This window comes from Vibrio sp. St2, assembly GCF_947311885.1.
Taxonomy (GTDB): Bacteria; Pseudomonadota; Gammaproteobacteria; order Enterobacterales; family Vibrionaceae; genus Vibrio; species Vibrio coralliilyticus.
The window spans coordinates 1-115,343 of record NZ_CAMZNA010000005.1 but is presented as its reverse complement, the minus strand read 5'-3'; the positions used below and the strand labels follow the sequence as shown (position 1 = coordinate 115,343).

At 44.7% G+C, this 115,343-nt stretch carries 110 protein-coding genes, 3 tRNA genes, 1 riboswitch and 1 other annotated feature (1 of these 115 running past the window's edge); of the genes, 62 read left to right on the top strand and 51 right to left on the bottom strand.

Annotated elements, in window-relative coordinates:
- Positions 1-44, bottom strand: partial view of a DUF5993 family protein gene (locus tag QMA41_RS16015; RefSeq protein ID WP_281630148.1) — the start only. The gene continues 112 nt to the left of window position 1, outside the view; 44 of the gene's 156 nt are visible here — the first part of the coding sequence; the start codon lies at positions 42-44; its stop codon lies off the left edge, out of view.
- 290 nt (positions 45-334) lie between these two features.
- Here QMA41_RS16015 and QMA41_RS16010 point away from each other — a divergent pair, with 290 nt between their 5' ends.
- Positions 335-1,369, top strand: coding sequence for a potassium channel family protein (locus tag QMA41_RS16010; protein WP_281630147.1), 1,035 nt, complete (start codon positions 335-337; stop codon positions 1,367-1,369).
- Positions 1,370-1,430: 61 nt separating this feature from the next.
- On the opposite strand, the gene QMA41_RS16005 is transcribed toward QMA41_RS16010, so the two are convergent.
- Positions 1,431-2,000 carry a UPF0149 family protein gene (locus tag QMA41_RS16005; RefSeq protein ID WP_006962835.1) on the bottom strand — a complete coding sequence of 190 codons (570 nt, stop codon included), beginning with the start codon at positions 1,998-2,000 and terminating at the stop codon, positions 1,431-1,433.
- A 123-nt stretch (positions 2,001-2,123) separates the two neighbouring features.
- On the opposite strand from QMA41_RS16005, the gene QMA41_RS16000 reads away from it, so the two are divergent.
- From QMA41_RS16000 to QMA41_RS15990, 3 genes are all read left to right on the top strand, one after another.
- The gene (locus QMA41_RS16000; protein ID WP_281630146.1) at positions 2,124-4,553 is read left to right on the top strand and encodes a hybrid sensor histidine kinase/response regulator; all 2,430 of its coding nucleotides are present in this window, start codon (positions 2,124-2,126) and stop codon (positions 4,551-4,553) included.
- 224 nt (positions 4,554-4,777) lie between these two features.
- Complete coding sequence (locus QMA41_RS15995; RefSeq protein ID WP_281630145.1) at positions 4,778-5,227, top strand: L-alanine exporter AlaE; 450 nt, start codon at positions 4,778-4,780, stop codon at positions 5,225-5,227.
- 146 nt (positions 5,228-5,373) lie between these two features.
- Positions 5,374-5,461: transfer RNA gene (locus QMA41_RS15990), tRNA-Ser, on the top strand.
- 231 nt (positions 5,462-5,692) lie between these two features.
- Here the strand turns inward: QMA41_RS15990 and QMA41_RS15985 are convergent.
- The gene (locus tag QMA41_RS15985) at positions 5,693-6,154 is read right to left on the bottom strand and encodes a VOC family protein (RefSeq protein WP_281630144.1); all 462 of its coding nucleotides are present in this window, start codon (positions 6,152-6,154) and stop codon (positions 5,693-5,695) included.
- A gap of 388 nt (positions 6,155-6,542) precedes the next feature.
- Here QMA41_RS15985 and QMA41_RS15980 point away from each other — a divergent pair, with 388 nt between their 5' ends.
- Together QMA41_RS15980 and QMA41_RS15975 are read left to right on the top strand one after the other, a co-directional pair.
- Positions 6,543-7,634 (top strand): alkene reductase, encoded by a 1,092-nt coding sequence (locus QMA41_RS15980; RefSeq protein ID WP_281630220.1) that lies wholly within the window; start codon positions 6,543-6,545, stop codon positions 7,632-7,634.
- 51 nt (positions 7,635-7,685) lie between these two features.
- Complete coding sequence (locus tag QMA41_RS15975) at positions 7,686-8,219, top strand: YbhB/YbcL family Raf kinase inhibitor-like protein (protein WP_006962830.1); 534 nt, start codon at positions 7,686-7,688, stop codon at positions 8,217-8,219.
- Between the two features lie 280 nt (positions 8,220-8,499).
- On the opposite strand, the gene QMA41_RS15970 is transcribed toward QMA41_RS15975, so the two are convergent.
- The 3 genes from QMA41_RS15970 to manA form a co-directional block, all read right to left on the bottom strand.
- Positions 8,500-8,910 (bottom strand): PPC domain-containing DNA-binding protein, encoded by a 411-nt coding sequence (locus tag QMA41_RS15970; RefSeq protein ID WP_281630143.1) that lies wholly within the window; start codon positions 8,908-8,910, stop codon positions 8,500-8,502.
- A gap of 97 nt (positions 8,911-9,007) precedes the next feature.
- Positions 9,008-10,165 (bottom strand): hypothetical protein, encoded by a 1,158-nt coding sequence (locus QMA41_RS15965; RefSeq protein WP_171352319.1) that lies wholly within the window; start codon positions 10,163-10,165, stop codon positions 9,008-9,010.
- A gap of 307 nt (positions 10,166-10,472) precedes the next feature.
- A complete protein-coding gene (gene manA / locus QMA41_RS15960) occupies positions 10,473-11,657 on the bottom strand; it encodes a mannose-6-phosphate isomerase, class I (RefSeq protein ID WP_281630142.1) in 1,185 nt (394 codons plus the stop codon).
- A gap of 166 nt (positions 11,658-11,823) precedes the next feature.
- Here manA and QMA41_RS15955 point away from each other — a divergent pair, with 166 nt between their 5' ends.
- Positions 11,824-12,723 (top strand): ROK family protein, encoded by a 900-nt coding sequence (locus tag QMA41_RS15955; protein WP_281630141.1) that lies wholly within the window; start codon positions 11,824-11,826, stop codon positions 12,721-12,723.
- A gap of 8 nt (positions 12,724-12,731) precedes the next feature.
- On the opposite strand, the gene QMA41_RS15950 is transcribed toward QMA41_RS15955, so the two are convergent.
- From QMA41_RS15950 to QMA41_RS15935, 4 genes are all read right to left on the bottom strand, one after another.
- A complete protein-coding gene (locus QMA41_RS15950) occupies positions 12,732-13,037 on the bottom strand; it encodes a DUF1496 domain-containing protein (RefSeq protein WP_281630140.1) in 306 nt (101 codons plus the stop codon).
- 97 nt (positions 13,038-13,134) lie between these two features.
- Positions 13,135-14,028 (bottom strand): 1-aminocyclopropane-1-carboxylate deaminase/D-cysteine desulfhydrase, encoded by an 894-nt coding sequence (locus QMA41_RS15945; protein WP_281630139.1) that lies wholly within the window; start codon positions 14,026-14,028, stop codon positions 13,135-13,137.
- A 67-nt stretch (positions 14,029-14,095) separates the two neighbouring features.
- On the bottom strand, positions 14,096-15,364 hold the full coding sequence (locus QMA41_RS15940; protein WP_281630138.1) for a HAMP domain-containing sensor histidine kinase: 1,269 nt from the start codon (positions 15,362-15,364) through the stop codon (positions 14,096-14,098).
- On the bottom strand, positions 15,357-16,031 hold the full coding sequence (locus tag QMA41_RS15935; RefSeq protein ID WP_021455018.1) for a response regulator transcription factor: 675 nt from the start codon (positions 16,029-16,031) through the stop codon (positions 15,357-15,359). The genes QMA41_RS15940 and QMA41_RS15935 overlap by 8 nt, the downstream gene beginning before the upstream one ends.
- Before the next feature lie 214 nt (positions 16,032-16,245).
- On the opposite strand from QMA41_RS15935, the gene QMA41_RS15930 reads away from it, so the two are divergent.
- The 6 genes from QMA41_RS15930 (at position 16,246) to fabV (ending at position 23,750) form a co-directional block, all read left to right on the top strand.
- The gene (locus QMA41_RS15930; RefSeq protein WP_281630137.1) at positions 16,246-17,247 is read left to right on the top strand and encodes a glycosyltransferase family 2 protein; all 1,002 of its coding nucleotides are present in this window, start codon (positions 16,246-16,248) and stop codon (positions 17,245-17,247) included.
- The gene (locus tag QMA41_RS15925) at positions 17,244-18,647 is read left to right on the top strand and encodes a glycosyltransferase family 39 protein (RefSeq protein ID WP_281630136.1); all 1,404 of its coding nucleotides are present in this window, start codon (positions 17,244-17,246) and stop codon (positions 18,645-18,647) included. The genes QMA41_RS15930 and QMA41_RS15925 overlap by 4 nt, the downstream gene beginning before the upstream one ends.
- A complete protein-coding gene (locus QMA41_RS15920) occupies positions 18,644-19,060 on the top strand; it encodes a GtrA family protein (RefSeq protein WP_281630135.1) in 417 nt (138 codons plus the stop codon). The genes QMA41_RS15925 and QMA41_RS15920 overlap by 4 nt, the downstream gene beginning before the upstream one ends.
- Positions 19,061-19,390: 330 nt before the next feature.
- Positions 19,391-20,017, top strand: a complete 627-nt coding sequence (locus tag QMA41_RS15915) for a TetR/AcrR family transcriptional regulator (protein WP_006962818.1) — start codon at positions 19,391-19,393, stop codon at positions 20,015-20,017.
- 65 nt (positions 20,018-20,082) lie between these two features.
- Positions 20,083-22,368, top strand: a complete 2,286-nt coding sequence (locus tag QMA41_RS15910) for an acyl-CoA dehydrogenase (RefSeq protein WP_281630134.1) — start codon at positions 20,083-20,085, stop codon at positions 22,366-22,368.
- Positions 22,369-22,547: 179 nt separating this feature from the next.
- Positions 22,548-23,750, top strand: coding sequence for an enoyl-ACP reductase FabV (gene fabV / locus QMA41_RS15905; RefSeq protein ID WP_006962816.1), 1,203 nt, complete (start codon positions 22,548-22,550; stop codon positions 23,748-23,750).
- 55 nt (positions 23,751-23,805) lie between these two features.
- Here fabV and xthA read toward each other — a convergent pair whose 3' ends face one another.
- Positions 23,806-24,612: an exodeoxyribonuclease III gene (xthA, locus tag QMA41_RS15900; RefSeq protein ID WP_099607439.1), complete on the bottom strand. Its 807-nt coding sequence runs from the start codon at positions 24,610-24,612 to the stop codon at positions 23,806-23,808.
- Between the two features lie 222 nt (positions 24,613-24,834).
- Between xthA and QMA41_RS15895 the strand changes: the two genes are divergently transcribed.
- The gene (locus QMA41_RS15895; RefSeq protein ID WP_281630133.1) at positions 24,835-26,952 is read left to right on the top strand and encodes a methyl-accepting chemotaxis protein; all 2,118 of its coding nucleotides are present in this window, start codon (positions 24,835-24,837) and stop codon (positions 26,950-26,952) included.
- 35 nt (positions 26,953-26,987) lie between these two features.
- Here QMA41_RS15895 and QMA41_RS15890 read toward each other — a convergent pair whose 3' ends face one another.
- From QMA41_RS15890 to dinG, 5 genes are read right to left on the bottom strand one after another with little or no spacing between them, the layout of a single operon-like run.
- The gene (locus QMA41_RS15890; RefSeq protein WP_281630132.1) at positions 26,988-28,124 is read right to left on the bottom strand and encodes a cupin domain-containing protein; all 1,137 of its coding nucleotides are present in this window, start codon (positions 28,122-28,124) and stop codon (positions 26,988-26,990) included.
- Positions 28,121-28,285, bottom strand: coding sequence for a pleiotropic regulatory protein RsmS (rsmS, locus tag QMA41_RS15885; protein ID WP_019275722.1), 165 nt, complete (start codon positions 28,283-28,285; stop codon positions 28,121-28,123). The genes QMA41_RS15890 and rsmS overlap by 4 nt, the downstream gene beginning before the upstream one ends.
- A gap of 1 nt (position 28,286) precedes the next feature.
- Positions 28,287-28,835: a primosomal replication protein gene (locus tag QMA41_RS15880; protein WP_019275721.1), complete on the bottom strand. Its 549-nt coding sequence runs from the start codon at positions 28,833-28,835 to the stop codon at positions 28,287-28,289.
- Complete coding sequence (locus QMA41_RS15875; RefSeq protein ID WP_006962810.1) at positions 28,832-29,611, bottom strand: TSUP family transporter; 780 nt, start codon at positions 29,609-29,611, stop codon at positions 28,832-28,834. The genes QMA41_RS15880 and QMA41_RS15875 overlap by 4 nt, the downstream gene beginning before the upstream one ends.
- Positions 29,612-29,630: 19 nt before the next feature.
- Complete coding sequence (gene dinG / locus QMA41_RS15870; RefSeq protein WP_281630131.1) at positions 29,631-31,703, bottom strand: ATP-dependent DNA helicase DinG; 2,073 nt, start codon at positions 31,701-31,703, stop codon at positions 29,631-29,633.
- A 517-nt stretch (positions 31,704-32,220) separates the two neighbouring features.
- On the opposite strand from dinG, the gene QMA41_RS15865 reads away from it, so the two are divergent.
- Positions 32,221-33,237 (top strand): porin, encoded by a 1,017-nt coding sequence (locus tag QMA41_RS15865; RefSeq protein WP_281630130.1) that lies wholly within the window; start codon positions 32,221-32,223, stop codon positions 33,235-33,237.
- A gap of 74 nt (positions 33,238-33,311) precedes the next feature.
- Positions 33,312-33,977, top strand: a complete 666-nt coding sequence (locus QMA41_RS15860; protein ID WP_281630129.1) for a DUF2057 family protein — start codon at positions 33,312-33,314, stop codon at positions 33,975-33,977.
- A gap of 45 nt (positions 33,978-34,022) precedes the next feature.
- Here QMA41_RS15860 and bioA read toward each other — a convergent pair whose 3' ends face one another.
- Entirely contained in the window at positions 34,023-35,300 is a 1,278-nt protein-coding gene (gene bioA / locus QMA41_RS15855) for an adenosylmethionine--8-amino-7-oxononanoate transaminase (protein WP_281630128.1), read from the bottom strand.
- Between the two features lie 133 nt (positions 35,301-35,433).
- On the opposite strand from bioA, the gene bioB reads away from it, so the two are divergent.
- The 4 genes from bioB to bioD are packed head-to-tail and all read left to right on the top strand — an operon-like array spanning position 35,434 to position 39,101.
- The gene (bioB, locus tag QMA41_RS15850) at positions 35,434-36,486 is read left to right on the top strand and encodes a biotin synthase BioB (RefSeq protein ID WP_038510604.1); all 1,053 of its coding nucleotides are present in this window, start codon (positions 35,434-35,436) and stop codon (positions 36,484-36,486) included.
- A complete protein-coding gene (locus QMA41_RS15845) occupies positions 36,473-37,618 on the top strand; it encodes an 8-amino-7-oxononanoate synthase (RefSeq protein WP_281630127.1) in 1,146 nt (381 codons plus the stop codon). The genes bioB and QMA41_RS15845 overlap by 14 nt, the downstream gene beginning before the upstream one ends.
- Entirely contained in the window at positions 37,618-38,421 is an 804-nt protein-coding gene (gene bioC / locus QMA41_RS15840) for a malonyl-ACP O-methyltransferase BioC (RefSeq protein WP_281630126.1), read from the top strand. The genes QMA41_RS15845 and bioC overlap by 1 nt, the downstream gene beginning before the upstream one ends.
- On the top strand, positions 38,418-39,101 hold the full coding sequence (gene bioD / locus QMA41_RS15835) for a dethiobiotin synthase (protein WP_065741499.1): 684 nt from the start codon (positions 38,418-38,420) through the stop codon (positions 39,099-39,101). The genes bioC and bioD overlap by 4 nt, the downstream gene beginning before the upstream one ends.
- 68 nt (positions 39,102-39,169) lie before the next feature.
- On the opposite strand, the gene QMA41_RS15830 is transcribed toward bioD, so the two are convergent.
- Positions 39,170-39,337 (bottom strand): hypothetical protein, encoded by a 168-nt coding sequence (locus QMA41_RS15830; RefSeq protein WP_006962802.1) that lies wholly within the window; start codon positions 39,335-39,337, stop codon positions 39,170-39,172.
- Between the two features lie 308 nt (positions 39,338-39,645).
- Here QMA41_RS15830 and htpX point away from each other — a divergent pair, with 308 nt between their 5' ends.
- The 9 genes from htpX (at position 39,646) to QMA41_RS15785 (ending at position 46,725) form a co-directional block, all read left to right on the top strand.
- A complete protein-coding gene (htpX, locus tag QMA41_RS15825) occupies positions 39,646-40,506 on the top strand; it encodes a protease HtpX (protein WP_006962801.1) in 861 nt (286 codons plus the stop codon).
- Between the two features lie 185 nt (positions 40,507-40,691).
- Positions 40,692-41,111, top strand: a complete 420-nt coding sequence (locus QMA41_RS15820; protein ID WP_006962799.1) for a nuclear transport factor 2 family protein — start codon at positions 40,692-40,694, stop codon at positions 41,109-41,111.
- Positions 41,108-41,833: an SDR family NAD(P)-dependent oxidoreductase gene (locus QMA41_RS15815; RefSeq protein ID WP_019275713.1), complete on the top strand. Its 726-nt coding sequence runs from the start codon at positions 41,108-41,110 to the stop codon at positions 41,831-41,833. The genes QMA41_RS15820 and QMA41_RS15815 overlap by 4 nt, the downstream gene beginning before the upstream one ends.
- A gap of 12 nt (positions 41,834-41,845) precedes the next feature.
- Positions 41,846-43,126, top strand: a complete 1,281-nt coding sequence (locus QMA41_RS15810) for an NAD(P)/FAD-dependent oxidoreductase (protein ID WP_281630125.1) — start codon at positions 41,846-41,848, stop codon at positions 43,124-43,126.
- The gene (locus tag QMA41_RS15805) at positions 43,126-43,923 is read left to right on the top strand and encodes a DUF1365 family protein (RefSeq protein WP_019275711.1); all 798 of its coding nucleotides are present in this window, start codon (positions 43,126-43,128) and stop codon (positions 43,921-43,923) included. Before QMA41_RS15810 ends, QMA41_RS15805 begins: the two co-directional genes overlap by 1 nt.
- A complete protein-coding gene (locus QMA41_RS15800) occupies positions 43,920-45,158 on the top strand; it encodes a cyclopropane-fatty-acyl-phospholipid synthase family protein (protein WP_281630124.1) in 1,239 nt (412 codons plus the stop codon). The genes QMA41_RS15805 and QMA41_RS15800 overlap by 4 nt, the downstream gene beginning before the upstream one ends.
- Before the next feature lie 2 nt (positions 45,159-45,160).
- On the top strand, positions 45,161-45,685 hold the full coding sequence (locus QMA41_RS15795; RefSeq protein ID WP_281630123.1) for a DUF2878 domain-containing protein: 525 nt from the start codon (positions 45,161-45,163) through the stop codon (positions 45,683-45,685).
- A complete protein-coding gene (locus QMA41_RS15790) occupies positions 45,642-46,190 on the top strand; it encodes a chalcone isomerase family protein (protein ID WP_281630122.1) in 549 nt (182 codons plus the stop codon). Before QMA41_RS15795 ends, QMA41_RS15790 begins: the two co-directional genes overlap by 44 nt.
- Before the next feature lies 1 nt (position 46,191).
- Positions 46,192-46,725: a DUF3833 domain-containing protein gene (locus QMA41_RS15785; protein WP_281630121.1), complete on the top strand. Its 534-nt coding sequence runs from the start codon at positions 46,192-46,194 to the stop codon at positions 46,723-46,725.
- Between the two features lie 83 nt (positions 46,726-46,808).
- Here the strand turns inward: QMA41_RS15785 and purB are convergent, their stop codons facing one another.
- The 3 genes from purB to mnmA all read right to left on the bottom strand — a co-directional run bounded on the left by purB (position 46,809) and on the right by mnmA (position 50,096).
- Positions 46,809-48,179 carry an adenylosuccinate lyase gene (gene purB, locus QMA41_RS15780; RefSeq protein WP_171352293.1) on the bottom strand — a complete coding sequence of 457 codons (1,371 nt, stop codon included), beginning with the start codon at positions 48,177-48,179 and terminating at the stop codon, positions 46,809-46,811.
- A 149-nt stretch (positions 48,180-48,328) separates the two neighbouring features.
- A complete protein-coding gene (gene hflD, locus QMA41_RS15775) occupies positions 48,329-48,946 on the bottom strand; it encodes a high frequency lysogenization protein HflD (protein ID WP_006962785.1) in 618 nt (205 codons plus the stop codon).
- 28 nt (positions 48,947-48,974) lie between these two features.
- Positions 48,975-50,096 (bottom strand): tRNA 2-thiouridine(34) synthase MnmA, encoded by a 1,122-nt coding sequence (gene mnmA, locus QMA41_RS15770; protein WP_038155929.1) that lies wholly within the window; start codon positions 50,094-50,096, stop codon positions 48,975-48,977.
- 194 nt (positions 50,097-50,290) lie between these two features.
- Here mnmA and QMA41_RS15765 point away from each other — a divergent pair, with 194 nt between their 5' ends.
- Positions 50,291-50,560 (top strand): hypothetical protein, encoded by a 270-nt coding sequence (locus tag QMA41_RS15765; RefSeq protein WP_006962783.1) that lies wholly within the window; start codon positions 50,291-50,293, stop codon positions 50,558-50,560.
- Positions 50,561-50,803: 243 nt separating this feature from the next.
- Positions 50,804-52,108: an inosine/guanosine kinase gene (locus tag QMA41_RS15760; RefSeq protein WP_019275705.1), complete on the top strand. Its 1,305-nt coding sequence runs from the start codon at positions 50,804-50,806 to the stop codon at positions 52,106-52,108.
- 92 nt (positions 52,109-52,200) lie between these two features.
- On the opposite strand, the gene QMA41_RS15755 is transcribed toward QMA41_RS15760, so the two are convergent.
- Positions 52,201-52,608 carry an H-NS family nucleoid-associated regulatory protein gene (locus tag QMA41_RS15755; RefSeq protein ID WP_006962781.1) on the bottom strand — a complete coding sequence of 136 codons (408 nt, stop codon included), beginning with the start codon at positions 52,606-52,608 and terminating at the stop codon, positions 52,201-52,203.
- A gap of 610 nt (positions 52,609-53,218) precedes the next feature.
- Positions 53,219-53,401: riboswitch (Lysine riboswitch) on the top strand.
- Positions 53,402-53,514: 113 nt separating this feature from the next.
- Between QMA41_RS15755 and QMA41_RS15750 the strand changes: the two genes are divergently transcribed.
- From QMA41_RS15750 to QMA41_RS15705, 10 genes are all read left to right on the top strand, one after another.
- Positions 53,515-55,116 carry a Na+/H+ antiporter NhaC family protein gene (locus tag QMA41_RS15750; RefSeq protein WP_281630120.1) on the top strand — a complete coding sequence of 534 codons (1,602 nt, stop codon included), beginning with the start codon at positions 53,515-53,517 and terminating at the stop codon, positions 55,114-55,116.
- Positions 55,117-55,290: 174 nt separating this feature from the next.
- Positions 55,291-55,427, top strand: a sequence feature (His leader region).
- Positions 55,428-55,467: 40 nt separating this feature from the next.
- The gene (gene hisG, locus QMA41_RS15745) at positions 55,468-56,364 is read left to right on the top strand and encodes an ATP phosphoribosyltransferase (protein WP_038155924.1); all 897 of its coding nucleotides are present in this window, start codon (positions 55,468-55,470) and stop codon (positions 56,362-56,364) included.
- Between the two features lie 5 nt (positions 56,365-56,369).
- Complete coding sequence (hisD, locus tag QMA41_RS15740) at positions 56,370-57,662, top strand: histidinol dehydrogenase (protein ID WP_281630119.1); 1,293 nt, start codon at positions 56,370-56,372, stop codon at positions 57,660-57,662.
- A 12-nt stretch (positions 57,663-57,674) separates the two neighbouring features.
- A complete protein-coding gene (gene hisC, locus QMA41_RS15735; protein WP_281630118.1) occupies positions 57,675-58,715 on the top strand; it encodes a histidinol-phosphate transaminase in 1,041 nt (346 codons plus the stop codon).
- Between the two features lie 69 nt (positions 58,716-58,784).
- A complete protein-coding gene (gene hisB, locus QMA41_RS15730; protein ID WP_019275701.1) occupies positions 58,785-59,858 on the top strand; it encodes a bifunctional histidinol-phosphatase/imidazoleglycerol-phosphate dehydratase HisB in 1,074 nt (357 codons plus the stop codon).
- A gap of 26 nt (positions 59,859-59,884) precedes the next feature.
- The gene (gene hisH / locus QMA41_RS15725; RefSeq protein ID WP_281630117.1) at positions 59,885-60,499 is read left to right on the top strand and encodes an imidazole glycerol phosphate synthase subunit HisH; all 615 of its coding nucleotides are present in this window, start codon (positions 59,885-59,887) and stop codon (positions 60,497-60,499) included.
- Positions 60,500-60,511: 12 nt separating this feature from the next.
- Positions 60,512-61,249, top strand: coding sequence for a 1-(5-phosphoribosyl)-5-[(5-phosphoribosylamino)methylideneamino]imidazole-4-carboxamide isomerase (gene hisA / locus QMA41_RS15720; protein WP_281630116.1), 738 nt, complete (start codon positions 60,512-60,514; stop codon positions 61,247-61,249).
- Positions 61,231-62,004 (top strand): imidazole glycerol phosphate synthase subunit HisF, encoded by a 774-nt coding sequence (hisF, locus tag QMA41_RS15715; RefSeq protein ID WP_004749837.1) that lies wholly within the window; start codon positions 61,231-61,233, stop codon positions 62,002-62,004. Before hisA ends, hisF begins: the two co-directional genes overlap by 19 nt.
- Complete coding sequence (gene hisIE / locus QMA41_RS15710) at positions 62,001-62,636, top strand: bifunctional phosphoribosyl-AMP cyclohydrolase/phosphoribosyl-ATP diphosphatase HisIE (RefSeq protein WP_006962772.1); 636 nt, start codon at positions 62,001-62,003, stop codon at positions 62,634-62,636. Before hisF ends, hisIE begins: the two co-directional genes overlap by 4 nt.
- Positions 62,637-62,722: 86 nt before the next feature.
- Entirely contained in the window at positions 62,723-63,466 is a 744-nt protein-coding gene (locus QMA41_RS15705; RefSeq protein ID WP_006962771.1) for a YebC/PmpR family DNA-binding transcriptional regulator, read from the top strand.
- A 66-nt stretch (positions 63,467-63,532) separates the two neighbouring features.
- Here the strand turns inward: QMA41_RS15705 and QMA41_RS15700 are convergent, their stop codons facing one another.
- Positions 63,533-64,747 carry a putative manganese transporter gene (locus tag QMA41_RS15700; RefSeq protein WP_281630115.1) on the bottom strand — a complete coding sequence of 405 codons (1,215 nt, stop codon included), beginning with the start codon at positions 64,745-64,747 and terminating at the stop codon, positions 63,533-63,535.
- A 184-nt stretch (positions 64,748-64,931) separates the two neighbouring features.
- Here QMA41_RS15700 and QMA41_RS15695 point away from each other — a divergent pair, with 184 nt between their 5' ends.
- Positions 64,932-65,837 (top strand): manganese-dependent inorganic pyrophosphatase, encoded by a 906-nt coding sequence (locus QMA41_RS15695; protein ID WP_043008603.1) that lies wholly within the window; start codon positions 64,932-64,934, stop codon positions 65,835-65,837.
- Positions 65,838-65,906: 69 nt separating this feature from the next.
- Complete coding sequence (locus QMA41_RS15690; RefSeq protein WP_281630114.1) at positions 65,907-66,290, top strand: DUF2750 domain-containing protein; 384 nt, start codon at positions 65,907-65,909, stop codon at positions 66,288-66,290.
- Positions 66,291-66,306: 16 nt separating this feature from the next.
- On the opposite strand, the gene QMA41_RS15685 is transcribed toward QMA41_RS15690, so the two are convergent.
- The 7 genes from QMA41_RS15685 to pspF all read right to left on the bottom strand — a co-directional run bounded on the left by QMA41_RS15685 (position 66,307) and on the right by pspF (position 73,464).
- Positions 66,307-67,092 carry a DUF2927 domain-containing protein gene (locus QMA41_RS15685; protein WP_281630113.1) on the bottom strand — a complete coding sequence of 262 codons (786 nt, stop codon included), beginning with the start codon at positions 67,090-67,092 and terminating at the stop codon, positions 66,307-66,309.
- A gap of 28 nt (positions 67,093-67,120) precedes the next feature.
- The gene (locus QMA41_RS15680) at positions 67,121-67,906 is read right to left on the bottom strand and encodes an ATP-binding cassette domain-containing protein (RefSeq protein WP_006962766.1); all 786 of its coding nucleotides are present in this window, start codon (positions 67,904-67,906) and stop codon (positions 67,121-67,123) included.
- Positions 67,903-68,901 (bottom strand): oligopeptide/dipeptide ABC transporter ATP-binding protein, encoded by a 999-nt coding sequence (locus QMA41_RS15675; RefSeq protein ID WP_006962765.1) that lies wholly within the window; start codon positions 68,899-68,901, stop codon positions 67,903-67,905. The genes QMA41_RS15680 and QMA41_RS15675 overlap by 4 nt, the downstream gene beginning before the upstream one ends.
- The gene (gene sapC, locus QMA41_RS15670; protein WP_281630112.1) at positions 68,901-69,788 is read right to left on the bottom strand and encodes a putrescine export ABC transporter permease SapC; all 888 of its coding nucleotides are present in this window, start codon (positions 69,786-69,788) and stop codon (positions 68,901-68,903) included. The genes QMA41_RS15675 and sapC overlap by 1 nt, the downstream gene beginning before the upstream one ends.
- Positions 69,775-70,737 carry an ABC transporter permease subunit gene (locus tag QMA41_RS15665; protein ID WP_019277075.1) on the bottom strand — a complete coding sequence of 321 codons (963 nt, stop codon included), beginning with the start codon at positions 70,735-70,737 and terminating at the stop codon, positions 69,775-69,777. Before QMA41_RS15665 ends, sapC begins: the two co-directional genes overlap by 14 nt.
- Positions 70,737-72,356 (bottom strand): ABC transporter substrate-binding protein, encoded by a 1,620-nt coding sequence (locus QMA41_RS15660; protein WP_281630111.1) that lies wholly within the window; start codon positions 72,354-72,356, stop codon positions 70,737-70,739. The genes QMA41_RS15665 and QMA41_RS15660 overlap by 1 nt, the downstream gene beginning before the upstream one ends.
- A gap of 109 nt (positions 72,357-72,465) precedes the next feature.
- The gene (pspF, locus tag QMA41_RS15655) at positions 72,466-73,464 is read right to left on the bottom strand and encodes a phage shock protein operon transcriptional activator (RefSeq protein ID WP_281630110.1); all 999 of its coding nucleotides are present in this window, start codon (positions 73,462-73,464) and stop codon (positions 72,466-72,468) included.
- Positions 73,465-73,679: 215 nt separating this feature from the next.
- Here pspF and pspA point away from each other — a divergent pair, with 215 nt between their 5' ends.
- From pspA to QMA41_RS15620, 7 genes are all read left to right on the top strand, one after another.
- Positions 73,680-74,348: a phage shock protein PspA gene (gene pspA, locus QMA41_RS15650; RefSeq protein ID WP_006962760.1), complete on the top strand. Its 669-nt coding sequence runs from the start codon at positions 73,680-73,682 to the stop codon at positions 74,346-74,348.
- Positions 74,349-74,531: 183 nt separating this feature from the next.
- The gene (pspB, locus tag QMA41_RS15645) at positions 74,532-74,765 is read left to right on the top strand and encodes an envelope stress response membrane protein PspB (RefSeq protein ID WP_006962759.1); all 234 of its coding nucleotides are present in this window, start codon (positions 74,532-74,534) and stop codon (positions 74,763-74,765) included.
- On the top strand, positions 74,758-75,147 hold the full coding sequence (gene pspC / locus QMA41_RS15640; RefSeq protein WP_006962758.1) for an envelope stress response membrane protein PspC: 390 nt from the start codon (positions 74,758-74,760) through the stop codon (positions 75,145-75,147). Before pspB ends, pspC begins: the two co-directional genes overlap by 8 nt.
- A gap of 134 nt (positions 75,148-75,281) precedes the next feature.
- Complete coding sequence (locus QMA41_RS15635; RefSeq protein WP_019277072.1) at positions 75,282-76,313, top strand: efflux RND transporter periplasmic adaptor subunit; 1,032 nt, start codon at positions 75,282-75,284, stop codon at positions 76,311-76,313.
- A gap of 1 nt (position 76,314) precedes the next feature.
- Positions 76,315-77,400: an efflux RND transporter periplasmic adaptor subunit gene (locus QMA41_RS15630; RefSeq protein ID WP_171749351.1), complete on the top strand. Its 1,086-nt coding sequence runs from the start codon at positions 76,315-76,317 to the stop codon at positions 77,398-77,400.
- Positions 77,393-80,494 carry an efflux RND transporter permease subunit gene (locus tag QMA41_RS15625; RefSeq protein WP_172853871.1) on the top strand — a complete coding sequence of 1,034 codons (3,102 nt, stop codon included), beginning with the start codon at positions 77,393-77,395 and terminating at the stop codon, positions 80,492-80,494. The genes QMA41_RS15630 and QMA41_RS15625 overlap by 8 nt, the downstream gene beginning before the upstream one ends.
- 61 nt (positions 80,495-80,555) lie before the next feature.
- Positions 80,556-81,116 carry a DNA-3-methyladenine glycosylase I gene (locus tag QMA41_RS15620; protein WP_281630109.1) on the top strand — a complete coding sequence of 187 codons (561 nt, stop codon included), beginning with the start codon at positions 80,556-80,558 and terminating at the stop codon, positions 81,114-81,116.
- Positions 81,117-81,137: 21 nt separating this feature from the next.
- On the opposite strand, the gene QMA41_RS15615 is transcribed toward QMA41_RS15620, so the two are convergent.
- The 4 genes from QMA41_RS15615 to cls all read right to left on the bottom strand — a co-directional run bounded on the left by QMA41_RS15615 (position 81,138) and on the right by cls (position 85,918).
- The gene (locus QMA41_RS15615; protein ID WP_281630108.1) at positions 81,138-81,995 is read right to left on the bottom strand and encodes a lipase secretion chaperone; all 858 of its coding nucleotides are present in this window, start codon (positions 81,993-81,995) and stop codon (positions 81,138-81,140) included.
- 10 nt (positions 81,996-82,005) lie between these two features.
- The gene (locus QMA41_RS15610) at positions 82,006-82,926 is read right to left on the bottom strand and encodes a triacylglycerol lipase (RefSeq protein WP_281630219.1); all 921 of its coding nucleotides are present in this window, start codon (positions 82,924-82,926) and stop codon (positions 82,006-82,008) included.
- A gap of 244 nt (positions 82,927-83,170) precedes the next feature.
- The gene (locus QMA41_RS15605; protein ID WP_019277066.1) at positions 83,171-84,376 is read right to left on the bottom strand and encodes a cystathionine beta-lyase; all 1,206 of its coding nucleotides are present in this window, start codon (positions 84,374-84,376) and stop codon (positions 83,171-83,173) included.
- An 87-nt stretch (positions 84,377-84,463) separates the two neighbouring features.
- Positions 84,464-85,918 carry a cardiolipin synthase gene (gene cls / locus QMA41_RS15600; RefSeq protein ID WP_171340789.1) on the bottom strand — a complete coding sequence of 485 codons (1,455 nt, stop codon included), beginning with the start codon at positions 85,916-85,918 and terminating at the stop codon, positions 84,464-84,466.
- A gap of 406 nt (positions 85,919-86,324) precedes the next feature.
- On the opposite strand from cls, the gene QMA41_RS15595 reads away from it, so the two are divergent.
- The 4 genes from QMA41_RS15595 (at position 86,325) to QMA41_RS15580 (ending at position 89,758) form a co-directional block, all read left to right on the top strand.
- On the top strand, positions 86,325-87,755 hold the full coding sequence (locus tag QMA41_RS15595) for a sodium-dependent transporter (protein ID WP_029236244.1): 1,431 nt from the start codon (positions 86,325-86,327) through the stop codon (positions 87,753-87,755).
- Positions 87,756-87,877: 122 nt separating this feature from the next.
- Complete coding sequence (locus QMA41_RS15590) at positions 87,878-88,573, top strand: TIGR01621 family pseudouridine synthase (protein ID WP_006962748.1); 696 nt, start codon at positions 87,878-87,880, stop codon at positions 88,571-88,573.
- An 11-nt stretch (positions 88,574-88,584) separates the two neighbouring features.
- On the top strand, positions 88,585-89,517 hold the full coding sequence (locus QMA41_RS15585) for a class I SAM-dependent methyltransferase (RefSeq protein WP_095664880.1): 933 nt from the start codon (positions 88,585-88,587) through the stop codon (positions 89,515-89,517).
- A gap of 91 nt (positions 89,518-89,608) precedes the next feature.
- A complete protein-coding gene (locus tag QMA41_RS15580) occupies positions 89,609-89,758 on the top strand; it encodes a hypothetical protein (protein ID WP_281630107.1) in 150 nt (49 codons plus the stop codon).
- 32 nt (positions 89,759-89,790) lie between these two features.
- Here QMA41_RS15580 and QMA41_RS15575 read toward each other — a convergent pair whose 3' ends face one another.
- The 5 genes from QMA41_RS15575 to QMA41_RS15555 all read right to left on the bottom strand — a co-directional run bounded on the left by QMA41_RS15575 (position 89,791) and on the right by QMA41_RS15555 (position 94,532).
- Positions 89,791-90,396, bottom strand: a complete 606-nt coding sequence (locus QMA41_RS15575; protein WP_019277062.1) for a CDP-alcohol phosphatidyltransferase family protein — start codon at positions 90,394-90,396, stop codon at positions 89,791-89,793.
- Complete coding sequence (locus tag QMA41_RS15570; RefSeq protein WP_006962744.1) at positions 90,389-91,036, bottom strand: ATP-binding cassette domain-containing protein; 648 nt, start codon at positions 91,034-91,036, stop codon at positions 90,389-90,391. The genes QMA41_RS15575 and QMA41_RS15570 overlap by 8 nt, the downstream gene beginning before the upstream one ends.
- Positions 91,002-92,711, bottom strand: a complete 1,710-nt coding sequence (locus QMA41_RS15565) for a thiamine ABC transporter permease (protein WP_281630106.1) — start codon at positions 92,709-92,711, stop codon at positions 91,002-91,004. Before QMA41_RS15565 ends, QMA41_RS15570 begins: the two co-directional genes overlap by 35 nt.
- 27 nt (positions 92,712-92,738) lie before the next feature.
- A complete protein-coding gene (locus QMA41_RS15560) occupies positions 92,739-93,881 on the bottom strand; it encodes an ABC transporter substrate-binding protein (RefSeq protein ID WP_172845793.1) in 1,143 nt (380 codons plus the stop codon).
- A gap of 204 nt (positions 93,882-94,085) precedes the next feature.
- Positions 94,086-94,532, bottom strand: coding sequence for an META domain-containing protein (locus QMA41_RS15555; RefSeq protein ID WP_019277059.1), 447 nt, complete (start codon positions 94,530-94,532; stop codon positions 94,086-94,088).
- Positions 94,533-94,745: 213 nt separating this feature from the next.
- Between QMA41_RS15555 and QMA41_RS15550 the strand changes: the two genes are divergently transcribed.
- Entirely contained in the window at positions 94,746-94,994 is a 249-nt protein-coding gene (locus QMA41_RS15550; protein WP_006962740.1) for a DUF1289 domain-containing protein, read from the top strand.
- 61 nt (positions 94,995-95,055) lie between these two features.
- Here the strand turns inward: QMA41_RS15550 and QMA41_RS15545 are convergent, their stop codons facing one another.
- The 8 genes from QMA41_RS15545 to QMA41_RS15510 form a co-directional block, all read right to left on the bottom strand.
- Positions 95,056-95,277: a hypothetical protein gene (locus QMA41_RS15545; protein ID WP_006962739.1), complete on the bottom strand. Its 222-nt coding sequence runs from the start codon at positions 95,275-95,277 to the stop codon at positions 95,056-95,058.
- A 339-nt stretch (positions 95,278-95,616) separates the two neighbouring features.
- On the bottom strand, positions 95,617-96,015 hold the full coding sequence (locus QMA41_RS15540; protein WP_281630105.1) for a GspS/AspS pilotin family protein: 399 nt from the start codon (positions 96,013-96,015) through the stop codon (positions 95,617-95,619).
- A gap of 1 nt (position 96,016) precedes the next feature.
- Positions 96,017-96,313: a YciI family protein gene (locus tag QMA41_RS15535; protein ID WP_006962737.1), complete on the bottom strand. Its 297-nt coding sequence runs from the start codon at positions 96,311-96,313 to the stop codon at positions 96,017-96,019.
- Between the two features lie 113 nt (positions 96,314-96,426).
- Positions 96,427-96,825, bottom strand: coding sequence for an acyl-CoA thioester hydrolase YciA (yciA, locus tag QMA41_RS15530; protein ID WP_006962736.1), 399 nt, complete (start codon positions 96,823-96,825; stop codon positions 96,427-96,429).
- 92 nt (positions 96,826-96,917) lie between these two features.
- The gene (locus QMA41_RS15525; RefSeq protein WP_045984879.1) at positions 96,918-97,469 is read right to left on the bottom strand and encodes a septation protein A; all 552 of its coding nucleotides are present in this window, start codon (positions 97,467-97,469) and stop codon (positions 96,918-96,920) included.
- Positions 97,470-97,594: 125 nt separating this feature from the next.
- A complete protein-coding gene (locus QMA41_RS15520; RefSeq protein ID WP_006962734.1) occupies positions 97,595-97,837 on the bottom strand; it encodes a hypothetical protein in 243 nt (80 codons plus the stop codon).
- Between the two features lie 291 nt (positions 97,838-98,128).
- On the bottom strand, positions 98,129-100,642 hold the full coding sequence (locus tag QMA41_RS15515; RefSeq protein WP_281630104.1) for a response regulator: 2,514 nt from the start codon (positions 100,640-100,642) through the stop codon (positions 98,129-98,131).
- A 412-nt stretch (positions 100,643-101,054) separates the two neighbouring features.
- A complete protein-coding gene (locus tag QMA41_RS15510; RefSeq protein ID WP_281630103.1) occupies positions 101,055-103,571 on the bottom strand; it encodes a hybrid sensor histidine kinase/response regulator in 2,517 nt (838 codons plus the stop codon).
- Positions 103,572-104,539: 968 nt separating this feature from the next.
- Between QMA41_RS15510 and ihfA the strand changes: the two genes are divergently transcribed.
- On the top strand, positions 104,540-104,836 hold the full coding sequence (ihfA, locus tag QMA41_RS15505) for an integration host factor subunit alpha (protein ID WP_006962729.1): 297 nt from the start codon (positions 104,540-104,542) through the stop codon (positions 104,834-104,836).
- 118 nt (positions 104,837-104,954) lie between these two features.
- Here the strand turns inward: ihfA and QMA41_RS15500 are convergent, their stop codons facing one another.
- Positions 104,955-105,275: an HI1450 family dsDNA-mimic protein gene (locus QMA41_RS15500; RefSeq protein ID WP_019277053.1), complete on the bottom strand. Its 321-nt coding sequence runs from the start codon at positions 105,273-105,275 to the stop codon at positions 104,955-104,957.
- 2 nt (positions 105,276-105,277) lie between these two features.
- A complete protein-coding gene (yeiP, locus tag QMA41_RS15495; RefSeq protein ID WP_006962727.1) occupies positions 105,278-105,844 on the bottom strand; it encodes an elongation factor P-like protein YeiP in 567 nt (188 codons plus the stop codon).
- 136 nt (positions 105,845-105,980) lie between these two features.
- Between yeiP and QMA41_RS15490 the strand changes: the two genes are divergently transcribed.
- On the top strand, positions 105,981-106,748 hold the full coding sequence (locus tag QMA41_RS15490) for a nucleotidyltransferase domain-containing protein (RefSeq protein WP_006962726.1): 768 nt from the start codon (positions 105,981-105,983) through the stop codon (positions 106,746-106,748).
- A 76-nt stretch (positions 106,749-106,824) separates the two neighbouring features.
- Here QMA41_RS15490 and QMA41_RS15485 read toward each other — a convergent pair whose 3' ends face one another.
- On the bottom strand, positions 106,825-108,675 hold the full coding sequence (locus QMA41_RS15485) for a leukocidin family pore-forming toxin (RefSeq protein WP_281630102.1): 1,851 nt from the start codon (positions 108,673-108,675) through the stop codon (positions 106,825-106,827).
- Positions 108,676-109,135: 460 nt separating this feature from the next.
- Positions 109,136-111,499 carry a DNA polymerase II gene (locus QMA41_RS15480; RefSeq protein ID WP_281630101.1) on the bottom strand — a complete coding sequence of 788 codons (2,364 nt, stop codon included), beginning with the start codon at positions 111,497-111,499 and terminating at the stop codon, positions 109,136-109,138.
- 337 nt (positions 111,500-111,836) lie between these two features.
- On the opposite strand from QMA41_RS15480, the gene uvrY reads away from it, so the two are divergent.
- The 5 genes from uvrY to QMA41_RS15455 all read left to right on the top strand — a co-directional run bounded on the left by uvrY (position 111,837) and on the right by QMA41_RS15455 (position 115,338).
- Positions 111,837-112,481, top strand: coding sequence for a UvrY/SirA/GacA family response regulator transcription factor (uvrY, locus tag QMA41_RS15475; RefSeq protein ID WP_006962720.1), 645 nt, complete (start codon positions 111,837-111,839; stop codon positions 112,479-112,481).
- A complete protein-coding gene (uvrC, locus tag QMA41_RS15470; RefSeq protein ID WP_045984873.1) occupies positions 112,481-114,313 on the top strand; it encodes an excinuclease ABC subunit UvrC in 1,833 nt (610 codons plus the stop codon). The genes uvrY and uvrC overlap by 1 nt, the downstream gene beginning before the upstream one ends.
- A 78-nt stretch (positions 114,314-114,391) precedes the next feature.
- The gene (pgsA, locus tag QMA41_RS15465; protein ID WP_006962717.1) at positions 114,392-114,949 is read left to right on the top strand and encodes a CDP-diacylglycerol--glycerol-3-phosphate 3-phosphatidyltransferase; all 558 of its coding nucleotides are present in this window, start codon (positions 114,392-114,394) and stop codon (positions 114,947-114,949) included.
- A 236-nt stretch (positions 114,950-115,185) separates the two neighbouring features.
- Positions 115,186-115,259 (top strand) — tRNA-Cys (locus QMA41_RS15460).
- A gap of 3 nt (positions 115,260-115,262) precedes the next feature.
- Positions 115,263-115,338: transfer RNA gene (locus tag QMA41_RS15455), tRNA-Gly, on the top strand.
- The last annotated feature ends 5 nt before the right edge of the window (positions 115,339-115,343 follow it).

Here is a 115,343-nt window from a genome sequence, read left to right as displayed (position 1 = left end):
AAAAGCATCGCAGTAAAAAGCACTATAAAGATGAAAGACATCATGTGAAAACCCTTACTTTCTTATCTTAATTACAGCGAGTTTAATACTCGTCTATCCCCAACATAGACCTAGCCGATTTGAGATTCGATAGATAAACGCAAAACCTAAGATTGCAGAAAGCGAGTGTCGGTGGGCAAGCAGTTCATTTAAACGTTATTACGCTGATTTTGCTGACTATAACCATATAGAAGTGACAAGGAATCAACAGTTTAATACAGGGAATTGGCTCATCGGTCCTAAGTGAGTTAACCTAGTTAGAATATTGATAGTAATCAGTCGAGTAACAGGAAATATGTCAGTTTGGTTTGTTTTCAAAAAGTGGTTGAAATCACGATTATTCCAGCTGAGTAATCGCAATCTGATCATTTTGCTGCTGGCGTATGTGGCTTTGTCTTGGGGAATGTTGGTAGTTAGTGGTGAAACGGCACTGACTGAAGATATCTCCACTTTTGTCTATTACCTCATGGTCACGGCATCGACAGTCGGATATGGCGATTTGTCTCCGACAACAGCAGCAGGAAAATGGGTGGTGATTTTATTCGTCATACCTGGCGGATTAACCTTATTTGCTGCTCTTGTTGGTAGGTTAGCTTCGGCATCAGTAGATTATTGGCGCGCAGGAATATTAGGAAAACGGAGAGTTGGTGTGGAAAATCATATTCTGCTTTTAGGTTGGAACGGTCAGCGTACTATGCATTTAATTCGTATGCTGCAACATGAAGAAGAAGGGAAACGACCTATCGTATTGTGCAGTAGATCTGATATCGAGAATCCTTTACCAGGAGAAATCGGCTTTGTAAAAGTGACTAGCTACACCGATGAGCAGGAGATGGAAAAGGCATCGGTCGCACAGGCCAGTTGCATCGTGGTCGATAACTTGGAAGATGATATTACGCTATCTGCGGCGCTTTACTCAGCCAACGTGAACCCAAAGGCGCACCTATTAGCTTATTTCAAAGATGAAGCGTTGAGCCAATTGCTCAATCAACATTGCCCGAATGCTGAATGTATTCCAGCCGTTGGAGCCGAAATGCTTGCCAAAGCCGCTGTAGACCCGGGATCTAGCGCTCTTCATCAAGAGCTGCTCGCTTCCACTAGAGGAATGACTCAGTACTCAACAAACTACCCTGAAAGCGCTTCTGCAACAGATGTGCAGTCTATCTTTGTTTACATTAAACGTGTTTACCAAGCGACACTCATCGCGATTGATACGGGAAAAGGAATTGAACTTAACCCCGACTTAGAAACGGTTATCCTTCCAGGAACTAAGTTGTTTTACATCGCAGATGAAAGGATAGATGCTTTTGAGTGGTCATCAATGACGTGAACATCGCGGTTTACAAGAAACAAAAAAGGGTCATTTGGCCCTTTTTTGTTTTGAGTAGTGTTTACTCCGCTTCCACCAACATGGAGCCGCGCATTGCTAGTCCACATAACATAGTTGGGATCGCATTAAATATCTCTTCAAACTGCTCTAAGCCTTCAATACCTTGCTCAGCCAATGTAGCGATTGAAGTCTCTGGGTCGTAAAGCATGCTAAGAGAAAGCAGTACACCGCCAAGAAGGGCGCTGTCTTCGCTGTCTTCAGGCATGATGGTTTCCCAGTCATCTCTGGCTAGCTGCCAGCCTTGCAAAACACCTTCACAGAAATCACGTGCTTCCTGATTAACGATATCCGCTTCATCCAGCGAACATTCGCTTGGCCATACCCACTGGTTTTCTAGTAAAGCAGGGCGGTATTCGTTCCACATTGCAATAATCAATTCAATGTAGGTTTCTAGCTGCTCGCCATCAGAAAAAGGCGCAACTTCTTCTCCACCCCATAGAAAAGGAAGCCACTCTTGAGGCGGCAATACATTGGGTGCAGCAGCCATAGCCGTAACGAAACCTTGAGTTTTTGGCTCGTTGATCAGTCGGTTTTCCAGTTCTGGCTGAGAAAGGATTTCTTGTAGTGTCAAAATGAATACCAAACGGGTTTGATGAAATTGGGCTAATACTAACAGCCAAAACGAGACATAAAAAGGTGGCAGCTTTGTTATCTTCGCTATAATTGGAGTTAAACGGACAAAATTCAAAGGCTTATGGAAATTCGTTCCTCCCTCAAAAGAAAGAGCTTTTTGGCGCTCGCCATGTATATGGCGTTGCTGATTGCGATCATTGGTACTGTGAGCTATTTGGTGGTGGAGCCACCTATTAGGGATCAGTTAGAAAAGAATTTGGACCTGAGAACGCAAATAATAGCCGCTGAGATCAAAGAGCCTTTGAACAGTTCTCTGGGCATACTCCAGAGTGTGGTCAGTATCGGTAATACTCATGAATCGCAGAGCCATCAAGAAGAGATGCTGTTTGAGTTATTTTCGGTTATCGATGGCGTCGCGGTCAGTGGTGGACTTTGGCCAATTCCTTATTCAATCGAGGAAAGCAAAGCTTATAAGAGCTTGTTTTTCAATCGAGCCAGTGATGGGCAGGTAGATCAAGTATTCTCTTGGGATAATCCAGAGTCTGGAGGCTATGACAAAGAATCTTGGTATACCTCTGTTGTTGGTAAGCCAATGGGAACGGTTTCTTGGTCACAGGTGTATATCGATCCTTTTACCCATGTCCAGATGATCACCGCTTCTTCTCCTTATTACGTCGATGATGCTTTCGCCGGTGTAGCAACGGTAGACATATCGCTCGAAAGCCTAGTTGCCTTTGTACGTAAGCATGCCGAAGAGTACGAATTAGGCGTGGTGCTAAAAGACTCTTATGGTGATGTCATTACTGAGCACAACTTCCAGGTAGTGGAGGGAATTTACATCAGTAGTACCGACTTCGGCGATTTTAAATGGTACATCGATGTTGTGAATGCAAACCGCTTGGTAACAGAGCAAGTCTATGATCTAGTCTCTAAAGTCGAAGCTGGCATTATACCGATTATGCTTGCTTGTGTGATGATGGGGTATTTCCTTATCAATCGCTTCCTTATTTCACCCATCGTGATTATTGCTCAGAAAGTTGATGACTCTATAGAAGGAGGCATCATCGATTTACGTTACAACAGTCAAGATGAGATTAAACACCTGATCGAGACATTTAATCAAAAAACCGTATTCTTGGAAGCCGAAAAGCAAAAAGCCCAAGCTTCAACCAAAGCGAAAAGCGCCTTCTTAGCCACCTTATCACACGAGATTAGGACGCCAATGAACGGCGTACTGGGCACTGCTCAGATATTGCTTAAAACAGACTTGAGTGAAGAACAGCAGAAGCACATGAAAACGCTCTATGAGTCTGGCGACCATATGATGACGCTGCTCAATGAAATTCTCGATTTCTCTAAAATTGAACAAGGCCATTTGGAGCTTGAAAACAATCCGTTCCCGCTAGAGGCCATCATTGGCAGTATTAATAGTGTCTATTTTACGCTGTGCTCTGAAAAAGGGCTGCAGTTCAAGGTTTATTCCGAAGTGCCACCTGATCGCTGGTATATGTCAGACAAGGCACGCCTGCGTCAGATACTATTCAACTTGCTCAACAATGCGGTCAAGTTCACCTCACGCGGATATGTTGAGGTGTATTTCAAGGAGGTAGAAAAGCAGGGGCAAAACTACTTAGAAATCAAAGTCCGAGATACGGGAATAGGAATAGCAAAAGAAGCTCAACAAAAGATATTCAAACCTTTCGAACAAGCGGAGTCTTCTACAACTCGCCGATTTGGTGGTACAGGTTTAGGCCTGGCGATCGTCAAGCAGTTATGTGGTCTCATGAATGGTAGCGTGACATTGACCAGTGAACTGGGTATAGGTACCAGTTTCGATGCTCTGGTTGCGATGGACCGCTGCGAGCCTCGAAATCAAGACGCCAAAGAGCACCGCAAGTTGAATTACAACGGCCTGACGGCACTGATTGTTGAAGATAACCGGACCAACGCCATCATCATTAACACTTTCATGAGTAACAAAGGTTTTGAGTGTGAAGTGGTAGAAAATGGCGAGTTGGCGATCCATGCGATAGCAAACAATGAATATGACTTAATTCTAATGGACAACCACATGCCAGTAATGGATGGCGTGGAGGCTACTTCTGCAATCCGCTCACTTCCTAGCTCTAAATCTAAAATCCTAATATTAGGCTGCACAGCTGACGTATTTAAAGAAACCCGAGAGCGTATGCTTGGAGTTGGGGTTGATTACATTGTCTCGAAGCCTATTGATGAAAACGAACTTGACGATGCGCTCTATCGATATTCTGAACGTCTTTATCAATATAAACCCACACTATTGAAGAGCTCGAATGCGGAAGATGAAGAGACAGAGTCATTGTTGCTGACGTTCTATATGGCTCTAGAGAATGGTGACCTAGAAGAAGCACAAGAGCATTTTCAAGCCTTGAAAGTGGCGACAACAGGCATTGAAGATAACCACTTGGAAGAAACCCTGAAAGCGATACAGATGAAACTTACACTAGGGGAGGTTCCTTCCCAATCAGATTTGGACGTATTAACGGTTCTGCTAAAAGATTTCTGTAAGTAAATTACTTAATTTTGGTTGCTTTGTGAGCGTTATCAAGATTTATAGCGAATTGCTCTAACTTTTTTACTCAGTTTGGTGGTTTATTTACCACCTTTGGTTTTATTTGAAATCTAAAACTATATAAATCATGAAATAATAGTCTTATATGCCAGTGGTTTGAATTTTATCTAGTTTATATCACTATCTTTGTTGCTTTAATTTGGATTTATATACTGAGGTTTTAAATGAAGCCGCGTGGGCCGTTTTGTATTCGTAATGCCGCAGCAGACACTTTTGCTATGGTGGTATTCTGCTTTATTTCTGGGATGATCATAGAAATCTTTATTTCCGGGATGACGTTCGAACAATCTCTCGCTTCACGAACCCTTTCTATTCCCGTGAATATTGCGATTGCTTGGCCATACGGCATGTTCCGAGACTTCATGCTTAGGCAGGGTGAGCGAGTCTCATCCACAAGTATGATGAAGAGTATGTCCGACTTGCTCGCCTATGTACTGTTTCAATCGCCAGTGTATGCTGCGATCTTGTTTGCGGTTGGCGCATCAAGTGATCAAATCCTAACGGCGGTAACCTCGAATGCAGTGATCTCATGTGGAATGGGTGTCTTGTATGGTTACTTTCTCGATATGTGCCGGAAGTGGTTTAGAGTACCGGGTTACTATCAGCAAGCCTGATTTTGCAGGAAATCTGGTCGAATTAGCCATTAAGTAATCAAACGATTAATGAGTGACGTTTTTTTTCCTCATTAGGCTTGACCTAACCTAATAGAATCATTAAATTAGCGCCTCGTTGGTGAACAAAACCAACCACAATTTGATTCGGTGAGTTGTCCGAGTGGCTGAAGGAGCACGCCTGGAAAGTGTGTATACGGCAACGTATCGAGAGTTCGAATCTCTCACTCACCGCCACATTTTAAAAAAAGACGTCCTAGGACGTCTTTTTTTGTGCTTCAACTTCATAAAATAATCTGCAACTCTCGATACTTGTTTGAAGCTTACCTCGCGAACAAATTTAGCGATTAATACAGAATTCATCCAGATAATTTACCCTCTGATCATATCGATTGATAAAACGGGTTTGGAATAAAATTCATCAGCGGCTAGATATCCACTAAAGTCAAAGAGAAAACGCCCACATTGTTAAGTGAGCTCGACCACGGGTAAGGGGGAGCCTACTATCTTGTTGTCGGGTGAAAAAGGGAAAATAATTTCAATCGTGATACCGTTTGGATCGTCGAAAAAGATCTGATGCTCATTGATTTGCGGGATCACGCGTTCACGAAAAGGAATCTTCAGGTGAGCCAAGTGCCGCTGAGTTGATGCAAGGTGGTGCCCTTTGAATGAGATATGGTCTATGGCCCCTGAGCCTGATTGGCCTTCTTTGCCTCCTAAATAATCCACCAGAGCTTTGGGAGTGTGCCCTTCAGAGAGAGACACTAGATGTAAAATAGGGTTTCCATCATCGTCATACATCCAAGCACCTGGAAAAGCAAATTGAGGGCGAGGGCCGCGCTGTAGCCCAAGAGACTGTTCGAAGAACTGTATGGTTATATCTAGGTTAGAGGTTCTGATGGTAAAGTGATCGATGGCCTTTATACGCATGTGGCTACCTTGTGCTTGAAGGGAAAACGTATACTCCACAATACGTGATCGGTGACGGCAAAGAGAAGGGCAGCTAATCTAAAAACACTTTTCATTCGAACCGAATAATCTATACCTACCCTACCGACACACTAGTCATAGGCTTGTCGAACCCTTGTTCGCTGTCACTTTGCTTATGGTGTCATGCTGTCAACTTCTTGCTCTTGAGTGGAGGGGCTCACCCATTCGGTCACTCATACGTCATTATTTAGCTGAGCCAAATAGTTAATTCAGATTTACACCAATTATCAAACTAACTCTGATCAATATACTGATTCCATGATTACCAGGTCGGCTGGAGTTCGTGAGCAATCATCCCAGTGACCAAGACTTAACTGAGGAACCGATGATGAGCAAACTGTTTGATACAACACAACTAAAGCAACTGGATCTGCAAAACCGTGTTGTGATGGCTCCCATGACCCGAGCGCGCACTAGCCAGCCGGGTAATATACCTAACCCAATGATGGCAACCTATTATCAGCAACGCGCGACCGCGGGCTTAATTATTTCTGAAGCGACACAGATTTCTGACGATTCACAAGGCTATTCTTTCACTCCGGGCGTCTACACCGATGAACAAGTGGCGGGTTGGAAAACCGTGACTCAAGCGGTCAAACAACAAGGCGCAGTCATGTTTTGCCAGCTATGGCATGTGGGTCGAGTATCGCACCCAAGTTTTCAAAACGGCGAGCAACCTATCGCACCATCGGCCCTGAGACCCGTAGATACGCAAGTGTGGATCGCTGACGAGAATGGCAACGGTAATATGGTGGATTGTGTCGAGCCAAGAGCCATGTCTCAGGCGGATATTGACCGAGTGGTGAGCGATTTTGCTTACGCAGCAAAGCGTGCGATTGAAGCGGGTTTCGATGGCATTGAAATCCACGGTGGTAACGGTTACTTGATTGATCAGTTCCTGCGTACAAACTCCAATCACAGAACCGATCAATACGGTGGAACTCAGGCAAACCGCATACGCTTTTTATTGGAGGTGGTCGATGCTGTGAGTGTTGCCATTGGCGCCGATAAAGTCGGAGTACGACTGGCACCTTTCATCACGTTTAAGGATATGAATTGCCCAGAGATTGTCGCGACGATTCTACAGGCGTCTCAGCAACTTCAAGCTCGCGACATTGCCTACTTACACCTGTCGGAGGCCGATTGGGATGATGCGCCAGTTATTCCTGAAAGCTTTAGACAAGAGCTGCGCAACTACTTCACCAACACCATCATTGTCGCCGGCAGTTACACTCAGCAACGTGCGGATGCTGTACTCGAAAAAGGGTATGCAGATTTAGTTGCTTTTGGACGTCCGTATGTTTCTAACCCAGATTTAGTCGCACGCCTAAGGCATCAACAGCCTCTGCAGGATCTGGACGGTGCGACACTGTTTGGTGGTGATGAACGCGGGTATACCGATTACCCCACGTATGGCTAAAGGCACTAGGCTCAACGCCGCTACTTTTAAACAAAATAGGAAAGGACAACAATGAAAAAGATAGCCAAATCCTTACTGGCAGTAGGAATCCTAACGACGAGCTCTGTTCAGGCGTTTGAACTCATGAGCGAAGATATTATTGAAGGCCACCCGATGCAGAAAACCTTTGAGTATCAAGGTTGGGGTTGTGATGGTGACAATATGTCTCCGCAGCTGACGTGGAAGGGTGCGCCTGCTGGGACCAAGAGCTATGCGATTTCTGTATACGATCCCGATGCGCCTACAGGCAGTGGTTTCTGGCATTGGTTGGCGTTTGACATTCCAGCTTCCGTCAAAGCATTACCTCGCGGAGCAGACATTAACAAGTTAGGTGGGACGGAATCACGCATCGACTTTGGCACCACTGGGTATGGCGGTGCATGTCCGCCAGCTGGGGATGGTATGCATCGCTACCAGTTTACAGTTTGGGCGCTGCCTACCGCCAGCTTAGAACTCAATCCACAAACACCCGCGGCTGTGGTCGGGTTTACCTTAAACAGTGTGGCTTTAGGTAAAGCGACATTAACCGCAACCTATACGCGCTAGACAGCACAAAGCTCAGAGCGTATTTCAATTATTGCTTACTCAAAAGGCCGCATACATTACTCATGCCGAATAGTTAAGCCAAAAATGAACGTTTGAACGATCCTACGAAGATATAAAAATCCAAGTGTATTCATGCGCTTGGATTTTTATGTTCTCAATGTAAGATCTAAACAACGTACATGATTTTTCAGATGAGCCGCATGTTTGTGGTCTGTCAGACTGATGATCATCCTGAGATGATAGATGGGTGTCTTAGAGAAACTGGGGTCACTACCGTTCCTCATTTCTTATTTCGACACTCCCCAACTACCAACTCTGTATACCCCGTTGTTTCATCCTGTTCTCTTGAAAAACTTAGGTTAGGGTACTTGTGAAGGATCAGTTCGGCGGTGGTGTCTATGATGCTGTTTTCGAGAAGGTGGCCGCCAATTACCTTGCCGTCACTATCTGCAACGGAAATGTGAATGTGTTGGTGGTTTGGGGCCAGTGTTCCCATCACGGAAACAATTTCAAAAGGCTGAGTTAGTGTTATAGATTGTTCAGCACCTGCCAAGCGCATGCTAATTTGTTCCAAACACCCTACACAAGATGCAATAGATCCTGCTTGAATATCATATTGTGCCACCAGAGACTGGATTTGCTTTTTTAAGTCTTGGCCTTTGGTGAGTCGAACAGCGATTGGCTGAATCATAGTGTGCTCTCGGTGGTAAAGTGTTGTCTTTAATGCGAAAAGGAGCAAATTGATTGCTCCTTTAAGTCGTTTACATGTTGAGTCCGAGTTTCATGAATTAAATTCCGTGAATCCGAAATACTGCGGCTCCAATATAGCTGCTGCCGCCTATTTCCTGTTTAGGTGCAACAAGTAACCTGTGATGATTGAGGCCGATGTTTGTACTACCGCCAATATTGTGGCTATCTGCTTGATAGTACTCGTTGATGTCATACAAGTTACCTTCTGTATCCCAAATCTGTGGGCGATCAAAGTAGTAACCGGACATCACTTGTCGGGCTGAGCCTAGAATCATACCACCTTCTGTAATGGAGTCGATGCTTGTGGCGCCATAAGGTGACTCGGTCAATTGAGTAAAGCTCGATGGGTCATTGAGGTTTATTGTCCATGGACGAGTATATAAGCTGGCATCGACACCAACGATATCGCCGGAGTTATTGATGCTCATAGCCACTGAACCATATGGATATAAAGCTTCTGGTACGTCGAGTTTATGATGTGTGTTGGCGGTATCCCAATAGCTTGCAAACTCGCCATCAGGGATAAACTCATCGTATGCACCACCTACTGCGATCCCGTTTATGTTACCGGCACTAACACGTTCAAATCCTTGAGATTCTCCGCCTCCTCCCGGCAAAATAGTCAATCCCTCATTGTTTGACCATGTCCATGCTAAAATGCCGCGCGCGCCGTTATGAGTGAAGAAATTGGTAAAGCCAAATACTTCTCCATGAACATTGACGTCGTAAGGGAAATTACTTGGATTCGATCCCAATTGATTTTCTGCAATGAATTTGGCGATTTCCCTATCGACTTCCTGATTGAGTTTTACTATTTCGCCGTCAGCTTTCCAAAATACTGCTTGGCACCCTGAGTGCGTAAAACAAGCTGTACCCACCGCGTCACCATTGTCATTGACTGCGTACAACTCAGATTGTGTCAGGTTAGGTGCAGTCAGCCATTCTACATTGGCTTCTGCTCCTTCTTGCGACCAACGGAAACCAGCTCTGCTCAGCTCTGGTGCACCCTCCCAATCCCAGTCGCCATTAGAAAAACCGACAACGTAATTGCCATCACTTATATCACGAGGGTATCCAGGAAGCTCAGCTTCCAGTGTGACTGTGATTTGATTTTGATTGGCTTCAGCGATTGCGGAAGCCGTAGTTACTGCCGAAAATACAACAAGTGGAAGTAAACTTGATCTAAACGGTTTCATACCTATCCCTATTATTCATCATTTAACAAGATCGCATACAACAGTCCATATGAATCAATGCGATATCCATATTGAACAATTTAATGTTGAAAAATTGTTAATGATTAAGAATGAATGATGATGCCATTTTCTTAAGGTATGAATTTTTAATGATATTTATGCTGTTGATAGAAAGTTCAATTGATAGATATTTTCAACTATTTATCTATTTTTTGAGTGAGGAGAATTTTATGTGACTAGTTGCTTATCTTTGACAATAAAAAAGCCCACTCAATAGTGGGCTCTATGAATTGTCAGAGTGAGTAGCCTAGTGAGCTCTTGCAACAGAGCCTTTAGAGCTCACGTTAATCGCTTGAGTAGAGTAAGGAACAAATGCTGACTGGCCTCGGCTTAACACTAGCCTCTCTGTACCTGAATGAAGCGTTACATCGCTATCAATAGCGAAGATTACCTCAGCACGGTTTAGCTCGAGCTGCTTACTTTCTGGCTGCTGGAGAACAGAAAACTTAAAGTCTTCAACAGGCACTGGGAAGTTTAGCTCACCGTCGTTAGCGACAGGTTGCGTTAAGATTTTATCTTTATCCAGCGCTTCAAATTTGCAGCTGCTCACCAATTCTTCTACGTCCATATATTTTGGCGTCAAACCCGCTCGCAATACGTTATCCGAGTTGGCCATGATCTCTAGACCTGTACCTTTGATGTAGGCGTGAGGGGTTCCCGCATCTAAGAACATCGCTTCGCCTGGTTGAAGCTCAAGCACATTAAGCATTAGAGGGGCGAGGAGACCGACATCGTTAGGGTACTGGGTGTTCAATTCCACAACCAGTGCCGCTAATGAATCTTCGCTGTTATTAGCCCAGCTTAGCAATGCATCTAAGGCATCGGATTTTTTGTCGCCATCCAGTTCTAGCATGGCTTTGAAGAATGCCTGCAGACCTTCTGACGTAAGGTTCTCGCGAAAAGCATGAATATCCTGCTGCAGAGCATGAGCATTGATCTCATCAAACAGCGTAATCATTTCTTCGAAGTCGCGGAAGCCATTCATGGCCATATAAGGCGTCAGAGCGTACACCAGCTCTGGCTTGTGATTAGGATCTTTGTAGTTACGGTTAGAGGCATTACGCTCAATGCCTGCTTTATCCTCTCTGGCAAACCCTTCTTCCGCTTGTGCTTTGGACGGGTGAACCTGAATAGAGAGTGCTTGCGCGGCGGCCAGTACTTTGAAAAGAAACGGCAGTTCACCGAAACGCTGCTGGGTTTCTGTGCCAATGGTTTGCTCTGGGTTCTGGTTGATAAAATCAGACAGTAGGACGGTCTCATTCTCTAACTGAATTTTTGAACATCCATTCGGGTGAGCACCCATCCAGATTTCAGCCTGAGGCTGCTGCTCAGGGTTCGCGATACCAAATAGCGTGTTAATCGAATCTCGGCTACCCCAAGGGTAGTTTTGAATGACGTTTTCCAGAAGGAAAAATGGAGCAGAGTTAGACATTCTTATACCTTACAAAACAAATGCAGCTAGCAAAAAAGCCCAAACGAATAGGCCTAAACAAACGTAGTTTACAAACTTGCCAATATCATGAGCAAGATAAAAGAGATAAGAGTGTGACTGTGTCATGATGAGGTGAAACTTTCAGGTGTTTATGAAGAGGAAAACTATGCTAGTTGGACTAGATATTGGTGGTACGAAAATAGAAGGTGTAGGTCTGGATAAGGAGACTTATGCAACCTTAGTCATACATCGTGAACCGACCAATACAGAAAGCTATCAGGGTTTTCTGGAATCGGTATTAGCCGTGATAAAAGAGGTGGAGAAGCACGGCGAAATCCATTCTATCGGCATCGGATGTTGTGGTTCGGTAGGCAATGATGGTTTGATGCAAGGGGCCAATGTCACCGTGCTCAATGGTCAGGACTTTATCGGCGATTTAAACCGCAACATTGATGTTCCTGTTGCTTTAGCCAACGATGCTGATTGCCTTGCTTTGTCAGAGTTCAAAGATGGGGCTGCGAAAGGTGCACAGCATTCGTGTGTCGCCATCATCATTGGCACGGGCTGCGGCTCAGGTGTGGTCATCAATAACGGCTTAGTGACAGGTTTGAACAAACTGGGTGGAGAGTTAGGGCACAATCCTTTGCCTGGATACGATAAAAACAAAGACGGCCAGTCTGTTGAATGTTATTGCGGGTCGTTGAACTGTACTGAGTCATTTGTGTCTGGCACCGGATTTGGTCGCTCGTTCTCAGAAAAATACTATTCTGCAGATTCCAAACAAATCATGGCGTTATGTGCCGAGGGCGATTTAGATGCACAGCAGCATTTTGATCTCTATTGTGATCAGCTGGCGCGTGTGTGTGCGTCCATCGTCAACTTTGTCGATCCAGAAGTGATTGTGCTGGGTGGAGGCATGTCGAATGTTGAAGCGATTTACCCGCTGGTGAATGAAAAGCTGAACTTATACACCTTTAATAAATCAGCAAAAACGCGCATTGTGAAGAATGTCCACGGTGACTCGTCCGGCGTACGAGGCGCAGCGTTTTTGCACTCACTTAGCTAGTTCGCCAATCATTTAATCGAATAGCTTTTAACTTTTGGGTTACTTTCTTTTGGCTCGACTTGAGTTTGGCTGTTGAGAGGCGCCCATTTTAACGCACCATTGGTTTCAAAATCGTTGGCTTCGGTACAAATCATGTAGTGTTCGCCAACTTGGAGTATTGCGCCCAGAGAATAGTCCTGGTCTTGGTAGTAACACACTCGCTTGGCGGCTTCGCTTCCATCGATGGCAATGACGGCTTTACCGGGCGTCGTAATAACGTTTGCCGAAGCGGATACCGATGCCAGCAATAGCAAAGTGTATAGATTGATTCGCATAAACTCTCCTTAGATTAACCCGTAGGATATAGGCGACCAGTTCTGAGTCGCGATTAAGTCGCTACCGAGAAAAATGTGTGGTTGTGTTTGCTTCTCTTCAATCTCCAAATTTACGCTGATAACGAGGCAACATACTTTCGTTTCCCAGCAAGCCACCTTGATGCACATAAATGATCGTTTTTTCTGGGTTTTCTTCAGACCAGGATTGTAAACATTGCCACATCATTGGGTCATAAAGCAGGTCAAACTCAACATTCGTTTGTTCCAGAAGTTTACGCCAGATTTCATAATCTTGACGATAAAGTTTGCCAAAATGGTGTTTGTTCTCTAGCTCAAGTATCTGAGGGAAATCGGTTTCACCGAGCTGCTTAAATTGCTCTATTAAGTAGTCTTTGCCGCCGACACAAGGGCAGGTCAGCACGTCGATTCCATGAAGTTTTAGAAAGCGATGCAAGTACAATGCTGTTGTGCCAGTACCTGATGGTAGTGCGACGACAAACTCGCTACCTGTTTCGAATCGAGTCCAAGACAGAATTTCACGGGCAAGTTGCTCAATCCCCAGTCTGGCATCGCTGGAGCGACCACCTTCTTCGACGACTAGGCAGGTGGAATCTGGCTGACGGACAGCTTTAATGAATTCAGCAGGATGAAGGTCGATCTCATTGACGGGGATGATGCTCGCACCAAGGTCTAGCGCACCTCGATAGTTACCAATCGGCCGTTCCACTAACCATTGGGGAATGTGTTCAACGTAAAACTCCAGAGACCAGCCTTTGATAGCGCACAGGGCCGCCAATGAGTAAAGTGAGTTTGCTTGCGCACTGCCATAGCTAATCAGCGTGGTGACGTTTGGATAGTTTTCCTCTAACAGCGTCATGAACTTGCGAGCTTTGTTGCCACTAAAGTGGCTATGTAGTTGATCATCTCGTTTGAGGTAAAACGTGGTTCCATCAAATTGGTGCTGAGTTATTGGTGTATCGCAAAGTTTCATCAGATTCGTTGAGAGATAAAATGGACGATTATCTTACCTGATTTCACTTTAAAAGCATGAATATGGATCAAAACAGGATACGCGCGCTACAGCCTCTTCTAGGGTGATTTTCTAGCTCAAATGACCAGCCATAGCGCTGACTTAAATCATCGACGATCAGAAGCCCTAGTCCGTGTCCATCTACGTTGGGCGTTTCACTTAACCCTGGCCCGTCGTCGATAATCACCAACTGCTGCTCTGACAGGTCAATGGTAATCTCTCCCTCCGCGGACGCCGCGATAGCATTACGAATTAAATTGCCCAGAATCATATTCATGACCGCAGGGGTAGCCCTTACGGTAGGCAGCCCTTCAATCGTTAGTCGGATAGCTATGTTTTTCTCGGTCGCTTGAACGGAATTGGCATCGACAATCGATTGAAGCTCTGCTTCTTCGATGCCTCTCAAAGGCGCGTCATCGACATTTCGCTCGTAGCGAACGATTGAGAGCAAGGCATCCACCATGGTTGTCATTTGTGTCGTCGCATCTTCTATCCGACTGATTTGCCGTTCCTGAAATTCGGAGTGCTCTGAACGAGACAGCAATTTGTTGGCACCTTTGACGACGGTAAGCGGTGTGCGCAGCTCATGGCTGGCGTAACGTGCAAAGGCTTGTTCGCGTTTGAGTGCAAGGTTAAGGTCTTGCCGGTATTGGTTGAGTTGTTCGGTTAATGCTTGAAACTCGTCCGCGGCTCCTTCACGAATCGTAAAGGCTTGCGTGGCGCTACCTGAGTGACTTTCCAGCTGTTTAGCGATTTCATTGACGGGTTCAATCAAGCGTGTTGAGAGACGATATAACAAGGTACCAAACAGAAACATCAACACTGAAACAAAGCTGATGACAATCACACCTGAATAGATGAATTCATCCGTCGCGAACTCAACTTGATCGATCAGAGACAGCAGAACGACGACTTTCTTTTCTCCTTTATCGGTATAGTAGCCCTTGTAAACCATGTGGCCGTTGGGAGACAACGTGGAGCCAACCTCTCCAAGATAAGTGTCGTAAGTATCCGTATACTTTCGATAAAAATCAGGTACTAACGATAAGTCGTTATACGCTCTGGTAAGAGCATCAATCTGAATCTCTCCATCTTCACCCGCTATAAAACGTGCAACAGCTTCATCTCTGTCAATTAGAATCCTGCGCTCACCCACTCGATCTTCTGACCATTGGAGCGATAGAGTAAAGATGAGGAAAATGACGACGCCTATGATGCAGGAAATCGTCGTGAAAAACAGCGCCAATCGACCAGTCAGCGAACGTGTACTAGAGAGAACTCGGTTCACGTTAGACATCCTCTAGACGAAAGCCAATTTTTGGCAATGTGGTTAACATTGGTTGGGCGAAAGGCTTATCGAGTTGGTTACGTAGTTGGTAGATATGGCTTCGCAGGACGTCATTATTGGGTTCTTTTTCTTGCCAAAGCTTTTCAGAAATCTCTTGGCGGGTCAGAATCTCTGGCGCCTTGTGACATAGTGCCTCAAGGATGGTGTAGGTAGTCGGATTGAGTGCGAGTAACTTACCTTCTCGGAAAGCTTGACGCGTTTTTTGATCGATTTTCAGGCTGCCAAAATTCAATACGGTGTTGGCAACCTGCCCTCGATAGCGCTTTACCAACGCATGCATGCGGGCTTCAAGAATCTCCAAATCAAAAGGTTTGGTTAGGTAATCATCTGCGCCATGCTCAAACCCTTTAAGCATGTCTTCACGATTATCCAGTGCGGTGAGCATCAAAACAGGGGTATTGTTACCAGCTTCTCGCAGTTTATTGCATACCGTTAAGCCGTCCATTCGCGGTAGCATCAAGTCCAATAAAATCAGGTCAAAATTCTCGCTGAGTGCAAGTTGCAAACCCAGCTCGCCATTGTCTGCGTAGTCGAGCTCCATCCCCATACTTTCGAAGTAATCAAACAGAATACCAGCTACTTCCCGGTTGTCTTCGACCAATAAAATTTTGTTCATGCAACGGCTCTCTATTTCTATCGCCTTATGACAGCAAAACCTGCGTGGAAAAAACGTGAACAACATCGTTTTCACGTTGCGATTGATAATCTGCCAAAAAGTCGCAGAGGCTGGGCGGAACAGCGAGTTAGGTTTCCATCTCAGCTTCTTTTAGATAATCAATACGTATAGTGAAGCATCTCATGGTACGTATGCAACTATAGTGAGTTTTGCTATGGGGCTAGTCAATTCGGTACCAAACAGACTAAAAGCAGTGACATTATCGGTCATTGTTCCTTACTACAACGAAGCAGAGGTTTTGCCTGAGCTGCACCAGCGGTTAACTGAGGTGCTGAGCGCTCTGCCAGATTCTTGCGAAATCATCTATGTGGACGATGGCAGCAGTGACGGCAGCTTACAGTTGGTCGAATCCTTTACCGCTGAAAGTTGCACGATTCGCAGCATTGGGCTGAGCCGTAATTTTGGCAAGGAGGCAGCCATGAGTGCTGGGCTGGAGCATTCTCGTGGGCTGGCGGTGATACTCATCGATGCTGATCTACAAGACCCACCTGAGATAATTCCTCAAATGCTAGCCAAGTGGCGTGAGGGTTATGACGTGGTCAATATGCAGCGCACGGAAAGGCAGGGGGAAACCTGGTTTAAACGAGCCTCTGCGGCCGCGTTCTATCGTTTGCTCAACACCCTCGTCAAATCTGACATTCCAGAAAATGTGGGTGATTTCAGGTTGTTAAGCCGTGAGGTGGTGGATCATATAAACCAGCTTCCTGAGCGCAATCGTTATATGAAGGGCATCTTCGTTTGGCCGGGATTTAAACAAGCGACGTTGCCTTTTCAACGTGATGCGCGTTTCTGTGGCGAAACCAAATGGAATTATCTCAAGCTGATCGGGCTGGCGGTGGACGGCATCACTTCTTTTTCGATTAAACCACTACGCTTGGCCACCTTACTTGGCGTTCTGATTGCCGGAAGCGCATTCGGGTACGGTGCCTTTATCGTGTTTAAAACCCTGCTTTTTGGTGAAGCAGTCACAGGTTACCCGTCAATGATGGTGGTCCAACTCGCTCTGGGAGGGATTCAACTGCTGTGCATTGGCGTACTCGGTGAGTATATCGGCCGCATTTTTATTGAATCCAAAGGACGACCGCTTTATTTGGTTCAATCCGTCAATGAGAAACCTGCAACCACTCAATATCAACAATTGGAGAAACGCGCGTGAGTTTTAATCGAGTCCACTTATGGGCGCTGCTAGGCGTTGCATTACTTATTCGCTTGTTGAGTTTAGGTGCTTACCCGCTGATGGATACGACAGAGGCTCGCTACGGTGAAATGGCGCGTCTGATGATTGAAACCAATAACTGGATAACTCCCCAGTTTGACTATGGGGTGCCTTTTTGGGGGAAGCCGCCCTTATTCACTTGGTTAAGTGCTGGTGGTATCGAATTGTTTGGTATCAATGAGTTTGCGGTGCGTGCTCCCCATTGGTTGGCTGGAGTCATAGTCATCGCTTTGATGGCGTACTTTGCAAATCGACAAGGCTTTAGTGGGCTGATCACGGCGCTGGTTTTAGCCACGTGCGGTATTTTTTCCATTGCGGCAGGCGCGGTGATGACGGATATGGTGCTGACGTTAGGGTTGTCGCTCGCGATGATAGGTTTTTATATGTGCTGGCAAGGCTCTAAGCTTTGGGGGTATCTCGGTTTTGTTGGCTTGGCGATTGGTTTACTGGCAAAAGGGCCACTGGTTATTGTCTTGATGGGCTTAGCAGTTGTGCCATGGTTGGTGATTCAACATGGTTTGCTGGGTGCATTCAAAGTGCTTGGGCAACGCTTTCCAGTTTTGGGAGGCAGTCTACTTATGCTGATTATCGCTCTTCCATGGTATTTCGCCGCCGAAGCGGCAACTCCAGGTTTTCTAGATTACTTTATTGTTGGCGAACACTTTAACCGTTTTCTGGTGAGTGGCTGGCAGGGCGATCTCTACGGCACTGCCCACGATGAACCGAGAGGAACCATTTGGTTGTTCTGGCTCTATTCAGCTGCGCCATGGTCGATAGTATTGCCCATCGTTTTTTGGCTAAAACGCAAAAAGTTGGGGCGAGACATCGCACTCAAAGATGGCATCCTTAGTTTTCTTGTATGCTGGACGCTCGCTCCTATGCTTTTGTTTACCTTTTCAGGCAACATTCTTCCTGCTTACGTGCTACCGGGTGTTCCTGCGATTGGAATGCTTATGGCGATACTGCTCTCGGATGTGCGAGAGGATAAGAAGTGGTTCAAAGTAACGGCAGGTATTTTGCCGTGCTTGTTAATTGCCGCTGTTATCTACATTCAGCTAGGAGTAGGGGATCGTAAAAGTGACAAGGTTATTTTCCGTAATGCTGATCCTCAGGTAGTAACGTATTACGTAGGGAGCCGCCCGTTCTCAGGTCAGTTCTACAGCCATGGTCAGGCCAAGCAGCTCACAGACAGTTCTGTTCTGAATCGATTGGATAAGGTTCAGTTGATTGGTGAGAAGGGTCAGGTGGAGCAACTGGTCAAAGAGAAGAAGATGAGTTGCTCGATTGATTTTGTCGCCGAGAGCAAACGAGCTTTATATCGATGTGATCGAAGCTCATGATCAACAAATTATGGCGTTTTGCCCTAGTCGGAGGCGTTGGCTTTATCGCTGACGCTTCTCTTTTTGCCTTACTGTTTTATGGCATGGGGTTGCCGATATTGGACTCGCGTATTGTGGGGTTTCTGTTTGCGGCAACGGTAACTTGGTTAGGTAATCGGATCTTCACCTTTGCGAGTAGACGCCCATCTGGGAAGTTCTTGCAGTGGATTAAATTTATGGGATGTGCCACGTTTTCCGCTGTGCCTAATTTCGGAGTATTCAAACTCACCACTTATTATTGGGGAAGTGAAGGCGTGTTGGCGATGTTCGCGCTGGCTTTGGGTGTGCTTGCCGGAATGTTGAGTAATTTTCTACTGAGTCATTGGTGGGTGTTTCGTACTCAATCTCACTCACAAACTGAGCGGCAGCCGTAAATAAAAAAAGCCCAGAGCAAACTGGCTCTGGGCTGATACAAAACATAGGAGTTAATAAGAAAAAGCAGCGTAAATTAGTAGCGTCAGTCAAGAAAACAAGTTTTACGGCCTGTAAACTTAAGAAGGCTCTGCTAACTACACTTATTCAGACTCTCGTTATTCAATTCAGTTCCATTCACAGTGAAAATTTTTTTAATTTTTTCTTCAAAGGCTTACAGCACATAACTTGCAATCTGGTCGGACCAATCTTCAAAAATGTGATGTTAAAAACTTGTTGGTTAATTGTTTCGGTTGTATATTTCAAACAGTTGTTTAATACGAGTGATTGAAATGTCGATGAGAAATACGACCAAAGAGAAAATCCTAGATGTTGCGGAAGCTCTGTTTGCTGAACATGGTTTCAATGACACGTCATTGCGCACGATTACCAGCAAAGCGGGTGTCAACCTAGCTTCGGTGAACTATCACTTTGGCGACAAGAAAACTCTGGTTAGAGCGGTTTTAAACCGTTACTTGGAAGCTTTCATGCCAGCGGTTCAAGACGCGTTGATCAATCTTAATCTTAATGAAAGTTATGAAATGGCGGATGTGTTTGAATCGCTAAGAGGGCCACTGCGTGCACTTAACGATGTCAGACCGAATGGAACCAGCCGTTTTATGCTGTTGATTGGCCGTGGCTATACCGATGTACAAGGCCACTTACGTTGGTTCATCACCACTCGTTATCAGGATGCGTTATCTCTGTTTACTCAGTCAGTGATGAAAGCGAATCCTAAGCTGTCTCAGGAAGAATTATTTTGGCGACTCCATTTCACGCTGGGTACGTGTGTATTCACTATGGCTTCAAGCCAAGCGTTAATGGAAATCGCAGAAAATGCATACGGAAAGCAGATGGACGCGAAATCTGTTGTCGATCAGCTTATTCCATACTTAGCAGCAGGTGTAGCGGCTGAGTAATACAAAAATCGAAACATAAAACAAATATAAATTGGACCACCAACTGTGAACAAAAGGATCTGATTATGTGCTCTCTACGTAGAAAATGGGTCAGTGACCCAGCTTTCAAAATGTTTAAAAAAGTACTACCACCGCTTTCCAGCACGGAGAAGGAAGCAATGGAAGCGGGTAGCGTTTGGTGGGATGGGGAGCTGTTTTCAGGTCGCCCAGACTTCTCTAAGCTACACAAGTATCCAACACCAACGTTGACCGCAGAAGAGCAGTCCTTCGTTGATAACGAGTTGGAAACGCTACTTGGTATGTTGGACGATCATAAGATCGTAAAAGAAGACCGTGACCTACCTCCTGAGGTTTGGGAATACCTACGTAAAGAGCGTTTCTTCTCACTCATTATTTCAAAAGAATACGGTGGTCGAGAGTTTTCTGCGTTAGCCAACTCTACTATTGTTACACGTATTGCAACGCGCAGTATTAGTGCAGCGGTCTGTGTGATGGTACCTAACTCTCTAGGCCCAGGTGAACTGCTTTCTCACTATGGTACTCAAGAACAAAAAGATTACTGGTTGCCACGTTTAGCCGACGGTACCGACATTCCATGTTTTGCCCTAACAGGCCCTGAAGCTGGTTCTGACGCTGGCGGTATCCCTGATGATGGCATCGTTTGTTATGGTGAACACGAAGGCAAAGAAGTGTTGGGTATCCGCCTTAACTGGAATAAGCGTTACATTACGTTAGCACCAGTGGCAACGGTACTTGGCCTTGCATTCAAGATGTACGATCCTGATGGTTTGATGGGCGATAAGAAAGAGCTAGGCATTACTTGTGCGCTTATCCCAGCGTCCCACAAAGGGGTTGAAATTGGTGAACGTCATGACCCATTAGGTCTTGCGTTTATGAATGGTCCAACGCGCGGGAAAGACGTTTTCATTCCGATGGAATGGCTGATCGGTGGCCAGGATTACGCCGGTAAAGGCTGGCGTATGTTGGTGGAATGTCTTTCTGCGGGTCGTGGTATTTCTCTGCCGGCACTAGGTACTGCAGTTGGTCACCTAACGTCACGTACTACGGGCGCTTACGCTTATGTTCGTAAACAGTTTGGTATGTCGATTGGTAAGTTTGAAGGTGTTGCTGAGGCGATGGGCCGAATCGGTGGCCTGACTTACTTGCTTGAAGCGACGCGTACTCTAACAACAACGTCTCTGGATCTTAAAGAGAAGCCAGGCATTGTGACTGCGATTGCCAAATACCATATGACGGAAATGGCGCGTACTATTCTCAATGACTCAATGGATATTCATTCTGGTCGAGCGATTCAGGATGGTCCGATGAACTATCTAGCGTCGCCTTACCTCGGTATTCCGGTAGCAATCACGGTGGAAGGTGCAAACATTCTGACCCGTAACCTGATGATTTTTGGTCAAGGTGCGACTCGCTGTCACCCATACGTATTGAAAGAGATGGAAGCAGCGGCCAATCCTGATGAGAAACAAGGCGCTAAAGAGTTTGATGACTTGCTGTTCAAACACATCGCTCACGCGACCAAGAACACTTTTGGCGCATTTGGTGCAGCCCTTACAGGCTCTCGCTTTATCAAAGCCGATATGAGTGGCCCAACTCAAGGTTACTACAAAGATCTGACACGTATAAGTCGTGCGTTGGCAGTGAGTGCGGATATTGCAATGGCTACCTTGGGTGGTGATCTAAAACGTAAAGAAATGATTTCTGCTCGCCTTGGTGATGTGCTGGCTTACCTTTACATGGGGTCAGCGGCGCTTAAGAAGTACGAAGACGAAGGGCGTCAGCAGCAAGATCTTGATTACGTGCATTACGCGGTTCAACACTGTCTGCATAATGCTGCGAAATCACTTCAAGAAGCGTTTACTAACTACCCGCAAAAAACCGTTGGTCGTCTACTTAAGGTGTTGATATTCCCATTAGGGAACCACTTCGCTAAGCCAAGTGACACGCTAACCGTGAAATTGGCAGAAAGCTTAATGACACCAGGGGCGCATCGAGACCGTCTGACGCACCTTTGCTATGTTGGTAAAGAAGCGGATGATAGCGTTGGTCTAATGGAGAATGCCTTCCTTGCGATGTATGGTGTGAAGAGCCTTGAACGTAAACTGATGCGTGCTGCTAAAGAAGGTAAAGTTGCCCGCAAAGGCCTACTTAAAGATCGTCTGGCACAAGCGCTAGAAGCTAATGTGCTAACTCAGGACGAAGTCGACCAAATCGTTGCAGCAGATGCGCTGCGCTACAAAGCGATTCAAGTTGATGACTTTAGCCATGACTTTAGCGAAGTGAGAACAGGTAAAGCTCGGGTAAAGCCAAAGTTAGATAGCGTGGCTTAGAGCTCGCTGACCTATATTGAGTAAAGGCACCTTAACCGGTGCCTTTCTTTTTGCTCGAAATCTAAAACTCGTATGAAAGAGCTCCAACCACTTGCATTTTACCGACATTTTTACAGAAATTAGATGCGAACTGGCGTTGAACCTTTTATCCTAGCGAAGTTTTTTAAAGGAAGTTGAATATGATCATCAAACCTAGAATTCGTGGATTTATCTGTACTACAACGCACCCTGTGGGTTGTGAAGCTAACGTAAAAGAACAAATTGCTTACACAAAAGCACAAGGCCCAATCAAAAATGCGCCTAAGCGTGTTCTTGTTGTTGGTGCTTCAAGTGGCTACGGTCTATCTTCTCGTATCGCTGCGGCATTTGGTGGCGGTGCTTCAACTATCGGTGTGTTCTTTGAAAAAGAAGGCACAGAGAAAAAGCCAGGCACAGCAGGTTTCTACAACTCAGTTGCATTCGAAAAGCTTGCACGTGAAGAAGGTCTTTACGCGAAGAGCTTGAATGGCGACGCTTTCTCTAACGAAGCGAAGCAAAAAACAATCGACCTAATCAAAGAAGATCTAGGTCAAATCGATATGGTGGTTTACTCACTGGCTTCTCCAGTACGTAAAATGCCAGAAACAGGCGAAGTGATTCGTTCGTCTCTAAAGCCAATCGGTGAGACTTACACTTCAACAGCCGTAGACACCAACAAAGATGTCATTATCGAAGCAAGCGTTGAGCCTGCAACGGAAGAAGAAATCAAAGACACTGTCACGGTAATGGGCGGCGAAGATTGGGAACTTTGGATCAACGCGTTGTCTGAAGCTGGCGTTCTAGCTGAAGGTTGTAAGACAGTTGCATACAGCTACATCGGTACTGAGCTTACTTGGCCAATCTACTGGGATGGTGCACTAGGTAAAGCTAAGATGGATCTAGACCGCGCGGCGACTGCTCTAAACGAGAAGCTTTCTGCAACAGGCGGAACTGCTAACGTAGCGGTATTGAAGTCTGTCGTGACTCAAGCGAGTTCAGCAATTCCTGTTATGCCACTGTACATCGCAATGGTATTTAAGAAAATGCGTGAAGAAGGCGTACACGAAGGTTGTATGGAGCAAATCTTCCGCATGTTCAGCCAGCGTCTATACAAAGAAGATGGCTCTGCGCCTGAAGTCGACGACAAGAACCGCCTACGTCTAGATGACTGGGAGCTACGTGACGATATTCAACAGCATTGTCGTGACTTGTGGCCACAAATCACGTCTGAGAATCTAAAAGAGCTAACTGACTACGTTGAGTATAAAGAAGAGTTCTTGAAGCTATTTGGTTTTGGTGCGGAAGGCGTAGATTATGACGCTGATGTTAACCCAGACTACAAAGCAGATTTTATTGCTATCTAATTGATTGCACTCAGTTCGAAATAAAATCCGGAGCCTAGGCTCCGGATTTTTTGTTTTACTTAAACGTTGACCAAATCGGTGCGTGATCTGATGGTTTTTCGATGCCACGCAGTTCGTAGTCGATATCTGATTCAATACATTTCTCAGCGAGCTTTGGTGTCGCGAGTACAACGTCAATTCGCAGCCCACGGTTGTCATCGAAACCACGTGAGCGGTAATCAAACCACGAGAAACGATCCTCTACCTCAGGGTGAAGCTGACGGAAGGTATCCACGAATCCCCAGTCCAGTAGTGTTTTCAACCATTCGCGCTCTTCTGGTTGGAAAGAACATTTGCCCGTCTTTAACCAGCGCTTACGGTTAGGTTCACCAATACCGATATCGGCATCAATTGGGCTTATATTAATGTCACCCATCACGATAAGCTGTTCGTCGTTGTTGTGGTGATCATTAAGGTAAGTCATCAAGTCTTTGTAGAACTGGCGTTTGTACGGGTACTTGGTTTCGTGGCTGATGTTGTCACCCTGTGGAAAGTAGCCGTTGAGCACGGTGACTTTCTCGCCATTGTCGTCTTCAAACGTCGCCATGATCATACGTTTCTGGTGATCTTCATTGTCAGTTGGAAAGCCTTTCTGCACAGAAAGCGGTTCTTTCTTACATAGCATAGCAACACCGTAGTGTGCTTTCTGACCATGGAAGTAGACTTTGTAGCCCATAGCTTCAACGTCTTCGATAGGGAAGGCTTCATCATGCACTTTGATTTCTTGAAGACCGATTACGTCTGGCTGATGTTTATCGATGACAGCTTGCAGTTGATGCAAGCGTGCGCGAAGACCATTGATGTTAAAGCTGATAACTTTCATTTTTATTCCTTGTTATTGAAATAATTCAACGAATCGAAATTTCCCCAGATATTACCACTTTCTTTAGTAACCGCCTAAAGTTAACAGTTGGTGTATTTGTATTAACATATCTGTAAACTTTCGATTGATAATTGATTGCAATATGTTGTAATTGGTCTCGAAATGTAGAATTTAGTTTTCGTTCTCATGCGATATGAATGAGTTTGCTCATAAGGATGTACTATGCGAACCCTTTCCGTTCAATGGAAAATTACCCTTCTTGCAGGTTGCTGCCTGCTCATTACTTCTTTATCCCTGATCGGATTTTCTGTTTACAACGCAGTGACTAACCAACAACAGATTAAGGCACAAAGTGCTGAGTCTGTGATCAACAAGTCAGAGCAACTGCTTGAAACACGAGCACTACTGAATGCCACTGAAGTGGCTGAATATCTTAATGAAGCCTTATATCGAGCGGAAATGCTCGCGTCCAATGCGCTGTTTTTGAAAACCAATACTGAAGAAAATTTTGGTGATAGCGAGGAATTGCGTACGGCTTTGGATGAAATGGTTCGCAAATCGGTACTGAGCTTTGATTCAATTCAGGGCGCTTATCTTGTCTTCAGGCCTAACATGCTAGATGGTGAAGACAGCAACTATGTTGATGCGGAGTATGTGGGCTCGAACGAAAGAGGGCAGTTTGCACCTTACTGGGTAACCGCTCAAAACGGTGAGAATGTTGTGTCTAATGTGCTGAGTGAAGCGGCGCTGGAAGATACTCAAAACAGCGAGCGATTCTTTTGCCCGCTTTCCAGTGGCGATTCATGTGTCAGCACTCCAAGACTCATTAACCAAGCTGGTGGACAGGTTCTCGCTACCTCAATATCCGTTCCTATTATGATCGATGATACTGTGATTGGCTTCTTTGGTATTGATCTTCGACTTGATGCGATGTCGGGTATTGTTGTCGAGTCAGACAGCCAGCTCTTCAACGGTAGTGGTAATGTCAATATCATCAGCCTAGATGGTTCATTGATTGCTAGTGACGATTCCTCTCGTGCCATTGGACAATCGTTCGACAGCAAAACACTTTCCAGTGATCAACTGACTGATCTTCTGTTTGGGCAGGAAGTTCAAACCCAATGGAGTAGTGATGGTGAATGGCTGAGCGTATTTGCCCCTATTATGGTTGCCAATCAAACTTGGGGCGTCTTATTTGATATGCCAAGAAGCAGCGTGTTGGCAGATGCAGAAATGCTCGATCAAACCATCAGCCATCAAGTGGAGTCGAGTGTGAAAACCGAAGTACTTGCTGGCTCGATTTTGGTTATTTTCGGTTTAGTGACCATCGCGGTGATGGCTTCTCGTTTGGTTAAACCAATTCGTGAAGTGGTTGGGAGGTTGGATGATATTGCATCTGGCGAAGGGGATTTAACTCAACGCTTGGATGTGAAATCTCAAGATGAGATTGGTCAGCTCGCCACAGGATTTAATAAATTCCTTGATAAGCTTCAGTCAATTATTAGTGATGTCGTAGAAACGACGCTGCAGATCGGTACAACGACAGAGCAGTCTCGAATCGCAGCTCAGCAAACTCGAACCAGCAGTGATTCTCAGTTTAAAGAAGTCGATTTGGTGGCAACCGCTTCTGAAGAAATGACACAAACGGCAGGTCTTGTGGTTCAAAACGCGGAAATAGCAGTGAGTGAAGCTGAAAAAGCCAACGTTGCTGCAGACTCAGGTAAGAAGGTTATTGAGCAGTCTCAAGATGAGATGGTCCGACTAGTAGAGAGAATGACGGCAGCAGTTCCTGTTGTTGAAGAGTTAGCGAAAAACAACGCCAACATTACCGAGATACTAACGGTTATTGAAGGTATTTCAGAGCAAACGAATCTTCTGGCACTAAACGCTGCTATTGAAGCGGCGAGAGCGGGTGACCAGGGCCGTGGTTTCGCTGTAGTTGCCGATGAAGTTCGCAGTCTAGCTAGTCGCACTCAATCGTCAGTTGGTGAAATTCGTCAGGTGATCGAAGATGTACAGAAAGGGACGCAGGATGTGGTTAAAGCGATCCAAGATGGTAATGATTTAGCGAATGATTCCGCCCAACAAGTTGAAAGAGCGGTTTCTCAGCTCAACAATATCTTTGATGCGATTGCGTCCATCAATGATATGAACTCGCAGATCGTGAAAGCCGCTGAAGAGCAGCAGTCGGTATCTGCGGAAGTAAATCAGAGTGTCAGCAACATCCGTGACTTGAGCGCACAGATCTTATCTCAAGCAGAAGAGTCTGAAACCGTCAGCACGCAAATCGGAAATATCTCAGAAAGACAGCAACAACTGGTGAGTCAGTTTAAAGTATAAAAGTAAAGGGCCTCTTGATGAGGCCCTTTTGCTATTTAATCTAGGTACCAGTAACCAAGGTTAACCAGTGTTGTAAGCAGCTGCATTTGTGAGTCAGATAACTTGCCGTCGATGGGTTCGATCTCAATCGACTCTTGATTACACAGTAGGTGGACGAGGTGCGGTGACTCAGCTGGGTAAGCATCACCGTTAATGTAAACATGTGCAGATTCGTTCTCATGGTAGAGCGCACGTAAACCAGAGACTTTGCGTAAACTGCCTAGTGATTCTAAGTGGTGGTAGATTTCCAGAGTGCTGATCGGCTCTTCAGGTTCAATAATATCGAGCTGATGGCGAGATTGACTTAGCATACCCCCCATAAATTCACGGATATCAGATTCTGATTGTAGGGCAGATCGAAGCATGGTTGTCAGCTTATCTAAGTCAGCGTTGAGTATCTCGCCGTATTGATGCTGAGCAGTCATTTCTGGGTTATGCAGATGAACATCGCCTTTTTCATTCGCTAGCACATAGTCAGCGAAATTACTGAGCAGTTCTTGCTCCTTAGGGGAGCGAAAGCCCATTGAGTAACTCATGCTCGGTTCCAGTGTATTCCCTTCGTGAGGGAAACCTGGCGGGATGTACAATATGTCACCGGGTTCCAATACTTCATCAATGATGGCATCAAAGCCTTCAATCTGACGCAAAGCTCCGGCTTGAATTGACTCTTTATACTGACCTTTATCTAGATCGCCAACACGCCAGCGTCGTTTACCACTGCCTTGGATAATGAAAACATCATATTGGTCGATGTGAGGCCCAACGCCACCTTCAGGGGCAGAAAAACACACCATTAAGTCGTCAAATAACCAGTTGGGAAGCTTTTTGAATGGTTCTACTAATTCGGCTGCGCCTAGGTGCCAATGGTTGCAAGCTTGTACCACTAATTGCCAATGGGACTCAGGCAGGTTTTCAAACAGAGAATCATCAAAAGGACCGTGTTGTGCTGACCACTTATCTTTAAAGTTGGAAATGTAACGAGAATCTACCTCTTCCTCCATGGCAAGTCCTGCTAACTCGTCTGGAGAAATAGGGTCAATGAAATCATTGAATCCGCCTTTAATCACAGTCGGTTTCTTGTGCCAGTATTGAGCAAGAAACTCAGCCATGTCAAAACTCAGTGGATAGTTCATGACTTATTCTCCAATTTGTTTTCCAAATCAGATTTAACAATGTTGATGGCTGCAAGTGCCACTTCGGGAGCTATCTCATTGCTTTCAATTAAATAGATGAGATCCACTGCGAGTTTTATTTCATCAGGTGCTTGATCCAGTTCGGACGAGTTTGAGGACATATTACTGGTTTCGCTCTTTGTAACTAATTTGCTTTTCAATTTTGACTTTAGCGTGCTGGCATCGTTGCAAACGACGTTGAGCAGACTGCAAAGTTTGTGCGGCTAGAGACTTATCTCTTGGCGTGGCGAGCTTATGTTCTTGCTCTTTGTTTTTCACCAACACTTTGAGCCGTTGTTCCCATTGTTGGTGCTGAGCCAAATTTTGATAAAGTTCGTTAAGGTTGCGTTGACTGGATGACTTGCCAGTAGGTTCGTTCTGCCTGAGAACCGTTGTCGCTAATTCTCGTTTAATTGCGCTAATCTGGCACAAGAGTTTTTCAGACAAAAACTCGGCTTGTTCAGCTGATAGTGTTGCTGCTGACTGCTCGCAGAGAATTTTGTCGAGTGTTTCATGTACTTCATAAGTGTAAGGCGTCAGAAGCTTGGATTGGCAGCGAAATAGTTTTTGGTCGAAAAGGGCTTGCTGATGTTCACCTCTTTGGTTATCCAACAGAGTGGCTTCTTGTTCCAACTGTTCTAATAACGATGATAGCTGGCCAAATTGCTTCATAGATTCACAAACCACGCTTCATAAGCAAGTTTCACGGCAAGGATACTTACAACGGTAACAAATACAGGGCGTATAAATTTAGCGCCGAATCGTATTGCCGAATGAGCACCAACAAAGGCGCCTGCCATTAGGCAAACACCCATAGTCAGCCCCAGCACCCAATCAATGTGACCTAGGATGGCGAACGTGATCAGCGAGGTGAAGTTACTGGTAAAGTTCATCGCTTTCGATAATCCCGATGCCAGCAAAATGTTCAATCGATACAGTGCCATTGAACTGACAGTCCAAAATGCGCCTGTCCCTGGGCCTGCAACGCCATCATAGAACCCGATACTGAACCCTTGAATATATTGTTTTTTATTAAACTTAGGGCAAGGTTGTGGCATCTCATTGCTGTTTGATTGTGGTGTTTTGTGCCAGATGGTGTAAATCGCGGCCAGCAGAATGATGATAGGGAGAATCTTCTCCAGCCATTCGGTACTAATTAGATCGACAACTAGGGTCCCAAGCGTTGCACCAATTAAAGTCGCGATAAACGCTCGACCCCAGCAATGAGGCTTGAACAGTCGCTTTTTATAATAAGTAAACGCTGCTGTTGATGACGCGAACGTAGCTGCCAGCTTATTGGTACCTAACGCGATATGTGGTGGTAAGCCAAGGGAAAGCAGAGCAGGTACGGTAAGCATACCGCCACCGCCAGCTACGGCATCGATAAAACCTGCCACAAAAGCAACCAGCGCTAACACCAACAACATTGTTGGTTCAAAAAGTTCCATACAGTTTCTTATATTCTAGTTATTCGATGACACGTTTAAATGGTGGCAGTGAGTCGAGTAGAGCCTTGCCATATCGCTTAGTAACGATACGACGATCAAGGATGATGACTGTACCAGAATCTCGCTCTTTTCGCAGCAGACGGCCGACAGATTGAATCATTTTTTTGCTCGCTTCAGGTACTGTGATTTGCATAAATGGGTTTCCACCTTTGCTCTCAATATACTCTGCGTGAGCTTGTTCCACTGGTGAAGTAGGGACGGCAAAAGGTATCTTGGTAATGATTAGGTTTTCAAGTAAATCTCCAGGAAGATCAAGACCTTCTGAAAAACTTCCGGTACCAAATAAGATGCTGGTTTTCTTACATTGTACTAAGGTTTTATGTTTTTTTAGAATCTCTGAGCGCGATTCTTTACCTTGAACCTGTAGTGACCAACCTTTTTTTATAAAGTATGACGATAACGCGTCCGTGACTTGATTCATTTGCCAGTAGGATGAAAACAACACCAAGTTGGCTTTATTCTCTTCAATCAATTCTGGCAGTCGTTCAATTAAGCTATCGGTAAATTGAGGAGCTTGAGGTTCATAAGCCATTTTGGGCACTCTAAGCTCCGCTTGGTTTTGATAATCAAACGGAGAAGCTAAAGCTAAGAATCTCACGCCGTCTTCTGGCTTCTCACTTATCCCAGCTTGTCGACAAAAGAAGCTAAACGAGTTAAGCGCTCGCATGGTTGCAGAGACAAGCACCGCGCCAATACAGCGGCTCCAAAGCTGTTGATCTAATTGCCACCCAACTTCCAAAGGTGACACATTGACAACAAAATCGCCTTCTCGTTCAGGTGCGACTTCCAGCCATCTCGCTAGAGGCGCGCCTTTCTCTCGTTGAGGCTCAGCCATTAAGTTCCAGACTTGGGCAAGGTTATCCATGCGTTGAATGTAAAAACCAAGCTCGGCTAAAGCAGGTTCGGCAAGTCGGCTAGCAAGCTCGCCATCTTTCACTCGCTCAGCAATAAGATCTGCAATCTTTGCGACAGACTGCGCTCCTTTTTGGGTGACAATCTTTAATTGTTTAGACTCTTCTTCTAACCATGTGGGTAACTCACCATTCTCAAACCGATAACAGCCTTCTTCAAATTGATCTGCATTAAAACGACTCGCAAGTTGAGTCAGTGAAGGAATCAATTGTTGAACTGCGTCTTGCAATTCATTGCGAAACCGGCCTACGCGTTTTTCATCTGCAAGGTTGGCAAACTTAGTTACAGACTGATTCAAACGCTCGAGCCAACTTGCAGCGCCTTTTAAACTTGCTGCGGCTGACGAGTGGTCTCGTGCGACATGAGGAAGGTGATGAGCCTCATCAAATACGTAAATAGTATTCTCTGGCTCAGGAAGAATGACGCCGCCTCCAAGGTCAGCATCGGCCATAACTAAGCTATGGTTGGCAATGATCACATCGGTTTTATCGAGTTCTGAACGCGCTTTTTGGAAAGGGCAGTCACGGTGAACGGGCATGCTGTTGTTACAGCTGTGTTTGTCGCTGACAATGGACTGCCAAATTTCATCAGAAATCGGCTTTGGCCAAGAATCCCTGTCACCATCCCATTTGTTTTGCGCAAGCTTCTTATACATCAACTCAAGCTGCTCGATGTCTTTGCGCTTTGGTTTGCTGTCAAACATCGCCATTTGACCACCATCTGCTCCACATGCAGCGGCGAGTTTTTCTGCGCAACAATAGCGTTGTCTGCCTTTGGCTAGTATGAAAGAAAATTCTCTGTCAATCAGTCTTCTGTATAAAGGGAGGTCTTTACTGATCAACTGCTCTTGCAGCGCGACCGTCGCCGTCGAGATCACAACCTTACGGTTATTGAACAAAGCCACTGGGATCGCCGCCATCAAATAAGAGAGTGACTTACCGATACCAGTCCCTGCTTCAGCGACAATCATTCGTGTTGATTTGTGGTACTCACCACATAGGGATTTGGCGATTTCTGCAACTAAATAGTTTTGAGCTCTGCGAGGTACAAAGTTATCCAGCTGAGATTGTAAATTTTGATAACTGGTACGTATGGATTGCTGGATTTTACTGGTGGTCATACTGGTGCCTTTAACTAGGGAAGGCGATGTTACCACATTTTTTTAAATGATAAGTAGTTCACGAAATGAGAGCATTTCATATCAAATCTAGATCTCCTTCACAAAAAAAAACTGAACCTTCATAAACTTAGAGCATATTTTTAGATTTAAAAATATATCTCTTCATAAGTGTTTTTTATGTAGATGAAAATTCTGCTTGTTAACCATGTGTTTACTTTTGTTAGTTTAAAATATCGCAAAACTGCATTTTACTTTTTGATGATAATTTACTTAATTTGATTATAACTTGCTCGAAAAAACGCTCTGTATACATGTAACCATATGTATTTAAAGTGTTTTATGTTTTTTTATTTGTTTTATTTAGGTCATTTGACAGGTAGCTGAATCTTTTGCAATCTAGACCCCGAATTTTAGTGGCGACAACATCTGACCAGTTAGAGTTCTGAGTTGTCATCAAAAAACATAAAGGGAACCGGATAAGGATTTCCCCATTCTATAGAAAAGGCAGTGGATTATTATGAAAAAGACTCTAGTAGCACTTTTAGTTGCTTCAGCAGCAACAACTGTTAGCGCTGGCGAGATTTACAGCACAGATTCGTCTGTAGTTAAGCTAAAAGGTGAAGTTGACGCTTACCTAGCTAAGAAAGAAGTAAACAACGTTTCAACTGATCCAGATGTAAACGTTTGGGCTAAAATCCAGCTAGATGCTGAGCACAAAATCAGCGACTCTCTAACTAGCTTTGCTTCTTTTGAAATCGAATCTGGTTCTGGTTACGACTCAACAGACAACGATGCTACTTTTGACGATGTATACGTAGGTGTTAAAACTGACGTATGGGGTGTTGCAGTAGGTGAAGTTGGTGATCTAGCTGACTCTATGGATGCTATCCAGAAAGACGACATCACTAACGAAGGTGAGTACATGGGTTCTACTGGTGGTCACCGTGCAGAATCTGCAGGCCACGGCGCTGTATTCAAAGCTAAAGTTACTGACGGTCTAGTATTCGTTGCTGACGTTAACACTGAATCTAACGAAGATATCGACAACACGTTTGGTGCGTCTCTTGACTGGGCAATCAACGACATGTTCTCTGTTGGTGCTTCTTACGTAACTGGTGAGCAAGCTGCAAACACAGACTACTCTGTAATGGGTGTTTCTGCTTCTGTTGACGTTGAAGGTTTCTACTTCGCTGCGACTTACGGTGCGTTTGAAGGTAACAAGAGCTGGGGTCTATTCGATGACTCTACAAACTACCAAGACGGTGATGCATACGGTGTAGCTGCTTCTTACACTATCGAGAAGACTCGCCTTTACACTACTTACGCTGTAATGTCTCTAGACGAAGAAACAGTTTCTGGTGCTGATGCAAACGGTGACACTTCTAACTGGGTTGTAGGTGTTGACTACGCTCTACTAGACAACGTAACTATCTTCGGCGAATACCAAACTGCTGAAACTTCTAACGACTGGACTGCAAGCACTGCTAACCAAGATGCTGACACAGTTGTTCTAGGTGCATACTACACGTTCTAATTGCTAGTCATTTAGGATATGTTAAAGCCAACGCGAAAGCGTTGGCTTTTTGTTATTTAAAAAGGAAATACCACGTGAAAACAATTAAACCTTTATTTCTGGCTGTACTGGCGACTGCTGTTTCTCTGCCTTCTCTGGCGCTTGATTTGGATTTAGGCGGTGGTATTTCTGCTGAAGTACTGAATGGCAAAAAAATCAAAAACGAGGATTACGAACTAGTTAACGGTGATAATCAGTTTGTTTTTGAGTTTAGCGGCAAGTTGAAGAATGGTCATAAGCGTGAATATTACTCTTCACGTCCTTATATCGTTACCTTGGACTTAGAAAATGCTGAGGTTTTGGAAGTAGAGCTTGTCTCTAAACGACTAGACGATATTGAAACAAAAGTAAGTAAACGCGAGCCTATTTTTAAGTTCACGATTGATGGTAAAACTGTAACCGATACGCAGGAAATGCTGCCACCAGCAGAGGGCGCGTTCCCATACTCAAATGTTCCTGCTTTAGTTGATACATACAACAAAGAAAGAGGATTAGTTTTTGATTCAGGTAAAGTAGTGGAACTGAAAGAAGAACTCGCGAAATTAGAACAGAGTGAGCCTCTCGCATCAGGTGAGAAAACAACCACTACTATTGCCGGTGTTACAGAGACTGAAAACACATTACAACTGAAACTCTGGTACTTACGTGCAAGTGATGAAGAGCGAAAAAACTTCAAACGCTGGATGATTGAGCAAGACTAATTTGATTTAAAAAGGCTTCTTATTGGAAGCCTTTTTAATATGTATCTAATTAAAGCAAGTAGGCTCTAATAGGGCATTTTCAATTGCTCCAACAAGCTTTTCTATATGATCGGGCTCACTAATAAATGGTGGCATCATATAGATGAGTTTACCGAAAGGGCGAATCCATACGCCTTGCTCAACAAATAGTTGTTGTATCTTTTTCATATTGACTGGTTTAGTTGTCTCAACGACTCCAATTGCACCTAACCACCTCACATCGGCGACTAAGTCATATCGTTTTAATCTAGGCAGCAACTCTGAAAACGCAGTTTCAATCTGAAGTGTCTGATGTTGCCAGTCTCCGTGCTCTAATAGCTCTAAACTGGCGGTTGCCACTGCGCAAGATAGTGGATTACCCATAAACGTGGGACCATGCATAAAACAGCCTGCTTCGCCTCCACATACAGTGTCAGCGACGTCTTTTGATGCGAGAGTGGCTGACAGTGTCATGTACCCACCTGTCAGCGCTTTGCCTACGCACAGAATATCGGGTTCTACATCTGAGTGTTCACAGGCGAACATCTTCCCTGTACGGCCAAAACCCGTTGCGATTTCATCAAGAATCAACAGAACACCAAATTGGTCGCATAACTTCCTTACACCTTTTAGGAAGCTCGGATGGTATATCCGCATACCACCAGCACCTTGGACAATGGGCTCAAGGATGACGGCCGCGATCTCAGTGTGATGAGTTTCCAGCTTAGATTTGAAATCATCCAGATCTGCTTCATCCCACTCTTGGTGAAAACCAGTTTTTGGTGAGTTTGCGAATATGTGTTCCGGAAGAAAACCTTTGTATAGCGAATGCATTGAGTTGTCTGGATCTGTCACTGACATCGCGGCGAACGTATCGCCATGATAGCCGTCCCTGAGCGTTAAGAACTTAGGGCGTTTCTCACCTTTCGCATGCCAGTACTGAAGTGCCATTTTTAGACTTACTTCGACAGATACCGAACCAGAGTCAGCTAAGAATACATGTTCGAGATTATTAGGCGCGCGAGAAAGCAGCTTCTTGCATAAATTTATCGCAGGCTCGTGAGTTATGCCGCCAAACATGACATGGGACATCTTACCTATTTGTTCTTGAGCCGCGTTATTCAAGGCAGGGTGGTTGTAGCCGTGAATTGCTGACCACCAAGAAGACATTCCGTCTATCAGCTCTTTTCCACCTTCAAGCTGTATGTAAACACCACTCGCTGAGGTGACTGGATAGCAGGTCAGAGGTGTTAGTGTTGATGTATAGGGATGCCAGATATGGCGGCGGTCAAAGTCGAGATCCATCAATATTTCCTTAATGATAGATGGTCATATAGTAACCATATGTAAACTTTTGAAATTTAATAGTGTTGACAGTTTACATCGCGTCGGTAGACTAGCCAAGTCAAGAAACTAACAATAATAGTAAGGAATACACGTGGAAGTACGTCACAACTGGACGGTAGCCGAAGTTCGCGAATTAATGGCAAAGCCGTTTATGGATCTTCTTTTTGAAGCGCAGCTAGTTCACCGTCACTATCAGCAACACAACCACGTACAAGTCAGTACATTGCTCTCAATTAAAACTGGCGCCTGCCCTGAAGATTGTAAGTATTGCCCGCAGAGTGCTCGTTATCAGACAGATGTTGAAAAAGAGCGTTTGATGGAAGTAGAACGCGTGCTTGATGCAGCCCAAAAAGCCAAAAGTGCTGGGTCTACACGTTTTTGTATGGGAGCCGCTTGGAAGAACCCAAAGGCTCGTGACATGCCTCACCTGACAGAAATGATTAAGGGCGTGAAGGGGATGGGGCTTGAGACCTGCATGACTCTCGGCATGCTCACACCTGAACAGGCTGCTGAACTGGCTGATGCAGGCTTGGATTATTACAACCACAACCTTGATACTTCTCCTGAGTTCTACGGCAGTATTATTACTACACGTACATACCAAGATCGTCTAGATACCTTGTCTCACGTACGTGATGCCGGTATGAAAATCTGTTCTGGCGGGATTATTGGTATGGGGGAAAGTGCCAATGATCGTGCTGGTCTGTTAGTTGAGCTAGCAAATTTACCGACTCACCCTGAGAGCGTGCCTATCAACATGTTGGTGAAAGTCAAAGGGACACCACTTGAAGAAGTCGATGATGTTGAGCCATTCGATTTTATTCGTCTTATAGCGATCGCACGTATTTTGATGCCTAAGTCAGCAGTACGTCTATCTGCTGGCCGTGAAGATATGAACGAGCAGATGCAGGCGCTGTGCTTTATGGCAGGTGCTAACTCGGTGTTCTACGGATGCAAGTTGCTGACTACACCTAACCCTTCCGAAGACAAAGATATGCAGCTGTTCAATAAGCTGGGCATCAACAGTCAAGAAGTGTCCCAGCGACCAGATGAAATTGAGGAAAATGATCTGCTTGATCGTGTGGTAGAGCGTGTTGCTGCACGTCCAGCCAAGGATGATCTGTTTTACGATGCCAGTGTTTAGTGAACGCATTGATCGAGCCCTGAACGAAAGAAAACGTCAGGGGCTTGAGCGCAGTATGCGCATGGTTGGAGCAGGTAATAGCACGACGCTAACGCATGGAGACAGCCTGTTTACCAATTTCTCCAGCAACGATTACTTAGGACTCGCAACAGACAAAGAGCTGTCAAATGCTTGGCAAAAGGGCTTGGATCTGTATGGCAACGGAAGTGGTGCATCTCCTCTAGTTACTGGGCACTCAAAAGCGCACTCAGATCTACAAGCCGCGTTATGTGAGTGGCTTGGCTTTGAACGAGCGATATTGTTTAGCTCCGGATTTTCGGCCAATCAGGCCTTACTTTTCAGCTTGTTGGAAAAAGATGATCTGCTTATCCAAGACAAATTAAATCATGCCTCTTTAATGGAGGCTGGCATGCTTTCTCCTGCGACGATGAAACGCTTTCACCACAATGACGCTGAACATTTGAAGGTAATCATGAAGCAAAGCGCGTTAGTTGTGACTGAAGGGGTGTTTAGCATGGATGGTGATCTCGCACCGTTAGCCGATATTCATGCTGTCACTGAAAATAAGTCTTGGCTTGCTGTTGATGACGCGCATGGCATTGGCGTTCTGGGCAGCGATGGTCGAGGAAGTTGTGACTTAGCGAACGTTCAACCTGATGTTCTGATAGTGACGTTCGGCAAAGCTCTGGGTTTGTCGGGAGCGGCGATTATGTGCAGTAAAACGTTGGGTGATTATTTAACGCAGTTTGCTAGACATCACGTTTACTCAACGGCTATGCCGCCTTCACAAGCTTATGCGTTAACTCATGCGATCACTATGGTTCAAACTCAACATTGGCGACGTGAAAAGCTTTCGGATCTGCAAGGTGAATACGCCCAGCACTTTTCTTCGTTTGATGGTTATGTAGAGACCTCAACACCTATTAAACCCTTGTTGATTGGGAAGAGTGGCGCTGCATTGGAAGTCGCGAATGACTTAAAGGGTGCGGGTTTTTGGTTAACGGCGATTCGACCTCCCACGGTTCCTAGTAATTCAGCAAGGTTAAGAGTGACGCTCTCGGCGAATCATTCGGTGATGCAAATTAAAAAACTCGCGAAAAGCATAGAAGTTTCAATGGAAAAGGTGCATTGATGGAACACGCTATTTCGATGCAGGAGTCTTGGCCTCAAGATAAAACCGCCATTGCAGAAGCGTTTGGTAAAGCAGCCAATACTTATGATTCCCATGCGGCCTTTCAAAGAATGGTTGGGGAGCGGTTACTGAATCAGTTACCTGAAGATTTAAGTAATAAAACAGTTCTCGATCTTGGCTGCGGGACAGGTTTTTTTTCCGAAAAACTGCGCCAGCGTGGCGCATTGGTTATTTGCTGCGATCTTTCACAGCAGATGTTGAAGAAGGCCGAGGAAAGGTGCGGCTCTGCAGGTATGCAATATCGGCTTGGAGATGCTGAAGCTTTACCGTTTCAAACTGCTTCTATTGATTATGTATTTTCAAGTTTAGCGTTGCAGTGGTGTGTAGACCTGTCACGTCCCTTGAGAGAAATGCGAAGAGTCGTTAAACCAGCGGGCAAAGTGTATTTTTCTACCTTGCTCGAGGGTTCATTGGAAGAGCTGAAATGTGCTTGGAGGCAAATTGACGCATATCAACACGTCAACGATTTTATCAGCGCTAATAAGGTAAAAATTGCGTTAGCGCAATCCGGTTGTCAGAGTCATCATCTAGACTTGCCTACCATAAAGGTTTGGTACGATACCGCATTTTCTTTGATGCGCGACTTGAAAGGCATCGGAGCCAATCATGTAAGCGGCCGTTCGCATGGGTTAACGAGTCGTCGCACATTACTCGAGGTTGAGCGTGCGTATCAAACGTTTAAAAACCATCAAGGTCTTCTACCTGCAACTTATCAGGTTTGTTTAGGGGTTATTCATCTATGATTGATGCATTTTTTATTGCTGGTACGGATACCGATGTTGGTAAAACAGTTGCTTCAAAAGCAATTCTTAACGCACTCGCGTTAAAGGACTTAAAAACAATTGGCTACAAGCCCGTTGCAGCGGGTAGCGAGAAAACAAGCGAAGGCTACCGAAATTCAGATGCTCTGTATCTGCAAAAAGCCTCCACACTTGACGTCGACTATGATGAGGTCAATCCATACGCTTTGGAGTTGCCTGCTTCACCGCATATAGCTGCTCAACGTGAAGGTATTGAAATTCAGTACTCAGTGTTGAGTGAAAAATTAGCAGAGCATAAAAATAAAGCGGATGTGGTCCTGGTGGAAGGGGCTGGGGGCTGGCGAGTGCCTGTCACGGAATCTAAATGTCTTTCTAGCTGGGTACAGCAAGAGAAATTGCCTGTGGTGCTAGTTGTTGGTATCAAATTGGGGTGCTTAAGCCATGCAATGTTGACTGTCGATGCGATTAAGGCGGATGGGTTGGAAGTGATTGGTTGGGTTGCAAACAGAGTCAACCCTGGCACAGAACATTACGCAGAAATCATTGAAATGCTGGAACAAAAAATTGGTGCGCCAAAGCTGGGTGAGATTCCTTACGTACCAAGCGTTAAACAAAAAGATCTAGCGAAATATATTGATGTGTCCACGCTAATTGATAGTTGATTTTTCCTCGTGACCTAAAACATAAAGGCTGCCATACGGCAGCCTTTATTGTATTTATAATCTGACACTTACTTATCTTGGTTTAGACCCATGAGTGCTTGCTGGGTATCAGAGATACGTTTTTGTGCTTGTTGCTCTGAAGAAATACCAAGTTGCTGCTTTGCTTCTTCCTCTGAAATACCAAGGTGGCAGCATAGTAGGTCAATAGCCATTTGATAGTTGTTAGTTTCAACCATGATTCTGTCCTTTTCACACATGGATATTTTAATCTGAGTACAATCTAGCACGCTTTAGTCTAGGTACAATAAGACCAAAGTCTAATGCTACTACTGTTGATTAATATATCGGACATTCTGCATTGTTGGTGTGAATTCTTACTGAAAGTTTTCACAATTTTTGCAGTTAAGAAAACAAATGTTTCAATTTGCATCTATCCCTTGTATTTAAAAGGGATAGACTATATCTATGAGTTAGATATAAAGCCTAAGTGCAAAATTCGTATTGCCAAGGCAAATAATTAAGCTTCCTGTTTCGGAGAAAAGTAATGAAGCGAGTAATGTTATTTTTGGCAACGAACTTGGCCGTTGTTCTGGTCCTAAGTGTTGTTCTAAATATTGTTTATGCTGTTACAGGTATGCAGCCTGGCAGTTTGTCTGGTCTGCTTATTATGGCGGCGGTGTTTGGTTTTGGTGGCTCATTCATTTCATTGATGATGTCGAAAGGTATGGCGCTGCGCTCTGTAGGAGGCATGGTGATCGAAAGTCCTCGTAATGAGACTGAGCACTGGTTGCTGGAAACGGTTCGTCGACAGTCAGAGCAAGTGGGTATTGGTATGCCAACTGTCGCTATTTATGACTCGGCTGACATTAACGCATTTGCAACAGGTGCCAAGCGCAATGATTCATTGGTCGCAGTCTCAACGGGTCTTTTGCACAATATGACTCGAGATGAAGCCGAAGCAGTGCTAGCTCACGAAGTGAGCCATATTGCAAATGGTGACATGGTTACTATGACGCTAATGCAAGGTGTTGTGAATACGTTCGTCATCTTCCTATCACGCTTCATTGCGAATATCGTTTCATCTAATGATGAAGAAGAAGGTGGCAGCAATATGATGGTGTACTTTGGCGTATCCATCGTTCTTGAACTTGTATTTGGCTTCCTAGCAAGCTTCATTACTATGTGGTACAGCCGCCACCGCGAATTCCATGCTGATGCAGGTGCGGCGCAGTTGGTAGGTAAGCACAAAATGATTGCAGCTTTGGAGCGCTTAAAAGTGAGTCATGAATCTCAGTTAGAAGGTTCAATGATGGCATTTGGTATTAATGGTAAGCGCTCAATGACGGAGTTGCTGATGAGCCACCCTCCACTAGATAAGCGTATCGCAGCCCTACGCAACTCATAAGTTTTTGATTTAACGAAAAGGCTTGATTTTATATCAAGCCTTTTTTGATCTCTTCTAATTTAATCGCCGTACAACTCTGCAAATTAAACTTTTACAAAATTTATATTTGTACAACTCATAAAAGTTGCCTAATCTTCATTGTAACTTGTACATAAAAATATTTTGTATAACTAATTGGAGAGGACATGAACGTCGAGTCGGTTGGTCACATATATCAGCAACTAAGCAAGAACAACCTCTATCTTTTAGATGATGTCTATCATCAAGATGTTGTCTTTGAAGATTCAGCGCATCGTCTTCAAGGTTGGCAAGCTTTGCAAAGCTATTTCGATAGCCTTTATACAAATGTCAGGCGCTGTGACTTTGACATCAAAGAGCACCAGCAATCGGGCGACAGTGGGTTCTTGACTTGGTCTATGTCTTTAGAGCACCCCAAGCTACAAAAAGGTAAAACGGTTGTAGTCAACGGTGTTAGTCATCTGAAGTTTAAAGATGGCAAAGTCATATATCACAGAGATTACTTCGACCTTGGCGAAATGCTTTATGAGAATCTTCCACTGCTTGGGTCGGTTATAAAGACGATTAAGCAGAGGCTAGGCCAATGACTTGCGTTTTAATCACAGGCGCTACGTCTGGCATCGGCAAACAACTGGCCGAGGATTACGCCAGAGAAGGCTACGAAGTTATTGCTTGTGGAAGAAACAAACAAGCTCTTGAAGAGCTTGAATCATCCTCCACCTTAATTACTTCGCTTCAGTTCGATTTAACTGATTTACCCAGCACAAAACAGGTGTTAGAGAATCTAGCAGTCACGCCGAATATTTGGATATTCAATGCTGGTGATTGTGAGTACATAGATGACGGCGTTGTGGACGCTCAGCTTGTGAAGCGCGTGTTTGATATCAACGTCGTTGGTCTTGCCAATGCCATAGAAGCAAGCCAACACCATTTTCAAGCTGGTCACACGGTGGCTTTGGTGGGTTCTATCGCCAGCGAAGTGGCATTGCCTAGAGCAGAGGCCTATGGCGCATCCAAAGCCGCTGTGAGTTATCTGGGCAGAACGCTTCAGCTCGATTTAGCCAGTAAGAACATCTATGTATCAGTAATATTTCCTGGTTTCGTGAAAACGCCTTTGACAGATAAAAACACATTTCCTATGCCGATGTTGGTAACTGTACAACAGGCATCGCGAGCCATACGCAAGGGGCTTGCTGATCGAAAACAATATATTTACTTCCCTCGAAGATTCACAACGCTATTGCGTTTCATCGGTGCCATGCCTTACAGCTGGCAAAAGCGAATAACCGCTAAATTGATCTCAGAGTAAGAGGATTCCAAAATGAAAATAGCCATAATCGGGACAGGTATCTCTGGGTTGACATGTGCTTACCATCTCAACAAGCAACATGATGTTACTCTTTTTGAAGCCAACGACTATATAGGTGGGCACACAGCGACGGTCAATGTTGAGGTTGAAGGCGAGAGCTATGCAGTCGACACCGGTTTCATCGTGTATAACGATAGAACTTATCCACACTTCATGGCCATGATGGAAGAGATTGGTGTGGAAGGTATACCGACGCAGATGAGCTTCAGTGTTCGTAATGACGATTGCGGATTAGAGTACAACGGCCACACGTTATCTACGCTTTTTGCGCAAAAAAGAAATTGGTTCAATCCTAGGTTTTACGCTTTCATATTCGAGATCTTACGCTTTAACAAGCAAGTAAAAAGGCTAGTTGAGCAATCTCAAGAGTCAGAAAAAACGCTAGGAGACTTCTTATCAGAAGAGAAATTTAGCGACTATTTCTGCGACAATTATATCTTACCTATGGGGGCTGCCATATGGTCTTCCACACTAGCAGACATGCGCGCTTTCCCTCTTCAATTTTTCGCTCGTTTCTTCCTAAATCATGGATTACTAGACGTACTGAACAGACCACAGTGGTACGTAGTTAAAGGAGGATCAAATGCTTATGTTGAGCCGCTAACAAGAGATTTCGCCGATAACATAAAGCTGTCTTCACCCGTAAAGTCTGTCCGTCGAGAGCAACTTGGCGTGCGAATTGAACTCGACGATCGAACCGAACGTTTTGACCAGGTGATTTTCGCGTGTCACAGCGATCAGGCGCTAGCTCTGCTTAGCGATGCTAATTGCATTGAAAGTGAAGTCTTGGGTCAGTTGGAGTATCAAGCGAATGAGGTGACGCTTCATACTGATGAGAGCTTACTTCCTAAGAGAAAGTCAGCTTGGGCGTCTTGGAATTATTGGTTAGATGGAGCGCAAGGTGAGAGCGAACGCCCGCCAACGCTCACCTACAACATGAACATATTGCAACATATACAAGCGCCTGTGACATTCTGTGTTTCATTAAACAGCGCGCACCTGATTGAGCCGAATAAAGTGCTCAAAACGTTTACTTATCATCATCCTGTTTTTAGTGAGCAATCGATGCAGGCTCAGAAACGACGCCAAGAAATAAATGGCCAGGATAAGATATGGTTCTGTGGTGCGTATTGGTACAACGGATTTCATGAGGACGGGGTCAAAAGTGCTTTAGATGTTGTGAGAGAGTTTAAACAGCTCAACAAAGTTGAGCGCCAAAGAGGTGCGGCATAATGAACTCAGAGCACAGTTGCTCATTGCTTGTTGGGGACGTACGACATCGCCGCTTTAGTCCGGTAGAGCATCAGCTAAAATACCCAATTTTTATGCCTTGTATCGATTTAGACCAGATCAGTGCAGTGGAGAAATCTGTGTGGGGTTTCGGGCAAAAGTGGTGGCACTGGGCGAGATTCAAACGTGATGATTATCTAGGAGAGGGAGATTTAAAACACGCGGTATTTGACAAGATAAAAGAGCTGACAGGAGAGAAAGTAGACGGTCGTGTTGAGGCAGTCATCCATCTTAGATATCTCGGGATCTATTTCAGTCCGGTAAACTTCTACTATGTTTATAACAAGGATGGAGATTGGCGTTATCTGTTGGCTGAGGTAAGTAATACTCCCTGGAATCAAAGGCATTACTATGCTGTTCCTGCTTTTGATGAAACTTTGTGGCGACACAGCAAAGCGTTTCACGTGTCACCTTTTAACCCTATAGAACAAGAATATGTTTGGCGGTTAAAACCCTTAGGGAAAAAGCTTTCAATTCATCTTGAGTGCCATCGGGATCAAAAGGAATTTGATGCCACGCTCAGCATGAGTAAGCAAGCGCTTACATCAAGGATACTCCTAAAACAACTGATTAGGACACCGCTAATGGCAGCTAAAATGTTGGTTGGTATCTACTGGCATGCGTTTAAGCTCTGGTGTAAAGGTGCTCCGTTTTACTCTCATCCTAAATACAAAATAAAGTCAGAAGTATCTTCTGAAAAACATAAATCGAGAGAACAGGTTAAGGAGCATAGGACATGATGAACTCCCAAACTTTAGGTTACTCATCGTCACTAAGCACAGGACAAAAAACAGCGCGTAGTTTGGCAATGTCATTCCTAAAAAAAATTACATCAGGTTCACTAACTGTGATTGAGTCTTTCTCACAGTCAGAAAACAGGACCACTTATGGTGCACCACAGACGTCTTGTTTACACGCGGTAATTGAAGTCAAAAATCCGGGCTTTTACGCCAGATTGCTAAAAGGTGGGAGTATTGCAGCGGGTGAGGCTTATATGGAAGGCTGGTGGGATAGCCCAGATTTAACCAAGCTTATGGAGCTAATGGCCTTAAATTTAAAAACACTAGACTCTATTGAAGGTCAGAGTAGCTTTATTTCTCGAATATCTTACCAGCTTGGGCATTGGTTCAATCGAAATACTGAGAAGAATGCGGCTAAAAATATTAGTGCTCATTATGATTTGAGTAACGAGCTTTACCAAACGTTCCTTGACCAAGAAATGTTGTACTCCGCTGCAGTGTTCAGCTCGGCTGCTGATAGTTTAGAGCAGGCTCAGATCAACAAAATGGAAAGGTTGTGTCAGCAGCTTGAACTGACCTCTAGCGACCGAGTTATTGAGATTGGTACAGGTTGGGGTGGTATGGCGATATACATGGCGGAGACATATGGTTGTCACGTTACAACCACAACGATTTCCGAGCAGCAGTATCAGTACGCTCAGCAGCAAATAGCTGAAAAGGGACTAGAGCATAAGATAACACTGCTAAAAAAGGACTACAGGCAGCTAAAGGGGCATTACGACAAGCTGGTATCCATTGAAATGATCGAAGCAGTAGGGAAGGAGTATTTGGGCTCATACATTGAAAAGTGTCAGTCTCTTTTAAGGCCAAAAGGACTTATGGCAATCCAAGCCATTACCATTGCTGACCAAAGATACGACTACTACAGTAATAACGTAGACTTTATCCAGAAGTATATTTTTCCGGGTGGCTTCCTGCCTTCGATTACTGCTTTAACTCAAGCAACAACTGCACACAGCGACTTAGTCTTGAAGAACTTGTTCGATATAGGCTTAGATTATGCGCAGACGTTGAAAGAATGGCACACAAGATTTATGGCAGCCGAAAGCCATGTCAGGAAATTAGGCTTTGATGACACGTTTATCCGTATGTGGAAATATTATTTCTGTTACTGCGAAGGTGGATTTCGAGCTAAAAGTATAAGCACTGTCCACATGACTTTTCAAAAGGCGTGAATATGACGACGAAGACGCTAATTTTCTATTCTCTCTGGTTTCAAATTGTCTGGATCATCGCAGTATTTGGTCAGGAGAAACTGCAGTGGTTAGCAGTTAGCCTTGTCGTTGGTACCTATGTATACAGCCAATTAGTTGCACCGATTAAGCTTGAGCGAGTGTTTTTGATGGCGTTATTCGGTGTCATGGTCGATTACGCCAATATGGCGCTTGGCATTTTTCGTTTTGAATTCAATGAATTCCCTATTTGGCTTATGGCACTTTGGTTTATTTTTGTTTGGTATGCATATTTTCTTGTGCCAATAGTGAGCCGATTTTCTATCTTGCTCGTATCTATTTTCGGGGGAGTTGGAGGAACGCTCAGTTATTTAGCAGGAGAAAAATTGGGCGCGGTCTATTTTCCTTTACCAACGACAACCACACTTCTTGTATTAATGGTGGAATGGCTGCTGATTGCGGCAGTCATAATAAAGGTTTATGGAAATGCATCGGATAAAATGGGGTATGCTGGCAGGGTTGATCGCTAGCTCTTTGATTGTTAGCGCAAGTGTAGAAGCAAATACTGCTAACGATGAACAATGGCAGGAATGGCGTAAAGTGGGGAGCGCACAGCTCACTTATTTCTTTTTTGACGTATACAAATCTCAGCTTCTTACACCCTCTGGCGACTACGCACAGAGTAAAGATGTTTCACCACATCCACTCGCGTTATCCATTGAGTATCAAAGAGATATTAGTCAAAAACAGTTGGTCGATGCCACTATCGAGCAATGGGAAAAACTGGGTTATTCCGACACTAGCTCTTGGGTGACTCAGCTCGAAGACATTTTTCCAGACATCAAAGATGGCCAACAACTGACCTATGTCTCCGATGGAGATATAGGCAAATTCTTTTTTTCCTCTCTCAGCGAAAAAAATCAGTTGATAGGTTCTATTACCGATCCTCAATTAAATGATGCGTTTCTCGCGATCTGGTTGTCTCCAAAGACGCAATACCCAAAACTTAGGCAAGAACTGATAGGAGCTAAATAGAATGCGAAAGATTAAAACGTTTATTTTCGCTAGCCTATTCGTTTTACTAACGGGGTGTTCTGCAGATATCTCTGAATATAAAGACAGCACACCTGCTTTCAATCTATTCGAGTACTTTGACGGCGAGGTGACCGCTTGGGGAATGGTTCAGGATTATACCAACAAGCAGCAACGTCGTTTTAAGGTCGATATTGTAGGCTCAATCGATGGAGATACTTTAACACTTGTTGAAGATTTTGTATTTGACGATGGCGAGCTTGACCAGAGAATCTGGAAGATTAAGCGATTGAGCGATAGTACCTACGAAGGAGAAGCTGGAGACATACTAGGTACTGCGAAAGGTAACGAAGTGGGTAATGCGCTCCACTGGGTATATGACTTTGAGCTCGTCGTGGATGGTTCAAAGGTAACTGTCGCTTTTGACGATTGGTTATTCAGGCAAGACGAGCGACATGTCTTCAATATTACGAGCATCCGAAAGTTAGGTATTGAAGTAGGCAAAATTACTTTGTTCTTTCAAAAGTTAGATGTGTAGTTAATGTGATACCCATCTACGAGTAGGTATAAAAAAGGGTTGACGCTTTCACGTCAACCCTTAAATTTTATTGGTGCTTAATCTTACAGCTTGTCAGTGAGCTCGATTGCCTGACCAATATAGTTCGCTGGCGTCATCTCTTTTAGGCGAGCTTTCTCGTGCTCTGGCAGCTCAAGACCGTCGATAAAGTTACGCATTGCCTCACCATCTACACGTTTACCACGAGTTAGCTCTTTTAGCTTCTCATATGGCTTCTCGATGCCGTAGCGACGCATAACAGTCTGCACAGGTTCAGCAAGAACTTCCCAGTTTTGGTCTAGTTCAGCAAGTAGTGCTTCACGGTTCACTTCTAGCTTACTGATACCTTTCAGCGTAGAAGTGTAAGCAATGATTGCGTAGCCAACACCAACACCTAGGTTACGTAGAACGGTTGAGTCAGTTAGGTCACGCTGCCAGCGAGAGATTGGTAGTTTCTGTGCTAGGTGGCCGAATACCGCGTTAGCAAGGCCTAGGTTACCTTCAGAGTTTTCAAAGTCGATTGGATTAACTTTGTGAGGCATGGTTGAAGAACCGATTTCACCAGCGATTGTCTTCTGCTTAAAGTGACCTAGTGCGATGTAACCCCAAACGTCACGATCGAAGTCTATTAGGATAGTGTTGAAACGTGCAACCGCATCGAATAGTTCAGCAATGTAATCGTGTGGTTCGATCTGAGTTGTGTAAGGGTTCCAAGTAACACCTAGTGACTCAGTGATGAACTCTTCAGAGAACTTGTGCCAGTCTAGTTCTGGGTAAGCAGATAAATGAGCGTTGTAGTTACCTACAGCACCGTTAATCTTACCTAGGATTTCTACGTTAGCGATTTGCTTGTATTGACGCTCCATACGGTACGCCACGTTCGCCATTTCTTTACCCATAGTAGATGGAGAAGCTGGCTGGCCGTGTGTACGAGATAGAAGAGGAATATCGCGGTATTCAACAGCAAGTGCTTTAATAGCGTCAATGATGTTTTTGATCTCAGGAAGAATTACTTCATCACGAGCTTCTTTAAGCATTAGTGCGTGAGACGTGTTGTTAATGTCTTCTGAAGTACAAGCAAAGTGAAGGAATTCATTGACGGCATGGAGCTCTGGTACACCTGCAACCTTTTCTTTCAGGAAGTATTCAACAGCTTTTACGTCGTGGTTCGTCGTACGCTCAATTTCTTTAATTCGAGCAGCGTCTTCTTCACTGAAGTTAGCGGCAAGATCATCAAGAAACTGGTTTGCTTCTGCACTGAAAGCTGGTACTTCTTTGATTGCATCAGTTGCAGCAAGCTTCTGCAGCCAACGAATTTCAACGATAGAGCGGTACTTTAGAAGGCCAAACTCACTAAAGATGCTGCGAAGTGCAATCGTCTTACTTCCGTAACGGCCGTCTACTGGTGAAACAGCAGTCAGTGCTGACAGTTCCATGATGTTCTCCTGAATTGAGTTTCTAAATTTCGTGTGCTTTATACCAATAACCGCATAGATTGTCACGCAGATTGCGCAATCGTTTGCGTTAAGTTTGTTTTGGTAGAAAAAATCAGCTCGCGATAGGCGCGAGCTGTATTGTTAAGTCATTACATTCTGGCTAAGAGGATTTGAGCCTGTTCAACCATTTTTTTGCGTCCGAAAATGAGGTGGCGACGCTTTCCGCCGACTTGGCGCCATAGTACAGCACTGCGAATACCTGATAGTAACAAGGCTCGAACTTTATGTTGGTTACCTGTCTGTTGCAGTACAGAAGGGGTTCCAGTTACTTGAATTCTCGGTCCAATCGGGCTGATGACATCTAAATATACGCTGGCAAGGTTGCTGATCATCTGGTCGTCTAGAAGCTCAAAATGATCAAGTTGTCGCTCTATCATTTGAATACGATCAGCCAATTGAGACATTGCATCGTTACGTCCACTTAGCTTACGTTCAAGCGCCATCAGGCTAATGATATAGCGAGTTACTTCACTGCCAGAAGGCGTACTATCGATGCCTTTCACCAAGCATTCTAGGCCGAGTTTCAAATCTGATTCTCGACCATAAACACCCACGGTGTTGTTTGGGTTTGTGTTTAAGATAGCTTTGAGCGAAGTTTCAAATGCGTCAGAGTCACAGTGACCGTTTTTCGCGACCTGTTGAACCAGAGCGACAGCTTGGCAAATTCCTGCAAATGCGATGGTGCGGTCGTAAAGAGCGTTAGCCACGTAGTATTACTCCTGAAAATACATTGAATTAAATACGTTTTTCAATGATGCCGCCACCAAGGCAAACATCATCTTTATAAAATACCGCAGATTGGCCAGGGGTTACGGCTACCTGAGGGTCGTCGAAAATGACCTTAATATTTTCATCATCAATTGGGATAATGGTACAAGGGATATCCGTTTGACGGTAACGTGTTTTCACACTGCATTGAAGCGGTGCCTTAATTATCTCTCGATCAACCCAATGAAGCTGAGAAGCAATGAGTCCCTGGGATTTTAACAATGGGTGTTCAGCACCTTGTACCGCAATTAGTACGTTACGTTTAAGATCTTTGTCTGCTACGTACCACGGGTCTTCATTACCACCGCCGCCTTTCTGACCGCCGATATGCAGACCTTTACGCTGACCCAATGTGTGATACATCAAACCTTGGTGTTCACCGATGATTTTGCCTTCAGGTGTCTCAATTTTGCCTGGCTGAGCTGGCAAATAACGAGATAGGAAGTCGGTAAACTTGCGTTCACCGATGAAGCATATACCTGTCGAGTCTTTTTTCTTCGCGGTAATAAGGTCCTGCTCTTCGGCGATTCGGCGTACTTCAGGTTTTTCTAGTTCCCCCACAGGGAACAGGCTGCGAGCTATCTGATCACTGCTCAGTGTATACAGAAAGTAGCTTTGATCTTTGTTGCCATCTAGGCCACGCAGCATTTGAGGCTTCTCACCGTTATCAGGGAAAGTACGTCGAACGTAATGACCCATTGCAATGTAATCTGCATCTAGTACTTCATCTGCAAACTCAAGGAAAGCTTTGAACTTGATTTCTTTGTTACAAAGGATGTCTGGGTTCGGTGTGCGACCCGCTTTGTATTCCGCCAGAAAATACTCAAACACGTTGTCCCAGTATTCGGCAGCAAAATTAATGGTGTGAAGGTGTATTCCCAGCTTGTCACAAACCGCTTGTGCATCGGCCAAGTCTTCTGCAGCTGTACAGTATTCTTCGTTATCGTCTTCTTCCCAGTTCTTCATGAACAGACCTTCGACCTGATAGCCCTGTTGCTTTAGGAGATACGCGGAAACGGATGAGTCCACACCGCCAGACATGCCGACGATAACTTTCTTTTTACTGTTGTCAGTACAGTTCTCAGACATTACTAAACACCACACAATTTAACTGGAGGCAGATCTTAACAGAAAGCGTTTCGAGGTGACAGATCCGAGATCGAACTCACACTTCAAATTTGCCGCAATTTTACTCGTTCACTATCTTAATCTGCGAATTTTCACTATAGACAGGCTATATGTGGCATAGTTGGCAAAATTCAAGTTAGACAAGGTACAAAAACATGAGTGATGACAGTCAATTCATGGCGGAAGCAGAGCTGATTGAAATTGTTGAGAATCAGTTGGAAGATGGTGAACCGCTCAAAGTGAAAGAAACTTTGATGCGTTTGATGATGACAGGAACACCGCGAGACGAGGCTGTTGCAATGATGGCTTGTGCTGTCTCTATTGAGATCTTCGACGTAATGAAAAACGAAGGTGAGTTTAATCTCAAACGTTACTCCGAGCACCTTGACCGCTTGCCGGACATTAGTTTTATGGAAGGCGAATAAGTTGTCATCATGCGCCAACTGGTAGTCAGTTGGCTTTTGTTATTAATGGGTATGGTGCAGAGAAACTCTTCGCGTTAATTGCTTAAGATCTTCCTTTCTCTTTAACACTTCTTATTTATTACCTCTCGATAGGTAGAATTTAATTTTTATCGCAATCGTTTGCTATAATTCCGGTTATTGCCGCGTCAGGTAGTGCGCGGTAGAATCCGGCATCCTTTGACCCCTTACTCAGAATATTTTGTTATGAAGTTTCCAGGCCAACGAAAGTCCAAGCACTATTTTCCCGTCCATGCGCGTGACCCTTTAGTGAGTCAATCTCAAGAAAGCAAGAAAATGTCCAGCACGCACATTATCGGTATTGACCAAACTTTGGTGGATATCGAAGCGAAGGTAAGTTCGGAACTCATTGAGAAGTATCAATTGAGTAAAGGTCACTCACTGGTTATTGACGATGTGACTGCGGAAGCGCTCTATAATGAGCTAAAGGAAAATGGACTGATTACCAATGAATACGCTGGTGGCACGATTGGTAACACTCTTCATAACTATTCTGTTCTAGCTGATGACCGCTCAACACTTTTGGGTGTCATGAGTCAGGATATTAAGATCGGTAGCTATGGTTTCCGCTATTTGTGCAACACTTCCAGTCGAATGGATCTTAATTATTTACAAGGTGTTGATGGTGCAATTGGTCGCTGTTTTGCTTTGATCTCTGATGATGGTGAGCGTACGTTTGCCATCAGTGAAGGTCAGATGAACCAGCTTCACCCAAATAGTATTCCGGAACATATTTTTGAAAATGCTTCTGCTCTAGTGCTCACGGCTTATTTGGTTCGTTGTAAAGAAGGTGACCCAATGCCAGATGCTACGATGAAAGCGATCGAATATGCGAAGAAATATAACGTTCCTGTTGTACTGACACTTGGAACGAAGTTCGTTATTCAAGATGATCCAGTATTTTGGCAAAACTTTTTACGTGACCACGTCAGTGTTGTTGCAATGAATGAAGATGAAGCAGAAGCGCTAACGGGCGAATCTGATCCACTAGCCGCATCAGATAAAACGCTTGAATGGGTGGACTTGGTGCTTTGTACCGCAGGCCCTGTAGGTTTATTTATGGCGGGTTATACGGAAGAAGCGGCTAAACGTCAGACTTCTCTGCCATTACTCCCTGGTAGTATTGCTGAATTTAACCGATATGAGTTCAGCCGCCCTGCTGCAAAATGGGCGTGTGACAACCCAATCAAAGTGTATTCACATATATCTCCTTACATGGGTGGCCCGGAGAAAATTAAAAACACCAACGGTGCTGGAGATGCAGCATTATCTGCACTGTTACATGATATGGCTGCGAATAAATACCATAAAGAAAATGTGCCTAATTCGAGTAAGCATGCCCACACTTACCTGACATATTCTTCTTTCTCTCAGGTATGTAAATATTCAAATCGTGCCAGTTACGAAGTATTAGTACAACATTCTCCGCGCTTGTCTCGAGGTTTGCCTGAGCGTGAAGATAGTTTGGAAGAAGCATACTGGGAACGCTAATTAGCAACATATAATTACAAAAAAGCCTCGCATTGCGAGGCTTGTCTTTTGTTTTATAAAAGTGTTGAGTCACAACACTTCTATAAATTCAATTAGATAAGGAAATCGTCTAGTGATTTACCTGCGTCTAGTTGCTCTTGGATTGCTGAAGGCGTGCGGCCTTGACCTGTCCACGTCTTTTCTTCACCAGTGTTATCTAGGTATTTGTATTTTGCTGGGCGAGGAGCACGTTTAGATTTTGGCTTACCTGCTGCTTCACCTGCAAGTGCAGAAATAACCATGTCTTTATCTAGACCTAGTTGCTTAATTTGTTCTGCGATATCGGCTAATTTAGCTTCTTGTGCCGCTTGAGCTTCACGTTCAGCTTCTTCAGCTTCTTTACGTTCAGCTACAACAGTTGATAATTTGTCTAGAGCTTCTTCTAGTTGTTCCAGAGTTAGCTCACGCGCAAATGCGCGTAGACTGCGAATGTTTAATAGAGTTTTTGTTAGTTCCGACATGTAAATTCCCACTTATTTAAGGAGCCGATAAAATAAATATTAAACCCGTATTATTAGCAATACAATATTTTCTGGTTAAATTGTTATAAAAATTTATTAATTAATCGCTAGCTCATTTGAATAATGAGACCTTTCAATTTAATCAACAAGTTTTTGTTGCATAAAATATCGGTGGTTTTGTGATTTTGACAATACTTATAGCGGATAAGTTTCATACGTTGAGCGATATTTATTTTATAACGTCAAAATTATTTGGATTATCCTTTTGTCAGCTATTTATCAAGATAGTAACAAATCTTCATCAATTCACGAATCTTTCACTCTAATTTTCGTTGTTAGAGCTTAATACCTAGTTTCAGACGTATAATTCCGCATTGGCTACTCAAATTCTGAATAATTAGATTCATATTGAGTAGCCTGAATATGATATTGGTTGATGGCTATGCAATTGTTGAGAAACCTTACGCACTGTTGCGTTAACAATTAGAGTAAGTAAATTTGGCATGATGTATTGAAATGGTGCTTTAGATGAGTACAATGGGCGCCACCTAATGCGATGTGTTGGTTAAATTGTTGTTAAAAACCATTTTTGACAGTTTAAAATATCAACACTCGCGGTAGAGGCGCGAAATAAATCAGTAGTGTTTGTTGGGGTGATGCCAATGAACAAATACGAAAGGTTGTTTCGCCGAAGTGAGTATTCAAATCAAAGATGCTTGCTGGGGTTACACTCGAAAGGGGTAACACTGCCATAGTCTATAATTTTGTAAAACTATGGAGCGCTACTGTAGGGCAGGGTGAAGTTTTCGCTTCCCTTTCGCTTAGTTCAACTTAATTGCTTGGAAATTTTTCCTTCAATTTGTCTGCAGTAGATCTCTAACCATTTATTACTGGTTTTTGAAGATCATGAATTTAATTGATTTTGCATCATCCCCTATTTCTTTGTTACCTCCTTTGGTAGCTCTGAGTTTGGCAATTATTACTCGTCGTGTATTGGTGTCTTTAGGTGTTGGTATTGCTCTTGGAGCCATACTTCTTAATGACTATTCGGTGGGTGATACTATAAGCTACGTTGGTTCTACAGTATCAAGCGTCTTCATCGAAGATGGCGGTATCAATACTTGGAACATGAGTATTGTCGGTTTCTTGCTATTGCTTGGTATGATGACAGCGTTATTGACGTTGTCTGGTGGTACTCGCGCTTTTGCAGAGTGGGCGCAATCTCGCGTTAAAAGTAAACGTGGTTCTAAGTTACTGGCGGCTTTTCTAGGCGTATTCATTTTTGTTGATGACTATTTTAACAGCCTAGCCGTTGGGGCGATTTCTCGACCTGTTACGGACCGTTTTTATGTATCCCGCGCTAAGCTGGCCTACATCTTAGACTCAACCGCAGCACCTATGTGTGTGATCATGCCTGCGTCTAGTTGGGGTGCTTACATCATGACGATCATTGGTGGCATTCTCGTCTCTCATGGCATCACTGAGTATTCTGCTCTTGGTGCTTATGTCCGCCTTATTCCAATGAACTTTTACGCTGTTTTCGCTTTGCTAATGGTATTTGCAGTGGCTTGGTTTGGTCTTGATATTGGCAAGATGCGTAATCACGAAATCGCAGCGTCTCAAGGGCATGGCTTTGAAAAAGAGCAAGCGGGTGACTCGCAGGAAGCGCATGATATCAATGAAGAGTTGGATATCCAGGAAAGTGAAGGTGGTAAAGTTTCCGACTTAGTTCTACCGATTGTATTCCTGATTGTCGCAACGATTGCCTCAATGCTATATACGGGCGGACAGGCATTAACCGCAGATGACAAAGCCTTTAATGTACTAGGCGCTTTTGAGAACACAGATGTAGGCACTTCGTTGATCTATGGTGGTCTTGTCGGGTTGGCTGTGGCTCTGTTTACGGTGCTTAAGCAAGGTATCGCATTTAGCGAAATATCGCGTACGCTCTGGATCGGTGCGAAATCGATGTTTGGTGCAATTCTGATCCTAATATTCGCTTGGACTATTGGTTCTGTGATCGGTGATATGAACACGGGTAAATACCTGTCGACGCTAGCACAAGGTAATATCAACCCTCATTGGTTGCCAGTTATCCTTTTCTTGCTATCTGGTCTGATGGCGTTCTCTACCGGTACGTCATGGGGTACGTTTGGTATCATGCTACCAATTGCTGGCGATATGGCAGGTGCAACGGATCTTGCTCTGATGCTGCCTATGCTAAGTGCTGTATTGGCAGGCTCGGTATTTGGAGACCATTGTTCACCAATTTCAGATACGACGATTCTCTCTTCAACGGGCGCACGTTGTAACCATATTGATCACGTAGCCACTCAGCTGCCGTATGCACTATCTGTCGCTGCTGTCTCTTGTATTGGTTTCATCACGTTGGGTATGACTGCATCTGTAGGCATCTCATTCGCTGTATCCGCAGTTGCTTTTGTTGGCGTCTGTGTCCTGCTATCGATTCTTTCAAAAGCGAAGATGGCAAGCTGTCAAAACGTTTAATGATTTGAACGATAAAAGAATTTTAAAGGGAGCATTCGCTCCCTTTTTATTTGTCTTATACAAATTGAAAAAATCTTTAATTTTTAGTTGAAAAATGGTTTTGCCTTGGTTAGTGTGGTTACCAAGCAAGCGAACTGAAGAGCTTATAAGTATGCGTAATTTTGTAATGAACATTCATCACCATCATCACCCAGTCTAGTCTTTCGGGAGATGTACGCATACCCGGGGGACAGGAAACTCCCGGAGGCAGAAATCGCAAACTACAAGATTCAGAACCCTCGGGAGACCAACTCTTCCGAGGGTTTTTTAGTTTTAACGATTTAAAAATTAATTTGCACAGGGATAAAAGCAATGCAAACACAACGCCTAAGAATCGCAATCCAAAAGAAAGGTCGCCTAAGCAAAGAATGCCAAGAACTGCTTAAAAAGTGTGGCGTAAAATTCAACATCATGGGTGAGCGTTTAGTAGTTCACTCGCTGAACATGCCTATCGATCTACTGTTAGTTCGTGATGACGACATCCCTGGCCTAATTATGGATGGTGTCGTTGACCTTGGTTTCATCGGTGAAAACGAGCTTGAAGAAGTCCGTCTTGACCGTATCGCTTTGGGTGAACCAAGCGAGTTTGTGCCACTTCGTCGTCTTGATTTCGGTGGTTGCCGTTTATCTATCGCTATTGACAAAGATGAAGAGTACAACGGCCCTCAAGATCTGGCAGGCAAACGAATTGCAACTACCTACCCACAACTTCTTAAAGCGTATATGGATGAACAAGGAGTACCGTTCTCAACGTGTATGCTGACTGGCTCAGTTGAAGTCGCGCCTCGCGCTGGCCTTGCTGACGCTATTGCTGACTTGGTTTCTACTGGTGCAACATTGGAAGCGAACGGCCTAAAAGAAGCCGAAATCATCTTCAAATCAAAAGCAACACTTATTCAGCGTACAGGTGAATTCGATGCGGACAAAGTGGCGCTAATCGAAAAGCTGTTGACTCGAATGCAGGGTGTACAGCAAGCGAAAGAGTCGAAGTACATCATGCTACATGCTCCAACAGATAAGCTAGACCAAATCAAGTCATTGCTACCTGGTGCGGAAGATCCAACTGTATTACCTCTCTCTGCGGACCAACAGAAAGTGGCGGTTCATTTGGTCAGTACTGAAAACCTGTTCTGGGAAACCATGGAACAACTTAAAGAACTGGGTGCGAGCTCAATTCTGGTACTACCAATTGAGAAAATGATGGAGTAATCGCCATGAGAACCGTCGTATGGCAATCACTAAGTGAAACGCAGCAAGATTCTATTTTAGAGCGTCCGGCAATTGCTGAAGGTGCAAACATCACGGCTGCGGTTTCTGAAGTTATCGCGAACGTTCGTAGTGAGGGCGATTCAGCCCTGCTTGAATTGACTGAGAAGTTTGACCGTGTGAAACTGGAGTCCATTCGAGTGTCGGCTCAAGAGATTGAGGAAGCGTCAGCGCGTCTTTCGGAGAAGATGAAGAATGCACTTGAGCAAGCTTATGCCAACATCTCTAAGTTCCACAAAGCGCAGAAGCCGCAACCTATCAAAGTAGAGACTCAACCGGGTGTACTTTGTGAGCAGGTAACTCGCCCAATTCAAAAAGTGGGCTTGTACATTCCGGGTGGCAGCGCACCATTGCCATCGACTGTTTTGATGCTTGGCGTCCCTGCGAAGATTGCGGGCTGTCGCAAAGTGGTGTTGTGTTCTCCACCACCAATCGCAGACGAAATTTTGTATGTTGCTCAGCTGTGCGGCATTGATGAAGTGTACAGCGTCGGTGGTGGCCAAGCCGTTGCTGCGATGGCTTATGGCACAGAAACGGTATCCAAAGTTGATAAGATCTTTGGTCCGGGTAACGCTTACGTGACAGAAGCAAAACGTCAGGTGAGCAATGATTTCCGTGGTGCGGCGATTGATATGCCAGCGGGTCCTTCTGAAGTACTTGTTTTGGCTGATGAAACTGCGGATCCTGACTTCATTGCTGCCGATTTGCTAAGCCAAGCAGAGCACGGCCCTGATTCTCAAGTAGTGCTTGTCACGCCTTCACCTGTGATTGCGGACCAAGTCACTGACGCAGTTCAGCGCCAACTCAAAGAGCTATCTCGTGCGGATATTGCTGAGAAGGCACTCGCTTCAAGTTTGGTTATCATCGCGGAGTCGTTGACTCAGGCGGTTTCAATCTCAAATTACTACGGCCCTGAGCACTTGATTGTTCAGACCAAGAACCCTCGCGAGCTTTTGCCTTTACTCGATAATGCCGGTTCCATCTTCCTAGGGGATTGGTCACCAGAATCGGCGGGTGATTACGCATCGGGCACTAACCACGTTCTCCCTACTTACGGTTACACGCGTACGTATTCGAGCTTAGGTTTAGCGGATTTCTCTAAGCGGATGACAGTTCAAGAGTTGTCTGCTGATGGTCTAAAAAACCTTGCTCCAACGGTGGTGACCATGGCTGAAGCAGAAGGTTTGGATGCACACAAACGTGCCGTGACTATTCGTGTAGAAAAACTGGCAGTTAAGTAAGAGGGCAATGAGATGGAAAAGCTAGCGCGTAAACAGGTCCAAAAACTGACCCCTTATTTATCGGCTCGTCGTATCGGTGGTACAGGTGATGTTTGGCTGAACGCCAACGAATCGCCATTCAACAATGAATACAAAACAGACTTCGCTCGTCTTAATCGTTATAGCGAATGTCAGCCTAAAGAACTGATTTCTGCATACGCTGCGTATGCAGGGGTGAACCCAGAACAAACGTTGACTTCTCGCGGTGCAGATGAAGGCATCGAGTTACTGATTCGTGCTTTTTGTGAGCCAGGTGAAGATGCGATTCTTTACTGCCCACCGACTTACGGTATGTACTCCATCAGCGCTGAAACCATTGGTTTAGAGCGCAAAACCGTGCCGCTAACATCAGATTGGCAACTAGACCTTGCTGGTATCGAAGCTAATCTGGATAACGTTAAACTGGTTTTCGTATGTTCACCAAATAACCCTACGGGTAACTTGGTTAAGCGTGAAGATATTGTCTCTCTGCTTGAAATGACAAAAGACCGCGCAATCGTGGTGATGGACGAAGCGTACATTGATTTCTGCCCAGAAGCGTCAACGGTAGATTTACTGGCGCAATACCCGAATCTTGCAATTCTGCGTACTCTGTCGAAAGCTTTTGCCCTTGCGGGTTTGCGTTGTGGATTTACGCTTGCGAACGAAGAGCTGATTAATGTACTTCTGAAAGTCATCGCACCATACCCAGTCCCAGTTCCTGTTGCAGAAATTGCCACTCAAGCGCTTTCTGAAGCAGGCCTAGCGAGAGCGAAGTTCCAAGTTCTCGATTTGAACGCGAACCGTGCTTATTTGCAGGTGGGCTTGTCGATGATTCCGGGCTTGGAAGTCTTTGAAGGATGGGGTAACTACCTATTGGTTAAATTCCCAGATGGTGATGATCTTTTCAAAGCCGCTTGGGAAACAGGCATTATCTTGCGTAACTCGCCAATTGAGAACTGCGTACGTATCAGTGTGGGTAACCGCGACGAGTGCGAAAAAACACTCGGATTTATTAGAAACTACTACTCATAAGTAGAGACAAAATTAATTGCTTTCGCTGACAAAGCGGAGGCGCCAAAGATTAGCAATAAGGAAGTTCGAGTGAGCAAACAACAAAAAATCCTTTTTATCGACCGTGATGGCACCTTAATTGTTGAGCCGCCGGTTGATTTTCAAGTTGATCGTTTAGATAAACTAAAACTAGAACCATTTGTTATCCCAAGTCTGCTGTCGTTGCAGGATGCAGGATACCGTCTAGTGATGGTAACGAACCAAGACGGTTTAGGGACTGACAGCTACCCACAAGCAGATTTTGATGCACCGCACGATATGATGATGGAAATCTTCGAATCTCAAGGTGTGAAGTTCGATGACGTACTGATTTGCCCTCACTTTGAAGAAGATAACTGCTCATGCCGCAAGCCTAAATTAGGCATGGTGAAAGAGTACCTTCAGGGTGGCAAAGTGGACTTCCAAAACTCTGTTGTGATTGGCGATCGTCAAACCGATCTTCAACTTGCAGAAAACATGGCAATTCGAGGTATTCAATACAACCCAGAAACCATGGGTTGGAAACAGATCCTGAAAGATCTGACGGTGAAGGCTCGCGTTGCTGAAGTGGTTCGAACTACGAAAGAAACTGATATTAAAGTCGCGGTAAATCTTGATGACCAAGGCGGTAATGACATTTCTACGGGCCTAGGCTTCTTCGACCACATGTTGGATCAAATCGCAACACACGGTGGATTTAAGATGGTGTGTAAAGTGGAGGGCGATCTACACATAGACGATCACCACTCAGTAGAAGATACCGCACTTGCGTTGGGCCAAGCGCTGAAAGAAGCGCTAGGTGATAAGCGTGGTATTGGCCGATTTGGCTTTAGCCTGCCAATGGATGAGTGTTTGGCACAATGTGCGCTAGACCTGTCAGGGCGTCCTTACCTTAAGTTCGACGCGAAGTTCAGTCGTGAGCAAGTCGGTGACCTTTCAACCGAGATGGTGGTTCACTTCTTCCGCTCTCTAACTGACACCCTAGCGTGTACGCTACACCTCTCTTCTGCTGGTGATAACGATCACCACATCATTGAGAGCCTATTTAAAGCGTTTGGTCGCACTTTGCGCCAAGCAATCAAAGTAGAAGGCACTGAGCTGCCAAGTAGTAAAGGCGTGCTTTAAGGCTAGCGCGAGCAAGGAGAAAAACAGTGACAGAACAAAAAGTTGTCATTATTGATACTGGCTGTGCCAACGTTTCTTCGGTGAAGTTTGCCATTGAACGCCTAGGCTATGACGTAACGATTTCAAAAGATCCACAAGTTGTATTGTCGGCTGACAAGCTATTCCTACCGGGTGTGGGAACCGCCAGCGAAGCGATGAAGAACCTAGAAGAGCGCGATCTTATCAGCTTGGTAAAACAGGTAGAAAAGCCGTTGTTAGGTATCTGTTTAGGTATGCAACTGTTGGGTAAAGTGTCTCAAGAGAAAGGGCAGAAAGCAGACGAGTTGGTTGAGTGTCTTGGACTTTGTGATGGCGAAGTGGAGCTGCTACAAACTGGCGACTTGCCGCTGCCGCATATGGGCTGGAACACAGTCTCCGCAAAATCAGGCAACCCGTTGTTCAAAGGCATTGAAGAAGGCGAGTACTTCTACTTTGTACACAGTTTTGCCATGCCAGTAGGGGACTACACCATTGCAGAATGTGAATACGGAAATCCGTTCACGGCAGCGGTGCAAAGCGGTAATTACTACGGCGTGCAATTCCACCCTGAGCGTTCTTCAAAAGCGGGCGCAAAGCTTATTCAAAACTTCTTAGAATTATAAAAGGGATTTAGTGTGATTATTCCAGCTCTTGATTTAATTGAAGGACAGGTGGTTCGTCTTTATCAAGGTGATTACGGTCAAGTAACCGAGTACAAAGTCGACCCAGCAGAGCAGTTCAACTTGTACCACCAAGCAGGTGCTAACTGGCTGCACTTGGTGGATTTAACCGGCGCGAAAGACACGACAGCACGCCAGCTTGATTTGATTGCAAAGCTACTAGCAAGTACACCAGCAAACATCCAAATCGGTGGTGGTGTGCGTACAGAGCAAGACGTTATTGATCTGTTAGAAGCAGGTGCTCAGCGTGTTGTTGTTGGTTCTACAGCAGTAAAACAGCCAGAGCTTGTGAAAGGTTGGATGGAAAAATACGGCGCAGAGAAAATCGTTCTCGCGCTAGATATCAACATCGATCAAGACGGCACACGTAAAGTGGCGATCTCTGGTTGGCAAGAAGACTCAGGCGTGACCATCGAAGCTCTGATCAACGATTACCTAACGGTAGGTTTGCAGCACGTGCTTTGTACGGACATTTCTCGTGACGGTACGCTAGAAGGCTCAAACGTAGAGCTTTATGTTGATCTATGTAAACAGTACCCACAAGTGCAGTTCCAATCTTCAGGCGGCATCGGCTCGCTTTCAGATGTCGAAGCACTAAAAGGTAGTGGCGTAGCTGGCGTGATTGTTGGTCGCGCACTGCTAGACGGAAAGTTCACGGCAGAGGAGGCATTTGCATGCTGGCAAAGCGAATAATTCCATGTCTTGATGTTCGCGATGGACAAGTGGTCAAGGGCGTTCAGTTCCGCAACCACGAAATCATTGGCGACATCGTTCCTCTCGCACAGCGTTATGCGGAAGAAGGCGCTGACGAGCTTGTGTTTTATGATATTACCGCTTCCAGTGATGGCCGTGTCGTCGATAAAAGCTGGGTCGCTCGCGTTGCAGAAGTGATTGATATTCCGTTCTGCGTCGCTGGTGGTATTAAATCAGCCGAAGATGCCGCACGCATTCTTGAGTTTGGTGCAGACAAGGTGTCTATCAACTCACCGGCATTGGCGAACCCGCAGTTGATTACCGACCTTGCTGATAAATTTGGTGTTCAATGTATCGTGGTTGGCATCGACTCTTACTACGACAAAGAGACGGGCAAGTATCAGGTTTACCAGTTTACTGGCGATGAAGAACGCACCAAAGCGACCCAATGGGAAACGCGTGATTGGGTGCAAGAAGTGCAAAAGCGTGGCGCTGGTGAAATCGTATTGAACATGATGAACCAAGACGGTGTGCGTAACGGTTACGACATCGAACAACTGAACATGGTGCGTGAAGTGTGTAACGTACCGCTGATTGCATCAGGTGGTGCAGGTGCCATGGAGCACTTCGCGGAAGCTTACCAAAAAGCGAATGTGGATGGTGCGCTTGCCGCATCGGTATTCCATAAACAAGTCATCAATATTGGTGAACTAAAGCAGTATTTGAAACAACAAGGTATTGAGGTGCGACTATGAGTTTAAACACCACCGAAGTGAGTTCTCTAGCTGAGCGTATCAACTGGGACAAGGTGGATGGTCTGGTGCCTGCCATCGTACAAGATTTCCAATCAAGCCAAGTGCTGATGATGGGTTACATGAACCAAGATGCGTTGGCAAAAACGGGTGAGACGGGTCAAGTGACGTTTTTCTCTCGTACCAAACAGCGTCTTTGGACCAAAGGTGAGACCTCAGGTAACGTATTGCAATTGGTGAACATGCAGTTAGATTGCGATAACGATACGCTGCTGGTGAAAGTGAATCCCATTGGTCCTACGTGTCACTTGGGCAACACCACTTGCTGGGATGTCGATCCGCAAGAGGAGTCGCAAATGGTGTGGCTTCATCAACTTGAGCAGTTATTGGCTGCCCGCAAGAGTGCCGACCCTGATTCCTCTTATACTGCCAACCTTTATTCCCGTGGCACCAAACGTATTTCGCAGAAAGTGGGCGAAGAAGGCGTTGAAGTCGCGCTTGCGGCGACGTCGGGTGACAAGGCGGAGTTAGTGTGTGAGTCAGCGGATTTGATTTATCACTTACTGGTTCTACTTCAGGACCAAGGTTTATCAATGAACGACGTGGTTAATAAGCTGAAAGAGCGTCACAAGTAAAGCTGTCTTCATTGTGATAAACTGAAGAAAATTCAAAGCCGTAAGCATCACTTACGGCTTTTCTTTTTGTTAGGGAGTATTCATTTATGGCTGGTCATAGTAAATGGGCGAACATCCGTCACCGCAAAGCAGCACAAGATGCAAAGCGCGGTAAGATTTTCACTAAACTGATCCGAGAAATCGTCGTTGCAGCTAAAGAAGGTGGCGGTGAGCCAGAGAATAATCCACGCCTTCGCGCTGCTATCGACAAAGCTCTTTCCAATAACATGACGCGTGATACGGTGAATCGCGCAGTGTCTCGTGGTGCTGGTGGTGAAGGGGACGATGGCATGGAAACCGTCATCTACGAAGGATATGGGCCTGGTGGTACCGCGGTAATGGTTGAGTGTATGACAGACAATCGTAATCGAACTGTGTCTGGTGTCCGTCATGCATTTTCTAAGGCAGGCGGAAACCTAGGTACGGATGGCAGCGTAAACTATCTGTTCGATAAGAAAGGCGTGATCTCTTATGCTCCCGGATTAGACGAAGATGAAGTGATGGAAGTGGCACTCGACAGTGGCGCAGATGATATTGAGACAGCAGAAAATGGCGCCATTGATGTCTTTACCGAGCCTCATGATTTTGGTGCCGTAAAAGATGCACTCGATGCTGCTGGGTTCGAAGCGGCAAACGCTGAAGTATCACTGATTCCATCGACTAAAGCTGAGTTAGACGCTGATACCGCGCCGAAGTTACTTCGTTTGATCGATGCATTGGAAGACTTAGATGATGTTCAGGAGGTCTACCATAATGGCGACATTTCTGACGAGGTAGCAGCAACGCTATAACGTAGGTTGATCAAAAACGCCCTCAATTGAGGGCGTTTTCGTATTTACGTATTAGCCAACACGTTATTATATCTCGAATAAGAAATAGTAGCCGTAGCCGACGAACAGCGCAGGAATAGCGGAATAGATAGTCGCAACCAGTGCTGCCCTTGGTGCCAGAGCGATAGCTGGGAATAGTGCATCGCCATCGTTTGAAATCGCGTTGGCTAATTGAGCTGACAGTGGCGCGGCGCCTGAAATATATAAGCTGGTTACCAGAATTTGAGGCCCACACCCAGGCAGCATACCAACCGCTAGCCCCATCAGTGGCATCCACACTCCCCAACCGGAAAAGGTAGCGGCTAAATCGATGTGACCAAAGAAAGCAATCAGCTCGAATGCCATAAAGGCCAGAATAACCCATGCGGTAACGAAGTTTGTATCCTGAGCCGCTTTCTGTAGAGGATGTGATGAAACGGTCTTCTTATCTTCTGATACTGTTGACTCGTAATCTTTGATTTCTTTAGTCAGCGACCAAAGCAGCATACTCAAAATGATCAGCCCTGCACCGAGCCACTCAATGCTCATAGCAGGCAGAGAAAGAAGCTCATTGATATCGACCTGGAATGAACCCAATACTGCTACCACAGTCGCAGGAACGATGAGCCACTTCCAGAAGGCTCCTTGCAGGTTGATGGCTTTCTTTTCAAGACCAGAAGGATCGCTTGCTTCTGAACGACAACAAAATTTGTCCGCAAGTACCGACTTAGCGGCCGGCCTTAGGAAATCATCTTGGTGGATAGCGTTGACGGCCCATCCAGATACTGAGCCTACCACAACGCCCAATGCAACAACGGCCAAACCAATATCAGGTTTACTGGCCAACAGCAGAAAAGCAGCATCACCCATAGTGGACGTTAATACTGCGACAATGGCGCCAAAGCCAACTCGCCCGCTGACAAATTGAGTCGTTACTATAATGGCACCGCCACACCCAGGCAGGGCGCCCAGTAAAGAAGCAAAGAAAATCTGATAGCTACGTGAGCTCTGGTATAGATTGACCAGCTTGCTCTCCTTGTTCATCCACAGGGAAACGTAGTGATAGATGACCAGAGTAAAAGCAACGTAGGCAGACACTGCCCAGAAGGCATCAGACAGAGTAGAAACGGTGACTTCACGTGTTGTTTCACTCAGTACCAGTGCCAGTAGAGTCACAGGCAGGAGAAGGCGTTTATAGGCAGGCCGAAACTGGGAAAAAGACAGCCAACCTGGCAGTGTTTGAGAAAGTCTTATCGAGTCCATTGAGCTTTAAATGCAAATACGAATAATTCTCAATATATGTTAGTGAGAATTATTTGCAACTAAAAGTTGTGATTTACACTTTTCTTTTTGCTAACTCATGACAAATTTCAAAATTCAGGTAAAGTATCGGCCTTTGTGAGTAATTGCCCAATACGGGCCTATTTAAGTCGTAATAGGAAAAAAGATGATTCTAGTTGTAGGTCACAAGAACCCTGATAGTGATAGCATCTGTAGTGCATTGGTAGCAACTGAGCTGCTAAAAGCTCGTGGCGTTGAAGCAATGCCAATTCGCCAAGGCGAAATCAACCGTGAAACACAGCACATTCTTGAAGTCGCAGGCGCGGAAGTTCCTGAACTTCGCACCTCTGTTGCTGGTGAGAAAATTTGGTTGGTTGACTACTCAGATCTAGCACAAGCACCGGATGACGTGGCTGAAGCAGAAATCTTAGGTATCGTTGACCATCACCGCCTAGGTGATGTTATGACTGTAAACCCAATGGAAGCGTGGATTTGGCCTGTTGGTTGTACGAACACAGTACTTTTCAACATGTTTAAAATTGAAGGTCATGAAATCACACCGCAAATCGCTAAGCTAATGATGTCGGCTATCCTGTCTGACACGGTCGGCTTTGCTTCTCCAACTTGCACACAGAAAGATAAAGATGCTGTTGAAGAGCTAGCGAAAATTGCAGACGTATGTGATGTTGACGCTTTCATCAAAGATCTTCTTATCGCAAAAACAAACATCGAAGGTCTTTCTGCGGCTGAGCTTGTAGAAAAAGATCTGAAAGGCTATCCATTTAACGGCCGTGATGTTGTTGTAGGTCAGGTTGAACTTGCGACTCTAGAACAAGTAGACGGCATGATTGAAGCGCTGGAATCTGATCTAGAACGCCGCTGTGCTGAAGAAAGCCTAGCCTTTGCTGCAGTAATGCTAACTGACATCACTACAGCTCAAACTCGTCTACTATACAAAGGTGAGTGGGCAGAGAAACTGACTCAGCACGAGCAAGACGGCATGCTGATGATGGAAAACACGCTAAGCCGTAAGAAGCAAGGTTGGCCTTGGCTTCAGACTGAACTGGCTTAATTCGCCGGTTCATTAACAAAATTCGACGCCCACGGACTTCCGTGGGCGTTTTATTTGAGGAGTAAGGAAATGTCAGAACCACTTTCACCGCAGCAGATTGAATCCGTGCTTAAAATGCGTGAAGACGAGCGCCTGAAGTACACAGTCAAAGAAATTGCGAAGCATAGAAAAGTTTGGATTCTTACAGATGAACACGGCTGTGTGATGCTCAACACTGAAGATGAGGATTGTATACCTGTTTGGCCTCACGAAGAGTTTGCCAATCAGTGGGCAACGGGTGATTGGGAACACTGTAAAGCAGAGTCGATCTCGACGGCAAAATGGTTTAGTCGCTGGACTTACGGCCTTGAAGACGATGAATTGGCAATCGTAGTCTTCCCAAACCAAAATGAAGAAGGTTTAGTGCTCTATCCGGATGAGTTCGAGTTTGAGCTGAAAAAAGCAGGAAAATAAGCGCTAATCGAGCTGGTTAATATCCTGCAATCTGAAACAACTCACCTGACTTGGACATAGCTACGGCGTTATTCAATACCCCTTGGCGTTGATACTGATCCAATATCTTCTTAGCGAGCTTTTTCACTTGAGCTCGCTCCATCCCTGGCTCTAACGTTGGGTCATAAAGCATTTTCAATAGAATAACATCCAATGGTGAAAGCAGATCCTCGGGCGTTTCATCATTGAAAATAGATGGATAGGCTGACTCGGCATCATTGGGCAGTCCCATCACCTGAGTGATTTCTTCTACGATACAAGCTAATAACTTTCCATGTTCTCTTGCTTGATCGACCGGAATAATGACAGTTGCAGAATCAATTTCACTCGTGGCCTGATTTACCCGATATCCCGCTTTGCAAAGGGCGCCATGAATGTTTTTGAGAGCACTTGGGCCGATTTCTTTTTCAATATCTTTTCGCCAGTCTGATTCGCGGGTATAGATCCAGATGATATTGGCCTGTTCTCTTCTGGATACACGTTCGATTGGGTGGCGAGTTATCGACGAGAGATCTCTAAGTTGAGCATTGGTTAGCTCATCATGGAGATCTTGGTCAGCTACTTTGTGTTCAACCCAAACCTTGATCGGTTTTTTCCATTTAACCAGAGGTTTATTGCCCTCTGAGTATTCGTTCTTTAACGCGACATCTAGAAATGCCTGATTGACAAAGCCAGGATCTAACCAAGTTTTGGTGGTGGTGTAAGCTAGTGCGGGGCTGAATAGAAACAAACCAAATACGAACCCAATCGCTATCCTTAGCATGTGGGACTCCTGTCAATCTTCAAACAGATTACTTAAAACAGGTCGCTTTATTGAAGTGGCTTTCCACCATACGTTGAGTGATGATGTTGTCTGGGCAGCTTAGAATCTGCTGAGTTTCTCCTGCTTCGACCACTTCACCATTATGCATGACCATCACCTTGTCTGTGATGTGTTTCACGACCCCCAGATGCTGCGATACGTAGATAAACGACACACCCATCTCTTCCTGTAATTCTAAGAATAGGTTAATAATCTGGGAACGCATGGCCATATCAAGACCATTCAGGGCTTCATCGGCAACAATAATCGAAGGTTGTAGAATCAAAGCACGTGCTAAGCATATACGCTGTTTCTGTCCTGCTGCTAACATCTGCGGATAAAAGTAGGCGTGTTCAGGAAGTAGGCCGACTCTAAGCAAAACATCTTTGACTCGCTTCATACGCGCTTCAGGCGTCATATTGGTGTTTCGTTTTAAAGGGCCTTCAAGAATTCGACCAATTTGAATGCGTGGATTGAGCGAGGTATTTGGGTCCTGAAAGATCATGCGAATCAACTTACAGCGAGTTGAGTAGTCTTTGTGTTCTAAAAGCTCGCCATTGACTCGAATTTCGCCGGCAGTGGGCTCGACCATGCCTGCTAACATGCGCGCTAACGTCGACTTTCCGGAACCATTTTGGCCGATGAAACCAAGGGTTTGGCCGGCTTCAAGCGTAAAACTGACAGGCTTCACTGCTTGATGGACCTTTTTACGAAATAAGCCTGAACGAGTGACGAATTCTTTGCTCAGGCCATTAACTTCTAGCAGCGCACTCATACTTTTTTCTTCTCCATATTCAGCGGGAAGTGACAGGCGAACTTGTGGTTCTTAACTCGTCGTGTCATTGGCATCTCAACACACTGACGCTGTGCATAAGGGCAACGTGGTCCGAGTCGGCAGCCAATCGGTAAGTGCTGCAATGGAGGGATGGTACCTGGCAGAGATTGCAGTTTCTCTTTGTGAGGGATCCACTCACTGAAGTCCGGCATCGCTTTGAGTAAAGCTACCGTGTACGGATGTTTTGGTTTCTCTAAAATCTTTTTGGTGTCTGCGGACTCAACGGACTGGCCACAGTACATGACGGTAATTCTGGTCGCCCACTGAGTAATAGTTGTCAGATCGTGGCCGATTAGCATGATCGATGTGTTGTTGACCTGATTCATGCGACTTAGCAGACGTAGGATCTGAGATTGAGTGATTGGGTCGAGGTCATTGGTTGGCTCGTCCGCAATCAGAAGCTTAGGCTTCGCCGCGATAGCCATGGCAATCATGATCTTCTGACATTCACCGTCAGTCAGCTCATAGGGGTAGCTAGACATGATCTGCTCGTGGTTTTTGATCCCAACCTTGTGTAATAGAGTGACTGCCTGTTTCTTACGCCACTTAAAGCGTTCCCACCATTTGCCATCAAAAGAATGCGCAGGAATCGATTCGATCAGCTGGCTGCCCACTTCTTCAGAAGGGTCGAGACAGGTCGATGGTTCCTGAAAGATCATCGCGATATCTCGTGCGATTACGCGGCGACGTTCTTTTGGTGTCAGTTGGAGTAAGTCAACATTGCCCAGACGCATTCGGTCTGCCGTCACTTTCCAGTTTTCTTTACATACGCCAACGATCGCTTTAGCAACTAGGCTTTTTCCTGAGCCAGATTCACCTACCAAGCCACGAATTTCTCCTTCGTTCATGGTAAGGCTCATACGATCTACGGCTTTCATCAGTCCTTGAGGCGTTTCAATCTCAATCGTCAGGTGGCGAATATCTAGTAATGGCATTATTCGATCCCCGCGTTCAGTGCCTGACGAACTCCTTCGCCGACTAAGTTGATGACTATCACGATAAACATGATGGCGAGGCCCGGTAATGTGACAGTCCAAGGTGCTAAGTAGATTAACTCGACCGAATCACCAAGAATGGCTCCCCACTCCGTGCTGGGCGCTTGTGCACCTAAGCCAAGAAAACCAAGGGCGGTGATATCAAGAATGGCGATCGATAAGGCAAGGGTGACCTCGGAAGCAATCACCACCAAAATATTGGGAAGGATTGAGTTCCAAAGCAGGTAGAAGTCGTTTGCCCCGTCAAGGCGCGCTGCCATGATGTAATCTTTTTCCACTTCTGTGTGCACGGCAATGTAAACCGAGCGAACGAACCTAGGTATCAACGCAAGGCATATCGCAAGGAGAATATTGAATTCGCCGAAGCCCAGAAAGGCGACAAAAATGATCGCGAGCAGCAGTGAGGGAATCGACATAACTGTGTCTAGCAGGTGGTTAAGCGTACTCGAGATGAGTCCTTTGGTCATTCCGGCTAAAATACCAATCAAGCAACCAACCACGGTTGCGATGAGGGTAATGATGACTGCAGCACCAAATGTCAGTTGGGAGCCAACAATGAGACGAGACAGAATATCTCTGCCCAAATCATCTGTGCCAAGGAAGTATTCAACAGTACCAGCGGGATTCCATGATGGTGGAACCAGTAGCTCACCCGTTTGAGCTTGAGGATCATGCGGTGCAAGCCAAGGAGAGGCGAGGGTCACTATGACGATTAAACCAAAGCACCAGAGCCCAAACATCGCCAAGCCATTAGCTCGATAGCTGCGCCAGAAACGTTCGAACTGGGTTGGGATCTGTTCTTCCTGATATACGTTATCGGTTAGCATACCACTCTTTCCTTACTAACGGATTGACCATAGCGCCGATCAAATCTGAAAGAATATTAGCAGTCAGAACTAACGTTGCGACCACAATAACACCTGCTTGAATCGAGACGTAATCTTGATTGGATAACGCATCCAGAAGCCAGCGCCCGATCCCCGGCCAGTTAAATATTGACTCGGTGATGATGGCCAGCGTCAACATACTTGAAAGCTGCACACCAATCTTAGGAATGATTGGTGGGATGGCATTCCTAAGCACGTGTTGAGTAACAATCTCATGTGTTGAAAGACCCTTGATACGCGCCGCACGGATGTAATTTTGCCCCATGACTTCTGCCACCGAGGTGCGCATTAAACCGATGACTTGTGTTGTTGGTGCAAGTGCGAGAACTAGACAAGGTAGCATTAGGTGTTCCAGCACACTCTGCAAGGCGTGGGCGCGGTATTCACCACGAGCGAAAAAGGCATCCACAATGGCAAAGCCAGTGATGTGGTCAATTTCATAGAGTAGGTCGTAGCGGCCAGCAACGGGGAATATTTCAAAGTGCAGCGAAAACGCCATGATCATCAAGAGCGCGACCCAGAAAATCGGGGCAGAATAGCCAGACATAGAGGTAAAGGAGATCGCGGTATCAATCCATTTACCTTGTTTCATGCCAGCCAAAGTTCCAATTGGAATGCCGACCAGAAGAGATAGGACAAAGGCGATCAAGCACAGCTCTAGTGTTGCTGGGAAGACCAATGCCAGTTCGTCGGCAATAGGAACACCGCTTTTGGTGACGCCAAAGTTTAGGTGCATTAGCTCACCAATATAGGTCATCCAGCCGGGCCAGAAATCCTGAATTGCCCATGGAGAGTTAGGGTCTAGCCTTAGCAGACTAAAACCGACCATGGTCAGAATCAGCAAAGTAATGATAAACAGGTTGATACGTCGAACAGTATAGAGAAACATTATTTAACCCTCTCTACTGCATCGAAAGGTTGTGCGTTAAATGGACTCACTTTAAACCCTTGTAACGAAGCATCATAAGCTTGGAATTGCATACCGTGACTGAGTGGAATTACAGGGAATTCTTCATTAAGAATGTTCTGCGCTTGCTTGTATAGGTTGAGACGGTAGCGTGGCTTGTCGACTTCCAAAGCAAGATCGAGCAGGAAGTCGAAATCAGAATTACACCAGCTTGACACATTTAGCCCCACTCTTTTGGAGTCACAGGACAGTAGTGGTCGCAAGAAATTATCTGGGTCACCGGTATTGGCAATCCAGCCTGTTAGATAGAGGTCGATATTGGAGTTGCTGGCAACGTCAGTGCGATCGTAGCGATCATCGGTGAGCAGATTGAGGGTAATACCAATGTCGGCCAGATTTGCTTGGATCAGCTCAGCAGTTTTGCGTGGGCTTGGGTTGTATGCTCTTGGTTCCAGCGGCACTGACATGGTCAGTTCTAACCCTTTATCGAACCCTGCTTCTTTAATCAACGCGATGGCGTAATTTCGGTCGTAACGAATCTGAACACTGTCTTTTAGATAAGCCCAAGAGCTGGGTGGAAGAACAGAGTAGGCCTGACTGCCCGTGCCGTAATAGACCGATTCCAGAATGTTTTGGCGGTTAATCGCGTAGTTGAGCGCTTTACGTACTCGTAGATCGTTGAGTGCTGGGTGAGTGGTGTTGACGGCAATAAACGAAATGTTCATCGCGGGTTTGGCCATCAATTCAATATCATCCTGCTGCTCAATGATGGGTATTTGGCTAGAGAGCGGTGAATTCAACACATCGCACTCATTGCGCAGCAACTTAGCGAGTGTGCCAGTACCGCGGTGAGAAATATCGAACACCACCTGAGCCATTTTAGGACGACCTTTCCAGTAATCATTATGGCGTTTCAAACGTACTAAATCGTTGACCTGAAAATCATCGAGGTAGAATGGGCCGGTCCCGACAGGGTGGCTATCAAGCATCGCTTTGTCATCGGTCAATTCAAGCATGCTGGCGTATTCTGCCGAATGAATTACGGCATGGCTGGTAGCAATGTTGGATAAAAAAGTATTGTCTGGGCGGCTTAAGGTGAATCGGACTTGGTATTCAGATATGGCCTTTACATCAATCAAGAGATTTTGAAAGTCGATACCACTAAACCAAGGGTACAAGCCACTGCCAACGTAATGATAAGGGTGTGAAGAATCGATAATCCGGCGGAAACTGAATACAACATCTTCTGCATTCATTGGACGTTTCGGGGTAAACCAAGCCGTCTTCTGAAACTTCACGCCCTTGCGCAAATTAAAGGTATATTCCGTGCCTGCTTTGTTCACTGACCAACTGGTGGCAAGGTTTGGTATCGGCTTGAAGTTATTCGAGTCCAACGTCAGTAGCGTATCAAAGAGCTGCGGGCTCAATGTTTCAGATGTAATCCCGCTATCGACCAATTGGGGGTTAAAACTCGTCGGGCCGCCTTGACCACAGTAAACGAAGCCGTTTTGACGAATTTTGTTGTGATCAAGTTCTTCACCGCAGCCTGTAAGCAGGGTGACGCCGAAGATACTCAATGTCAGTTGAATGAATGCTTTCATAGAAAGAACAATTGCCAGAGACAAAGCATAATAGAACTCCCCATTATGCCCTAATATCTCAGTAATTTACCATTATTAGTTTATGGTTTTTAAAATAACGTTCGCACGATCAGGAGAGTGTCGAGAGGTCGTACTTTCTGATCATCCCTCTTAGCTGATGATAGCTCAGACCCAGCATATCGGCCGCTTTCCGTTGGTTAAACTTACTTTGTTCCAGCACTGCCTTTAGTAGATGGATGTCTTGATTCTCTTGCCAAGCTTTATAATCCATTGGAAAGGTAAAATTCGTGCTGGCGATTTCTGGTTCCGCTTCTTCAATGGCTTCTTCAGGCTTAGGTTGCCATTCGGTCGTAAAAGGATCGAAGATCAGGTCATGAATCGGGTTTTCTTGTTGACCGTGTTGATAGACTGCTCTCTCAATGACGTTTTTTAATTCTCGCACGTTACCCGGCCATTGATAATCGAGCAATGCTTGTTCTGCTTTGGGAGAGAAACCAACGAAGTAATCAAAGCTTAGCTCACGACACATCTTTATTGCGTAGTATTCAGCTAACAGCAGAATGTCCTCTTTACGCTGACGTAGGGGCGGTAAATGAATGACGTCAAACGCGAGCCTATCGAGCAAGTCAGCTCTGAATTCACCATTGGCCGCCATCTCTGGCAGGTTGGCGTTGGTCGCGCAGACTAGCCTTACATTTGCATTGAGCAGTTGATGCCCGCCAACACGCTCATACTGGCCGTATTCGATTACTCTGAGTAGTTTTTCTTGTACCAGCAGTGGAGCGGTAGCCAGTTCGTCCAAAAACAAGGTGCCATTCTCCGCTCGCTCAAATCGGCCTTTGTGCCGGCCTTTAGACCCTGTAAACGCGCCTTGTTCATGACCAAAGAGCTCTGAATCGATAAGGCCTTCGCTTAGTGTCGAACAATTCAGGGATATCAGCGATTGATCCCAACGTTTGGAGAGATAATGCAGGCGTTGAGCAATCAATTCTTTACCTGTTCCTCGCTCACCAATGATCAATATCGGTCGTTCAATGGCGGCCAGTTTCGACACTTTATCAAGTACCGAAAGGAAAGCGGGTGACTCGCCGATGAGATTTTGTTGCATGAAACCACTCCGTTGGTGAAATTTACCTACTGTTAGTTAAATTCATCATAGATTAGATTTAATTACAATGGTTGTTTTCGTAACTTAATGTTTTATATGAATTTATAAGTTGGCACGCATCTTGGTTACTAGATAAGTAAGTGAAACCTACAATGAACATCAGATACAGCCAAGCCGTCTTAGAAGTGATGGACTGTAGAATTAAGGAGTAAACTATGGGTATTTTTTCTCGTTTTGCCGACATCGTAAATTCAAACATTAGCGCATTGCTAGACAAGGCTGAAGATCCTGAAAAAATGATTCGCCTTATTATCCAGGAAATGGAAGATACCTTGGTTGAAGTGCGTACTAACTCAGCCAAAGCGATTGCTGATAAGAAAGAGTTGGCACGTAAAGTAGAAGCGCTAGAAGATCAAATTAGCGAATGGCAAGAAAAAGCAACACTGGCTTTAACTAAGCAACGCGAAGATCTCGCTCGTGCGGCTCTGATCGAAAAGCAGAAGCTGCAAGACGTTTTGAAAGGCTTACACACCGAGCAGACATTGGTCGAAGAAACCATTGAGAAATTGACAGGTGAGATTAGTAAGCTTGAAAGCAAAATTACGGAAACCCGAGCTAAGCAACAAGCGCTGGCTATCCGCTCTCAGGCGGCGTCTAACCGACGTGATGTGCAAAAGCATCTCCATACTGCGCGTACTTCCGAAGCGATGGCAAAGTTTGAGCAGTACTCTCGTAAAGTGGACGAGTTGGAAGCGGAAGCCGATGTGTACGCCAAAACAGGTAACTCTAAGTCCTTGGAACAAGAATTTGCTGAGTTACAAGCTCAAGACGAAATTGAAAAAGAGCTAGAAAATCTGAAACAACAGATGAACGACAAAAAGTAATTTAAGTTGCGAGTGAGAAAGCACGATAGGTCGGGCGTCTTTCGCCTGACCAGTCTCAGATTATTCTTACCGCTTTCCATTTTTATTTCGAAGTTCTTACCTTTATTTAATTGATTTTATAACATCTTACGGCAGAGTAGAGGATCTACTCACGTAAAACTGTTGTCTATTTAGGAGTCGCGTATGTCGTCTTTTCTTATTGCCGGACCTTTGATTGTATTTCTCATTTTTGTCGCACCTCTGTGGTTGATACTTCACTACCGCAGTAAGAAGAAAACAGCTGGTGGGTTGTCAGAAGATGATTTTCAAAGGCTACAGACACTGTCTGAAAAGGCAGAAAAAATGCAAAAGCGTGTGGATACACTAGAGCGTATTTTGGATGCCGAAACACCTAACTGGAGACGCCGATATGAATAAGCGAGAGCTATATCGTGATACCGCCAATGGCAAGATCTCTGGTGTGTGTGCCGGATTGGCAAATTACTTCGGCACTGAAGTTTGGTTAATTCGAATTTTGGTGATTTCAGCGGCTTTACTAGGTGGCAGCTTTTTGGTCTTGCTGGCCTATATTGCAATGACGTTTATGATAGAAAAACAGCCGGCGAATTACGTAGAGTCGATTAAAACGGAACAAGAACATAAGCTGAAAAGTAAACCGTGGCAGCAAGGGCAGACCCCAGGAGCACTTTTGGATACGTTGGAGAAAGACTTTGACGGGCTGGAAGGTAAAATCCGCGACCTTGAGGCATACGTCACTTCTGATACTTTTAAGGTCGACCGAGAGTTTAAAAGCTTATAACTCAATAATGCGAACTTAAGCTATATTTTGTCAGCAAATTATTAATTTTCATAATAATTTACTGGTATGTCTCTGGCAGTCGCGTAATCATTCATCTATCTTTGTAACTAAAAGTGACAAATGGATGTTTGACTATGCACAAAAATCTCGTGCTTCTTGCCATTGCCGCAACACTAGGTGGCTGTGGTAAGGAGCTCCCTCCTGTCCCTGAACCCGAATCCAGACCCGCAAAACTCTTTACCGTTTCAGTTGGCAACGCTCAGTTTGAAAGACACTTTCCCGCCACATCTGAAGCCGGTGACAAAGCTGTTTTAGCTTTCCGAGTCCCAGGGCAACTTCAATCTATCGATGTGCTTTCAGGTCAACCTGTAAGTAAAGGTGAAGTATTGGCTTCGTTAAATCCAGACGAATATTCGTTGCTGGCCAAACAGGCTGAGGCGCAATACCGTTTGGCCGACGTTCAATATGAACGTTATAAAAAGCTTCGCGTTGATAAAGTCGTTTCTGAGCAAGATTTTGACCAAGCCAAAGCCAACCATAATTCGGCAAAAGCCACTTTGGAACAAGCGCGCGCCAATTTGCGCTACACCAAATTGGTTGCGCCATACGATGGCACGATCTCAATCATTCCAGCTGAGAACTATGAATACATTGCTGCTAAAGAAGGCGTGATGAACATTCAGACCAATCAGCTGATGAAAGTGCAATTCCAACTACCTGATCATCTACTCAATCGTTTTGCGAGTGGTATCAATCTTACCGCTACGATGAAGTTTGATGCTTTCCCCGAGAACAGCTACGACCTCACTTTCCAAGAAGTCGATACTGAAGCAGACCCAAAAACTGGCTCATACAAAGTCACCATGGTGATGGAGCGCCCAACCGACATCGGTATTCTTCCTGGTATGGCAGGTGAAGTGCACGTCAAAGTAGATTCAACTGGTGCGACTCGAATTCCTAGTGCCGCTATTTTCGAAGAAAACGGAAAAACCTGTGTATGGCGTGTCGGGCAGACAGGCGTGGTTGAGAAAGCCACTATTGTGTTAAACGACAAACGTCAGGTGAAAAGCGGTTTGAATGACGGCGATCGAATCATCATCTCTGGTGTCAGCGGTATTGAGCCTGGCATCAAAGTCAGAGAGTGGGTCAAGGAGCGAGGGTTGTAATATGAAGCAGTGGATTAGCCTAGGTATGCTTTCTACAGCTGCAGTTCTTGCTGGCTGTGGTACTGAAACTCAGTATGTAGATTTTGGTTTACCTAAAGTAAAAATCATGGAGATCGGCAGTGGAATACAAGGCGACAATTTGTACTTCCCGGCAGTGGCCAACGCCGCAGAACGCTCCCATCTTAGTTTCCGTGTCGCGGGGGAAATCAGTGAACTGAACGTTAAAGAGGGTGACCAAGTCAAAAAGGGGGATGTATTAGCCAAGCTAGACCCTACAGATTATAAACTGGATGTCGATAATGCCTCGGCGAAATATAGCGTGGTCGATAGCCAGTACAAGCGTTCCAAACCTTTAGTTGATAAAGGCTTGTTGGCTAAGTCTCAATTTGATGAGATTGCGGCGAATCGGCAGATTGCCTTCGCGGAATTGAGGCTTGCTCAGCTCAGGCTCTCTTTCACCAAATTACTTGCTCCCGTAGATGGCATTATTTCTCGCGTTAATGTCGACCAGTTTGAAAATATTCAGGTTGGGCAACAGATCGTCAATATTCATAGTCTTGAAAACGTTGAAGTTCTGATTCAATTGCCTGATCGGCTGTATGTCAATCAACCTGATCAGGAAACCCTGTCACGCATCGAAGCATTGGTCAAAGTACCAAGTGGTAATGAATATTCAGCCTCTATCAAAGAATTCACCACTGAGCCAGACCCTGCTACCGGTACATTTACCGTGACTCTGTCACTTCCTATGCCAGAAGAGGAGTACATTCTGGACGGTATGGCCGTTGAAGTGACTTCGGAAGGTGATGACGTAGGGTTGAATTTGAACGCTGGTGTTTTGGTTCCGATTGAAGCTGTGTTCAATGCCGATGGGGACAAGATTGATCGGCTGAATAAATATGTTTGGGTGCTGAATGATGACAACACCGTCTCTAAGCAAGCGGTGACAATTGGTAAAGTCACCAAACAAGATTTACAGATTCTGGATGGCCTCGAAAGTAAACAACAAGTGGTTGTGGCAGGAATTTCCCGCCTAAGAGAAGGAATGAAGGTGGAAGTCGTGAAGCAGGAGGCAGGCAATGAGTGAGCAAAATAATCAACTGTCTCAGAAGGACGAAGATGTAACAGGAATCGCTGCGTATTTTATTCGCAATCGCGTCATCAGCTGGATGATCTCACTGATCTTCCTGATTGGTGGTGTAGCGGCGTTCTTCGGTTTAGGCCGTTTGGAAGACCCAGCATTCACCATTAAAGACGCCATGGTCGTGACGTCCTATCCGGGGGCGACGCCTCAACAAGTTGAAGAAGAAGTCACGTACCCGATAGAAAAAGCTATTCAGCAGCTCACTTATGTTGATGAGATAAACTCGATTTCTAGTCGCGGGCTATCTCAGATCACCGTGACAATGAAGAACAACTACGGCCCGGACGATTTACCGCAAATCTGGGATGAGTTACGTCGTAAGGTGAATGACCTTAAAGGCCAGTTCCCTCCTGGCGTCAATGACCCTCAGGTGATTGACGATTTTGGTGATGTTTACGGTATTTTGCTTGCAGTAACGGGGGAAGGATATAGCTATAAGGAGCTACTCGATTACGTCGATTATTTAAGGCGTGAATTGGAGCTGATTGATGGCGTCAGTAAGGTTTCTGTTTCTGGTCAGCAACAAGAGCAAGTCTTCATCGAAATTTCGATGAAACGTTTGAGCAGTTTGGGTTTAGCCCCTAATACCGTGTTTAACCTGCTGTCGACGCAAAACGTGGTGTCCGATGCTGGTGCGATTCGGGTTGGTGATGAGTATATTCGTATTCAGCCGACAGGTGAATTCCAGAATGTTGACCAGTTAGGAGATTTGATCATTACCGAGAGTGGTGCTCAAGGCCTGATTTATCTTCGTGACGTTGCGGAAATTAAGCGCGGATATATAGACGTACCGGACAACATTATTACCTTTAACGGTAAGTTGGCGTTGAACGTAGGTGTTTCCTTTGCGCAAGGCGTTAACGTGGTTGAAGTGGGCAAACGCTTTGATCGCCGTCTCGCAGAGCTTAAATATCAACAACCTGTTGGTGTCGGGATTTCTGAGATTTACAGCCAGCCAAAAGAAGTGGACAAGTCAGTCAGTGGTTTTGTCGTCAGCCTAGGGCAAGCTGTGGCGATCGTCATTATCGTCCTGCTGTTCTTTATGGGTCTGCGCTCAGGTTTACTTATTGGCTTGATCTTGTTGCTCACTGTATTGGGCACCTTCATCTTCATGAAGTACTTTGCCATCGACTTACAGCGTATTTCGCTTGGTGCACTGGTTATCGCTCTGGGTATGCTGGTGGATAATGCCATCGTGGTGGTCGAAGGGATACTGATAGGGACGCAAAAAGGCCGAACGCGCATGCAGGCGGCTACTGACATTGTGACTCAAACCAAGTGGCCGTTGCTGGGTGCAACAGTTATTGCTGTGACAGCGTTTGCACCTATTGGATTATCTGAAGATGCAACAGGTGAGTACTGTGGCACTCTATTTACCGTGCTCCTAATTTCTCTCATGCTCAGCTGGTTTACTGCGATTTCCCTGACGCCGTTCTTTGCAGATATCTTCTTTAAAGGGCAAAAAATTAAAGGTGACGGAGAAGAGAGTGATCCATATAACGGCATGATATTCGTGCTGTACAAGGGCTTCCTTGAGTTTTGTATGAAGCGCGCTTGGTTAACGGTTGCTGTGATGATTGTTGGCTTGGTCGTTAGTATTTACGGTTTCACTTTCGTCAAACAGTCATTCTTCCCATCGTCTACAACGCCAATATTTCAAGCGGATATCTGGCTTCCGGAAGGGACAGACATTCGAGCAACTAACACAAAGCTGAAAGCATTGGAGTCTTGGTTATCCGAGCAAGATGGTGTTGAGCACATTACGACAACAGCGGGTAAAGGCTTACAACGCTTCATGCTTACTTACGCCCCAGAGAAGAGTTATTCGGCGTATGGTGAGATCACGACTCGGGTTGAGAGCTATGACCAATTAGCTAAGTTGATGTCTGATTTCCGAGCTCACGTCGAAAAAGGGTTCCCGGAAATCAATTATAAGCTTAAGCAAATTGAATTGGGCCCGGGTGGTGGTGCGAAGATAGAAGCTCGAGTGATCGGTTCAGATCCGACCGTACTGAGAACAATTGCGAAGCAAGTTGAAGACATCATGCATGCCGATCCAGGTGCGACCAACATCCGCCATGACTGGCGTGAACGTACTAAAGTGCTGGAGCCACAGTTCAACGAAGGTCAGGCTCGACGTTACGGTATCACTAAGTCAGATGTGGACGAATTTCTTGCTATGTCATTCTCTGGTAAATCGGTCGGTGTGTACCGTGATGGTACGACGCTGATGCCAATTGTGGCGCGATTACCAGAAGAAGAGCGTGTGGATATTCGTAACATTGAAGGGATGAAAATTTGGAGCCCGGCATTAAGCGAATACATTCCATTGCAGCAAGTGACGCTAGGTTACGACATGCGCTGGGAAGACCCAATCATCGTACGTAAGAACCGAAAACGTATGCTGACGGTGATGGCAGATCCAGACTTGCTTGGTGAAGAGACGGCAGCAACCTTACAAAAACGCTTGCAGCCTCAGATTGAAGCCATTGAACTTCCACCAGGCTATGCATTGGAGTGGGGGGGCGAATACGAGTCATCTGGTGATGCACAAGCATCGTTGTTCACGACCATGCCGATGGGTTACTTGTTCATGTTCCTCGTGACGGTGTTCCTGTTTAATACCGTGAAAGAGCCTCTGATCGTATGGCTAACGGTTCCGCTCGCCATTATTGGTGTGACAACCGGCCTGCTGGCGTTAAACACTCCGTTTGGTTTTATGGCACTACTCGGTTTCCTCAGCTTATCGGGCATGCTACTTAAAAACGGAATCGTACTGCTCGACCAGATAGAAATCGAAATGAAATCAGGTAAAGACCCATACCTGGCCGTCGTTGACGCTTCTCTGAGTCGTGTACGTCCAGTTTGTATGGCAGCCATTACTACGATTCTGGGCATGATTCCGCTGCTACCGGATATATTCTTTAAACCAATGGCAGTGACCATCATGTTTGGTTTGGGATTTGCGACCGTACTGACACTTATTGTCGTGCCAGTGTTGTATCGTATCTTCCACAAAGTGAAAGTGCCAAACTGATTCAACTAAGATCGAAGACGCCCCTGACTTTGTCGGGGGCGTTTTATTTAAGGAGAAAGCAATGGATACCACTTGCGCATGGGCGATGAACCATGAGCTTGAGCGTGAATACCACGATAAAGAGTGGGGTGTTCCCGTTTATGACGATAAGGTATTGTTCGAGTTTATTACTTTAGAGGGAGCCCAAGCAGGATTGAGTTGGATCACCATCCTGAAAAAACGCGAAGGCTACCGACAAGCCTTTGAAAACTATGATCTGGATAAATTGGCAGCGTACGAGGACGAGCACGCTGAGCATATTGTTGAAAATTATGATGTGGTTAAGCACAGAGGAAAAATTAAATCTGTGTTCAGTAACGCGCGAGCCGCGAAAGCATTGATTGAAGAATACGGTAGCTTATCGCAGGCGTTATGGCAGTTTGTAGATGGCAAGCCTAAGGTCAACCAGTGGCAGGATATGAGCGAAGTGCCAGCCTCGACTGAGCAGTCAAAGGCTATGAGCAAATTCCTGAAAAAGAAAGGCTTCAAATTTGTTGGAGAGACCATCTGCTACGCGTTTATGCAGGCGGTAGGTATGGTCGACGACCATATGGTGAATTGCCCTAAGAAACCTAAGTATTAACGGGTTAGACGCATCCTACGACTACAAATTTTGATCATGGATGCGTTCTAATGCCTCGATTCTTCGCCATTGCACAGAATCGAAACTTTGCTCTCTCAGATATGCGATTTGAGATTGCTTGTCATCGTCCGATAAGGTGTTGTCAGATAGGATTACACTTCTTTGCTGCAAGTAGCTGTCGAGCTGAGTGTTAAATTGTTCACGTTTGGCGTCTAGTTTATCCAGCCTTTCTGCAGCTTCTTCCCCTACTAGCTCGGCGCGCGTCAAATGTTTGTTTTGCTCATCCATCTGAGCCGATTGGTTAAGCCCAATAATGAGCTGATTATTGCGTTCTGCCTGCTGAATGTAGTCAGGTTGGTCGGCTAAGGTCTCTTCTAACCATTGCGCTTGCGACTCCGCATCCAAGTTTTGATTGGCTATCGCGAGTTTATCGATCGCGAGCTGGCGTAGTCGATTTTCTTCACCAAACAATGTCTGTATCTGTTCGTCAGTAAAATACTGGCTTTGCAGCGCCATAATCTGCTGATGAAGCTGCTCTAAATCGGTCAAGGTGATTTGTTGTGAGGTTATAGACTCCAGAGTTTCAAGTTCGGTTTTGTATTGTAAATAGGTCTCGAAAAGTGCTTCATCGACGACCAGTCCTTGTTGATCTTTAGGAAGACTTTGTATCCGAGCTTTAATTTGGTCTAACTCTTGTTCGCCTAAGCTGCTTAACGCGTAATCAAACAAATCTCGACTTGAGGAGGTATCGATCTGGGTGTCTCGTTGAGATTGTGATTGGTTTGCAATCTCTTCATTGCCTTCTTGATTGATAAAATAGACCGCTCCAAGACTCATCGAGGCGATCATCACTGTTGTTATTAGAGCGGTCTTTTTCATCTTATAGTTCCTACAAACCTTGCAGTTTCAGGCGGTTGGCGTGTTGGCGATAAAGAGTCACTGGATCGGTTTCAAACAAATGGTGGATACCAAGTAAGCCATTGATCTCATCCAAGTGATTCATTTTATAGTCGTCACGAATAACTTGGCCTAGGTGAGTGCTACAAGCGCCAACCAGACCGTCATTCGGTTCATTAAACGCTAGGCCAAGAATGGTCATTGCGGCATCCGTTGGATCAAAGATATTGGTAAAGGTAGATGAACCTGTCCAAGAGTAGTAATAAACGCCATTACCAGCGAGTAAATCACCGTTTCCGCACTCAGTGGCCGGAATGCCTTCCGGATAATGTTGGTTAAACGCAAGTGAACCTTCGGTGGTTAAAGCATCCAAAGAGGCAAGAGGATCTTGGTCGAGGTCACCACCGCCAGACAATAGATTGATCAGTGTCGTCAGTCCCTCAGCCAGCTTTACTGCCAAGGCTTCTAAACCAGAGTTTTCTGGTACGGTACCGCGAACGAGGTCAGCCACTTTAGAGCCTTTATTGACACCACCGATACTTGTCACAGAAGCGACAAGGTCCGGTCTGACAGACGCTACATAACGCGCAGTAGGGCCACCATGGCTATGTCCGACTAAGTTAACTTTTGCTGCGCCTGTTGCTGCAAGTAAAGTTTCCACTTGTTCTAGCAACTGCTCGCCACGAACTTCAGAACTGTTCGTCGCAGAGACTTGAGCAACGTAAACGCTTGCACCGTCTTTAGTTAGGGCGTGTGGAATGCCATAGAAATAGTCAACGCCCGCTAATGTATCAAAGCCGAATAATCCGTGAACTAGCACAATGGGGTATTGAGTTTGAGTGTAGCCACTAGCATTGGACGCGCTAGTAGTTGCCGATAGCCCTAAACTGAAGATACAGAGCACAGCAAGTATCAGTTTGTGTTTCAAAATTAGCTCCTTCTGGTATGACCTCTGATGAGTAACTAAACAGTAGAATAGAAAATGAGCTATACGAAATTTGAATGAAAAGTAAGCAATAGAATTGTGAATTGGAGATGGAAAACAACACAATTGTTTAACGTGTCATTATTAAGTAACTAATTGATAAAATGTTCAATAATATCATTGGGTTAAAAATAAAGCCCCTGAGTTAGGGGCTTTATTGAATTGGCTAGCGTTAAGCCGTCGCGGACTGCTCTAAAATGAGTGAGTTATAGCGTTCAAAACCTCGCTCAAGGTCAGCGATCAGATCCTCAACATTTTCCAAGCCGATATGCAGACGGATCAACGTGCCATCAAAGTTTGGATTGGCAATGGTTCTCAAGCTATTGAAGCTTTTTGGTTCGTTAGCCAGAATTAAACTTTCAAAACCGCCCCAAGAATAGCCCATGCTGAAATGCTTCATACCATCAAGCAGTGCTGTAGTAGCACGTGGGTAGCTGGTTTTTAGTACGAATGAGAATAGGCCGTTACCGCCAGTGAAATCACGCTGGAAAAACTCGTGACCAGGACAGCTTTCTAAAGCTGGGTGGCGCACGTGATCGACTTCAGGTCGGCTTTGCAGCCACTGTGCAACCTTGAGGCTATTCTCAGCATGTTGACGTAGTCGGACATCTAGAGTGCGAATACCACGTAACCCGAGATAGGCATCATCTGGTGATACACATTGACCCATAAGATAGCTTTGTTCACGCAGTTGATCCCAATGTTTCTCATTGGCGATCGCTGTACCTAACATGACATCGGAGTGGCCAACAATGTACTTGGTCGCAGCTTGAATAGAGATATCAACGCCATGTTCAAAAGGCGAGAAGTTCACGCCAGCCGCCCAAGTGTTGTCGAGCATTACAATGATGTTATGTTCGTGAGCAATCTTGGCTAATAATGGAACGTCTTGCACTTCCATAGTGATAGAGCCAGGTGACTCTAGAAACAGCACTTTGGTATTGGGCTGAATTAAATCGCGAATACCTTCTCCAATCACCGGATCATAATAGGTGGTTTCCACTCCCATCTTCTTCATGATCTTGTCACAGAAGTCACGGGTTGGTTCATAGCAGGTATCAACCATAAGAATATGATCGCCCGACTCAACAAAAGAAAGAATTGCGTTGGAAATAGCTGCAGTACCACAAGGGTACAAAGCGCAACCAGCGCCACCCTCAACTTCAACCATTGCATCTTGGAAAGCAAAGTGAGTGTTGGTGCCGCGGCGGCCATAAAAGAGTGTTTTGTTTGCGCGGTTAACGGTTGCATGGTGTTTTTCGGCAACCGTATTAAACACGACAGTAGAAGCTCGTTGAACTGGTGGATTAACGACACCATTGGTCCATTTTTCATCACGACCAGCGGTGACCAGCTTCGTTTGCTTACCTTCTGACATTGGAAGTCCTTATCTGAAAATGCGTTGCCCTATTTAAAACATGGCAACGCATTAATAGCAAGAGGGTCAGGAGTAAGAAATAACGGATTACAGAAGTGGGTTAAATAGGTAGTAAGTACGCTCTAAGAAACGTGAATATAGAGAGCGCTTTTTCCATTCTTCTAACTTAACTTGATGGGAGGTTTCCATGTAGTTCTGCTGAAGCCAGTACATCTCTTTAGTGAAAGCTTCGTCATCGATCGCCAATGTGAGCTCGAAATTGAGCCATAGGCTGCGCATGTCCATGTTGACCGTTCCCACTAAGCAGAACTGCTGGTCGATAACAACAGATTTAGTATGCAGTAAGCCACCGTAGAACTCATAAATTTCAACGCCTGCTTCCATCAACTCAGCATAAAAAGCCCGCGAAGCCCATTGCACCATTAGTGAATCGTTCTTATGCGGGATAATAAGTTCAACGGTAATGCCCCTTTGTGCTGTCATCTTGAGTGTTTCGAGTAAATCGGCGCTAGGAACGAAATAAGGCGTGGTGATCCGCACCGACTGGTTGGCCTGATTAATGGCGAGTGTCAGTACTTGGGAAATAAGATGCTCTGGCATCCCTGGCCCAGAAGGTACTACTTGCACGGGATGCTGAGGTTCATTTGGATCGAGCTGGCATTCAGGTAATTGAGGGAGTGAACGCGAGCCGGTTTCCACCTCCCAATCCCAGCAGTGAATAGCAGAAAGAACGTTAACCGTCGGGCCTGTCACACGGACCATCATATCGATCCATTGCCCGACGCCTGATTCTTGTTTGAAGAACGCTGGATCAACGAGGTTCATTGAACCTGTGTAGCCAATTTTGTCATCAATAACGATAATTTTGCGATGCTGGCGAAGATCTAGGCGACGTAGGAAAATACGCCAAGGGCTCACTTCCAAGGCTTGCACGACTTCCACACCGGCGGCTTGCATCATCTTGAGCCACTGACTGCGAAAAAAGCGCGGGCTGCCCGCTGAGTCGAGAAGCAGTTTCACTTCTACGCCTCGTTTCGCAGCTCTTATCAGCGCTGAAGCCACTGCATCCGCGAGCCCACCTGGATGCCAGATGTAAAACACCATTCTTACGCTAGTTTGTGCATTCTCAATATCATCAATGATCGAATGGAGTATTTCGTTGGGCGAGCTTTGCAAAGACAGAGTATTGCCACTTAAGGCAGGTAAGCCTAGGCGATTGTTGCAGAGCTCATCGATACGATAGATATGACGGCCAAAGCCTGTTGTGTCGTGGGCGTGACATTCATTCAGGCTGGAAAACCATTTGGCGAAAGGCGCAAACATCTCTTTTGCGCGCTCGGCTCTCTTTCGCCCGAGATTCAACTCACCGAATAAAAAGTAGCAAGCGACCCCAACAATGGGAATGATATAGATGATCATCAGCCATGCGAGAGAAACACTAACTGCTCTCCGTTTCAGAACGACGCGTAAAGTCACCCCTGCTACGAGGATCCAGTAAAAGACAATGCCCGCCAATGTGAGGAAGTGATAGAACTTTTCCATTCAATTTCCTGCGTAAATCAATCGCTTGAGTAAGGTTGATGTTCAACCTAGATATTAAATCCAGTTGGAAGCGCCGACAACAAACATTTCGTTGCCAAATGTTCTTACAAGTAATGTGACACAAGTGGTTAGATAAATGTCAGGAATAGAATTATTATGTTATGACAATGTAAAATGTAGATAAAAGGGGAGGTTTTTGATTAAAAAAGCAGCGTTTAAGCATGCTATACCGTGCGGTGGTGGGAATTTACACTTTTTGGGGTTCCAATTTTAATCTCAAACTGGTTTACTTGCCACATTGTTAGGGTCACCTAGAATTCTAATAAGTGTAAATTTTTTTATACACTCAACTTTTCGACGCCTAACGTAGCAAACACAACTGATAAAATTTTTTAATGGAGTAACCGTGGCTACTAGTACAAGTGCACAGCCCCGTGATACGTGGGGGTCTAAATTAGGCTTCGTAATGGCCGCAGCAGGTTCTGCTGTAGGTTTGGGCAACATATGGAAGTTTCCATACACAGCAGGTGAGAGTGGTGGCGGTGCGTTCGTTGCTATCTACCTGATTTTTGTAATTTTCATCGGCTTTAGCGTTATGCTGACAGAATTCGCTATTGGTCGTAAGACAGGTCTATCTGCAGTAGGCGCGTTTAAGTCTACTGATCGTCGTTGGACATTTACCGGCGTTATCGGTGTTGTCAGTGGTTTGCTTATCATGGGTTTCTACCCAGTAGTAGGCGGTTGGGCACTGGCATACATCTTTAAAGTAGGTGGTGGTCTGCTCAGCACGCCAGAAGCTATCGGTGATAGTTTTGGTGGTTTTATCTCTGACCCAGTACAGCCACTGATGTGGATGGGTATTTACCTGATGTTTAACATAGTTATCGTAATGAAAGGTATTTCTGGCGGTATCGAAAAAGCAGGTAAGATTCTGATGCCACTATTATTCCTTATCCTGATCGTTGTATCAGTGAAAGGTCTGATGCTTCCAGGTGCGATGGCAGGTCTAGAGTTCCTGTTCATGCCAGACTTCTCTAAAGTGGATAGCAACGTAGTGCTAGCGGCGCTAGGTCAGGCGTTCTTCTCCCTAAGTCTTGGTATGGGTTGTATGATGACGTACGGTTCTTACCTGAAGAAGAAAGAGAACTTAGTTCAGACTACCGGTATGGTAACGGCTATGGATACAGGTGTTGCTATCCTGGCAGGTGTTGCAATGTTCCCAGCTATGTTCGCATTCGGTATGGAGCCGGCAGCAGGTCCTGGTCTGGTGTTTGTTGTTGTGCCTCAGCTATTCGCTGAAATGGGCGGCGTAATTGGTCTTCTGTTCGCACTACTGTTCTTCATTGGTCTAACAGTAGCGGCACTGACATCTTCGGTATCATTGCTTGAAGTTGTGGTTTCTTACCTAATCGATGAGAAAGGTATGAAGCGCCCAACAGCGGTAATCGCAGCAAGCTCAGTAATGGCAGCACTGTGTGTGTTTGCTTCTCTATCTCTGGGTGGCGTTGGTCCAACTCTGTTTGGTACTGGTGCATTTGATATCTTCGACCTACTGACTGATAAGATCTTCCTAGCAGTTGGCGGTATGTTGGTATGTATCTTTGCGGGCTGGCGTCTAAGCCGTGCTGACCTTGAGAAAGAAATCACTAACGACGGTGAAGTTTCTTTCCCTCTGTTTGGCCTATGGTACAACCTAGTGAAATACGTTATCCCTGTTGCTATTGCAATCGTTGCTTTTATGGGCATCAAGTCCGGCTTCGATAGTGGCAAAGGTGAAATCATGCTACTTGGTATCGGAATCATAGCGTTTGCAGGTGTTCTTTCTAAGAAACTGTAACGCTGAATCCAGATAACAACGCAAACGGGGAGCCTACATGGCTCCCCGTTTTTACTTGCTTATCTACTTATGGAATTAGAACGCATAACAGGTATACTCATGCGTCCAAAGTGGAGCCCTCTATGTTTGATATCGTTTTTTCTCATTCAGACTTTGTCGTCATTAATAAACACCCCAATGTTTCTGTTCATAAAGATGATGGTGAAACCATGTTGCTACATGAAGTGGCATTAGTTACTGGTGATGAGCAACTCTATCTTGTGCATCGATTGGATAAGATGACTTCTGGGCTTCTTTTGCTTGCGCGCAACGCTGCGGCTGCGAGTGAGTTATCGACACAATTTGCTCAGCGCCGTGTGGAAAAGTTCTATTTGGCGATTGGTAGTAAGAAGCCGAAGAAGAAACAAGGGCTTGTCAGTGGTGATATGGAGCGCTCGCGTCGCTCGGCATGGAAACTGACCAGCTCTCATTCAAACCCTGCAATCACGCAATTTCTTTCAACTAGCGCAGAACCGGGTGAGCGTTTGTTTTTGTGCAAGCCTCATACAGGTAAAACTCATCAAATCAGGGTGGCACTAAAGTCGGTCGGCTCACCTATCGTCGGTGATGCGATTTATACCCCCGCCAGTAAATCAGACCGAGGTTACCTCCATGCATTTGCGCTTGAATTTGAGTTTTATGGAAAAGCATTCCAGTTTGTCTGTGACCCGAGAGAAAGTGCTCTGCTTGGAGAAAAATGGCAGCAGGAAAATGTCAGCCAAGGCATTAATGCTTGGTTAAAACCTTGGGAGCTTTCATGGCCGAAAATCAAAAAATAACAGGAACCAGTATGCAGGTTGAACAACTTCCTACATTCTTCGCTCACATTTCGGAGCAGTTATCGAGTACTTCCAACGAAGTCCGGCGTTTATTTCATGGTCGAGGCCGTGTTTACCAAGGTTTAGAGCAGATCACTTGTGACTGGGTCGAATGCCAATTGCTGATCAATATATTCAAGAGTGTTGACGATGAGTTTCTTGAACAGCTCAAACAGGGATTGCATGAGCTGTCTAAGACTGCGCTATGGCAGGAGAAAGGTGTCAAGTGTGTGGTTATCCAACATAGATACAGCGAAGGTGCGCCATCGGAAGTGCTTATCGGTGAACTGAACACTAAACCTGTTGTGGTTGAGTCAGGGCTGAAGTACCAACTCGATATTGGTCGCAACCAGAACTTTGGTTTGTTTCTCGATATGCGCCTAGGCCGAGAGTGGGTTCAGCAGCATGCTAAGCATAAAAATGTTCTCAATTTATTTGCTTATACCTGTGGATTTTCAGTTGCGGCTATCGATGGTGGGGCTGATCAAGTAGTTAACGTAGATATGGCAAGAGCGTCATTGTCGAAAGGGCGAGATAACCATAGGTTGAATGAGCACAACCTAAATCAAGTGAAGTTTCTGGCTTACGACATATTCAAGTCATGGGGAAAAATAAAAAGATCCGGACCATATGATCTAGTCGTCATCGATCCACCTTCATTTCAAAAAGGCAGCTTTGCGCTAACCAAGGACTACAAGAGAATTCTGCGTCGTTTGCCTGAGTTACTCACTGATAAGGGCGAAGTGCTTGCTTGTGTGAACTCTCCTCAGGTCAGTAGCGATTTCCTAATTGAAAGCATGAAGGAAGAAGCGCCAGAGCTTAGCTTTGTGCAACGGTTAGATAATCCGCCTGAATTTGCTGATGTTGATAGTGAAGCGGCGCTTAAAGTGATGCTGTTCCGCTAATTTTATTGAGATCTTTGTAAGTCCATCTTGACCTCAACTTAACTTGAGCTTCTATGCTGAAGTCAGAATCACTTCAGTTGGGAGAACGGGTATGCAGAATGACTACATCAAGGAATTATCAAAGAAAACATTTCAGGAAGAGCCAGCACTAGAATACCAATCTATGCCGAAACGTCAGTTTCATGTTCCGAGTTTCTTCTCCGGATTGTTGGCCGCAGTGATAATCAATTTTGTCTTCTAAAAAAGGTCGCATTGAGCGACCTTTTTTTATGTCTATTTCAGAGTGTGGAAACCTGAATAGATGCGAGTAAAGGTCGTGAACCAGCAGGCTGTGCCAAACAGGTATGCAATGATGGCAAAGTGCTGCGGGAAAAGACAAAACGCAATGAAACACGCTATGGTTTCAGTGCCCTCAGTCAGCCCACTCATATAGTAAAGGGATTTGTTTTTATAAATAGGATTCTCAATTCCACGTTTCCCTGCCATGACGGCAAAAGCAAGAAAGCTGCAGCCAGTACCAATGAATGAGAAAATGAGAAAGGCGCCCGCAACTGCGTTTTGCTCTGGATTAGCAACCACAAAGCCAAATGGGATCAGAGAATAAAACAGGAAGTCGAGGCTGATATCGAGAAATCCACCTGCATCTGTGATGCCCTGACGCCGAGCTAACGCGCCATCCAAACCATCAAATACTCGGTTAATAACGATGAACACAAGTGCCAGTTCGTATTGCTCAAAGTACAGAGCAGGAAACGCCAGACACCCAAGAAGAAAACCACTTAGCGTCGTTTGGTTTGCGGTCACACCGAGTTTATCTAATCCGGCGGCTGTAATAGCCAAAGGGGAGCGAATGACTTTGATACTGAACCGATCAAGCATGATGAGTCTCCCACGGCCAACTTAATACCCGTCCATTCTCAGGAACATCATCCCTGTCATGCGTGACCATCAGAGTAGGAATATTGGCTTCTGCCAGTTGAGCGATGACCCAGTCACGAAACTGTGTTCTAAGTTCTTTATCCAGTTTGCTAAATGGTTCATCTAACAGCGCCAGTTTAGGCTTAGCTAACAGCATTCTGAGCAAGCTGACACGAGCACGTTGGCCGCCGGAGATCTGGTCAGGAAATGAATCTGCGAGTTGTGATAGCTCAACCTTGTTCAATGCAACCATGGCTTGGTGGCGTCTTTCATCGCCTTTGATTGAGTTAGGAAGGGCAAAAGCGAGGTTCTGCCACACGTTTAGGTGTGGAAATAGCAAATCATCCTGAAACAGAATTCCAACTTGTCGCTGATGAGGTTCAAGTTCAGCCAAGTTAATGCCATTCAGTAGCACGCGCCCGGAATGGACAAACTCGCTACTCATATGTCCTGCAATCAAGCTTAACAAGGTTGATTTTCCGCATCCACTGGGGCCCATTAGACAAACAACTTCCTGTGCTGAAACGGATATATTCAAATCAGAAAAGAGGGCTTCACCGCTGGTTTTATGGATGGCGAGGCTTTCTAGAGACAGCGTCATGCGTAAGGGCATCCTTGTTCGTTTGTTTTTGATAATCAGGTTGTCGCAATGCGAATCTGCCAATAAGGATGGCAGAGACAAAGAAAACAAATGGCAAGATGGCTTGCCAAATCGCGTAGATGGCAGTAACGCGTCGATCGAAGCCACTTGAAAGAGCTACGGCTTCCGTGGTCACGGTTGCAATCCTGCCCCCACCGAGCATGAGAGTCGGTAGATATTGCGCCAAGCTCACACTGGCTCCGACAGCCCAAGCGTACAAGATGGCTGGTAGCAGCAACTTAACCTTAATATGAAAAAAGACAAAAAGAGGCGTTTTGCCAAGGCTTAATGCCGCTCGAGTATAGTTGTTGTCATAGCTTCGCCATGGGCCATCGAGTGCTAAGTACACAAGTGGGAAAGCAAAGAATACGTGTGACCAGATGACCCAGGTGTAATAGGCATCACCAGACAAGTAGAGCGTGGTTATCTGGATACCAAACAAGATAGAAAGCTGCGGGATAAGCATAGGTAAAGCAATGACATAACCCGGTAAGTGCAAGCGAAAACGGATACGGCTTTCCTGAGCCACCACGCCCAATAGCAAAGCAAAACAAGCGGTAACGGCGGCAATGATCAAACTTTGGTTAATCGTCGGCAATATATTGAGCCACTCATTGCTCGAAAAGCGGTCACTATATCGCGTTGGGAGAAGGTCCGGAAAGCGCCATCGATGAGCGAAGCTCCAGATCAACATCAGTGGAAACATAATGCCGGCTAAAATGGCCGAAAAGGTAAATAACGTTTTCCCGGGAAGGCTAAACCCTCTTCGACCTGAGTATTGCCACTGACCAAACTGACCAACGAAAAGTTTTTCGACCAGCACGATTAAGACTAAAAGCAAACTGGCTAACACAAATAGCATGACCGCGCCTGATGCCGCACGAGGTATCAGTGATAAGTCAGGGTCGTTAAACCACTGCCATACTAATACGGCCAAAGTAGGTGGATTAGTTGGGCCCAAGATCAAACTCAAGTCGACCACGGAAACGCCATAAGCCATCACGGCAAACAAAGCGAAGCGCATTCTTACCAACCAAAGAGGGAAGACCGACTTCCACCACATTTGTGCGGGTGAATACCCCAAAGAGGTGCTGACTTGATACAGCTTATCGATTTTAATCTGCTGCAAAACGGGAATGCTCATGAGCAGCAAAAATGGCACTTCTTTAAATGAAAGTGCCATGGCTAACCCCAGCGCATAAGGGTCATGCACTAACCAAGTTGCTTCATGTGTGTCTACGTCAATACCTAAGGTTTGAGCCAACATACGTGCAACCATACCTGTAGGAGCGAACAGAAAAGCAAATCCAATCGCGAAAGCGACGTGCGGCATTGCTAGCAAGGGGGAAAGCAGTGCTTCAACTTTTCGCCAATGGCGGTCTAACCAAAGGCTTTGAAGAATCGCAAAGCAGATTAAACAAGAAAGATAAGTACTGGCTATGGAGCTGAATAAAGTGAGCCCAATGGAGTGCTCAATCCCCGGCCATTCGAAAAACTGCTGATAGCTGCTGAGTGAGAAATCGAACAGGCCGACAGGAGGAACGTAGCCAAATGATGAGAGCAATACACCAACTAATCCGGGGATTGTTGGCGCAATGCAAAGCAAAATTAATACTATGTACGCAGCTCTTAACATCTGGCTCTCGTAACCTAATGATTGTTCTTAATTACCGTAGCGTTTTTGCCATTCTGTTTCCAGAGCAGCCTGCCAGCTAGGATGTGGTTCGGCAACGGATTTAAACAAGGTCGTTTTCTTTGCACTTCCTGTCAGGTATTGATTTTGAAGTACGGATGGGTCGCCCCAGATAGACAAATCGCCTTTGCGTGATTGAGCTTCAGGGCTCAATAGGAAGTTAATCGCGACTAATGCACCTTCTGTCGCGTTCGCATTCCATGGAATCGCTAGGAAATGAATGTTCGACAAAGCGCCGCCATCCATTGCGTAAACAGTGGTAGTCTCAGCCAGATTACCGTTCGCTTGTGCTGAATAAACTGAGTTTGGATTAAATGTGATGGCTAAGTCCAATTGCCCATCGTCAAGCAATTGCACTGTTTCAGCAGAGCTTGCTGGGAATTGCTTGCCTTGGCGCCATGCGACTTTGTGAAATTCGTCTAGGTATTTCCACAAAGGCGCAGTGACGGCATTGAAATCCACTTGTTCAACGGGTTTGGCTAAAGACGGATCATTAGCGGTCAGTTCAATTAATACGGCTTTAAGAAAGCTGGTGCCATGGAATGCGGGTGGGCGAGGGTAGCTCAATTTGTTCGGAAATGCTTTAGCATAGCTGAGCATTTCAGCATACGATGCTGGAGGGTTGTTGAGCGTCATTTTATCGTGAATGAATACTAACTGGCCTACCCCCCAAGGTGCTTCTAATCCTTCGGTAGGCTCTGAGAAATCACTATCAACGGGTAAGGATTTATCGACTTGTTGCCAACTTGGTAAACGTTCGACGAAAGGACCGAAAAGCAATTGGTTGTTCTTCATTGATTTGAAGTTCTCACCATTGATCCAAACCATATCGACACTGCCGCCAGTATTCTTTCCGGCCGCTTTCTCTGCAATCAAGCGAGTGGTGGTTTCGGCGATATCAGTGACTTTGACATGTTTTAGTGTCACGCCATATTGTGATTGCAACTGTTTATCCGCCCAGCGCAGATAGTTGTTGATTTCTTGACTGCCACCCCAAGCATGGAAGTATACGGTTTGTCCTTTTGCTTTCTCTGTTACTTGCTGCCAATTGTCTTGTGCTGTTACTCCAACAGACAGAAGTACAGTGGAGATGAGAGTGATCAGCCTTTTCATGGTTGTCCTTACCCTTTGAATGAATCTATAAGTTTTGTGATAGACCGTGCTATCCATGTTTTTCATTCATTATGACTGAAAAAATTTAATTTTTTTATGTATTTGAAGGAATTGTATGCGGGTTGTATGAGATTTGTTCTCTTTTTCTACGGGCAACAAAAAAGCAGCCATTTGGTGGCTGCTTTGGTTTATTCTTGCGGGTGATTAGTTTTTCCAATCACTTAGCTTGAAAGTCAGAGTATGAAGGTCATTTTTTAGTACCATGCCTTCGTTAGTCAGGGACATGTCGCTCCATTCAGCGAGCGTTTTTGAGAATGACTGCTCTAAATCCATCGCGTCACCCATACACATTTTCATCGTCATGCCCATTTTCTCGATACGGAACTGATTATCTTTGAGCTCAGCCTGACCGAAGAAGTTGTTACAACCTGCGTTACCGTTGGCCATCATGTTCTCACCCAATTCTAGGCGAGGTCGTTTTTGGTGACCTTCCGCTTTTACTTCTTTTCCATCAATACTAACCAGTTCCCAATTATGATGCTGAAGATCTTGAACTGTTATTTGCTTCACATCGCCTCCATTGCTCGCGCAAGCCGTCATAACAAACGGTAGGGTGACAGCTGCAAGTAATGTTTTTGGACTAAACTTCATAGTAATGAACTCCGAAATATAGAAACGTTAACCGACACTTTGTCGACTTTAATGGCACAAAGTATAGGTTATAAAACACTGTTTTTGTCAGGTTAAGGTCATAGTTTGTTTACAGTCACATAATGAAAGTTATTGAATTTTATTTAATTATAGATGCAATAAAGTAGTAATAGGTGCTTAAAGCGTAGCTGAGAAAACTATGAAGAGGCACAGATGGAGCAGCTAGAATTTTTTGTCGTCCCGAGCCCGTGTGTAGGCGTATGCACAGTAGATGAAAAAGGCTACTGTAAGGGCTGTATGCGCAAGCGTGAAGAACGCTTCAATTGGCTGACTTTTACCCCTGCGGAGCAATTGCACATTATTAAACTTTGTCGGCAGCGTTATCGTCGAAAAATGCTAGGCTCTAGAATAGAGCAGCAAGCGGAATCTGATCCGAAAAGTCCTCAGCAAGATCTCTTTTAACTGCTCAATAAACAGGAAAGCGAGAAGTGTTCCCTCTCGCTTATAGTCCTAACCTTACGGGTTACTTTAATCCCCACTTGTCACTTACCCACCCCCCGACATGATCGTCGAAGTGGTTGCCACTAAAGCGATAATTTTTTTCTTCATGCAGCTCAGACTCAGATTTGGAGTCTAATAGTTGTTGGATATAGTTGGCCATAGGATCACCGCAGCTCAGCCGCTCTTGCCGGGTGGCGACTTCTTTTATTAATTGCAGACGGTAGGAATTGCTTGCGCGCTTCATTGGGTGATCCTCCTTGGTTATGACACTAATATGAAAAGTTAGAAGGCGATTGGATAAGCGTCAATGCAAGATCACAGTTTTAAAGATTATATATCTTTTATTTGTTGGATGAATGGCCGACTTTAGGTGAATTATTTTGATAATCGATAGGCACTTAGCGGTTTTTATCCATTTTATGACTCAATATCGGTGTCATAAAAACTTCATTTATTCGTGCTATGTCCATTATGCAACTAGAGTGTTATCAAGTTGATGGGCGAGATTACGTGGGCAGATGTTTCAATGAATTAGACCCCGCATTGCGAGGTCTAAGGAGTCGTTACCCTGCTGAAGGGGAGGTTACTGTTTAGCTTGGCAGGTTTGTTGAGTCACTATTTCGTCAACCATTAATTGACCGCGGCTGTTACGCATCTTCAATCGATAGCTCAACCCGACATCCAAATTGTTTTTGGTATCGGGATTCGTACAGTAACTGTTGATGCTGTGGCGAAGCACTTGCTGGATGGGTTTAGCACCTCTAGCATCTTGATTGTATACCATCATAATTTCTATCATGGTGCCTTTCGCAGTGGCTCTCATAATAGAAAGCGGGCCAGCTTCCATTGGCAGTTCTGAGGCCAGCAGACTGGCTCGGTTGCTTGCGAGCAGCTCCAGTTCTCTTTGCTTGTCTCCTTCCGGTGACGCACATCCTGCCAAAAGAACGGCAGAAAGCACACCTAACGCAATCTTCATTCTCATCTTAAAATACTTTCTTGAAAGGTTTGACGATCACTTTCTCGTAGACACCTGCTTCGATATACGGATCCGCATCAGCCCAGTTTTGAGCTTGTTCAAGAGAATCAAACTCAGCAATAACGGTAGAGCCTGTAAAACCCGCTTCGCCAGGATTGTCCGAATCAATAGCTGGCATTGGGCCTGCGGTAAGCAGTCGGCCTTCGTTTTGAAGTGTTTGAAGGCGCTCTAGATGAGCAGGGCGCGCACTTAAACGTTTTTCCAGTGAGTTTTCAACGTCTTGAGAGAAAATTACATACCACATGTATTGATGTCCTTATAATGAATAAGCGACAGCGCAGCCGCTTATTGTGTGATTAGCCTAACTCTACAGAATGTAACAGCTTTTTAAAGACTTTCTGACAGCAAAGTGTGAGATTAGTTTTGTTTGATTGGGCGAGGTTTCCCCTCAGTGTCGATGGCTACATAGTTGAACGTCGCATCACACACCATGAAGCGATCTTCTATCCCATGCTCTTTGACAGGTTTTACCCAAACTTCAAGATCAATACTCATCGATGTGCGGCCAATCTTGGTACATTCACCGTAGCAGCAGACAACATCGCCAACCTTAACTGGCTTTTTGAACGTAATACTTGAAACAGACACAGTGACAATCCGTCCACCCGATATTTCTTTTGCCAGAATGCCACCTGCTAAATCGAGCTGTGACATGATCCAGCCACCAAATATATCACCATTTGCATTGGTGTCTGCAGGCATGGCAAGGGTGCGTAAAAGCATTTGTCCACGAGGGGAAGTGATTTCATTACTCATTTTGACATCCATAAAACTAAACAGCGGCCAATTCGGCCGCTGTAATACCCCAATGGGGAAAAATTAGTGTGGATTATATCAAAAACGCTTGGTTAGTCACCAGAGTCGGCTTCGGGCTTGTCTTTTGGCAGATGTTTGTAGATGTAGATACCGGTCAGCAAAGTAAAACCAAATGTTGCTGCAAGTAGACCAAAGACTTTGAAATTGACCCACACATCAAGTGGTAGCTCAAACGCAACATACACATTGAGTCCTGCACAGATAGAAAAGAATACAACCCACGCCCAAGTGACCTTCGCCCATACTGGATCGGGTAGGCTAATCTCTTTGCCAAGCACGCCTTTTATGGCGGATTTGCCAATGGCGTGGCTGACGGCAAGGCCGATTGCGAAGACCATATATACGATGGTAACTTTCCACTTAATGAAATTGTCATCGTGTAGGAATATGGTTAGGCCACCAAAAAAAGCCACCATCAAAAAGGTGACAAGCTGCATTTTTTCAACTTTTTTGTATAGGGCGTAGGTAACGATTATTTGGATTGCTGTCGCTACGATGAGAGCGCCTGTAGCCACGTAAATGTCGTGCATTTTATACAGGACAAAAAAGATAATGAGTGGAATAAAATCAATCAGTTGTTTCATTGTAAGGTCTATCGATTCCGAAGTTGCCTTCAGTCTAACCAAATCTGAGCAATTCACAAAGGCTTAAGCAGTACTCGCTTTAACAGTCCAAGGCCAGCAATATATTGCTGGCCTTGGACTGTAGGCTAAGAGTGCATTTCGAGGCGTCGAATCAAGGGTTTGATGTCTTCTAAGTAGCCTTCGTTTTTCAGGTTGGTGACGGCAACTTCGAGTTCTTCATTAGTCATGGCAAAACAGCTGGATTTGCCGGTCATGTAATTGAGATAATCATGGTACTCGTGTTCGGTAAAATGACCTATGCGATCGACTAATAAGCTCTTAATGCCATGATGGATAAGGCGATAATAAGTATGACGATGAATTTCCATAAGCTGCCTCTCTTATCTATGCCAGCCTGACAACATTCTCAGGCTGAGAAAGTAGCGAAGACAAAACATCGCCACTTTTTCATTCATAGTTCTCTAGAAGCATAATGAATGCCACAACCAACTTGAATGAGGTTGTAGCCAACTTTCGTCATGTATATTAAACAGTTAGTGAATCAAATCTCGGTGTCAAATTTCAAACACAAGTATAACGTCATAAAGAAAGATAACCGTTTTATTTACTCACGACTGAGCGATACGCAAATTGCGAGTCGTTTTGAAACTACGAAAATGTTATTGCATCGTAGTAGGCAAAGCCGATATCAGTATCTGATTGAGCGCTTGCTTTGACGTTGGTTTGGATAAACGCCCGTCCATAAGTTCGCTGATTCTTTTCAGTTCTTTTTCTCCCGATTCACCTGATAGAGCAATGATTGGGAGAGATGGGTGTGAACGCTTTATTAGAGTAGCGGCTTCAAATCCATCCATTACCGGCATTTGTATATCCATAAAGACGAGATCAATTGGGTTATTCTGAATCGTCTCAACTGCGATTTTTCCGTTATTTGCCAGTAGGACGTTGTAACCCAGCTGCTCAAGGTAAAGCTTAGCGAGTGAAAGCTGAACTCGTTTGTCGTCTACGACAAGGATTAGAGGTTTATCTGGGTTAGTTGTTGGTGTTAATTCTGAAGTAGGGGGGAGTGTTGGCAAAGTACCTACATTGCCTGAGGTCACAACCGATTCATTGATTTGACAATTTTCCACTTTATCTGAAGTAACAGGAAAATTCAGATAGAACGTTGTATATTCACCAATTTTCGAGTCGCATCGAATAGAGCCGCCAAAGGCTTTCATTACTCTCTTACAGTATCCCAACCCTAGACCACTGCCGCCACTCTTATTGTGGCTGAAAAAATCGTCGAATATTTGAGATACGTATGTTTCAGGAATTCCGGGGCCGCTATCAGAAAATACAACCTGGTTTTGGTCGCTACCTTTTAGTGTTCGTATTGTTATTGCACTGTTCGGGTAGGAGTCAAAATAATATATCGCATTTCTTAGCAAATTGAAGAGAACGAAGTTAAATAAGGTTTCGTTTAATTTTACGATAAAATCTTGCTCAATATCTAAGTGAACTCTTTGACGCGTAGAATCGTCATCAAACCCATACTGATTCACTGCTGTAACTATCACCGATGACATAGATGAAGGGGCCACTGGCTCTTGAGCGAGTGATGCATTCCCCACCTCTCGCATTATGATGTCAATGAGTTGGTGGCCGCGTTTTATAGCCTGTTTTCCTTTGTTCACATGCGTCACAAGCTCTTCAGGCGGTCGGTTGTTATTAATTCCTGATCCTAAGTGTTCAAATTGAAACTGGACTTGTGCAAAAGGGTTACGCATTTCATGAGCAATCGAGCTGGCTAAAGCTTGTGACTGACGAATCTCACGCTCATAGTTAATATGCACTTGGACTTTTTGAAACACTCGCTCTAATGCTGATAGTTCTTCAAAAGAAAAATACACACCTTCGCTCTTAGAACTAGAAACTAAAACATGTGAAAGATTATTTTTACTTTCATATATAGGCAGAACAAGGGCTGATTGCGTTTTGTTCATGTTGTTATGAATGAGACTTAACGTGTGATTTCCGGATTGCGATAACGACTCTTCAATTTCTTCGATGACGAGTGCGGTGCTGTGATTTTTAAAATAGGCGCGGTATAAGTTTGCGCCTTGGTAGTCATCAAGTAAGCGAAGTTTATCTTTAGGAACTCCTAAATAATTGGCAAGACTTTCCATAGCTTGAGCGGGTGAGCGCTGAAATTCTTCTTCTAATCTAAAAATACGCTCTACAGGACATAGTGAGTCACCATATAGGATTAGGCTGACGCCTTTTTGTATCGTTTTGTAGAGTGTTTGCCAGGTCATACCAACGAGTAAGGCCAGTAGTAATACGTCGGTCAATGTCATTTCAATAAACGGGAAAGGTATTGAAATTAGGCTAGCGTAAATGAGAGTTGTTATTAGAACGCTCAGAGTAACGAAGCAAATGTATCTTGGACTATAGAATCTAGAAGTAAGCAATGCATAACCCATAAACAGCATTTCGCTAAGTGACAACGCTGGTGGTAGCCAAGTCATTGAGAAATCTTCGAAGAAATAAGTTACGCCAACTTGAATAATAGCTGTCGAACACATGAAGATTGTGATGCCTAATATCATGTAGTTGATACGAGTTCGGCGAATAGGACTGTTACTATTTTTAAGCGAAAGTAAGTTGGCAAATGTCAGGACAATTAGCGTGGTAAAACCAAGAAAAAAGTACTTAGTATAAGGGCCGAATTCCAGTTGAAAGTCACTTGGGGCAGTGATCTCTATATTTTTTACCGTCCAGTCTGGAAGTAAATTGCAGGCAACACCAAAAATAGAAATAGCCGAAACTAATACTGTTTGCCAATGGGGTACCGATCGGCCTGTGTAATGTTTATGTAGCTTTGCAATAAAGCAATATGCGGAAGCAAATGCAAGCAAAGTGGCTAAGTTGGCAATGATAGCCATCTTAACAGCCACTTCATTACTAAAGTGTAGAAGCAAGCCAGTATGGAAATAGCTATTGCTAAGAATCCATATGAAAACACCAATTGTGTAGCAAACGTAGTAGCTATATTGCCGCAAGCTGAATGTTCCATGGCGTTTTGCAAGCGCTGTACAAAAGTAGACAGCCCAAATCAATACGAGTAGAGCGGTTGAAACTAAAACGACCGCCTTGGTATACATAAGTTGACTCAATAAATAACTGAACATGATGTTCTGCTTTCACCAGTTTTTGACGTTGCTATCGTTGGCCCGAGTTTCGTTTTTAGTCTCCGTCAATATTCATTTGGGTCTTAGTAACTAACATTACAGTTAAAAAGTCTCAGACAGCCAATGACGATGGAACCAGCAGGTCAACGTTGGTAATCTTATGTACATGACAAAATAAATTATGCAACTGGTTTTTTATTCGTGTCTGACCCCAATCCCACTTTTCAACATTAACAGCTTCTTATAAGAAGAGTGTTTGAGCGGATTGTGACCGAAGACGACTAAGTTAGGTTTATTTTTTTAAGCATCAAATATGATTAAAAAGTGGAAAAATACGTTGCTCTTTTCTTTATCACTTTCCGTTATTTCGATTTTTAATAATTGTTATTCTGTTGCCACTATATAGGCTCGACTAGTGAGTATTCATTGACAAAACTGATGTTAATATTTTATCGAGTGCTTGTTTGGTCGTAGGTTTTGAAAGCCGCCCATCCATTAGCTCACTGATCATGTTTAATTCTTTTTCTCCAGCCTCTCCAGATAACGCGATAATGGGTATAGTTGGATGATATCGTTTTATGATGCTTGCTGCTTCAAAGCCATTCATTATGGGCATTTGTATATCCATAAAAACCAGATCAATTGGGTTACTGCGAATGATCTCAATGGCTACTTTGCCATTGTTGGCTAGGACTACGTCGTAACCCAACTGAGCAAGATATAACTTGACTAGAGAACGTTGAATTTCTTTGTCATCGACAACCAAAATTAGATGTTTTTCAGATCTTTCTGAGGATTGTGTCACGTTAACAACTAAATCGTTTGTTGGCTTTTGAATAGCTGTTTTTGCAATTTTAGGGGTACCAATGTTTACCTCGTGCTGTGATGCACATGTGATTATTGGGAATGATAGATGAAACTCGGTGTATTCCCCTTCCTGAGACTCACAGTGAATTGAACCTCCGAATGCTTTCATCACCCTTTGGCAATAACCTAACCCTAAACCACTTCCGCCACTCTTATTGTGACTAAAAAAGTCGTCAAAGATTCTGACTAGATAGTCTTGAGGGATACCAGGGCCAGTATCTGAAAAAATTACTCGATTTTCACAATTTCCTTTTTCTGTTCGGATGTAAATTGTGCTGTCAGGATAAGAATCGAAATAGTAGATCGCATTGCGCAGTAGATTGAACAAGACAAAATTAAAAAGAGTTTCGTTAAGATTAACGACAAAGTCCTGACTGATATCCAAGCGAACCCTCTGACGCATCGATTCATTATCAAAACTATATTGAGTTACCGCTTTTTGAATCGCTACAGAGATAGATGTTGGTATCGCGGGTTCCTGATCAAGAGATGAGCTATTTACCTCTCGTAGGATAATATCAATGAGCTGACTACCGCGATTAATTGCCTGTTTGCCTTTATCTACGTGTATGGTGAGATTATTATACGGCTGATGGCTTTCAATTTTCTGTCCTAAGTTTTCAAACTCAAACTGAACTTGGGCGAGAGGATTACGCATCTCATGAGCGATCGAATTTGCCAGTGCTTGTGACTGACGTACTTTTTGTTCATAAGAGATATGGAGTTGAACCTTCCGAAGCACACGCTCTAACGCAGATAGTTCTTCAAAGGAGAAATAGACACCTTCTGGTTTAGAGCTTGATACCAACACATGAGAGAGCTGTTTGTCACTATCGTAGATGGGTAGAACAAGAGAGGATTGTGTTTCCTTCATATTACGACGTATGACGTGGAGTTCACTGTCTTTGGTTTGTGAAAGTTTTTCTTCTACTTCATCAATCACCAATGGAGTATTTTGCTCCTCAAAATAACGTTGATAGGCGTTCGCACCTTGATAGTTGTCTAACAAGCGAAGTTTTCCTTTGGGAACTCCTAGGTATTCCGCGAGCTTTTTCATTGCTTGGGTTGGCGATTGATGAAAATCTTCTTCTAGAAGCGCTATTTTTTCGACTGGAGATAGTGACTCGCCGTAAAACAACCTACAGTTTATTCCTCTTACCGTTTTATAAAGCTTTGGCCAAGATACTCCGATTATTAGAGCGATTATTGCGATCTCTGAGATATTTGCATCCTCAAATGAATAGAATGAGGAAATAAAACCGGCATAAATAAATGCGGTTATCGTCACACTGACTAAGATGTAACTAATGTATCTTGGACTATAAAATCTAGACGTTAATATGGCATACCCCATAAACAGAACTTCTCGTACAGATAGCGCAGGAGGTAGCCAGGTCAATGAGAAATTGTCAAAAAATAGAGTAAATCCAAGTTGTATAATCGCAGTTGAAAACATAAATATGGTCATACCCAAAATCATGTAATTGATACGAGTTCTGCGAATTATATTTGGGTTGTTTCTAAGACATATTAAGTTAACTAGTGTGAGAACAACCAAAATAGCAAGCCCTAAAAAAAATGGCTTGGTGTATGAACCAAAATCCAGTTCAAAGTCACTTGGGCCTGCAATGCTTATTCCTCGTACAGTCAAGCCGGGTATCAAGTTACAAGAGACAGCAAATATAATTGTTATGACGACAATTGTGCTTTGCCAGCGAGCAATAGATTGTTGAGTATAGAAATTATACAACTTAGCTGAAAATAAATACGCAGAAGCGAAAGCAATGAGTGCAGACAAGTTGGCAATAATAGCTATGTTTACGGCAACGTGACCGCCGAACTCTTTGAGAAAGTCTGTATGAAAATAACTGTTACTCAGTATCCAAACAAACAACCCTGCCATATAGTATATGTAATAGGAATATAGCCGTATGCTGGCTTTTCCATAGCGCTTGATAAGAGCTGAACAGAAGTATACAGCCCATAGTAACAAGGTTAGTGCTGCAATAATCAGGATTATAGCTTTAGGGTATAAAACCTGGCTCAATAGATAAGTGAACATAATGTTATAATTTCACCAATTTCTGACGTCGTTTTATTTAATTAAATCGAGTAATGCCTAACTACATTAATTTATATATTTCACACTTCATTCAAACATGTAATTGATTTAAGCCATCTCTAGTTTGATTTATTATATTCAGGTGCTATATTAATGGGCATTGTATATAATTTATTGTTTTTTACTCTGACTATTAGCTATCCCATAATTTACTGATGCATTTAACATCAAGATACGTTTGTTATTGTACTCTGTTAAAAGTACGTTAGCCTTGATTATCTAACAAATTTACTTATGCAACTAATTTTTTATTTAGCTTTAGTCTCATTTTTAGATTGAAGTTCCAATGCGTTGCTGTTTCATTTGAGCTCTAGAAGTAATCATAACTTTATCCCCTAACAATAAACTCTCTTAAACGAAGAGAGAAGAAACACTTGAACTTTCTACTGTTCTTGTTCTGTTTGTAGGTGGCCTATTTCTAAGGGTAAGCAGAAGTTGTGTTTGGGTTTGTGCTCGCCTGATGATGAGCATAGAGAAGGAGGATATGTTGAAGATATCTCCAAAAGCATACCAGTTTGCATAAGTTGTTCTGTCATACTGTAAGTCGATATTTTGCTTTAGGATTCTGACTTAGTTAACAGACTGAATTCACTATCATGTTAAGCGTAAGAAAATTTTTTGCCAATAAATTCAGACTCTAATACTGATGGTTCTGATTTTTATGAATTAATTATCTGAAAAATAAAGATTTTTTGAACTAACCGCTTAGTCGGCATGTTTGTTTTAGGTCATATATCTATTTGTTTTTAATGATTAATTTGCCTTCAATTAATAAAAAAGTTGGCGAAAATCAGAAGGTTGGCATACACTTTCCCAAGTAAAGCCGATATGTTGTTGATTGGCTGGGCAAAATGCTTTGGCGCTGCCAATTCGGCAGCATTGTTTAACACAGCTTTGAGGAAAGTTTTATGGCGCTCACAAAGGCCGATTTGGCTGAAAACCTGTTTGAGAAGCTCGGATACAGTAAACGGGATGCCAAGGAAACGGTTGAGGCGTTTTTCGAAGAAATTCGTAAGGCACTAGAGAGTGGCGAACAGGTAAAACTGTCTGGATTTGGTAACTTTGATCTTCGAGAAAAAAACGAACGTCCAGGTCGAAACCCAAAGACGGGTGAAGACATTCCAATCAGTGCTCGTCGCGTTGTCACCTTCCGCCCGGGGCAGAAACTAAAAGCCCGTGTAGAAAATGCCAAGGTAGAAGGCTAACAAGCACGCGTTTGTCAGTTGAAACCGATAGAATTCTAGAAGACGAATTTGTCTATAATTCGTCTTCTAGTTATTTCTGAAAAATACCCAAGTTAAAAGCTTGGGTATTTTTTGTTGTTTAGTCTCGCTTCCACAGAACGTGGCAGAACTTATGTTCTGGATCTCGGCTTACCAGTAGGCGGGCGAACACTTCATCCAAGACATCATTCTCTTCGTTGACTAGACCAATGCGGACTTCGGCGTAGGTTTCTTTGTCAACTTCAAAACCTACATGACCAGCCCAATCATCGCCAGTTTCAACCAGCTCAGCAGCACCACGGTCGTCAAATTGAGCGGTGAATATAATAACGTCTGCGGCTTCAAGATTATCTGGAGCCATCTCTAGAAAGATGTCATAGGCCGTTTCAATGGCGTCATCATAGGAGATCAGTTCGGACATAATTACGCTCGGCTCATGTATTTACGTTCAGTGGTATTGATAACAATACGGTCACCTGTTGCAATGTACTCAGGAACTTGAACTGTCAAACCTGTCGCGAAACGTGCAGGCTTCGTGCGCGCCGAAGCTGAAGCACCTTTTATTGATGGGTCAGTTTCTTCTATTACAAGCTCAACAGAAGCTGGAAGCTCTAGTCCTACTGCATTGCCATCCACGACAATCACATGTAAGCCTTGAATTTCTTCTGTAACAAACTGCAGCTCGTCTTCAATTTCTTCTTTCTTGAAGGTGTATTGAGTGTAATCTTCGTTATCCATGAAAATGTACTCGTCACCATCCACGTAAGAGAAAGCAACAGCACGTTTAAACATATCTACCGTTTCAACTACGTCGTCTGATTTAAAGCGCTCATCGACACGTCCGCCTGTCGCAAGATCAGTACAACGAAGTTTGTAGATTTTTGCGCCGCCGCGACCACCCGGAGTGGTGACTTCGATATCTTTAATCAGAAGTGTTTTGCCACTAGATTCGATAGCAAAACCTTTTTTAAGCTCACTTGCCCTTGGCATAAAAGTGTTTCCTTAGTGTGAGATGGAATCGTCGTATTATATACATAGTGCTTAAGGGAAGGAATATCTTGATTCGTGTCTGCGTGTGGGCGAACATTAAAGAATCGAAAGCCTAAAAATTATTGTTATCAACTAAATGCATCTTTCTGTTATTGACCCTAAGCAACCTTTTCAGGAAAGGTATCAGCCTGCCATTAACGATCTTATCGCTTTTCTAAAGGGAGGGTTGGGTGACAATCTACACAGTGTCTATCTGTACGGCAGTGTCGCTCGTAAGAGGGCAAAGCCTAATCGTTCTAACTTAGACGTATTGGTTGTTACGCATGACAGCTTTAGTGATGTCAGAACCACCTTGTTCAACTCTATTAAATGGCGTTTTCAGAAGTCCTATCCATTCTTAACAGATGTGTCGCTAAAGAATACGCTTGTGAAAGAGGTGGCGAGCTTGGACAGCATTTTTTCTTGGGGATTTCAGCTTCGTCATTGCTCTGTGTGTATTTACGGTGAAGACCTTTCTGAGTGTTTTGGCGACTATGAGCCAAGCTGGGAAATCGCCAAACATTGGAATATGGATGTTGAAGATTGGGTCGCAGTGTACCGCAATCGTATTGCACGCTCTGCGACGCCAGAGGAACAGTCAAAAGCACAGATAGTTATTGCCAAGAAGCTGCTGCGTGCGAGCTATTCGCTAGTGATGTACAAAGATAAAAATTGGTTCGATGATCCTATTGAATGTGGGCAGAACTTTCTTCGCTACTATCCTGATAAACAGGTCGAAATTGAACGGTTAGGGATTTTGCTCACAGGACGAGTGATAGCAAAACGATCCGTCGTTGGCATTCTTGATGGTTTCGGTGAGTGGCTAGCTAAACAGTACAAGAAAACCGAATTTAAGATAGGTTAAGATATTGATTATGCGGCAATAAAAGCTAAAACGTCTATTATTGCCGCTCAATTTCTCACTTTAGGTATGCGGCTGATTACTTATACGAGTTGGTTTCTACCGTAGAAGCATCAAAAACATTGACATATCGTGTGTACATCTTGGTACTAAGGCTAGCCTCCGATTGCGTACTGGCAGTCATACTTAGTTTCTCATTCTGTTTATCGTGTGTCAGATAATGGTCGAGGTGAGCACTTTTTAAGTTATCTTGGTTAGCTTTTTCTTCCCAACTCCATTTTTGGGTGAGGCTAAAGTTGCATGATTGAGCTTGAGTTAGGTCGGTACTGTCTAAGCAATATTCTGTATTGTATGCACTAATGTAATGACCATCTTGACTGTAGATGAAAGCTTGTTGGTTATCGTATTCATCACACTCTTTAGCGGATATCTGCTGTTGAGTATCGATAGCCAGACATTTGTTCTTGAATCCGCCAAGTTGCAGATTCACTGGTCTGCCTCCAGTGAACACAGGGTGGTCCCAATCAACGACAAAATTAATGTTCTTATTGACGCTATTGACTTGGTGATCGTCGTCTTTAGCGTAGTAGGTTCGTACTCCGAAGAACGGCGTCACGTTCGTCATATACCTAAATCCAGTGATGTCGACAGTGGAGTCAATATCAAATTTGGTGTTGCCCGTTGCATCAGGGGCTGCAGAGTATATGACTTCCATTTTTGGTAGGAAGCTTGCGTGCCCCATTTTGTTGATACGACTTTCATCTACAGGCAGTGTGATTCCCGCCGTATAGCCATGAATTGTGGTGACCATAACTGATTCTGCGGTTGGGTATTGCTCCCTTGCCCACTCGAAACCTACATGCTGAGGGCCATTTGAATGGCGATCGACTCGATAGTCATTGGTTTCAAAGGATAGCCATTTTGATTCTGTCCAGTTTGCCGAAGCTTCAAGTTTGCCTTTTGCGCCGTCACTACTTGCTTCACCTCCCGTGACCACACCGAATGAAAAGGTTGAAATCTCACGGTTAGTGTAGTTCTTGTTTAAATTGCTTTTAGGCACGGTACGCAGGATACGAGCTTTTTCATTTGAAGCATTGAAATTGAAGTCATAGCTTTGCGCGAGAGCTGTGGTCACCATCTCATGCTCGTCGCCGCCTTCAGGCCATGGTATACCGCGTGTATGAAGCAGAATGTTATCGAAGTTTTGGTTCAGTTGAATACCTGCACCGGTCGTTGAATCGTCAATTGCAATTCTCACTATTTTGGCATCAGGCGTTGCGCTTCCTTGGGTTCCAAATGGCAATGAACGTTGCAGCGTCACCTGATAAATTAAAGAAATATGGGCATTGTCACACATGCCTGTACTTTTAACGGGGCCTTGGTAAGTATTCCAGGTAGGATTGCATGCTGCATCACTGATGGTACGTTTCGCCTCGATATAGAAAGCGACCCTAGGTATGCTGTTGTCCACCTCTGCAAGAGGGGAGATGCTTTTCTTTACTCGGCGTGATTTAGGTTTGTATTCAAGACGTTTAAGGTTGGTGTCATCAGAGCTCTCTAACTGACTAAACAGGAGTTTACCTTTGTGCTCACTAATGATTACCATATCTCCGAGAGTCAATAATCCCAAGCTTCTACGGAGCTTGGCTCGAGCAATGTTTTTTTCAGTTTCATGTTCTATATTACTAAAGTCGATCAAATAGCGCTTGTTCTCCACCAAAACCTGAGTTTTTACTTGGGATAATGTTGGTGATGTGCTGTTTCCGTTGACGAGATTCTCAGCATTGATGTAATTCACCGCACTTGAATCTTGTAAGGCACTGAGAATATTAATGGCTGCTCCAGCAGGCTCGTCAAATTCTGATGCCCAAATGTTGGCACTCAAAACGCTTGATACGGCTATTAGAAGCAGGTTGAACTTTCTTTTCATACTATCTCTCTTGTCATTTGATGACATAAACCTGAACGCTGGCAGTCTGGACACCAATCAAGTTGCTAACGGGAATAGTCAAGATTTGTGTGATTCGCTAGGTTTGGTCAAAATAAAGAATTAAGCAGCACCGAATGTTCAAATGGTGGCTGCATGTCGTTAATAGTACAAATGGGGTTAAAAATGAGTTAAAAATCGCAAGCAAAGATGCATGTTATATGATCAAGTATTTGATTCTGAACAAGTGTCTCATACCATTGGCGGTTAACTCATAGGTGAGCGCATTACTTTCAGTATGAGCAGTAGAGCGCACATCGATACGTAAAAATGGAGTGTATTCATCTCGAATAACAGCGCCCGTCAAAAGTACTTTGTAGGTAGTTCAACCTAGGCCTTGAGAAACAGTCCGCATTTGGCCGTTATGAGGAAATAATGATAGATGCAAAATAGTTTGTTCAGTTTAGAACAAACCGAGTTGAGGCTCACTGAGCGTTGAAAAATCGATGCCAATAAATGGCAAGATAGCTTCTGCAACAGGCTGAAGCTGTTTATCAATGTAGTGCTGATAATCAATGTTGCTTTTAAGGTATTCTTTGGGTTCAGGGCCAGAAATCGTAATCAGGTATTCAATTCGTCCTTTGTTTTGGTATTGCAAAGGGCGGCCTAGCTGAGCATTGATTTCATCCGCTAACCGAGCCGCACGCACCTGTGGCGGAATATTTTTCTGGTATTCGTGTAGCTTCCGGCGTAGCCTTTTTTGGTAAACGAGTTCATCATCAAATTCGCCCACCATGGTTCTTTCGACAAAATCCCGAACGTAGTCAGAGGGATCTTCACCATGGAAAACCAGTGAATACAGACCTTGCTGAAAGCGCTGAGCAAGCGGAGTCCAGTCGGTGCGAGCACTTTCCAATCCCTTAAAGACTATTTTTTCCCTGTCACCTTCACCAATCAAGCCAGCGTAACGTTTTTTGGAGCCAGTTTCTTGACCACGGATAGTTGGCATCAGAAACTTTTTATAGTGGGTTTCGTACTCCAGTTCGAGGATAGAGGTAAGGCCGTATTCTTGTTTGAGATGGGTCGTCCACCACGAATTGATATGTTCGACAAGCTGATGGCCAATCTCATCGGCTTGCTCTTGAGAAAATTGCCCGTTCAAAGAAACAAACGTGGAATCTGTATCCCCATAAATCACTTGATAGCCTTGCTCTTCGATGAGTACTTTCGTCTGCTTCATGATTTCGTGACCACGCATAGTGATACTTGATGCCAAGCGAGTATCAAAGAAGCGACAGCCAGAAGAGCCCAGTACGCCGTAGAAGGAGTTCATAATGATTTTGATCGCCTGTGAGAACGCCTTTTCGTTGTTTTTCTTGGCGATATCACGCGCCGCCCACAGGTTTTCGATCATCTCGGGCAAAAAGTGTTTACTACGATGAAATTGACCGCCACGAAATCCTTCAACAGCTTGGTTTTCCTGTTTACCCACGTCCAATTTCAACCCTTCGATCAAACCCATTGGGTCAATTAGGAATGAACGGATAATGGAAGGGTATAGGCTCTTAAAATCCAGAACTAACACCGAATCATACAGGTTTGGGATGGAGTCCATTACATAGCCCCCTGGGCTAGCCAACCAGTTTTCAGAATGTAGGTTAGGGGCAATGTACCCAGCACGATGGATTTGTGGCAGGTAAAGATTGGTAAATGCCGCGACCGAGCCGCCGACACGGTCCAGTTCAACACCAGTCAATTTAGAGCGTTCGATGGCAAACTCAAGCAAGTGGGTGTGGGCAAAAATCTTGTTGACTAGAACACAATCTTGCAGGTTGTACTTTGCAAGTGAGGGTTTGTCCTTTTTGAACATGTAATTGATTTCGTCCATTCGATCATGAACGTTGTGGATTTGCTTACCCTCACCGAGTAACTCCTGAGAAACCGATTCTAGCGACCAGCTTCGAAAGTGATAAGTGGCGGTTTTTAGCGTATCGATACCATCTAAAACCACGCGACCTGGCATTGATATGAATGCTTGTTGAGTGTTACTTGAGGTGCGAAAAAAACTTGCCTGATTCGCACGTCCAATCGCTAATCTGACTTTATTCCACTCGGCACGTTTATGTAGCAGCCTAAAGTCAAAATCAATCACGTTCCAGCCTACGATGACATCGGGATCAAATTGCTGAAACCACGTGATCAGCGATAACAATAAGTGTTTCTCATCTTGAACCCACTCAATCTCGGTTTCAGCAGCTTGCGGCTCTCCAATCATTATGACGCGGCTGTCCATAGGGCTATCGAGTCCTATAGAGTAAAGAACGCCTTTCTCTGAACATTCGATATCGAGTGAGACAACCTTTAACTGAGGAGTATAGTGACCCTGACGGCATTTGACGCTTGAAAAGCGAGTGTAGTCTTTCCTGCGTTGGGGGTGACCGGCAAATTCGACACTGCCTTGAACAAAACGCTCCATTAAATATCGATCGGCAAGGCGTATATCGTCTTCGAGTACAAGAATGTCGTGATGTTTGAATTTCTGACTTAGTCGTTGTCCGTCTTTAACGGTTAAGCAGTAACAAGCCGCAAGTTTTACATCATCAAAGCTATGCAGCGCTATAGGTTTTATCTCAGCCTGAATCGATAACTCTTTAATTAGAGTTTGGCATTGCTTGATATCGTCTTGAGGAATAAAGAAGACGGGTTTCTCTCCCGGTATAACAAGCTGTACAGGCCCATTATCAGTAGATAACCATAAATCGATCTGAGTTTGACCAGAAACATCTCTGGCGTGACGGGTAAGTAGGAAGCCTTGTTGGACGGACATTTGTACTGCTCTATATAAAACCAAACAATGGATGAGGTTTAGTATCATTAGCTTAGCATAAACGGTTGTATAAATATCCAGTAAATGAAATGCATGAAGCTCAGACAAAGATTATGTTTGTCTGGTGACTAGCAGCAATAAAGTAGGCCAACCTACTGATTAATAGGTCAATTGTGTATTAAGCAGCAGATATGAAAATAAGTACTTGCTAAAGTTTGCGTTTGAGCACATATTCAGAGTAAGTAAAAAGCATAATTTAAGTTAAAATAGGCTGCCATGCTGTTATCCACTACAAATAGTGGGTGCAGAGCCAATCAAGAAGTGTGGAGATACAAGTTTGATAAGTGTTTTCCTTGTAGATGATCACGAGCTGGTTCGCACAGGGATACGACGTATTATTGAAGACGTCCGTGGAATGAACGTAGCAGGGGAAGCTGAAAGCGGTGAAGACGCAGCGAAATGGTGTCGTAGCAATCATGCCGATGTCATTTTGATGGATATGAATATGCCGGGTATTGGTGGCTTAGAAGCAACCAAGAAAATCTTGCGGTTCAATCCTGATGTGAAAATCATCGTTTTAACTGTTCATACGGAAAATCCGTTTCCAACTAAAGTGATGCAAGCAGGTGCCGCAGGTTACCTGACTAAAGGTGCGGGGCCAGATGAAATGGTCAACGCAATTCGTGTTGTAAATAGCGGCCAACGTTATATTTCTCCTGAAATTGCTCAGCAGATGGCGCTTAGCCAATTCTCTCCAGCATCGGAAAACCCTTTTGCCGATCTTTCTGAGCGTGAGTTGCAGATCATGATGATGATCACCAAGGGGCAGAAAGTAACCGATATTTCAGAGCAGCTGAATTTGAGCCCGAAAACCGTCAACAGCTACCGCTACCGTTTGTTCAATAAACTGGATATCAGTGGTGATGTAGAGTTGACGCATCTAGCCATCCGCCATGGAATGTTAGACACCGAGACATTGTAGTGACCGCCACATTCGACTCGGCTTCCTTTCTAAAAACCGTTACTAATCAGCCCGGCGTGTACAGAATGTATAACGCCGAGGCTGTTGTCATTTATGTAGGTAAAGCCAAAGACCTCAAAAAGCGCCTTTCTAGTTACTTCCGTAAGAAAGTAGACAGCGAAAAAACACGAGCTTTAGTCAGTAACATTGACAAGATTGATGTCACGGTAACGCACACCGAAACCGAAGCCCTGATACTTGAACACAATTACATTAAGCAGTATTTACCCAAATACAATGTATTACTGCGTGATGACAAGTCATACCCTTACATTTTTGTCAGCGGCCATAAGCACCCGAGGCTATCGATGCACCGCGGTGCAAAAAAGCGCAAAGGAGAATACTTTGGGCCTTACCCTGACTCGGGAGCTGTGCGGGAAACGCTACACCTAATTCAAAAAATTTTCCCGGTTCGACAATGTGAAGATACGGTTTACAGTAATCGAACTCGACCTTGCCTGATGTACCAAATTGGCCGATGTGCGGGGCCATGTGTTAGCAGTATTATCTCCGATGAAGATTATGCAGAGCTGGTGGGCTTTGTTCGTTTGTTCCTGCAAGGAAAAGATCAGCAGGTTCTAACAACATTGGTTGAAAAAATGGAGCAGGCCAGTAAAAGTCTTAAGTTTGAAGACGCGGCGAAGTTCAGGGACCAAATTCAAGCGATACGCCGTGTTCAGGAACAGCAGTTTGTTTCTGAGGACTCCCAAGATGATATGGACGTCCTAGGTTTTGCTCAAGAAAATGGCATTGCCTGTATCCATATTCTGATGATTCGCCAAGGTAAGATTTTAGGCAGTCGTAGCCACTTTCCTAAGATTCCAAATGATACGACTCAGGAAGAAGTGTTTTATAGTTTTTTGAGCCAGTATTACCTGAGCCACAACGAAGCACGAACTATCCCGACACGAATTATCCTTAACTCCGGCCTGATGGAAGAATCGCAGCCGTTGCAAGAAGCCTTAGGTGAGATCGCTGGGCGTAAAGTCCATTTTCATGTTAATCCGACGGGAACTCGTGGGCGCTACCTTAAGCTGTCGAATACCAACGCACTGACAGCCATTACTACCAAAATCAACCACAAGATGACGATATCCCAACGCTTTAAAGAGCTACGGGAAGTCTTAGGTATGGACAACATCGCTCGTATGGAATGCTTCGATATATCGCATACGATGGGCGAAAGTACGATTGCTTCTTGCGTTGTATTTAATCAAGAAGGCCCAGTGAAGCAGGAATACCGTCGTTACAATATTACTGGAATTACCGGTGGTGATGATTACGCCGCGATGGGACAAGCGCTTGAGCGGCGTTACTCTAAGCAGTTAGATGTAGAAAAAATCCCAGATATTGTGTTTATTGATGGTGGTAAAGGGCAGCTTAACCGAGCATTTGAAATCATTTCACAGTACTGGGGAGATTGGCCTAAACGGCCACGTTTGATTGGTATTGCGAAAGGAGTGACGCGTAAACCAGGATTGGAAACTTTGATTACCACAGACGGTGAAGAGTTTAACCTGCCTAGTGATGCGCCAGCTCTACATTTGATGCAACATATCCGTGATGAAAGCCATAACCATGCCATTGCAGGGCATCGGGCCAAACGTGGAAAAACAAGAAGAACCAGTGCCTTAGAGGGCATTGAAGGGGTGGGGCCGAAACGTCGTCAGGCATTGCTCAAATACATGGGGGGATTGCAGGAACTTCAACGTGCCAGCGTTGAAGAAATCGCCAAAGTCCCTGGGATTAGTGTTTCTTTGGCAGAAAACATTTATCAAGCATTGAAACAATAGGAAAAATCCCGCACCATAAGAGCCCTGTTTTTAAGCAGTGAACAGAGCAATACGCAAACGATAAGAGCCTCAATAAATATGCGTTTAAATATCCCTAACATTTTATCTTTGTTACGACTTTTCCTTATTCCAGTATTTGTCGTGGTTTTTTATCTTCCTTACAGCTGGGCACCATTTGCAGCGGCAATGGTGTTCTGGGTTGCAGGGTTCACGGACTGGCTAGATGGAATGTTAGCGCGAAAGTTGGGGCAAACCTCCCGTTTTGGTGCTTTTATCGATCCTGTTGCTGATAAAGTCCTCGTCGCGACCGCTCTTATCCTTGTCACTGAACACTACCACTCTATTTGGGTCACAATTCCTGCCGTGACTATGATTGCTCGAGAAATCATTATTTCTGCATTGCGTGAGTGGATGGCAGAAATTGGTAAACGTGCCAGTGTGGCAGTTTCATGGGTAGGTAAAGTAAAAACGCTTAGCCAAATGTTTGCTTTATGGGTGCTTATCTGGCGTTATGATGACTGGATGATTTGGTTAGGTTACGCCGCGCTTTATGTTGCTACCGTATTGACCTATTGGTCTATGGCACAGTATTTAATGGCAGCCAAAGACGATCTTCTCAGTGAAGAGCATCATTAAAGAAAACGGGCAATAGCCCGTTTTTTTATACCTCTCATCTACTTTGTTTAAGTTAACTTGGTCAAAATCAAAAGAATTTTGAGAGTAAATTAATCAAATTAGAAGCTTTTGACTGTTAATTAGACAAACGATTCAAAAAATTAAAAATAGTGTTGACTCATTAGTTCGAATCCGTAGAATGCATCCCGTACCCAAGAGGAACGCAGCGAAATAAGCGAGACGATTGGTGTTACGAAGGCGCGTTGGCAGAGTGGCTATGCAGCGGATTGCAAATCCGTGGACCTCGGTTCGACTCCGGGACGCGCCTCCATTTGCGACACTAGCTCAGTTGGTAGAGCGCAACCTTGCCAAGGTTGAGGTCACGAGTTCGAACCTCGTGTGTCGCTCCAAATTT

Excerpts from the sequence above, each read along its gene's own strand:
- QMA41_RS16010 (WP_281630147.1), top strand. The coding sequence starts at position 335 with ATGTCAGTTTGGTTTGTTTTCAAAAAGTGGTTGAAATCACGATTATTC.
- QMA41_RS16000 (WP_281630146.1), top strand. The coding sequence starts at position 2,124 with ATGGAAATTCGTTCCTCCCTCAAAAGAAAGAGCTTTTTGGCGCTCGCC.
- QMA41_RS15995 (WP_281630145.1), top strand. The coding sequence starts at position 4,778 with ATGAAGCCGCGTGGGCCGTTTTGTATTCGTAATGCCGCAGCAGACACT.
- QMA41_RS15985 (WP_281630144.1), bottom strand. The coding sequence starts at position 6,154 with ATGCGTATAAAGGCCATCGATCACTTTACCATCAGAACCTCTAACCTA.
- QMA41_RS15980 (WP_281630220.1), top strand. The coding sequence starts at position 6,543 with ATGAGCAAACTGTTTGATACAACACAACTAAAGCAACTGGATCTGCAA.
- QMA41_RS15975 (WP_006962830.1), top strand. The coding sequence starts at position 7,686 with ATGAAAAAGATAGCCAAATCCTTACTGGCAGTAGGAATCCTAACGACG.
- QMA41_RS15970 (WP_281630143.1), bottom strand. The coding sequence starts at position 8,910 with ATGATTCAGCCAATCGCTGTTCGACTCACCAAAGGCCAAGACTTAAAA.
- QMA41_RS15965 (WP_171352319.1), bottom strand. The coding sequence starts at position 10,165 with ATGAAACCGTTTAGATCAAGTTTACTTCCACTTGTTGTATTTTCGGCA.
- manA (WP_281630142.1), bottom strand. The coding sequence starts at position 11,657 with ATGTCTAACTCTGCTCCATTTTTCCTTCTGGAAAACGTCATTCAAAAC.
- QMA41_RS15955 (WP_281630141.1), top strand. The coding sequence starts at position 11,824 with ATGCTAGTTGGACTAGATATTGGTGGTACGAAAATAGAAGGTGTAGGT.
- QMA41_RS15950 (WP_281630140.1), bottom strand. The coding sequence starts at position 13,037 with ATGCGAATCAATCTATACACTTTGCTATTGCTGGCATCGGTATCCGCT.
- QMA41_RS15945 (WP_281630139.1), bottom strand. The coding sequence starts at position 14,028 with ATGAAACTTTGCGATACACCAATAACTCAGCACCAATTTGATGGAACC.
- QMA41_RS15940 (WP_281630138.1), bottom strand. The coding sequence starts at position 15,364 with ATGTCTAACGTGAACCGAGTTCTCTCTAGTACACGTTCGCTGACTGGT.
- QMA41_RS15935 (WP_021455018.1), bottom strand. The coding sequence starts at position 16,031 with ATGAACAAAATTTTATTGGTCGAAGACAACCGGGAAGTAGCTGGTATT.
- QMA41_RS15930 (WP_281630137.1), top strand. The coding sequence starts at position 16,246 with ATGGGGCTAGTCAATTCGGTACCAAACAGACTAAAAGCAGTGACATTA.
- QMA41_RS15920 (WP_281630135.1), top strand. The coding sequence starts at position 18,644 with ATGATCAACAAATTATGGCGTTTTGCCCTAGTCGGAGGCGTTGGCTTT.
- QMA41_RS15915 (WP_006962818.1), top strand. The coding sequence starts at position 19,391 with ATGTCGATGAGAAATACGACCAAAGAGAAAATCCTAGATGTTGCGGAA.
- QMA41_RS15910 (WP_281630134.1), top strand. The coding sequence starts at position 20,083 with ATGTGCTCTCTACGTAGAAAATGGGTCAGTGACCCAGCTTTCAAAATG.
- fabV (WP_006962816.1), top strand. The coding sequence starts at position 22,548 with ATGATCATCAAACCTAGAATTCGTGGATTTATCTGTACTACAACGCAC.
- xthA (WP_099607439.1), bottom strand. The coding sequence starts at position 24,612 with ATGAAAGTTATCAGCTTTAACATCAATGGTCTTCGCGCACGCTTGCAT.
- QMA41_RS15895 (WP_281630133.1), top strand. The coding sequence starts at position 24,835 with ATGCGAACCCTTTCCGTTCAATGGAAAATTACCCTTCTTGCAGGTTGC.
- QMA41_RS15890 (WP_281630132.1), bottom strand. The coding sequence starts at position 28,124 with ATGAACTATCCACTGAGTTTTGACATGGCTGAGTTTCTTGCTCAATAC.
- rsmS (WP_019275722.1), bottom strand. The coding sequence starts at position 28,285 with ATGTCCTCAAACTCGTCCGAACTGGATCAAGCACCTGATGAAATAAAA.
- QMA41_RS15880 (WP_019275721.1), bottom strand. The coding sequence starts at position 28,835 with ATGAAGCAATTTGGCCAGCTATCATCGTTATTAGAACAGTTGGAACAA.
- QMA41_RS15875 (WP_006962810.1), bottom strand. The coding sequence starts at position 29,611 with ATGGAACTTTTTGAACCAACAATGTTGTTGGTGTTAGCGCTGGTTGCT.
- dinG (WP_281630131.1), bottom strand. The coding sequence starts at position 31,703 with ATGACCACCAGTAAAATCCAGCAATCCATACGTACCAGTTATCAAAAT.
- QMA41_RS15865 (WP_281630130.1), top strand. The coding sequence starts at position 32,221 with ATGAAAAAGACTCTAGTAGCACTTTTAGTTGCTTCAGCAGCAACAACT.
- bioA (WP_281630128.1), bottom strand. The coding sequence starts at position 35,300 with ATGGATCTCGACTTTGACCGCCGCCATATCTGGCATCCCTATACATCA.
- QMA41_RS15845 (WP_281630127.1), top strand. The coding sequence starts at position 36,473 with ATGCCAGTGTTTAGTGAACGCATTGATCGAGCCCTGAACGAAAGAAAA.
- bioC (WP_281630126.1), top strand. The coding sequence starts at position 37,618 with ATGGAACACGCTATTTCGATGCAGGAGTCTTGGCCTCAAGATAAAACC.
- bioD (WP_065741499.1), top strand. The coding sequence starts at position 38,418 with ATGATTGATGCATTTTTTATTGCTGGTACGGATACCGATGTTGGTAAA.
- QMA41_RS15830 (WP_006962802.1), bottom strand. The coding sequence starts at position 39,337 with ATGGTTGAAACTAACAACTATCAAATGGCTATTGACCTACTATGCTGC.
- htpX (WP_006962801.1), top strand. The coding sequence starts at position 39,646 with ATGAAGCGAGTAATGTTATTTTTGGCAACGAACTTGGCCGTTGTTCTG.
- QMA41_RS15820 (WP_006962799.1), top strand. The coding sequence starts at position 40,692 with ATGAACGTCGAGTCGGTTGGTCACATATATCAGCAACTAAGCAAGAAC.
- QMA41_RS15815 (WP_019275713.1), top strand. The coding sequence starts at position 41,108 with ATGACTTGCGTTTTAATCACAGGCGCTACGTCTGGCATCGGCAAACAA.
- QMA41_RS15810 (WP_281630125.1), top strand. The coding sequence starts at position 41,846 with ATGAAAATAGCCATAATCGGGACAGGTATCTCTGGGTTGACATGTGCT.
- QMA41_RS15805 (WP_019275711.1), top strand. The coding sequence starts at position 43,126 with ATGAACTCAGAGCACAGTTGCTCATTGCTTGTTGGGGACGTACGACAT.
- QMA41_RS15800 (WP_281630124.1), top strand. The coding sequence starts at position 43,920 with ATGATGAACTCCCAAACTTTAGGTTACTCATCGTCACTAAGCACAGGA.
- QMA41_RS15795 (WP_281630123.1), top strand. The coding sequence starts at position 45,161 with ATGACGACGAAGACGCTAATTTTCTATTCTCTCTGGTTTCAAATTGTC.
- QMA41_RS15790 (WP_281630122.1), top strand. The coding sequence starts at position 45,642 with ATGCATCGGATAAAATGGGGTATGCTGGCAGGGTTGATCGCTAGCTCT.
- QMA41_RS15785 (WP_281630121.1), top strand. The coding sequence starts at position 46,192 with ATGCGAAAGATTAAAACGTTTATTTTCGCTAGCCTATTCGTTTTACTA.
- purB (WP_171352293.1), bottom strand. The coding sequence starts at position 48,179 with ATGGAACTGTCAGCACTGACTGCTGTTTCACCAGTAGACGGCCGTTAC.
- mnmA (WP_038155929.1), bottom strand. The coding sequence starts at position 50,096 with ATGTCTGAGAACTGTACTGACAACAGTAAAAAGAAAGTTATCGTCGGC.
- QMA41_RS15765 (WP_006962783.1), top strand. The coding sequence starts at position 50,291 with ATGAGTGATGACAGTCAATTCATGGCGGAAGCAGAGCTGATTGAAATT.
- QMA41_RS15760 (WP_019275705.1), top strand. The coding sequence starts at position 50,804 with ATGAAGTTTCCAGGCCAACGAAAGTCCAAGCACTATTTTCCCGTCCAT.
- QMA41_RS15755 (WP_006962781.1), bottom strand. The coding sequence starts at position 52,608 with ATGTCGGAACTAACAAAAACTCTATTAAACATTCGCAGTCTACGCGCA.
- QMA41_RS15750 (WP_281630120.1), top strand. The coding sequence starts at position 53,515 with ATGAATTTAATTGATTTTGCATCATCCCCTATTTCTTTGTTACCTCCT.
- hisG (WP_038155924.1), top strand. The coding sequence starts at position 55,468 with ATGCAAACACAACGCCTAAGAATCGCAATCCAAAAGAAAGGTCGCCTA.
- hisD (WP_281630119.1), top strand. The coding sequence starts at position 56,370 with ATGAGAACCGTCGTATGGCAATCACTAAGTGAAACGCAGCAAGATTCT.
- hisC (WP_281630118.1), top strand. The coding sequence starts at position 57,675 with ATGGAAAAGCTAGCGCGTAAACAGGTCCAAAAACTGACCCCTTATTTA.
- hisF (WP_004749837.1), top strand. The coding sequence starts at position 61,231 with ATGCTGGCAAAGCGAATAATTCCATGTCTTGATGTTCGCGATGGACAA.
- hisIE (WP_006962772.1), top strand. The coding sequence starts at position 62,001 with ATGAGTTTAAACACCACCGAAGTGAGTTCTCTAGCTGAGCGTATCAAC.
- QMA41_RS15705 (WP_006962771.1), top strand. The coding sequence starts at position 62,723 with ATGGCTGGTCATAGTAAATGGGCGAACATCCGTCACCGCAAAGCAGCA.
- QMA41_RS15700 (WP_281630115.1), bottom strand. The coding sequence starts at position 64,747 with ATGGACTCGATAAGACTTTCTCAAACACTGCCAGGTTGGCTGTCTTTT.
- QMA41_RS15695 (WP_043008603.1), top strand. The coding sequence starts at position 64,932 with ATGATTCTAGTTGTAGGTCACAAGAACCCTGATAGTGATAGCATCTGT.
- QMA41_RS15690 (WP_281630114.1), top strand. The coding sequence starts at position 65,907 with ATGTCAGAACCACTTTCACCGCAGCAGATTGAATCCGTGCTTAAAATG.
- QMA41_RS15685 (WP_281630113.1), bottom strand. The coding sequence starts at position 67,092 with ATGCTAAGGATAGCGATTGGGTTCGTATTTGGTTTGTTTCTATTCAGC.
- QMA41_RS15680 (WP_006962766.1), bottom strand. The coding sequence starts at position 67,906 with ATGAGTGCGCTGCTAGAAGTTAATGGCCTGAGCAAAGAATTCGTCACT.
- QMA41_RS15675 (WP_006962765.1), bottom strand. The coding sequence starts at position 68,901 with ATGCCATTACTAGATATTCGCCACCTGACGATTGAGATTGAAACGCCT.
- sapC (WP_281630112.1), bottom strand. The coding sequence starts at position 69,788 with ATGCTAACCGATAACGTATATCAGGAAGAACAGATCCCAACCCAGTTC.
- QMA41_RS15665 (WP_019277075.1), bottom strand. The coding sequence starts at position 70,737 with ATGTTTCTCTATACTGTTCGACGTATCAACCTGTTTATCATTACTTTG.
- QMA41_RS15660 (WP_281630111.1), bottom strand. The coding sequence starts at position 72,356 with ATGAAAGCATTCATTCAACTGACATTGAGTATCTTCGGCGTCACCCTG.
- pspF (WP_281630110.1), bottom strand. The coding sequence starts at position 73,464 with ATGCAACAAAATCTCATCGGCGAGTCACCCGCTTTCCTTTCGGTACTT.
- pspA (WP_006962760.1), top strand. The coding sequence starts at position 73,680 with ATGGGTATTTTTTCTCGTTTTGCCGACATCGTAAATTCAAACATTAGC.
- pspB (WP_006962759.1), top strand. The coding sequence starts at position 74,532 with ATGTCGTCTTTTCTTATTGCCGGACCTTTGATTGTATTTCTCATTTTT.
- pspC (WP_006962758.1), top strand. The coding sequence starts at position 74,758 with ATGAATAAGCGAGAGCTATATCGTGATACCGCCAATGGCAAGATCTCT.
- QMA41_RS15635 (WP_019277072.1), top strand. The coding sequence starts at position 75,282 with ATGCACAAAAATCTCGTGCTTCTTGCCATTGCCGCAACACTAGGTGGC.
- QMA41_RS15630 (WP_171749351.1), top strand. The coding sequence starts at position 76,315 with ATGAAGCAGTGGATTAGCCTAGGTATGCTTTCTACAGCTGCAGTTCTT.
- QMA41_RS15625 (WP_172853871.1), top strand. The coding sequence starts at position 77,393 with ATGAGTGAGCAAAATAATCAACTGTCTCAGAAGGACGAAGATGTAACA.
- QMA41_RS15620 (WP_281630109.1), top strand. The coding sequence starts at position 80,556 with ATGGATACCACTTGCGCATGGGCGATGAACCATGAGCTTGAGCGTGAA.
- QMA41_RS15615 (WP_281630108.1), bottom strand. The coding sequence starts at position 81,995 with ATGAAAAAGACCGCTCTAATAACAACAGTGATGATCGCCTCGATGAGT.
- QMA41_RS15605 (WP_019277066.1), bottom strand. The coding sequence starts at position 84,376 with ATGTCAGAAGGTAAGCAAACGAAGCTGGTCACCGCTGGTCGTGATGAA.
- cls (WP_171340789.1), bottom strand. The coding sequence starts at position 85,918 with ATGGAAAAGTTCTATCACTTCCTCACATTGGCGGGCATTGTCTTTTAC.
- QMA41_RS15590 (WP_006962748.1), top strand. The coding sequence starts at position 87,878 with ATGTTTGATATCGTTTTTTCTCATTCAGACTTTGTCGTCATTAATAAA.
- QMA41_RS15585 (WP_095664880.1), top strand. The coding sequence starts at position 88,585 with ATGCAGGTTGAACAACTTCCTACATTCTTCGCTCACATTTCGGAGCAG.
- QMA41_RS15580 (WP_281630107.1), top strand. The coding sequence starts at position 89,609 with ATGCAGAATGACTACATCAAGGAATTATCAAAGAAAACATTTCAGGAA.
- QMA41_RS15575 (WP_019277062.1), bottom strand. The coding sequence starts at position 90,396 with ATGCTTGATCGGTTCAGTATCAAAGTCATTCGCTCCCCTTTGGCTATT.
- QMA41_RS15570 (WP_006962744.1), bottom strand. The coding sequence starts at position 91,036 with ATGACGCTGTCTCTAGAAAGCCTCGCCATCCATAAAACCAGCGGTGAA.
- QMA41_RS15565 (WP_281630106.1), bottom strand. The coding sequence starts at position 92,711 with ATGTTAAGAGCTGCGTACATAGTATTAATTTTGCTTTGCATTGCGCCA.
- QMA41_RS15560 (WP_172845793.1), bottom strand. The coding sequence starts at position 93,881 with ATGAAAAGGCTGATCACTCTCATCTCCACTGTACTTCTGTCTGTTGGA.
- QMA41_RS15555 (WP_019277059.1), bottom strand. The coding sequence starts at position 94,532 with ATGAAGTTTAGTCCAAAAACATTACTTGCAGCTGTCACCCTACCGTTT.
- QMA41_RS15550 (WP_006962740.1), top strand. The coding sequence starts at position 94,746 with ATGGAGCAGCTAGAATTTTTTGTCGTCCCGAGCCCGTGTGTAGGCGTA.
- QMA41_RS15545 (WP_006962739.1), bottom strand. The coding sequence starts at position 95,277 with ATGAAGCGCGCAAGCAATTCCTACCGTCTGCAATTAATAAAAGAAGTC.
- QMA41_RS15540 (WP_281630105.1), bottom strand. The coding sequence starts at position 96,015 with ATGAGAATGAAGATTGCGTTAGGTGTGCTTTCTGCCGTTCTTTTGGCA.
- QMA41_RS15535 (WP_006962737.1), bottom strand. The coding sequence starts at position 96,313 with ATGTGGTATGTAATTTTCTCTCAAGACGTTGAAAACTCACTGGAAAAA.
- yciA (WP_006962736.1), bottom strand. The coding sequence starts at position 96,825 with ATGAGTAATGAAATCACTTCCCCTCGTGGACAAATGCTTTTACGCACC.
- QMA41_RS15525 (WP_045984879.1), bottom strand. The coding sequence starts at position 97,469 with ATGAAACAACTGATTGATTTTATTCCACTCATTATCTTTTTTGTCCTG.
- QMA41_RS15520 (WP_006962734.1), bottom strand. The coding sequence starts at position 97,837 with ATGGAAATTCATCGTCATACTTATTATCGCCTTATCCATCATGGCATT.
- QMA41_RS15515 (WP_281630104.1), bottom strand. The coding sequence starts at position 100,642 with ATGTTCAGTTATTTATTGAGTCAACTTATGTATACCAAGGCGGTCGTT.
- QMA41_RS15510 (WP_281630103.1), bottom strand. The coding sequence starts at position 103,571 with ATGTTCACTTATCTATTGAGCCAGGTTTTATACCCTAAAGCTATAATC.
- ihfA (WP_006962729.1), top strand. The coding sequence starts at position 104,540 with ATGGCGCTCACAAAGGCCGATTTGGCTGAAAACCTGTTTGAGAAGCTC.
- QMA41_RS15500 (WP_019277053.1), bottom strand. The coding sequence starts at position 105,275 with ATGTCCGAACTGATCTCCTATGATGACGCCATTGAAACGGCCTATGAC.
- yeiP (WP_006962727.1), bottom strand. The coding sequence starts at position 105,844 with ATGCCAAGGGCAAGTGAGCTTAAAAAAGGTTTTGCTATCGAATCTAGT.
- QMA41_RS15490 (WP_006962726.1), top strand. The coding sequence starts at position 105,981 with ATGCATCTTTCTGTTATTGACCCTAAGCAACCTTTTCAGGAAAGGTAT.
- QMA41_RS15485 (WP_281630102.1), bottom strand. The coding sequence starts at position 108,675 with ATGAAAAGAAAGTTCAACCTGCTTCTAATAGCCGTATCAAGCGTTTTG.
- QMA41_RS15480 (WP_281630101.1), bottom strand. The coding sequence starts at position 111,499 with ATGTCCGTCCAACAAGGCTTCCTACTTACCCGTCACGCCAGAGATGTT.
- pgsA (WP_006962717.1), top strand. The coding sequence starts at position 114,392 with ATGCGTTTAAATATCCCTAACATTTTATCTTTGTTACGACTTTTCCTT.